General features: G+C 68.6%; 91 protein-coding genes and 1 pseudogene (1 of these 92 running past the window's edge). 40 read left to right on the top strand and 52 right to left on the bottom strand.

Going from position 1 to position 115,343, the window contains the following annotated elements; genetic code table 11:
- A protein-coding gene (locus tag SAZ01S_RS00445) for a TonB-dependent hemoglobin/transferrin/lactoferrin family receptor (protein ID WP_084578952.1) crosses the window boundary here: on the bottom strand, positions 1-1,090 show its 5' portion. 1,112 nt of this gene lie to the left of the window's left edge; the window shows 1,090 of its 2,202 coding nt (coding positions 1-1,090); it begins with the start codon at positions 1,088-1,090; the stop codon falls past the left edge of the window.
- 302 nt (positions 1,091-1,392) lie between these two features.
- On the bottom strand, positions 1,393-2,253 hold the full coding sequence (bla, locus tag SAZ01S_RS00440; protein ID WP_084578950.1) for a class A beta-lactamase: 861 nt from the start codon (positions 2,251-2,253) through the stop codon (positions 1,393-1,395).
- Between the two features lie 101 nt (positions 2,254-2,354).
- Between bla and SAZ01S_RS00435 the strand changes: the two genes are divergently transcribed.
- Positions 2,355-3,239 carry a LysR family transcriptional regulator gene (locus SAZ01S_RS00435; protein ID WP_084578948.1) on the top strand — a complete coding sequence of 295 codons (885 nt, stop codon included), beginning with the start codon at positions 2,355-2,357 and terminating at the stop codon, positions 3,237-3,239.
- Here the strand turns inward: SAZ01S_RS00435 and SAZ01S_RS23465 are convergent.
- The 3 genes from SAZ01S_RS23465 to SAZ01S_RS00425 form a co-directional block, all read right to left on the bottom strand.
- Entirely contained in the window at positions 3,214-3,453 is a 240-nt protein-coding gene (locus SAZ01S_RS23465) for a hypothetical protein (protein WP_139809852.1), read from the bottom strand. The genes SAZ01S_RS00435 and SAZ01S_RS23465 overlap by 26 nt on opposite strands.
- Before the next feature lie 11 nt (positions 3,454-3,464).
- Positions 3,465-3,662, bottom strand: coding sequence for a hypothetical protein (locus SAZ01S_RS00430; protein WP_084578947.1), 198 nt, complete (start codon positions 3,660-3,662; stop codon positions 3,465-3,467).
- Positions 3,663-4,293: 631 nt separating this feature from the next.
- Complete coding sequence (locus tag SAZ01S_RS00425; protein ID WP_084578945.1) at positions 4,294-7,878, bottom strand: hydantoinase B/oxoprolinase family protein; 3,585 nt, start codon at positions 7,876-7,878, stop codon at positions 4,294-4,296.
- 99 nt (positions 7,879-7,977) lie between these two features.
- On the opposite strand from SAZ01S_RS00425, the gene SAZ01S_RS00420 reads away from it, so the two are divergent.
- The 4 genes from SAZ01S_RS00420 to SAZ01S_RS00405 are packed head-to-tail and all read left to right on the top strand — an operon-like array spanning position 7,978 to position 11,114.
- Positions 7,978-8,493 (top strand): winged helix DNA-binding protein, encoded by a 516-nt coding sequence (locus SAZ01S_RS00420; RefSeq protein WP_084578943.1) that lies wholly within the window; start codon positions 7,978-7,980, stop codon positions 8,491-8,493.
- A gap of 10 nt (positions 8,494-8,503) precedes the next feature.
- The gene (locus SAZ01S_RS00415; protein WP_084578942.1) at positions 8,504-9,163 is read left to right on the top strand and encodes a 5-oxoproline transporter, DUF969 family subunit; all 660 of its coding nucleotides are present in this window, start codon (positions 8,504-8,506) and stop codon (positions 9,161-9,163) included.
- Positions 9,160-10,122, top strand: coding sequence for a 5-oxoproline transporter, DUF979 family subunit (locus SAZ01S_RS00410; RefSeq protein WP_084578940.1), 963 nt, complete (start codon positions 9,160-9,162; stop codon positions 10,120-10,122). Before SAZ01S_RS00415 ends, SAZ01S_RS00410 begins: the two co-directional genes overlap by 4 nt.
- A complete protein-coding gene (locus SAZ01S_RS00405) occupies positions 10,119-11,114 on the top strand; it encodes a DUF2891 domain-containing protein (protein ID WP_084578938.1) in 996 nt (331 codons plus the stop codon). The genes SAZ01S_RS00410 and SAZ01S_RS00405 overlap by 4 nt, the downstream gene beginning before the upstream one ends.
- Positions 11,115-11,232: 118 nt before the next feature.
- Here the strand turns inward: SAZ01S_RS00405 and SAZ01S_RS00400 are convergent, their stop codons facing one another.
- The 4 genes from SAZ01S_RS00400 to SAZ01S_RS00385 all read right to left on the bottom strand — a co-directional run bounded on the left by SAZ01S_RS00400 (position 11,233) and on the right by SAZ01S_RS00385 (position 15,923).
- Positions 11,233-13,707 carry a TonB-dependent receptor gene (locus SAZ01S_RS00400; protein WP_084578936.1) on the bottom strand — a complete coding sequence of 825 codons (2,475 nt, stop codon included), beginning with the start codon at positions 13,705-13,707 and terminating at the stop codon, positions 11,233-11,235.
- Positions 13,691-14,656, bottom strand: coding sequence for a FecR family protein (locus tag SAZ01S_RS00395; RefSeq protein ID WP_245824449.1), 966 nt, complete (start codon positions 14,654-14,656; stop codon positions 13,691-13,693). The genes SAZ01S_RS00400 and SAZ01S_RS00395 overlap by 17 nt, the downstream gene beginning before the upstream one ends.
- A 33-nt stretch (positions 14,657-14,689) precedes the next feature.
- Positions 14,690-15,205, bottom strand: coding sequence for an RNA polymerase sigma factor (locus tag SAZ01S_RS00390; protein WP_084578934.1), 516 nt, complete (start codon positions 15,203-15,205; stop codon positions 14,690-14,692).
- A gap of 103 nt (positions 15,206-15,308) precedes the next feature.
- A complete protein-coding gene (locus SAZ01S_RS00385) occupies positions 15,309-15,923 on the bottom strand; it encodes a M23 family metallopeptidase (RefSeq protein ID WP_218017988.1) in 615 nt (204 codons plus the stop codon).
- 95 nt (positions 15,924-16,018) lie between these two features.
- Between SAZ01S_RS00385 and SAZ01S_RS00380 the strand changes: the two genes are divergently transcribed.
- The 11 genes from SAZ01S_RS00380 to SAZ01S_RS23455 are packed head-to-tail and all read left to right on the top strand — an operon-like array spanning position 16,019 to position 27,019.
- Positions 16,019-16,825, top strand: a complete 807-nt coding sequence (locus tag SAZ01S_RS00380) for an aldolase/citrate lyase family protein (RefSeq protein ID WP_245824447.1) — start codon at positions 16,019-16,021, stop codon at positions 16,823-16,825.
- Between the two features lie 3 nt (positions 16,826-16,828).
- Entirely contained in the window at positions 16,829-17,659 is an 831-nt protein-coding gene (locus SAZ01S_RS00375) for an inositol monophosphatase family protein (RefSeq protein ID WP_084578930.1), read from the top strand.
- Positions 17,656-19,524 (top strand): SLBB domain-containing protein, encoded by a 1,869-nt coding sequence (locus SAZ01S_RS00370; RefSeq protein WP_084578928.1) that lies wholly within the window; start codon positions 17,656-17,658, stop codon positions 19,522-19,524. Before SAZ01S_RS00375 ends, SAZ01S_RS00370 begins: the two co-directional genes overlap by 4 nt.
- The gene (locus tag SAZ01S_RS00365; protein ID WP_084578926.1) at positions 19,521-20,615 is read left to right on the top strand and encodes a capsule biosynthesis protein; all 1,095 of its coding nucleotides are present in this window, start codon (positions 19,521-19,523) and stop codon (positions 20,613-20,615) included. Before SAZ01S_RS00370 ends, SAZ01S_RS00365 begins: the two co-directional genes overlap by 4 nt.
- On the top strand, positions 20,612-21,556 hold the full coding sequence (locus tag SAZ01S_RS00360) for a glycosyltransferase family 2 protein (protein ID WP_084578925.1): 945 nt from the start codon (positions 20,612-20,614) through the stop codon (positions 21,554-21,556). The genes SAZ01S_RS00365 and SAZ01S_RS00360 overlap by 4 nt, the downstream gene beginning before the upstream one ends.
- The gene (locus SAZ01S_RS00355) at positions 21,553-22,842 is read left to right on the top strand and encodes a hypothetical protein (protein ID WP_084578923.1); all 1,290 of its coding nucleotides are present in this window, start codon (positions 21,553-21,555) and stop codon (positions 22,840-22,842) included. Before SAZ01S_RS00360 ends, SAZ01S_RS00355 begins: the two co-directional genes overlap by 4 nt.
- Complete coding sequence (locus tag SAZ01S_RS00350; RefSeq protein WP_084578922.1) at positions 22,839-23,852, top strand: NAD-dependent epimerase/dehydratase family protein; 1,014 nt, start codon at positions 22,839-22,841, stop codon at positions 23,850-23,852. Before SAZ01S_RS00355 ends, SAZ01S_RS00350 begins: the two co-directional genes overlap by 4 nt.
- Complete coding sequence (locus SAZ01S_RS00345) at positions 23,840-25,660, top strand: thiamine pyrophosphate-binding protein (RefSeq protein ID WP_139809848.1); 1,821 nt, start codon at positions 23,840-23,842, stop codon at positions 25,658-25,660. The genes SAZ01S_RS00350 and SAZ01S_RS00345 overlap by 13 nt, the downstream gene beginning before the upstream one ends.
- Positions 25,657-26,064: a GtrA family protein gene (locus SAZ01S_RS00340; RefSeq protein ID WP_084578918.1), complete on the top strand. Its 408-nt coding sequence runs from the start codon at positions 25,657-25,659 to the stop codon at positions 26,062-26,064. The genes SAZ01S_RS00345 and SAZ01S_RS00340 overlap by 4 nt, the downstream gene beginning before the upstream one ends.
- A complete protein-coding gene (locus tag SAZ01S_RS23460) occupies positions 26,061-26,552 on the top strand; it encodes a hypothetical protein (protein ID WP_139809846.1) in 492 nt (163 codons plus the stop codon). Before SAZ01S_RS00340 ends, SAZ01S_RS23460 begins: the two co-directional genes overlap by 4 nt.
- A complete protein-coding gene (locus tag SAZ01S_RS23455) occupies positions 26,549-27,019 on the top strand; it encodes a class I SAM-dependent methyltransferase (protein ID WP_139809844.1) in 471 nt (156 codons plus the stop codon). The genes SAZ01S_RS23460 and SAZ01S_RS23455 overlap by 4 nt, the downstream gene beginning before the upstream one ends.
- Here SAZ01S_RS23455 and rfbG read toward each other — a convergent pair.
- Positions 26,977-28,059, bottom strand: a complete 1,083-nt coding sequence (gene rfbG, locus SAZ01S_RS00330; protein WP_245824445.1) for a CDP-glucose 4,6-dehydratase — start codon at positions 28,057-28,059, stop codon at positions 26,977-26,979. The two genes, SAZ01S_RS23455 and rfbG, sit on opposite strands and share 43 nt — an antisense overlap.
- An 83-nt stretch (positions 28,060-28,142) precedes the next feature.
- Positions 28,143-28,820: a glucose-1-phosphate cytidylyltransferase gene (gene rfbF, locus SAZ01S_RS00325; RefSeq protein WP_369688849.1), complete on the bottom strand. Its 678-nt coding sequence runs from the start codon at positions 28,818-28,820 to the stop codon at positions 28,143-28,145.
- 71 nt (positions 28,821-28,891) lie between these two features.
- Here rfbF and SAZ01S_RS00320 point away from each other — a divergent pair, with 71 nt between their 5' ends.
- On the top strand, positions 28,892-30,499 hold the full coding sequence (locus SAZ01S_RS00320) for an ArnT family glycosyltransferase (RefSeq protein WP_084578916.1): 1,608 nt from the start codon (positions 28,892-28,894) through the stop codon (positions 30,497-30,499).
- A 305-nt stretch (positions 30,500-30,804) separates the two neighbouring features.
- Complete coding sequence (locus SAZ01S_RS00315; protein ID WP_084579272.1) at positions 30,805-31,983, top strand: winged helix-turn-helix domain-containing protein; 1,179 nt, start codon at positions 30,805-30,807, stop codon at positions 31,981-31,983.
- A 144-nt stretch (positions 31,984-32,127) separates the two neighbouring features.
- Here the strand turns inward: SAZ01S_RS00315 and SAZ01S_RS00310 are convergent, their stop codons facing one another.
- The gene (locus SAZ01S_RS00310; protein WP_084578914.1) at positions 32,128-33,024 is read right to left on the bottom strand and encodes a LysR family transcriptional regulator; all 897 of its coding nucleotides are present in this window, start codon (positions 33,022-33,024) and stop codon (positions 32,128-32,130) included.
- Between the two features lie 91 nt (positions 33,025-33,115).
- Here SAZ01S_RS00310 and SAZ01S_RS00305 point away from each other — a divergent pair, with 91 nt between their 5' ends.
- The gene (locus SAZ01S_RS00305) at positions 33,116-33,976 is read left to right on the top strand and encodes an aldo/keto reductase family oxidoreductase (RefSeq protein WP_084578912.1); all 861 of its coding nucleotides are present in this window, start codon (positions 33,116-33,118) and stop codon (positions 33,974-33,976) included.
- On the opposite strand, the gene SAZ01S_RS00300 is transcribed toward SAZ01S_RS00305, so the two are convergent.
- On the bottom strand, positions 33,977-34,288 hold the full coding sequence (locus SAZ01S_RS00300; protein ID WP_084578911.1) for an ArsR/SmtB family transcription factor: 312 nt from the start codon (positions 34,286-34,288) through the stop codon (positions 33,977-33,979).
- A 131-nt stretch (positions 34,289-34,419) separates the two neighbouring features.
- Between SAZ01S_RS00300 and SAZ01S_RS00295 the strand changes: the two genes are divergently transcribed.
- Entirely contained in the window at positions 34,420-35,154 is a 735-nt protein-coding gene (locus SAZ01S_RS00295) for an SDR family oxidoreductase (RefSeq protein ID WP_084578909.1), read from the top strand.
- A gap of 81 nt (positions 35,155-35,235) precedes the next feature.
- Here the strand turns inward: SAZ01S_RS00295 and SAZ01S_RS00290 are convergent, their stop codons facing one another.
- Positions 35,236-35,967, bottom strand: a complete 732-nt coding sequence (locus SAZ01S_RS00290) for an SDR family oxidoreductase (protein WP_084578907.1) — start codon at positions 35,965-35,967, stop codon at positions 35,236-35,238.
- Positions 35,968-36,156: 189 nt separating this feature from the next.
- On the opposite strand from SAZ01S_RS00290, the gene SAZ01S_RS00285 reads away from it, so the two are divergent.
- Positions 36,157-37,149, top strand: a complete 993-nt coding sequence (locus tag SAZ01S_RS00285) for an AraC family transcriptional regulator (RefSeq protein WP_084579270.1) — start codon at positions 36,157-36,159, stop codon at positions 37,147-37,149.
- Between the two features lie 21 nt (positions 37,150-37,170).
- On the opposite strand, the gene SAZ01S_RS00280 is transcribed toward SAZ01S_RS00285, so the two are convergent.
- Genes SAZ01S_RS00280 through SAZ01S_RS00270 form a run of 3 tightly spaced genes read right to left on the bottom strand, consistent with a single transcriptional unit; the run spans position 37,171 to position 42,328 of the window.
- The gene (locus tag SAZ01S_RS00280) at positions 37,171-38,922 is read right to left on the bottom strand and encodes a DUF885 domain-containing protein (RefSeq protein ID WP_084578905.1); all 1,752 of its coding nucleotides are present in this window, start codon (positions 38,920-38,922) and stop codon (positions 37,171-37,173) included.
- Positions 38,919-39,962: an Ldh family oxidoreductase gene (locus SAZ01S_RS00275; protein ID WP_084578903.1), complete on the bottom strand. Its 1,044-nt coding sequence runs from the start codon at positions 39,960-39,962 to the stop codon at positions 38,919-38,921. The genes SAZ01S_RS00280 and SAZ01S_RS00275 overlap by 4 nt, the downstream gene beginning before the upstream one ends.
- Complete coding sequence (locus SAZ01S_RS00270; RefSeq protein ID WP_139809840.1) at positions 39,959-42,328, bottom strand: glycoside hydrolase family 127 protein; 2,370 nt, start codon at positions 42,326-42,328, stop codon at positions 39,959-39,961. The genes SAZ01S_RS00275 and SAZ01S_RS00270 overlap by 4 nt, the downstream gene beginning before the upstream one ends.
- Before the next feature lie 152 nt (positions 42,329-42,480).
- On the opposite strand from SAZ01S_RS00270, the gene SAZ01S_RS00265 reads away from it, so the two are divergent.
- Entirely contained in the window at positions 42,481-44,877 is a 2,397-nt protein-coding gene (locus SAZ01S_RS00265; RefSeq protein WP_084578901.1) for a S9 family peptidase, read from the top strand.
- Positions 44,878-44,885: 8 nt separating this feature from the next.
- Positions 44,886-47,645, top strand: coding sequence for a DUF5695 domain-containing protein (locus SAZ01S_RS00260; protein ID WP_084578899.1), 2,760 nt, complete (start codon positions 44,886-44,888; stop codon positions 47,643-47,645).
- Positions 47,646-47,792: 147 nt separating this feature from the next.
- Here the strand turns inward: SAZ01S_RS00260 and SAZ01S_RS00255 are convergent, their stop codons facing one another.
- Genes SAZ01S_RS00255 through SAZ01S_RS00245 form a run of 3 tightly spaced genes read right to left on the bottom strand, consistent with a single transcriptional unit; the run spans position 47,793 to position 50,790 of the window.
- The gene (locus SAZ01S_RS00255) at positions 47,793-48,350 is read right to left on the bottom strand and encodes a hypothetical protein (RefSeq protein ID WP_084578897.1); all 558 of its coding nucleotides are present in this window, start codon (positions 48,348-48,350) and stop codon (positions 47,793-47,795) included.
- A 12-nt stretch (positions 48,351-48,362) separates the two neighbouring features.
- Complete coding sequence (locus SAZ01S_RS00250) at positions 48,363-49,547, bottom strand: M24 family metallopeptidase (RefSeq protein ID WP_084578895.1); 1,185 nt, start codon at positions 49,545-49,547, stop codon at positions 48,363-48,365.
- A 10-nt stretch (positions 49,548-49,557) separates the two neighbouring features.
- Positions 49,558-50,790 carry an NAD(P)/FAD-dependent oxidoreductase gene (locus SAZ01S_RS00245; RefSeq protein WP_084578893.1) on the bottom strand — a complete coding sequence of 411 codons (1,233 nt, stop codon included), beginning with the start codon at positions 50,788-50,790 and terminating at the stop codon, positions 49,558-49,560.
- 126 nt (positions 50,791-50,916) lie between these two features.
- Here SAZ01S_RS00245 and SAZ01S_RS00240 point away from each other — a divergent pair, with 126 nt between their 5' ends.
- Positions 50,917-51,561, top strand: coding sequence for a GntR family transcriptional regulator (locus tag SAZ01S_RS00240; protein ID WP_084578891.1), 645 nt, complete (start codon positions 50,917-50,919; stop codon positions 51,559-51,561).
- Positions 51,562-51,565: 4 nt separating this feature from the next.
- Here SAZ01S_RS00240 and SAZ01S_RS00235 read toward each other — a convergent pair whose 3' ends face one another.
- The 3 genes from SAZ01S_RS00235 to SAZ01S_RS00225 are packed head-to-tail and all read right to left on the bottom strand — an operon-like array spanning position 51,566 to position 54,929.
- Complete coding sequence (locus SAZ01S_RS00235) at positions 51,566-52,972, bottom strand: amino acid permease (protein WP_084578889.1); 1,407 nt, start codon at positions 52,970-52,972, stop codon at positions 51,566-51,568.
- A gap of 26 nt (positions 52,973-52,998) precedes the next feature.
- Positions 52,999-53,997: a 4-hydroxyproline epimerase gene (locus SAZ01S_RS00230; protein WP_084578887.1), complete on the bottom strand. Its 999-nt coding sequence runs from the start codon at positions 53,995-53,997 to the stop codon at positions 52,999-53,001.
- A gap of 8 nt (positions 53,998-54,005) precedes the next feature.
- Positions 54,006-54,929, bottom strand: coding sequence for a dihydrodipicolinate synthase family protein (locus SAZ01S_RS00225; RefSeq protein WP_084578885.1), 924 nt, complete (start codon positions 54,927-54,929; stop codon positions 54,006-54,008).
- 259 nt (positions 54,930-55,188) lie between these two features.
- Here SAZ01S_RS00225 and SAZ01S_RS00220 point away from each other — a divergent pair, with 259 nt between their 5' ends.
- Positions 55,189-56,799, top strand: a complete 1,611-nt coding sequence (locus SAZ01S_RS00220) for a family 43 glycosylhydrolase (protein ID WP_084578883.1) — start codon at positions 55,189-55,191, stop codon at positions 56,797-56,799.
- Between the two features lie 75 nt (positions 56,800-56,874).
- Here SAZ01S_RS00220 and SAZ01S_RS00215 read toward each other — a convergent pair whose 3' ends face one another.
- Both SAZ01S_RS00215 and SAZ01S_RS24335 read right to left on the bottom strand, forming a co-directional pair.
- The gene (locus tag SAZ01S_RS00215; protein ID WP_167693020.1) at positions 56,875-59,826 is read right to left on the bottom strand and encodes a TonB-dependent receptor domain-containing protein; all 2,952 of its coding nucleotides are present in this window, start codon (positions 59,824-59,826) and stop codon (positions 56,875-56,877) included.
- Between the two features lie 213 nt (positions 59,827-60,039).
- Positions 60,040-60,253, bottom strand: a pseudogene (locus SAZ01S_RS24335) (IS5-like element ISNeu3 family transposase); the annotation flags it as partial.
- Between SAZ01S_RS24335 and SAZ01S_RS24635 the strand changes: the two are divergent.
- Complete coding sequence (locus SAZ01S_RS24635; RefSeq protein ID WP_218017987.1) at positions 60,254-60,535, top strand: RNA 2'-phosphotransferase; 282 nt, start codon at positions 60,254-60,256, stop codon at positions 60,533-60,535.
- Here SAZ01S_RS24635 and SAZ01S_RS00205 read toward each other — a convergent pair whose 3' ends face one another.
- The gene (locus SAZ01S_RS00205) at positions 60,536-61,528 is read right to left on the bottom strand and encodes a phosphatase PAP2 family protein (protein ID WP_245824443.1); all 993 of its coding nucleotides are present in this window, start codon (positions 61,526-61,528) and stop codon (positions 60,536-60,538) included. It lies immediately after the preceding gene.
- A 254-nt stretch (positions 61,529-61,782) separates the two neighbouring features.
- On the opposite strand from SAZ01S_RS00205, the gene SAZ01S_RS00200 reads away from it, so the two are divergent.
- Positions 61,783-62,340: a hypothetical protein gene (locus SAZ01S_RS00200; RefSeq protein ID WP_084578877.1), complete on the top strand. Its 558-nt coding sequence runs from the start codon at positions 61,783-61,785 to the stop codon at positions 62,338-62,340.
- Here SAZ01S_RS00200 and SAZ01S_RS00195 read toward each other — a convergent pair.
- Positions 62,328-63,773, bottom strand: a complete 1,446-nt coding sequence (locus tag SAZ01S_RS00195; protein ID WP_245824441.1) for a putative ABC exporter domain-containing protein — start codon at positions 63,771-63,773, stop codon at positions 62,328-62,330. The two genes, SAZ01S_RS00200 and SAZ01S_RS00195, sit on opposite strands and share 13 nt — an antisense overlap.
- Positions 63,770-64,504 carry an ABC transporter ATP-binding protein gene (locus SAZ01S_RS00190; RefSeq protein ID WP_084578875.1) on the bottom strand — a complete coding sequence of 245 codons (735 nt, stop codon included), beginning with the start codon at positions 64,502-64,504 and terminating at the stop codon, positions 63,770-63,772. The genes SAZ01S_RS00195 and SAZ01S_RS00190 overlap by 4 nt, the downstream gene beginning before the upstream one ends.
- A 113-nt stretch (positions 64,505-64,617) precedes the next feature.
- Here SAZ01S_RS00190 and SAZ01S_RS00185 point away from each other — a divergent pair, with 113 nt between their 5' ends.
- Positions 64,618-64,827, top strand: a complete 210-nt coding sequence (locus SAZ01S_RS00185) for a hypothetical protein (protein WP_245824440.1) — start codon at positions 64,618-64,620, stop codon at positions 64,825-64,827.
- A 116-nt stretch (positions 64,828-64,943) separates the two neighbouring features.
- Complete coding sequence (locus tag SAZ01S_RS00180) at positions 64,944-68,681, top strand: LamG-like jellyroll fold domain-containing protein (RefSeq protein WP_084578871.1); 3,738 nt, start codon at positions 64,944-64,946, stop codon at positions 68,679-68,681.
- Here SAZ01S_RS00180 and SAZ01S_RS00175 read toward each other — a convergent pair.
- From SAZ01S_RS00175 to SAZ01S_RS00135, 9 genes are all read right to left on the bottom strand, one after another.
- The gene (locus SAZ01S_RS00175; protein ID WP_281252143.1) at positions 68,678-69,436 is read right to left on the bottom strand and encodes a TorF family putative porin; all 759 of its coding nucleotides are present in this window, start codon (positions 69,434-69,436) and stop codon (positions 68,678-68,680) included. The genes SAZ01S_RS00180 and SAZ01S_RS00175 overlap by 4 nt on opposite strands.
- A complete protein-coding gene (locus tag SAZ01S_RS00170) occupies positions 69,378-70,589 on the bottom strand; it encodes a S8 family peptidase (RefSeq protein ID WP_084578869.1) in 1,212 nt (403 codons plus the stop codon). Before SAZ01S_RS00170 ends, SAZ01S_RS00175 begins: the two co-directional genes overlap by 59 nt.
- A complete protein-coding gene (locus SAZ01S_RS00165) occupies positions 70,586-71,209 on the bottom strand; it encodes an anti-sigma factor family protein (RefSeq protein WP_084578867.1) in 624 nt (207 codons plus the stop codon). Before SAZ01S_RS00165 ends, SAZ01S_RS00170 begins: the two co-directional genes overlap by 4 nt.
- 3 nt (positions 71,210-71,212) lie before the next feature.
- Positions 71,213-71,800, bottom strand: a complete 588-nt coding sequence (locus tag SAZ01S_RS00160; RefSeq protein WP_084578865.1) for an RNA polymerase sigma factor — start codon at positions 71,798-71,800, stop codon at positions 71,213-71,215.
- Positions 71,801-71,911: 111 nt separating this feature from the next.
- The gene (locus SAZ01S_RS00155; RefSeq protein ID WP_084578863.1) at positions 71,912-72,568 is read right to left on the bottom strand and encodes a PEPxxWA-CTERM sorting domain-containing protein; all 657 of its coding nucleotides are present in this window, start codon (positions 72,566-72,568) and stop codon (positions 71,912-71,914) included.
- A 174-nt stretch (positions 72,569-72,742) separates the two neighbouring features.
- Complete coding sequence (locus SAZ01S_RS00150; protein ID WP_084578861.1) at positions 72,743-74,233, bottom strand: tryptophan halogenase family protein; 1,491 nt, start codon at positions 74,231-74,233, stop codon at positions 72,743-72,745.
- 35 nt (positions 74,234-74,268) lie between these two features.
- Complete coding sequence (locus tag SAZ01S_RS00145; protein ID WP_084578859.1) at positions 74,269-74,976, bottom strand: SapC family protein; 708 nt, start codon at positions 74,974-74,976, stop codon at positions 74,269-74,271.
- A gap of 68 nt (positions 74,977-75,044) precedes the next feature.
- On the bottom strand, positions 75,045-78,263 hold the full coding sequence (locus SAZ01S_RS00140) for a TonB-dependent receptor (RefSeq protein ID WP_084578857.1): 3,219 nt from the start codon (positions 78,261-78,263) through the stop codon (positions 75,045-75,047).
- A 114-nt stretch (positions 78,264-78,377) separates the two neighbouring features.
- Entirely contained in the window at positions 78,378-80,609 is a 2,232-nt protein-coding gene (locus SAZ01S_RS00135) for a beta-glucosidase (protein ID WP_084578855.1), read from the bottom strand.
- 338 nt (positions 80,610-80,947) lie between these two features.
- On the opposite strand from SAZ01S_RS00135, the gene SAZ01S_RS00130 reads away from it, so the two are divergent.
- Together SAZ01S_RS00130 and SAZ01S_RS00125 are read left to right on the top strand one after the other, a co-directional pair.
- A complete protein-coding gene (locus SAZ01S_RS00130; RefSeq protein WP_369688848.1) occupies positions 80,948-82,165 on the top strand; it encodes an MFS transporter in 1,218 nt (405 codons plus the stop codon).
- 12 nt (positions 82,166-82,177) lie between these two features.
- Positions 82,178-83,194, top strand: coding sequence for a LacI family DNA-binding transcriptional regulator (locus tag SAZ01S_RS00125; RefSeq protein ID WP_084578851.1), 1,017 nt, complete (start codon positions 82,178-82,180; stop codon positions 83,192-83,194).
- Between the two features lie 23 nt (positions 83,195-83,217).
- Here the strand turns inward: SAZ01S_RS00125 and SAZ01S_RS00120 are convergent, their stop codons facing one another.
- The 10 genes from SAZ01S_RS00120 to SAZ01S_RS00075 all read right to left on the bottom strand — a co-directional run bounded on the left by SAZ01S_RS00120 (position 83,218) and on the right by SAZ01S_RS00075 (position 101,426).
- Complete coding sequence (locus SAZ01S_RS00120; protein ID WP_084578849.1) at positions 83,218-84,621, bottom strand: efflux transporter outer membrane subunit; 1,404 nt, start codon at positions 84,619-84,621, stop codon at positions 83,218-83,220.
- A 245-nt stretch (positions 84,622-84,866) separates the two neighbouring features.
- Positions 84,867-88,043 carry an efflux RND transporter permease subunit gene (locus SAZ01S_RS00115; protein WP_084578847.1) on the bottom strand — a complete coding sequence of 1,059 codons (3,177 nt, stop codon included), beginning with the start codon at positions 88,041-88,043 and terminating at the stop codon, positions 84,867-84,869.
- 115 nt (positions 88,044-88,158) lie between these two features.
- Positions 88,159-89,409: an efflux RND transporter periplasmic adaptor subunit gene (locus SAZ01S_RS00110; RefSeq protein WP_084578845.1), complete on the bottom strand. Its 1,251-nt coding sequence runs from the start codon at positions 89,407-89,409 to the stop codon at positions 88,159-88,161.
- Entirely contained in the window at positions 89,387-89,800 is a 414-nt protein-coding gene (locus SAZ01S_RS00105; RefSeq protein WP_084578843.1) for a hypothetical protein, read from the bottom strand. The genes SAZ01S_RS00110 and SAZ01S_RS00105 overlap by 23 nt, the downstream gene beginning before the upstream one ends.
- Positions 89,801-90,173: 373 nt before the next feature.
- Positions 90,174-90,785, bottom strand: coding sequence for a TetR/AcrR family transcriptional regulator (locus tag SAZ01S_RS00100; RefSeq protein WP_084578841.1), 612 nt, complete (start codon positions 90,783-90,785; stop codon positions 90,174-90,176).
- A gap of 51 nt (positions 90,786-90,836) precedes the next feature.
- Positions 90,837-92,621, bottom strand: a complete 1,785-nt coding sequence (locus tag SAZ01S_RS00095) for a putative bifunctional diguanylate cyclase/phosphodiesterase (protein WP_084578839.1) — start codon at positions 92,619-92,621, stop codon at positions 90,837-90,839.
- Complete coding sequence (locus tag SAZ01S_RS00090) at positions 92,618-94,822, bottom strand: ATP-binding protein (protein WP_245824439.1); 2,205 nt, start codon at positions 94,820-94,822, stop codon at positions 92,618-92,620. Before SAZ01S_RS00090 ends, SAZ01S_RS00095 begins: the two co-directional genes overlap by 4 nt.
- Positions 94,823-94,975: 153 nt before the next feature.
- A complete protein-coding gene (locus tag SAZ01S_RS00085; RefSeq protein WP_084578835.1) occupies positions 94,976-95,182 on the bottom strand; it encodes a hypothetical protein in 207 nt (68 codons plus the stop codon).
- Between the two features lie 132 nt (positions 95,183-95,314).
- A complete protein-coding gene (locus tag SAZ01S_RS00080) occupies positions 95,315-98,290 on the bottom strand; it encodes a TonB-dependent receptor plug domain-containing protein (protein WP_084578833.1) in 2,976 nt (991 codons plus the stop codon).
- A gap of 115 nt (positions 98,291-98,405) precedes the next feature.
- Positions 98,406-101,426 (bottom strand): glycosyl hydrolase family 28-related protein, encoded by a 3,021-nt coding sequence (locus SAZ01S_RS00075; RefSeq protein WP_084578832.1) that lies wholly within the window; start codon positions 101,424-101,426, stop codon positions 98,406-98,408.
- A gap of 138 nt (positions 101,427-101,564) precedes the next feature.
- Between SAZ01S_RS00075 and SAZ01S_RS00070 the strand changes: the two genes are divergently transcribed.
- Positions 101,565-102,110, top strand: a complete 546-nt coding sequence (locus SAZ01S_RS00070; RefSeq protein ID WP_084578830.1) for a gluconokinase — start codon at positions 101,565-101,567, stop codon at positions 102,108-102,110.
- Here SAZ01S_RS00070 and SAZ01S_RS00065 read toward each other — a convergent pair.
- Positions 102,100-102,777: a FadR/GntR family transcriptional regulator gene (locus SAZ01S_RS00065; protein WP_084578828.1), complete on the bottom strand. Its 678-nt coding sequence runs from the start codon at positions 102,775-102,777 to the stop codon at positions 102,100-102,102. The genes SAZ01S_RS00070 and SAZ01S_RS00065 overlap by 11 nt on opposite strands.
- 234 nt (positions 102,778-103,011) lie before the next feature.
- Here SAZ01S_RS00065 and SAZ01S_RS00060 point away from each other — a divergent pair, with 234 nt between their 5' ends.
- Complete coding sequence (locus tag SAZ01S_RS00060; protein WP_084578826.1) at positions 103,012-103,269, top strand: helix-turn-helix domain-containing protein; 258 nt, start codon at positions 103,012-103,014, stop codon at positions 103,267-103,269.
- An 8-nt stretch (positions 103,270-103,277) separates the two neighbouring features.
- On the opposite strand, the gene SAZ01S_RS00055 is transcribed toward SAZ01S_RS00060, so the two are convergent.
- On the bottom strand, positions 103,278-103,610 hold the full coding sequence (locus tag SAZ01S_RS00055; RefSeq protein ID WP_084578825.1) for a type II toxin-antitoxin system RelE/ParE family toxin: 333 nt from the start codon (positions 103,608-103,610) through the stop codon (positions 103,278-103,280).
- Positions 103,607-103,888: a type II toxin-antitoxin system Phd/YefM family antitoxin gene (locus SAZ01S_RS00050; protein ID WP_084578823.1), complete on the bottom strand. Its 282-nt coding sequence runs from the start codon at positions 103,886-103,888 to the stop codon at positions 103,607-103,609. The genes SAZ01S_RS00055 and SAZ01S_RS00050 overlap by 4 nt, the downstream gene beginning before the upstream one ends.
- A 161-nt stretch (positions 103,889-104,049) precedes the next feature.
- Between SAZ01S_RS00050 and SAZ01S_RS00045 the strand changes: the two genes are divergently transcribed.
- The 7 genes from SAZ01S_RS00045 (at position 104,050) to SAZ01S_RS00015 (ending at position 111,430) form a co-directional block, all read left to right on the top strand.
- Complete coding sequence (locus SAZ01S_RS00045) at positions 104,050-105,249, top strand: AAA family ATPase (protein WP_084578821.1); 1,200 nt, start codon at positions 104,050-104,052, stop codon at positions 105,247-105,249.
- A gap of 31 nt (positions 105,250-105,280) precedes the next feature.
- Positions 105,281-106,357, top strand: a complete 1,077-nt coding sequence (locus tag SAZ01S_RS00040) for a ParB/RepB/Spo0J family partition protein (RefSeq protein ID WP_084578819.1) — start codon at positions 105,281-105,283, stop codon at positions 106,355-106,357.
- Positions 106,358-106,502: 145 nt separating this feature from the next.
- A complete protein-coding gene (locus tag SAZ01S_RS00035; RefSeq protein ID WP_084578817.1) occupies positions 106,503-107,687 on the top strand; it encodes a replication initiator protein A in 1,185 nt (394 codons plus the stop codon).
- 539 nt (positions 107,688-108,226) lie between these two features.
- A complete protein-coding gene (locus SAZ01S_RS00030) occupies positions 108,227-108,901 on the top strand; it encodes a hypothetical protein (protein WP_139809838.1) in 675 nt (224 codons plus the stop codon).
- Between the two features lie 136 nt (positions 108,902-109,037).
- On the top strand, positions 109,038-109,271 hold the full coding sequence (locus tag SAZ01S_RS00025; RefSeq protein WP_084578813.1) for a DUF6894 family protein: 234 nt from the start codon (positions 109,038-109,040) through the stop codon (positions 109,269-109,271).
- Between the two features lie 60 nt (positions 109,272-109,331).
- Positions 109,332-110,666 carry a M20/M25/M40 family metallo-hydrolase gene (locus tag SAZ01S_RS00020; protein WP_084578811.1) on the top strand — a complete coding sequence of 445 codons (1,335 nt, stop codon included), beginning with the start codon at positions 109,332-109,334 and terminating at the stop codon, positions 110,664-110,666.
- Positions 110,663-111,430: a ThuA domain-containing protein gene (locus SAZ01S_RS00015; protein ID WP_084578810.1), complete on the top strand. Its 768-nt coding sequence runs from the start codon at positions 110,663-110,665 to the stop codon at positions 111,428-111,430. Before SAZ01S_RS00020 ends, SAZ01S_RS00015 begins: the two co-directional genes overlap by 4 nt.
- A 6-nt stretch (positions 111,431-111,436) precedes the next feature.
- On the opposite strand, the gene SAZ01S_RS00010 is transcribed toward SAZ01S_RS00015, so the two are convergent.
- Together SAZ01S_RS00010 and SAZ01S_RS00005 are read right to left on the bottom strand one after the other, a co-directional pair.
- Positions 111,437-111,760, bottom strand: coding sequence for a hypothetical protein (locus tag SAZ01S_RS00010; RefSeq protein WP_084578808.1), 324 nt, complete (start codon positions 111,758-111,760; stop codon positions 111,437-111,439).
- 68 nt (positions 111,761-111,828) lie between these two features.
- Positions 111,829-115,017 (bottom strand): helicase-related protein, encoded by a 3,189-nt coding sequence (locus SAZ01S_RS00005; protein ID WP_084578806.1) that lies wholly within the window; start codon positions 115,015-115,017, stop codon positions 111,829-111,831.
- Positions 115,018-115,343 lie beyond the last annotated feature (326 nt).

Below are 115,343 nucleotides of genomic sequence, written 5' to 3'. Positions count from 1 at the left end.
ACACGCGATTGTCGAAGGTGTTCAGCCGGGTGCGGTCGGCAAGCGTCGTGCGGCCCTCGGCGGCGAACTGGCTGTCCTCGGCCTGCTGCCAGTAGAGGCTGAGGCGGGTGCGCTGGATCGCACCCTGTCCGGCCCAGGTCCAGTCGAACGCCGCGCGCTTGCGCTTGGTGCTGTCACTGGCGGTGGTGCCGGCGACACTCGCACTGACGCTGGTCAGCACGTTGCTATCGAGATGGTTGTCCAGATATTCGCCGGTCAGGCGCAACTTGTGGCCGGTGCCGGGCTCATAGACGATGCGGCCAAGCACCGCATTCGCTTCGCCGTCCTGCGGATTGGCCTTGGTGCGCGACATGCCGCTGCCGCCGACGCTGCCCTGATTCTCCAGCTCGGCGAAGTCGCGGCGGGTATAGGCGAGCATCGCCGACCAGGAGCCGCTGCGCCCGGCAAGGATGCCGGTTTCGCTCCATTCCTGATCGGACGACTGGTAGCCGGCGCGCCCCAGCCCGCCCACCGACTTGCCGCGGGTCAGGAAATCGCCGGGATCGGCGGTGGTGAAGCTGATCGCGCCCGCCAGACCGTCGCTGCCATAGAGCGCCGAGGCCGGCCCGCGCAGGATCTCCACCGATTTGACGAGGCCGAGATCGACATAATCGCCGCGCCCGACGCTCTGCGCGCCGAAGGTGAAGCCGTCGGGCACGCGCACGCCGTCCACCTGGATCAGCACGCGGTTGCCGCCGATACCGCGCACGACGAACCCCTCATTCCCCGCACGGCCGGTGGTGCCCAATGCCGCGCCGAAGCGGGCCGGCTGGCGCGGCACGCTCACGCCGGGTTCGAACCGCACCAGATCCTTCACGTCGTTGACCAGCTGGTCGGCCATCTTCTCGTCGGTGACGACCGTCACGGTCGCAGGCACCTTCTGCGTGTCGGTGGCGAGGCGCGTCGCGGTGACGGTGATGGTGGCGGGATCGGGCTTGCCGTCCTGCTCCCCGGCGACAGGGGTCTGCTGCGCCTGTGCGAGCGCCGGCGCAGCAGACAGGTAGGCGAACAGGCTCGCCGCCCCAGCGAGGCGGGCGATTGGATAGGTCACGTGGTCCCCCTTACTTGATATTGCGACTGATTCGCGTTTGCTATAGCCGCAAAATGAGGTGTGTCAAACCACGCCGTAACGATGCGAGAGTTGGGCTACTCAGCGCCCAAGGTCCGTTCAGCGCCAAGCAGCCATCTCAGGAAGGCTTGCTGGCAGCTGGTTTCACGAGCTTCGTCAGCGTTGGCGCTCACGACGCTTTTGGCAAAGCCTGCCGTTCGAAGCACCATTAGTGAACGGCCTGAGTTGGTCGGCACACGATGTGCCAACTGGCCCTGCGGCTGTCACCGGACGGTTTGCCCTTTTCAGACGAGCGTGGAAGCGACCAATCGGCCAATGCCGCCAAACACCTCGTCGAACTGCTTTTCCGTCGGTCTTCCCTCGCGCGTATACACCGCAATCACGATTGGCGTATCGGGCCGAGGCCATGCAACGGCGATGTCGCCGGCCATGTCGCGCCCGCTATGGCCGGTCTTGTTCCCGATCAACCAACTTCTCGGCAGGCCGCCGCGCAGGCGGGGGTTGGTCTGATTGCCGATAAGCCATTGAGTCAGTAGCGCCTTCGACCGTGCGGACAGAACATCGCCAAGGACCATCTTCTGCAAGGTGGCGGCCATCGCGGCGGGAGTCGTCGAATCCCATGGCCCACCCGAAGGCACGCGATCGAGCTGCGGTTCGTAGTGGTCGACGCGGGTTATCCCGTCTCCGATCGACCGCAGGAATGCGGTGAGCGCGGCCGGACCGCCAGAACGGGCCAACAGCAAATTGGCACAAACACCGTCGCTTATCTCCACCGCAGCCTTGCACATCGCCTCGACGGTCATGGCGCCCTTTGTCAGGTTGGCCTTGGAGACGGGGCCCCACAGATCCTTCGTGTCCCGGACCCCGTAGCGTATCGCGGCGTCCAGCTTCTCCTCTCCGCGATCAACGCGTGACAGCACGAAGGCCGCCAGGGAGGCTTTGTAGGAGCTGCACATGATGAAGCGTTCGTCGGCGCGCCATGTCAGCTTCGCGCCCGTCTTGACGTTGACCGCATAGACGCCAATCCGACCGCCCGTCACCCGCTCATACTGTGCGATCGGATCGGAAACAGCCGATCGCGCGAGCCCAGGCCAGCAAACCAGCGCGGGCAAACCAAACGAAAAAACGCGTCGCGTGGGCTTCATGGGAGCAACCTCGTCATAAGCGATGTTGCGAGTTTGACGGAGACGGCCTGCGCCAGCAAAGGACGATATCTCAGTTTTGCCATTAGAAAATTGAGGGATGAATGGCGCGTGCACCCATACCACTGAACGCATTGCGCGCCTTCGAGGCGGCCGCGCGGCACCTGTCCTTCACCCGGGCGGCAGACGAACTGTGCGTCACACAGGCCGCCATCAGTCACCAGATCAAGGCGTTGGAAAATCGGCTGGGTGTAGCCGTTTTTCGTCGATCCAATCGGGGTTTGAAGCTCACCGATGAAGGGCTCGCCCTGGCGCCGACACTGTTCGAGGCCTTTGGCGCCATCGATCGCCTGTTCGAGCGGTTCGAGAATGGCGGCGTGCAGGAGGTATTGACCGTCAGCGCCGTGGGTACGTTCGTCGTCGGGGCGCTGCTCGAACGCTTGCCGGTGTTCAGAGCGATGCATCCGGGCATCGACCTCCGCCTGCTCACCAATAACAACAAGGTCGACTTGGTCGCGGAGGGCCTGGATTATGCGATCCGCTTCGGGGACGGTGCCTGGCACGGCGTCGAGGCGGACCGGATCTGCACTGCCCCGTTATCGCCCCTATGCGGCCCATCGGCAGCAGCCAACCTGCGGGAGCCCGCCGACCTGCTTCGCATGCCGCTGCTGCGATCCTATCGCCCCCAGGATTGGCCGGCATGGTTTCAGGCTGCTGGCATCGAGGTCAGCGCGATCCGCGGCCCGCTGTTCGATTCGTCCCTGATCATGGTCCAGGCCGCAATGCAGGGGGCCGGTGTAGCGCTGGCGCCACCCGCCCTGTTTCGTCGCGAGATCGAGATGGGCCATTTGGTGCGGCCCTTCCCGATCGAGGTGCGCTCGGACAGCTATTGGCTGACGCGCCTGAAGTCACGCACGCCAAGCCATGCGATGCGCGCCTTTAGAGTGTGGCTTCTCGGCCAATTCAGCGAAGGGCCGCTGCCGGATTGAAGGCGGCGACAATTAAAGCATTTTCAAGTTGACCGTTCACGGTCATTGACTCGGAAAATGCGGCAATCAAGAACTTAGAGCGTCTTCGCCCAAGGTGAAAACGCTCTAGCGACGAGCCTCTTGCCCATGGGGGCAGTGTCAGAAATTTCGTCCGCTCCAGCTCGATGACATTGGGGAAGACGATACGGCACAATGCAGGGCGATGGTCAGCCAACCTGTCCCGCCTCAGAACCGCTTCCGCAGCGACAACTGCACCGTGCGACCGACAGGATCGAGTATCCTGGGATCCAGGGCAAAGGGCAGCGCACCGCCATCGGCGGCGACGTGCGGGCGGGTGTTGAGGAGATTGGTGACAGCGAGTTTGATCCGCAGTCCGGCGGCATCCTCGCCCTGGCCGCTAACGCGGCCGATGTTGAGCGTCATCTGTCCGTCCATCGTCCGCAATGCGGCATATCGCAGCCGAAGGCTGTCGGCACCTTGGCCGAGAACCCCATCGGTCCCTTCCCGCCAATTCCCGCTGAACTGCGCGGAGGGGAGAGGCGCCCGCGCGGCAAGGCGTGCGCGCGCACCCTTGAGATCACCGGACAGGATATCTGGATCGGTCGCAGTCCGGCGCCCCGGAACGCGTCGCGCTGCTTCTGACCTCGCTCGCGCACGGGGGTCGGCATGGCGGCACACCAACAGGTCGTTACAGGTAACACAGGCGCGTTGGGCTGATCTGGGAGGAGGGGACACCGGCCACCAACAGGGCTGGTCACCGATAGCCAGACCTCGGCTGCTGGAGCCCATCGGCAAAACCCCGCCTGCCGAAGCCGAGGAGCGATACTACGCCATGCTCGACGAAGTGCCCTGGCCGCGTACCTTGAACCACGAAGCCTCCGACAAACCCGGCGCGGTTCACTCTCGAGGCTCCGGCGGTTCTTCCATAAACAGCGCATCTACGCATTCGGCAGGAATCGATTCCCGCCTAAAGGGAACACCTGGCGATTGCGCAAGCAGAGGCGCTGGAATCAGGCGCGAACAGCCGGAGGTTCGCCACCAGGTGGTTTTCGCGCTAGGATTGACGGCGCACGCCATACCCGCCCCCGCCGGGGGTTTCGATGACGATCCGATCGCCCTTCTCCAGCTCAGCGCGCGCGGCACCGCCGATCGGCTCTACCCGCCCGGTCGCACGCTGGATCCATTGTGTCCCATGCTGACCGCAGTTTCCGCCGGCGAGCCCGAACGGTGCCACCGTCCTGCGTGAGGCGACCAGCGTCACGGTCATCGGCTCGAGCATCGTCATCGCGCGAACCGCGCCGTCGCCGCCTGGCCACCGCCCCGCCCCGCCCGATCCGCGCCGGACGGCGAAGCGGTCGAGCCGCACCGGATAGCGCAGCTCCAGGATCTCGGGATCGGTGATCCGGGTGTTGGTCATGTGCGTGTGGACCGCCGAGGCCCCGTCAAAGCCAGGGCCCGCCCCTGCCCCGCCGCAGATCGTCTCGTAATATTGGTGACGATCATTGCCGAACAGAAAGTTGTTCATCGTCCCCTGCGACGCCGCCACTGCTCCCAGCGCGCCGAGCAGCACATTGCACAGCGCCTGGCTGACCTCCGTATTGCCGGCGACCACCGCACTGCCCGGCGGCGGCGCGAGGAACGAACCTTCGGGGACGACGATGCGCAAGGGTGCCAGGCAGCCTTCGTTGAGCGGGATCGCCTCGCCTGCCAGGCAGCGAAACGCATAGAGCACCACCGCCCGCGTTACCGACGGCGGCGCGTTGAAATTGCCAGCGCTCGCAAGACCGGTGCCGGTGAAGTCGATCACCGCCGTGCGCGCTACTTGGTCGACCGTCACCGCCACCCTGAGCGGCGCACCGCTGTCCAGCCGGTCCTCGAACACACCGTCGCGCAAACCCGCAACGACGCGGCGGATGCTCTCCTCGGCATTGGCCATGACATGGCCCATATAGGCGTGGACCATCGGCCAGCCCCGGGCGGCGACCAGCGCCTGCAGTTCGGCCACGCCGCTGGCATTGGCGGCCAGCTGCGCCTTGATGTCGGCGACGTTGACGTCCGGGTTGCGGGCCGGCCATTCGGCCTCGGTCAGCAGACGACGGAACGCCGCCTCCTGGAACACGCCACCATCGACGAGCAGGAAATCGTCGATCACCACGCCTTCCTCGGCGAGCCGCGCCGATTCCGGCGGGGTCGATCCGGGCGTGAGGCCGCCGATATCGGCATGGTGCCCGCGATTGGCGACGAAGAAGCGGAGCTCCCCGCCGTCGAACACCGGGGTGATGACGGTCACGTCGGGAAGGTGCGTGCCGCCATGGAAAGGATCGTTGAGCGCGATGGCATCGCCCGGCTTGAGACTTGCCCCGCGCCGCGCCAGCACCGCGCGAACGCTGTCACCCATCGCGCCGAGATGCACGGGGACGTGCGGCGCATTGGCCACCAACCGCCCCTCGGCGTCGAACAACGCGCAGGAGAAATCCAGTCGCTCCTTCATGTTGACGCTGCTCGAGGTGTTGCGCAGCACCACGCCCATCCGTTCGGCGATGCCCATGAACTGCGTGTTGAACAGCTCCAGCTGCACCGGATCGGCGATCGCCGGATCGGCCTCGACGCGCGCGCCGGCGCCTGCATGGTCCAGCACCAGTTCACCGCCGTCACGCACGCCGAGCACCCAGCCCGGCTCCACCATCGTCGTTGCGGTCGCCTCGCGGATCAGCACCGGACCTTCCAGACGGTCGCCGGGGCGCAGCGCCGCCCGATCGAGCACCGGCACCGCATGCTCGGCACCACCCGTCCAAACCGGCACGACCGCCAAGGGCGCCGGGAGCGGCCCGTCGCGCGGCGGCAGCGGCGGCGGCGCGACGGTTTCGCCGGGCAACACCGCCTCTACCATAAGGCTCTCGACCACGATCGCTCGATCGGGCGTGGCGAAGCCGAACCGCGCCTGATGCGCATCCTCGAACGCCGCCCGCATCGCTGCCGCGTCGCCCAAAGGCACGCCAAGCGACGTATCGGTGCCGGCGTAGCGCAACTGCGCCGTGGCGGTGTTGCGAACCGCTGCATCGCGGCCCAAGTCTCCGGCCGCTTCATCGCCCAGCGTCGCAGCAAGAGCGTCGAGATCCGCCACGACGGCCGGGCTTAAGTGCTGCTCGACCGAGCGTTGGCGCAGCGCCGCGCGGTCCGCCAACCCCATGCCATAGGCGGATAGCACCCCTGCCAGCGGATGGATCAGCACCTGCCGCATCCCCAGCACCTCGGCGACACGACAGGCATGCTGTCCGCCCGCGCCGCCGAAACATTGCAGCACGAAGCCGGCGACATCCTCGCCGCGCTCCAGGGCGACGCGCTTGATCGCCGCCGCCATGTTGGCGACAGCGACCGAGAGGAAGCCTTCCGCCACTGCGCGGGGGTCCTGCGGCGCGCCTGTTGCCGCCGCAATCCGCTCGGCCAGCGTGGCAAAGCCCCGCGCCACGGCGTCCCGGTCGAGCGGCTGGTCCCCGACGGGACCGAACACGGCAGGGAAATGCTCGGGCCGGATCTTGCCGACCAGTACGTTCGCGTCGGTCACGGTCAGGGGGCCGCCGCGTCGATAGGCGGCCGGGCCCGGATTGGCGCCGGCGCTGTCCGGCCCGACGCGGTAGCGCGCGCCGTCGAAGTGCAGGATCGACCCACCACCGGCCGCCACCGTTTCAATCGCCATCATCGGCACGCGCATCTCGACGCCCGCCACTTCCGCGTCGAACACCCGCTCGAAGCTGCCGGCATAGAGTGCGACGTCGGTGGAGGTACCGCCCATATCGAAGCCGATCACCCGGCCGAACCCGGCCCGCTCGGCCGTGCGCGCCGCGGCGACGACGCCGCCGGCCGGGCCGGACAGGATCGCATCCTTGCCCTGGAAATGCGCGGCATCGGCAAGCCCGCCATTGGACTGCATGAAGTGGAGCGGCGTGCTGCCCAGCGCACCCGCGACCCGATCGACGTACCGGCGCAGGACCGGGGAGAGATAGGCGTCGACGACGCTGGTCCGCCCCCGCGCAACCAGCCCGATCAGGGGGCTGACGGCATGGCTGGCGGAGACCTGCTCAAAGCCCGCGGCGCGGGCCAACTCGGCGATCCGAGCCTCCGTCGCAGGATGCGCCCAGGCATGCGTAAGCGCGATTGCCACGGCTTCATGGCCGGCGGTCCGCGCCGCCCGCAGATCGGCAAGCACGGCATCTTCGTCGAGCGGCACGACCGTCTGGCCCGCACGGTCGACCCGCCCCCCGGTCTCCAGGACGCCATCGTGGAGCGGCAGCGCCGGGCGAATGGCGAGATCGAACAGCGCGGGCCGCGTCTGGTTGCCAATCGTCAGCAGGTCGGCAAAGCCGCGATCGACCACCAGCAGCGTCCGGGCCCCCTTGCGCTCCAGCAGCGCATTGGTGGCGACAGTGGTGCCCATCTTCACTTCGTCGATGACGCCCGCCGGCCAGGGATCGTCCGCCCCCAGCCCCAGGATCTGTCGAATCCCGGCAATCGCGGCATCCACATAGCGTTCTGGATTTTCGCTGAGCAGCTTGGCGGTCGACAAGGTCCCGTTCGGCGCCCGGGCAACGATATCGGTAAAGGTACCCCCGCGATCGATCCAGAAACGCCAACCGCTCATGCCGCGGATCCTCACTTATAATTTATCGGTGAATCGCAGCATAAATGTTGACACTTCGCTTGTATAGCGCAACCTTCCTTCTGCAGTGGGAGGTGCAGGATGTCGGAACGGGGAGGAGCCAAAGCGATCGTGTCGTCGGCGCATCTCGCGGATGGTGCATCGCCTGCCTTGTCGGAGCTGGAGTTCAGCCTCACCCTTGCCGCCACCGCCTATCAGCGCTGGATCGCCCGCTGTGCCGCCGCCGCGGGGGTTGCGCTGGCGCCGCTGGAGGTGCTGATCCTTCATACCGTCCGCCATCGCGACCGCCCCAAGCGGCTTGCCGACATCGCACTGGTCCTCGACGTCGAAGACACGCACCTTGTCACCTATGCCATCCGCAAGCTGGAAAAGGCCGGGCTGGTCACGACGCGGCGCGCGGGCAAAGAAAAGCTGATCGCCGCCACGGAAGCAGGCGTGGATTTCTGCGCTGCCTATCGGGCAATCCGGGAGACGGTGCTTGCCGAGCCTATCGCCGTCGACGGCCCGGATGCCGCGGCGCTGGCCCAGGCCGCCGGGCTGCTCCGCCGCCTCTCCGGCCAGTACAACCAGGCGGCCCGCGCCGCCGCGACCCTGTAGGAGCGCGGCGATGCTGGTCCTCTCAGGCATCGTCATCATCATTCTCGGCTTCGCGTTGCGCATCCATCCGCTGCTGGTCGTCACCGCCGCGGCGTTCGCCAGCGCGGCGGCGGCCGGGTACGGCCCGATCGCCGTCATCGCGCTGATCGGAAAAGCCTTTGTCGACGCGCGCTTCCTCGCCGTCGCCTGGCTGGCGCTGCCGGCGATCGGGTTGCTCGAACGCGCCGGGCTGCGCGAGCAGGCGCGCGCGGTCGTGCAGCGGCTGCGACGGGCGACCGCCGGGCGCGTGCTGCTCGGCTATTTCCTGCTGCGGCAGGCCGCGGCCGCGCTCGGCCTGACCGCACTGGGCGGGCATGTGCAGATGGTGCGCCCGATCGTCGCGCCGATGGTCGAGGGCGCGGCCGAACGCGATGCCGATGCCTCGCTCGACGACGACACCCGCCAGCGCCTGCGCGCGCATGCCGCCGCGGTCGACAATATCGCACTGTTCTTCGGCGAGGATGTGTTCATCGCGGTCGGCTCGATCCTGCTGATCCGGGCGATCCTGCAGCAGGAGGGGGTGAGCGTTGCGCCGCTGGAAGTGGCGATATGGGCGATCCCCACGGCACTCGCGGCGCTGCTGATCCACGGTGCCCGGCTGCTGCTACTCGACGGCAGGATGTCGCGGTGATCGGCCTCGACGCGATCGGCATCGCCGCTGCCACGCTCCCCGGCGCGGTCGCGCTGCACCACGCGTGCGACACGCGATCGCCGCGGCATTGGCGGAATGCCGCCTTTTGGGGCGCCTTTGCCACGACGCTCGGCGTGGGCCCGTGGCTGCCCGACCTGGTCAATGGCTGTCTCGTGCTGGCGATGGTTGCACTGGCGACGCTGGGGCTCAAGCCAGGGCCCGTTACCACCACCGACGACACAATTCGCGCGACACTCGCTCGGCGCTGGGGTGCCCGACTGTTCCTGCCGGCACTAGCGCTGCCGCTGGTCACGCTCGGCGGCACGGTTGCCCTTCCCCAAGGGCGGCTGGCGGGCATTGCGCTGGTCGACCCCAAGCAGGTGACGCTCGGCGCCCTCGCCGCCGGGGCCACGGTCGCCCTCGCGCTTGCGCTGCTCCTCACCCGCCCGCCGCGCGGCACTACCGCCACCGAAGCGCGCCGACTGGTCGACGGAATCGGCTGGCCGATGGTCCTGCCGCAGATGCTGGCGGCGCTGGGCGGTATCTTTGCGCTGGCCGGCGTCGGTAAGGTGGTGGCGAATGGTGTGCTCGGGCTGGTCGCAGTCGATACGCACTTCGTCGCGACCCTGGTCTATTGCCTGGGCATGGCGCTGTTCACTTTGGTGATGGGCAACGCCTTTGCCGCCTTCCCGATCATGACACTGGGCATCGGCGTGCCGATCCTCATCCACCAGCTGCACGGCGATCCCGCCGCGGTGGCGGCGCTTGGCATGCTGTCCGGCTTCTGCGGCACGCTGCTCACGCCGATGGCGGCGAATTTCAACATCGTCCCCGTCGCCGCGCTGGAGCTGCGCGATCGGTTCGCAGTGATCCGCGTGCAGGCACCGACCGCGCTGCTGCTGCTCGTCTTCAATATCGCGGCGCTGACGCTGCTCGCCTTTCCCGGAAGCCCGAAATGACCCCCGATCTCGCCGCCAGCTTCGCCCGCATCGCGCTCGGCCATGTCGAGCGTGAATATCCGCACAAGGCAGACCATGTGATGGACGGGGATGCGGATGCCTATATCCCGCATCTCGTCCACCCCATCTTCTACGGCAGCTTCGATTGGCACAGCTGCGTCCATGGCTATTGGCTGCTCGCCCGCGTACGGCGCCTGTTTCCCGAGCTTGCGGAAGCAGCCGCCATCGATGCCCTCTTCGCCCGCGCCTTCACGCCCGCAAAGGTCGAGGCAGAACGTGCCTATCTCGATCGCCCCAGCGCCCGCAGCTTCGAGCGCCCCTATGGCTGGGCCTGGACGTTGATGCTGGCCAGCGAGCTGATCGTTGCCCACAGCCCGCACGCGCAGACCCTGCAACCGCTGGCCGACGCGTTCATCGCGCGCTTCGAGGAATTCCTGCCCAAGCTGCATTACCCGGTGCGCGCTGGCTTCCATTCCAACACCGCTTTCGCGCTGGTGCTGGCCGAGCGCTACGCCCGCGCCTCCGGCGATGACGCGTTCCGCGCTACGCTTCGCGCCGCCGCCTCGCGCTGGTTCTCGCACGACCGCGGCGCACAGGCCTGGGAGCCGAGCGGCGAGGACTTCCTGTCGCCGACGCTGACCGAGGCACTGGCGATGCAAGCGCTGCTAGCGCCAGACGTGTTCGCATTGTGGTTCGCCGCGTTCCTCCCCGATCTCGCCACTGGCCAGCCCGCCGCGCTGTTCACGCCTGCCCAGGTCAGCGATCGCAGCGACGGCAAGATCGCGCATCTCGACGGCCTCAACCTGAGCCGCGCCTGGGCGATGCGCAGCCTGGCACGATCGGCTTCGGGCGACATGGCCCGCGCGTTGGACGAGGCAGCAGCCCGCCACCTGGCGGCGGCGATCGGGGAGGTGGCAGGAGACTATATGGGCGAGCACTGGCTCGCCAGCTTCGCGATGCTCGCGCTTACCGGCACCGACGGCACGGGGTAGCTGCGGCACAAGCCGCCGAAGTGCCGAACGAAGGCGAAGCTGCGAGAAGGCCGCTGCGCGGCGTTCCTTGCTGACGGACGCTGCCGGTCAACAAGCCCGACCCTTGGCGCCTGAGAGCCTAGAAATGCGCATCCACGCCCAGCCGGAAGCTGCGCGGCTGGAGCGGCGTGATCTGGTTCTGCTGACGCACCAGGAAGGGCGAGCCAAGCGCGAACCGATTCCCGCGGGAATCGAGCAGGTTGGTCGCGGCGAGGCTGATTCCCCGCCGCTCGTTGCCCACGCGCAGCTCAAGTCCGGTATCCAGATAGTTGCCCTGGGGAATGCCGAGGATGGTGCCGATCCCCAGCGTCGACTTGCCGATGTAGCGGGCGAATCCGTTCAGATCGAGCCGCTGCCCCGATCGCAGCAACCGGCTATAGGCAATGCCGATCCGCCCGCTGCGGTCGGCGACATTGGGTAGCCGTGTCTCATCGATGCGGCCGACTTCGATGGCGAGGGGCACGCCCGAATAGGCCGGCGTGATCGCATACACCCGCGTCACCGAAGTGGCCGGTGTGATCGAATAGGCAGGGGTGATGTGGCTGTCGTTGAGGTACAGCGCGGCATCAAGTTCCAGGCCATCGACCGGCCGCCACTTGCCGGACCAGCCGACGGAGCGGATCCGGCCATCGCCGATGTTCGCCGTGGTCGGATAGCCGAAACCATCCACCAGATCGGCCTGCACGTTCCGCCAGCGGGTGTAAGACAGCGTCAGCGCCAAATCGAAGCGGCGGCGCCCCACCCGAGCGCCGATTTCGGTGGTTTCGACGCGATCGCCCTGGAAGCGCTGGACGAAGTTCTGACGAATGGCGATGCCGCCCGGGCGAAAGCCTTGCTGGTAGCGCACAAAGGCGACAACACCCTCGGCGGGGCGCCAGGAGAGCGAGGCGGCGGGCAGCAAGCGGGTTTCGTGCCGCGTCGCCCGCGCCTCCGGATCGATGCGCAGCGCGACGGGTTCCGGCACGTCCTGCGATTCACCGGTCAGCGAGGATTGCGTTACCCGGCCGCCGAGGGTCAGCGTGGTGCGGGCGGTGGGCGTCATGCCATACTCGCCGTAGAGCGTCGCTTCGTTGGCGACGTTGCGCACGCCGGTAAGCAGCGTGCGGACGGGCGCCTCGCCCGTGTCGCGGCGCACGCTGGCACGATTCTGCAGCAGGCTGAGCCCGATCAGCCAGCCTGCGCCGTCAATGCCGCGCCGCGCCAGCCGGGTTTCGGCGCTGCGCAGTCGAATATGGTTGTCCTGCCTAAACACCGTGGGCTGCGCATCGACGGAGGGCTGGACGTCGAGCCGGGTGATGTCGATCAACCGCGGCCCTTCGAATTGTTCGAACACCTGCTGGTCGGCATAGCCGAACGAGGTGGTCCAGACGGTCTTGCCCCAGCGCTTGTTGACGACCATCTCGCCCAGCCAATAGGCATTGTGATAGGGCTGCGCGACGCTGCCGGCCCGCGACAGGCCGTCGCCCTCGCGATCGGCATATTGGCTGTCGTCGCCGTGGATGCGCTGGGCGAGCGTGGTCAGGTCGATCGTCCAGTCGCTGCCGGGCGCATAGCGCAGCGCTGCACGGCCGCCGATCGTGGTCACGCGGTTGACGTCGTGCAGCCGGCGCTGGCGATCGTCGATATAGCCGCCATCGATCCCGCCGAAGCCGAGCACGCGCAGCGCCAGCCGATCCTGGACGATCGGCAGGTTGAGGATCGCACCGCCATCGCCGCCGGGCGCGCCGTGCTGGATCGCCTGCACGCCGCCCCAGGCCTGGCCGCCCATCATGCCGAGATCCGGACCATTTGGGACGACCCGCAGCACCCCGCCGAGCGAGCCGGCGCCATAGAGGGTTCCCTGCGGCCCTTCCAGCACCTCGATCCGCTTCACATCATAGAGCCGCAGGCTGGGGTCGGGCGCGCTATAGGTGATCCGGCTGTTCCCCCAATATTGCCCAACGGTCGCCTGGGTGGGCCCGACAAAGCTCGAATCGGCGATGCCGCGGATGAACAGCTTGTTGCGTCCCGGGCCCAGATGGGTGGACGTGACGCTGCTGGCGCGCGCCTCGATCGCATCGGTCCCGCGCGCGCCCTCCGCCAGCGACAGGCGTTCGCCATCGAGGATCTCGGCGCCGCCAGCATAGGCCGACAAGGGCACGTCGCGCTTCGTCGCAGTGACGACGATGACGTCGTCCTGCACCGCGGCTGGCGGCTTGGCCGGCGGCGCGGCAGCGCGTTGCGGCCGCATGACCCGGGGCTTTCCGGGCCCGACCGGGGCGCGTTCGACCACAAAGCTCGCCTCGGCCACCCGCCGCACGCGCACCGCCGCGCCTGCGAACAGCCGCTCCAGAACCTGCTGCGGCAGATAGCGGCCCCGCACGCCCGCCACCGGCAGCCGCAACAGGCTTGCATCGTGGATGCCGACGCTGACGCGGCCCTGGCGGCCGAGCATCCGGACCGCCTCCCCCGCCGTGGTCGCCGGGATATCGATATCGATAACGCGCTCCTGCGCCGCCGCGGGCGCGGCGACGACGAGGCTCGACAGAGCTGCGATTCTAGCGGGGCGGACCATCGGGCCGGGTGATCCGCCATCCCTCGCCGTCGCGCACCAGCCGGGCACCGAGCAGCGGTGCCACCCGCGCCATCACGGCGTCGGGCGCGCCATCGAGGACGATCGTGCCGGAAAAGCGCCGGGCGGCCAGCGCGTCGTCGATGACGACCGGTTTCCCCAGATTGCGGGCAAGATCCTCCGCAACGGTGCGCAGCGGCGCGTCGGTAAACTGCAGGAAGCCGCTGCGCCATCCGCCGACAGCACCCGGATCCACCGTCCGCTTGACGGGAGTGGCCGTCGCGGAGGCGCGCGTCAGCATGTCACCGGCGGCCAGCCGGATCACTGCCCCGCTGCCGCGATAGTCCACCGCGCCCTCGGCAACCGCCACGTCGAGCGCCCCGTCGCGATTGACGACGTTGAACACCGTGCCGACGTCGACCAGCCGCGCGCCGTCCTTCGTCGTCACCACGAACGGCCGGGCCTGATCATGGCGTACCTCGAACAACGCCTCGCCCTGGAGCATGGCGATTTCGCGCGGGCGGGCGGCATCGAACGTCAATCGCGTGCCGCCGTTGAGCACGATCCGCGAGCCATCGGCAAGGTCGACGGTGCGACGCTCGCCAGGCGCCGTGGCATAGTCCTGCTGCGCGCGATGATCGAGCGCCAGCCAGCTGCCACCCGCCGCAAGCAGCGCGACGCCTGCCGCTGCTGCCGGCATCCGCCAGCGCCGCGGCACGCGCGCCGGCGGCACATAGGCCGGTGCGGGAGACGGCAGCGGGGCAGGCGGAACGTCGAACAGCGCGTCGACGCCTTCGAGATCATCGAGTGCCGCTTCATAGGCGGCGTTGTGCGCCGGATCCTGCTCCAGCCACGCGGCAAAGGCGTCCCAATCCGCGAACGCGGGATCGCTCACGCGAATCGCCCATAGGCGCGCGTCCTCGCGAAGCAGATCGTCCGATTCAGCGCTCATGCCCATATCCCTGTCCAGACGGAGTCCTGCCGCCTATTCCGCATCGAATTTTTCGCGAAGCCGCGACAGCGCGCGATAGGCCTTTTGCAGGTCCTTCTCGACCGAGCTGACGCTGACGCCAAGTTCGCGCGCGATCACCGCCTGCCCCACCCCATCGAGGCGGTAGCGGCGGAAGGCGGTGCTCACGCGCGGCCCCTGCGCCGCCAGCACCGCTTCGGCTTCGCGCAGCCGCTGGCGCGCGATCAGCACACGCTCGCCTGTCGCTTCCTCGTGCGCGCCGAAGCTCGCTTCATGCCACGCCTGCTGGCGGCGTTCGCGGCTGATTGCGCTGCGGCTGCGATCCCGCATCACATTTTCCGCCGCGCGGAAAAGATAGGCGAGCGGATCGGCGAGCGGCTGCGACGGCGTCGCGACCACGCGCTGCCACAGTTCGTGCAACACGTCTTCCGCCTCGTCGCCAGCACCGCGTGCCGCCAGGAAACGCAGGAGCCGCGCGCGTTCCTCCACGAGGAGGCGCGCGATCCCGTCGGGTTTCGAATCCGGTTCCATCGCGCAGGGGAAAGCACCCCAGCCGCCCCTTGCCAAGCCCCCCAATCGGCTGAGGCTCGCGCCATCGCGCGACGATCCCGTTGCGTCGGAAGGAAATCAGCGCTCATCGCGGGAGATGCCGCAGCACCACGTCGCCGCTCGGCAGGACCGCCGGATCGTCCGCGAGAGCAACATCCCGCGCGCTGGCGAAGCGCGAGCGATAGGGAACCGTTGCCGGCGCGGGATCGAGCCGCTCCACCGGAACGGGAGCAGGCACGGCAGCAGCCGAGGGCGCGCCCAGATAGCGGAGCGGATCGACCGCGACGCCCGCTACCCGCACCTCGAAGTGCAAATGGCTGCCGGTTGAACGCCCGGTCGACCCCATCGCCCCGATCACCTGTCCGCGCGCGACGTGCACACCGCGATACACGAGAATCTGCGAGAGATGCGCATAGCGCGTGGTGCTGCCGTCCGGATGGACAAGCTCGATCCACCGGCCATAGCCCGGCGCTTGGCGCGCGATGCGAACGATACCATCGGCAGCCGCCGACACCGGCGCGCCCATCGGACCGGGCAGATCGATGCCGTCGTGAAACCTGCGCCCACCATGCAGCGGATCGCTCCGCGGCCCATAGCCGGAGGAGATGCGGGGTAGCGCACGATCCCGGGCAGCCCCGGCACCGGGAACCAGCAGGAACAGAAGGATCAGCAGTCGCATGGCCGAAAAACGGAGTCGCACCCCCGATTCCGCAGGCCGCAAAATAGTTTGCGGAATTGCCCGATCGGCCCCGTCTTCCCGCCAAAGCCAACCCGGAAACCATAGCGAGGACAGGGATGAACCCCACCGAAGCGCACATGCTCGACATGCTCAAAAAGGGCCGCGACGCGTACGGCATCGTCGCCGTAAAGGCAGAGTTCGAAGCCGAGGGCACCCGCCCGGACGAACTGCTCCGCCTGCTGGACCTTGCCCGTCGTGCGGACCTGAAGGTGGCGCTGAAGATCGGCGGATGCGAGGCGGTGAGCGACCTGCACGCCTCCCGCCTGTACGGCACCGACTATATCATCGCGCCGATGGTCGAGACGCCCTATGCGCTCTCCAAGTTCGCGGATGCGCGCGACAAGGTCTATGGTGCCGATGCGCGCGGAACGTCGTTCCTGTTCAACCTCGAAACCGCCGTCACGCTCGCCTCGCTCGACGCGATGCTGCCGATCGCCGCCGCGCGGCTGGACGGGATCGTCTTCGGTCGGGTCGACTTCACCCTGTCGCAGGGGCTGCCCCGCACCGCCGTCAACGAACGGGCGATCACCGATGCGGTTCGGACTGCAGCGGAGGCCTGCCGCCGCCATGACCTGGAACTGGTGGTCGGCGGTTCGGTCGCGGTGGAAGCCGGGCCGGCGCTGCGCGAGATCCGGCAGATCCGCCTCGATCGGTTCGAGACGCGCAAGATCATCTTCGACGGCGCGGCGGTGGAAAGCGCCGACTTCGAGGCGGGCATCGCGCTGGCGGTGGCGTTCGAACTGGCCTGGCTGGAGAACAAGCGCGACCTGTATCGTTCCGCCGCCGAAGAGGATGCCAGCCGCATCGCGATGATGCGCGCCCGCGCCGCCAGCGCGGAAGCGCGTCGCCTGGTCGCCGCCTGATCCATGTCGCTCGGATCGCATGTCGCGGCGCTGATGCGCCAGGTCGCCGAAACCGAGATCCTGCCGCGGTTCCGCATGTTGGCCGCGCATGAGATCGTGGAAAAGAGCCCCGGCGAAATCGTCACCAGCGCCGATATGGCGGCAGAGGCGCGCCTGCGCGAAGGCCTCGAACGCCTGGAAAGCAGCGCGCGGGTCGTCGGCGAGGAAGCCTGTGCCGAGGATCCGGACATGCTCGCCGATGTCGGCCAGGGACTCGTCTGGCTGGTCGACCCGCTCGACGGGACGGCCAATTTCGCCGCGGGCGGCGGCCCGTTCGGGATGATGGTGGCGCTGGTGAGCGACGGCGAGACGGTGGCCGGCTGGATGCTCGACCCCCGCTCGGGCCGGATGTGCCGGGCCGAGCGGGGCCTGGGCGCGTGGCTGGACGACCGGCCGGTTCGCGCCCGCCCCGCCGTGCGCCCGCGCCGGATCGCCGCGCTGGCGACGCAGTTCATGGCCGCCCCGGATCGCGCCTGCACACGACACGCCGCCGAGCGGCGCTTCACGCTGGAGCCGATCCCGCGCTGCGCGGCAGAAAGCTACCCGCGGCTAGTGACGGGGCGCAACGACGTCGCCCTCTTCCAGCGCATCCTTCCCTGGGACCACGCACCGGGCGTGCTGTTCCTTACCGAGGCCGGTGGCCATGCCAGCCATTGGGACGGCACGCGGTATCGCGTCGGCGGCGCCGGAAAGGGCCTGCTCGTCGCGAACAGCCACGGTGCTTGGCAGGAAGCCGCCGACGCGCTGCATGGCACACTGGCAACGATCGGATCGCCCGAGGCGCTTGCCGCATGACGCTTCGATACGTGTCCGTTACCGCGGGCGTGGCGCTGGCACTGGTCGCCGCGCCCGCTTCGGCACAGCTTGCCTCGCCGGTCGGCGGGGCGGCGCGGGCTGGGATTGGTGCGGAGGGCAGCAGCCCCCGCGCAACGCCAGGAATCGCCGTCCCGGAGGCCACCCCCACCCCCTTTGCTCCGGCCCGGATCGATCAACCCCAACCCGATCCGGTGCCGGCGTCGGCGGCGGCGTCCCCCACGCCGCCGCCGGCATCGGCCGTGCCGCCCAGCGCCTTCGAATCCTTTGTCTCCGGCGTCGCCGGCAAGCCGCTGCGCCGCTTCGGCGCCGAGCTGCTGGTGCCCGAAGCGCGCGATTTCACCGTGCCGGCAACCACCGCGATCCCCCCCGATTACCGGATCGCCCCGGGGGACCAGCTGCGGCTCGATCTCGCCGGCTCGGTGCAGGGCGCCGGACTGCGTCTTACCGTCGACGGCGAAGGCCGGATCTTCGTGCCCCAGGTCGGCGCGATCCAGGTCGGCGGCGTGCGCTACGGCGATCTCCGCGACGTGATCGCCGCGCGGGTGTCGCGCCAGTATCGCGGGTTCACCCTGGAGGTGAGCGTGGTGCGGCTGCACGGGCTGCGCATCTACGTCACCGGCTTTGCCCGCCGGCCGGGTGCCTACACCGTCACCAGCATCGCCACGCTGGTGAACGCGGCGCTGGCGGCTGGCGGGCCTGCCGAGGGCGGCAGCTTCCGCTCGATCCAGCTGCGTCGCGGCGGCGAACTCGTCTCCGATCTGGACCTGTACGACCTGCTGCTGCGCGGCGACAAACGCGGCGACGCCAGCCTGCGCGACGGCGACGTCATTCATATCGCGCCGGCCGGCCCGCAGGTCGCGGTGATCGGGAGCGTCAATCGCGAGGCGATTTTCGAGGTCGCCCCCGGCGAGACGCTTGCCGACGCTGTCGCCTATGCCGGCGGGGCCAGCACCGTCGCCGATACCGGCCGGCTGCTGGTGCTCGACTCCCTCGGCCAGGGCAATGGCGGCTGGCAGCAGCTGAGCGCCGCCGACGCCCGTAGCCGCGTGGTACGTCGCGGCGACGTCGTGCAGGTGCTGAGCAATGTCGGCGTCGCCCATCCGATCGCCCAGCAGCCCGTGCTGGTGACGCTGAGCGGCGAAGTTGCACATCCCGGTCGCTATTATGTCCAACCCGGCACACGCCTCGCGGACGTGATAGCGCAGGCGGGCGGATTGACCCGCGAGGCCTTCCCCTATGCCAGCGTCATCACCCGCGAGAGCGTGAAGGCGCAGCAGCGGGAGAGCTTCGCCCGCGCGGTGGACGACATGGAGCTGCAGCTCAGCACCCAGCCGCTGGTTTCGGCCAATCGCGCGCAGCTGGCGACCTCCGCCAATCTCCAGCTGCTCGACCAGGTGGTCGCCAAGATGCACGCGCGCGAGCCGAGCGGGCGACTGGTGTTCGACCTGCCCGTCGACGCGCGCGCCCTGCCCGCCGACCTGCTGCTCGAGAATAACGACACGATCCATGTTCCCACCCGCCCGGTAACGATCGGCGTGTTCGGCGCGGTCGCCAGCCCCGCCTCCTTCGCCTATCGCGACGGGCAGACGATCGGCGATGCGGTGCGCAGCGCGGGCGGCGTCCAGTCGCTCGGCCATCGTAAGGAGATCTTCGTCGTCCGCGCGAATGGCACGGTGCTGGCCGAAGGCACGCGCACGCTGCGCGCGCCAGCCCTGCCCGGCGACCTGATCTTCGTCCCGATCGACGCCAATCGCGGCGCATTCTGGGCGCGGCTGCGCGATATCACCGGCAGCCTGTTCGGCGGCGTGGTCGGCGCGGCCACGGTGGTGAACGCGGTACGATGATGGCCCGTATCAAACGCTGGATCGCCGATCCGCGGCTGCGGCGGCGCGGCTATGCGCTGGCCGCGCTGGTCCTCGCCATCCTGTGCGTGCTTCCCCGCCCCTATGCGGCGCGCGCCAAGATCGTGCCGCAGGACCCGAACAGCGTCGGCCTCGGCTCCACGCTGAACGCGCTGGGCGGCCAGCTCGGCGGCTTTGCCGCGCTGCTCGGCGGCGGCAAGCAGCCGATCGACCTGTACCTGGCCATCGCCCGCGGACGCGAGGTTACCGACGCGGTCATAGCCCAGCTCAAGCTGGTCGACCGCTATGGCTCGGCGCGGCAGGCGCAACTCGCGGTGGCGAAGAAGGTCGACATCCATTCGCTGACCGGGGGCGTGATCGAGATCGAGGCGCGCACCCATGATCCGCAGGAGGCGCAGGCGCTTACCCAGGCGCATGTCGCGGCGATCACCGCCCGCCTCAACGCGCTGCAGCGCGAGCGGCTGGCGCGCAAGCAGGCGATCGTCCGCGAACGGTTCGCCGGGGCGAGCGCGCGCGTTGCCGCCGCCGAGACCGCGCTGGATACGTTCCGCCGCCAGAACCGCCTCGCCGAGCCGGAAGCGCAGCTCGGCGCGGAACTGTCGCTGCGCGCCGGCTTGCAGGCGCAATTGCAGGCGAAGCTGGTCGAAATGGAGACGCTGGGCCAGTTCCAGGGCCCGGACAATCCGCAACTGCGCGCGCTCCAGTCCGAAGTGGCGTCGCTGCGCGCCCAGATCGCCCGTAGCGCGGCACCCAGCGAAGGCGCCGCCGGGCCCAATGTCGCCGGGCTGTCCGCGATCACCAGCGCCTATCTCAACCGCTATCGCGACTATCGCTTCGCCCAGGCGCTGTTCGAAGTCTATTCGCGGGCGTCCGAAGAGGTGGCGGTGGAGTCGCTCACCGCCGAAAGCGCTTCGGACGTGCAGGTGATCGAAGCGGCGCGGGTGGATGCCGACGCCAAGTTCAACATCTCGGCGGTGGCGCTGCTGGCCCTCGTCCTCGCACTTGCCCTGTTCACCGAAGTCTATGCGCCCGCCACCGGGTTGAAACTGCCGCTGATCGGGGACCGGACATGATGCGCGAGCCCGTGCCGGAACTCTCCATCGTCATTCCGTGCTTCAACGAGATCGAGAATGTCCGCGCCATCACCCAGGCGGTGACGCGCGAGGCCGAGCAGCACGCTGCCAGCCACGAGATCATCCTGATCGACAATTTCTCGACCGACGGCACGCGCGACGCGATCCGCGCGCTGTGCGCCGAGGACCGGCGCGTCCGCGGCATATTGAACAACCGAAACTACGGCCAGATGCGCTCCCCCACCCATGGCATCTATCAGGCGCGGGGGCGCGCGGTGATCGGCATGTGCGCCGATTTCCAGGATCCGCCCGCGCTGATCGGCACGCTGATGTCGCTGTGGCGCGGCGGCGCCAGGATCGTGCTGGCACAGCGGCGCAGCGAGCGCGCAAGCCCGCTGCTCACGCTGGCGCGCCGCGCCGGCTATGCGGTGCTCGGGCGGATCGCCGACTATCCGGTGCTCCCCAACGTCACCGGCTTCGGCTTGTTCGACCGGACCGTGATCGACACCGTCAGCCGCTGGCACGAGCCGGAGCCGTTCTTCCGCGGCATGGTGGTGGAAAGCGGCTTTCCGGTCGCGCTCGTCCCGTTCGACCGGCCGGAGCGCGCGGCGGGCGAGACCAAGAACAACCTCGCCAGCCTCTTCTCCTTCGCGCTCTCCGGCCTTGCCGGATCGGCCAAGGCGCTGTTGCGGCTGCCGATCCTGCTTTCGCTATGGGCCGGCGGCATCGCCGCGCTGCTGCTGCTGGCCGGGCTGGTCGCCGCGGTGCTGGGCGGCCCCGCCTGGCCGCTGCTCGGCTGCGCCGCTGCCGGCGGCATGTTCGCCTGCGTGCTGCTGTTCCTGGGCCTGATCGGCGACCAGGTACGGCTGATCGCCGAGCGCACCCGCGGCGTGCCGCTGGTGGTGGAGGAAGCGCGCATCAACTTCCCCGACGGCGCATGATGCAGCGCCGCCCCCTGCCGATCACGGAAACGCTGCTGATGCTTGCCGTCGTGGCGAGCTTTGCCCATGCAGCCTGGTGGTTCGTGGACAAGGGCTATCTGCCCCAGCCCTTCGTGTTCGATACCAACGATACCTTCATGGACTGGTTCAACACCGCCTATTGGGCGAACCGGCCGGGCATCTACAGCGTCTGGCGCAGCATCTATCCGCCGCTGTCCTTCGTGTTCCTCGACCTGACGAGCCTGCCCGGCTGCTATCCAGGCTCGCCCTTCCATGCGCGCGACTGCGACTGGCTGGCGCGCGGGACGATCGCCGCCTTCTACCTTGTCGACATCGCCCTGCTGTGGATCGCGTTCCGTCGCAACGACCCGCGGACCGCGATCCCGCGCAGTGTGGCGATGGCGCTCGGCCTGCCGCTGCTGTTCACGCTGGAGCGCGGCAACCTGATCCTTGTCGCGCTGCCGGCCTTCATCCTCGCCTATGGGCCGGTTACCCGCTCGGGCGCATGGCGGGCGATCGCGGTGGCCGTTACCATCAACTTCAAGCCCTATCTGTTGCTGCCCGCGCTGGCGCATGCGCTGCGGCGCGAATGGCGGTCGCTGGAGTTGGCGGGAATTGCAACGGTCCTGCTCTACCTCGCAACGCTCGCCTGGGTGAGTTCCGGGACGCCCGGCGAACTTGCCTCGAACACCGCCAACTGGGTGCACTTCGTCGCCGGGCAGGTCTGGAACGAAGTGAATTATTCCACCAGCTATGCGCCGTTCCTGCTGCTGCGCAAGAGCCAGCTGCCGTTGCTCGAATTCGTACCGTCACGCCTGGTGGAGGGGATCGAAGTGGCGGTGCCGGTGGCGATCCGCTCGACCCAGTGCCTGGCCCTGGCCGCGCTCGCCGCCGCCTGGCTCCAGCCGCGTGCGCTGACCCAGAGCCGCATCGCGACGATCCTGCTGGGCGCCTATCTCGTCACCCAGTCGCCGGGCGGCTATACCCAGGCGTTCCTGCTGTTCCTCGTCCTGCTCGAGCCGTGGAAGGGCGGCGCGGCGATCGCCATCGTCGCGGCCTATCTGCTCTGCCTCGTCGGCGACTGGCCGCTGGCCAGCGTGCTCAAGCTCGAGACGCAAAGCTGGCTGAGCGGCCGGCCGGTGCTGCCCGAATTCGGCCTGACGATCGGCCATTTCGTGCGGCCGGGGCTGGTGATCCTGATCGTCTGGTCGCTGTCGATCGACGCGCTGGTGCGGGTCGCGCTGGCGCATCGAGCGACGCGGCCAGTGCTGGGGCTGGCGGCATGATCCCCGATTCCGATCTCGCCGCGATCAATGCAGCGCTCGCGCCGCACTGGCACAAGCTGGAGGGCGCACGGATCTTCATGACCGGCGGCACCGGCTTTATCGGCCGGTGGATGCTGGAGGCGCTGGCGCGCGCGCCGATCGCGGTCCAGGTGACGCTGCTGACCCGCGATCCCGCCGCCTTCGCCGCCCGCGCGCCGCATCTGGCGAAGCGGTTCGAACTGGTCGCCGGCGACGTGCTGCACTTCCAGGCGCCACGCGGCCAGTTCGATCACATCCTGCACGGCGCCACCGATGCCAGCGCCGCGCTGACGGCAACCGATCCCCGCCGCATGTTCGATACCATCGTCAGCGGCACCCGCGCGCTGCTCGACCTTGCCCGTGAGACGGGTGCGCGCTTCCTGCTGATGAGTTCGGGTGCCGTCTATGGCGCGCAGACCATGCCCCATGTCGGCGAGGACTGGACGGGCGGCCCCGATCCGCGCGACCCTAAATCCGCCTATGCGGAAGGCAAGCGCGCCGCCGAGGCGCTGACCGCCATTCACCACCACCAGTTCGGCATCGACACGGTGACCGCGCGGATCTTCGCGCTGCTCGGCCCCGGCCTGTCGCTCGACACCCATTTCGCCGCGGGCAACTTCATCCGCGACGCGATCGCGGGCCGCGCGATCCGGGTGATCGGGTCGGGACAGGCGGTGCGCTCCTATCTCTATGCCGCCGATCTCGCGATCTGGATGTGGGCGCTGCACCTGAACGCCGCGCCCGGCGCGACCTACAATGTCGGGTCCGAAGAGGCTGTGTCGATCGCGGACCTCGCCCGCCGCACGGCGCGGGTGCTCGGCGTCCCCGAGGTCGAGATCCTCGGCCGCCCCGATCCCGGCTGGAACCCCGGCCGCTACGTTCCCTCGACCCACGCGATCCGCCGCGACCTCGATCTCCGCGCCACCGTCGATCTCGACGAGGCGATCCGGCGGACCGCCCTTGCCAATGGATGGATTCCATGCCCGAAATGAAACTCTCCGACTGGCTGGCCGACTGGCTGGCAGACCACGGCATCGAACAGGTGTTCATGCTCACCGGCGGCGGTGCCATGCACCTCAACCATTCGCTGGGCACCCATGCCCGGCTGAAGACGATGTTCACCCATCACGAACAGGCGCTGGCGATGGCGGCGGAGGCCTATGCCCGCTTCACCAATCGCCCGGCGGTGGTGAACGTCACCTCCGGCCCCGGCGGCACCAACGCGATCACCGGCGTCTATGGCGCCTATGTCGACTCGATCCCGATGCTCGTCCTCTCGGGCCAGGTGAAGCGCGAGACGACGGTGCGCTCGACCGGCCTCAAGCTGCGCCAGCTGGGCGACCAGGAACTCGACATTGAGGAACTGGTCCGGCCGATCACCAAATATGCGACGATGGTCACCGATCCGGCGACGATCCGCTACCATCTCGAAAAGGCACTGTATCTGGCGACCAGCGGGCGGCCCGGCCCGGTGTGGCTCGACATTCCGCTCGACGTGCAGGCGGCGCGGATCGACCCCGCCACGCTGCCCAGCTTCGATCCGGCGGAGATCGACGCACCGTGGCGCGACACCGATCTCGGCGAGACCGCGCGCACGATCCTCGCCCGGATCGCCGCGGCCGAGCGCCCGGTGGTGCTGGCGGGCGGCGGGGTCCGGCTGAGCGGAGCGCATGCCGCCTTCCTTGCCCTCATCGAGCGGCTGGGCGTGCCGGTCGTCACCGGCTGGAACGCGCACGACACGCTGTGGGACGACCACCCGCTCGCCGCCGGCCGGCCGGGCACGGTGGGCGATCGCGGCGGCAACATGGTCACGCAGAGCGCCGATCTGTTGCTGGTGCTCGGCAGCCGCCTCAACATTCGGCAGGTGAGCTACAACTGGGCCAGCTTCGCGCGCGAGGCGTACAAGATCTGGGTGGATATCGATCCGCTCGAACTGCAAAAGCCCACCGTGCGCCCCGACCTCCCGGTGGTCGCCGACCTGGCCGACCTGCTGCCGGCGATGCTGGAGATGCCCTATGCCGGGCCGACGCCCGCGCACCGGGAATGGCTGGCCTGGGCGAAACAGCGCGTCGCCCGCTTCCCCGCGGTCCTGCCCGAATATCGCGAACACGGTCCGCTCAACCACCCCTATGTGGCGATGGAAGCTCTGTTCGACGCACTGGCAGCGGACGACGTCGTGGTGACGGGCAATGGCTCGGCCTGCGTCGTCAGCTTCCAGGCCGGGCGGCTGCGCCAGGGGCAGCGGCTGTGGACCAACTCCGGCTGCGCGACGATGGGCTATGACCTGCCCGCCGCGATCGGCGTGTGCGCGGCGACCGGAGGCAGCCGCCGCGTCATCTGCATCGCCGGCGACGGCAGCATCATGATGAACCTGCAGGAGATGCAGACGATCGCCGGCTATGGCCTGCCGGTGAAGGTCTTCCTGCTCAACAATTCGGGCTATGTCTCGATCTTCCAGACGCATCGAAACTTCTTCAACGGCGTGGAAGTGGGCGGCGGGCCGAAGAGCGACGTGACCTTCCCAAGCTTCAAGAAGGTCGCCCACGCGTTCGGCTTCGCCTATGCGCGGGCGGAGGGACATGGCGATCTCGCCGACGCGATCCAGGCGACGCTCGATGCGCCCGGGCCCGCGCTGTGCGAACTGATGATCGACGAACATGTCGGCTTCGCCCCCAAGCTGAGCGCCAAGGTGCATCCGGACGGCCGCATCACCTCGCCGCCGCTGGAGGATCTCTCGCCCTTCCTGCCGCGCGAAGTGCTGGCCGAAAACATGGCGATCCCGCTGATGGAGGAGGAATGAGCACGCTGGCCATGCCGTCGCGCCGGCCGCTGCGCTTCCTGATCGCCGGGGCGGCCAACACCGCCTTCGGCCTGGCCATCTATCCGGCGCTGTTGCTCGGCATACCCGAGCTGCACACCCATTATCTGCTCGCGCTGGCAATCGCGCAGGGGCTGAGCCTGTGTTTCGCCTTCGCCACCTACAAGCTGGGGGTGTTCCGCACGCGGGGCAATCTGGCGCGCGAATTCGGCGCCTTTTCCGGCTTCTACCTGTTCAACTATGCGGCGAACTGGGCCGCGCTTCCCGCGCTGGTCGAATGGGGCGGCATATCGCCGCTGATCGCCCAGCTGGGCTTTACCGCCGCGCTGATCGCCGGAAGCTGGTTCTGGCACAGCCGCGTCACCTTCCGGGAACCTCGCCGATGACTCACCCCGCCTTGCGCGACCGGTCCTGTCCCCTGTGCGGATCGCGTGATGCCGCCCCCGAAGTCCGCAGCCGCCGCCGCGCCGAGCTGCGCACGGTCGACGAGCTGCGCCCGTTCTGGTTCGGGATCGACAAGGAACGGCGCTTCTTCACCTATCATCGCTGCCGCGACTGCGGGCTGCTCTACAATCGCGTGTTCTTCGACGATGCGCAGCTGGGGGCGCTGTACGGCGCGATGCCGCCGAACATGGACCTGGTCCCCGATGCGGCGATCGTCGCCACGCAGCGCGGCTATTTCGAAGCGGTCGCCGCGCGCACCAGTCTGACGGGCGGCTATCTCGAGCTCGGCCCCGATGTCGGCCATGTCGTCGCCGAGGCGGCGACCCACGGCAGCTTCGATTCTTTCTGGCTGTTCGAGCCCAACCGTGCGTCCATGATCGGCTGCGCGTCGCGACCGCGGGGCGCCCGGCCCGGATCCTCACCGACATGACCGATCTGTCGGCGGTGCCGGACGGCAGCATCGGCCTCGCCGTGGCGGTGCACGTCCTCGATCACCTGCTGGATCCTTTGGCAATGCTGACGGCAGTGCGCGCCAAGCTGCGGCCGGGCGGCATGCTGATGCTCGTCACCCATGACGAGCGCTCGGCGCTGCGCCGGGTGCTCGGAGCGCGCTGGCCGGCCTTCTGCCTCCAGCACCCCGAACTCTACAATCCGGCGACGCTGCAGGCACTGCTGGTCCGCGCCGGCTTCACCGACGTGGCGGTGACGCCCAGTGCCAACCATTTCCCGATCGATTTCCTCGCCCGCCAGGCCGCGCAGGCGATCGGCGTCCCCGCGCTCGGCCGGCTGCCGTTGCCGAAGCGGGCGGTGCGGCTCCGCCTCGGCAACCTGCTCACCTTCGCGGCTGCGCCCGATCAGGCCGCCGTCGAACGGACCCGGCTCGAAAGCGCGACATAGTGCGCGATCTGCTGCAGGGTGATCTGGCGTGCATCGCCTTCGGCCCGATGCCAGGCGACGATCCAGTCGAGTGCCTCGCCCAGCCGCAGCGCCGGATGCCACCCGAGCGCCGCCTGCGCGCGCGCGGTATCGAGGCGCAGCAGCGCCGCCTCGTGCGGGCGCGAACGGGTATCGCGGACCGGCGGCACGGCGCCATCGCCCCATGCCGCCAGCATCCGATCGACGATCCAGCGGACCGGCCGGGCATCGTCCGCGTCCGGCCCGAAGTTCCAGGCGTCGGCGAACCGTCGCTCGCCGGCCAGCAGCCGTTCGCCGAGCATCAGATAGCCGCCCAGCGCCTCCAGCACGTGCTGCCACGGCCGCACCGCGTCGGGCGCGCGGATCAGCGGCGCGACCCCGGCCTCGAAGGCGCGGACCAGGTCCGGCACCAGCCGGTCCGCCGCCCAGTCGCCGCCGCCGATCACATTGCCCGCGCGCACGGTGGCGAGCAGCGGGCCGCCATCGTCGAAATAGGAACGCCGATAGGCCGCAGCGACCAGTTCGGCGCAGCCCTTGGAGTTGCTGTACGGGTCGTGCCCACCCATCGGATCGCTTTCGCGATAGGGCCAGGGCCATTCGCGGTTCTCGTAGCATTTGTCGCTGGTGACGCACACGATCCCGCGCACGCCGCCGGCAAGCCGCACCGCCTCCAGCACGTGCACCGTGCCCATCACGTTGGTGGCATAGGTCTCCACCGGCTGGGCATAGGACAGCCGCACGAGCGGCTGCGCGGCGAGGTGGAAGATCACCTCGGGCCGCGCCCGTTCGACCACGCCGATCACCGTGGCGAGATCGCGCACATCGCCCTCGACATGATCGATCAGCGCCCCCACCCGCGCCGCGGCGAACAGGCTCGGTTCGGTCGGCGGGGCGAGCGCGAGGCCGGTGACCTGTGCGCCCATCGCGTGCAGCCACAGCGTCAGCCAGCTTCCCTTGAAGCCGGTATGGCCGGTGACGAGCACGCGACGACCGTTCCAGACCGGGCTCACCAGCGCTTCCACGGCGCATCCCCCTTCTGCCAGAGCGAATCGAGGTGCAGCTTGTCGCGCAGCGTATCCATCGGGTGCCAGAAACCGTCATGCCGCTAACCGACCAGCTCGCCGCGCGCCGCCAGCTGCTCCAGCGGCCCCGATTCCCACACCGTGTCGGGACCGTCGATCAGGTCCAGCACGCTGGGATCGGCGACGAAGAAGCCGCCGTTGATCTGGCCGCCGTCGCCATCCGGCTTCTCGCGAAAGGCCGTGACGCGGTCGCCCTCGAACTGCAGCGAGCCGAAGCGGCCCGGCGGCGTGACCGAGGTGATCGTAGCACGATGGCCGTGCGCCTTGTGGAAGCGCACGAGATCACCGATGTCGATATCGGCGACGCCGTCGCCATAGGTGAAGCAGAACGGCTCGTCGGGATCGAGATAGGGTCGGATCGCAGCGAGCCGGCCGCCGGTCATCGTCGTCGCGCCGGTTTCGACCAGCGTGATGCGCCACGGCTCGCTGCGCGCGTGATGCACCTCGATACCGTTGCTGCCGCGGCGCAGGTCGATCGTCACGTCGGCGGTATGCAGGAAGTAGTTGGCGAAATATTCCTTGATCAGATACCCCTTGTAGCCAAGGCAGACCACGAAATCGTCAAATCCCGCCGACGCATAGATCTTCATGATGTGCCAGAGGATCGGCATTCCGCCGATTTCCACCATCGGCTTGGGACGTATTGCAGTCTCCTCGCCCAGGCGGCTGCCGAGGCCGCCTGCCAGAATCACGGTTCGCATGGGTTCTCCCGCAGATGATTGTTGCAGAGAGGACGGAACCGAGGCCGGCGGTCCGTAACGCAGAACGTGCAATGCTGTTCGCAATCCTGCTGCTCGCGGCGGTGCTGCGGCTCCACCGGCTGAACTTCGGCCTGCCGGCGCTCAACGATCCGGACGAACCGGTCTTCATCATGACCGCGATGGACATGCTGCGCGAGGGGCGCCTCAACCCCGGCTGGTTCGGCCATCCGGCGACGTTGCTCTTCTATCTGCTCGCGCTGATCGTGCTGCTGGTCGGCGGGGTTGGCGCGATGCTGGGCGCGTGGAGCAGTGCCGACGCCTTCGTGTCCGCCGTGTTCAGCGATCCTGCCGTCATCGTCCTCCCAATGCGCGGCCTGAGCGCGCTGCTGGGGATCGCCAGCGTCGCAGTGACCTGGGCGATCGGCCGGCGGATCGGCGGCGCCCGCGTCGGGCTGGCGGCGGCCCTGCTGCTCGCCTGCAATCCGCTGCACGTCGAACTGTCGCAAGTGGTGCGCACCGACATGCTGGCGACGGTGCTGATGGGCTGGTGCACCTATCACGCCCTGGCGGTCGCGCAGGGCGGCGGCACCCGGCAGGCCGTGTTGGCAGGCATTGCGGCAGGACTGGCCTGCGCGACCAAATGGCCGGCGCTGCTGATCGTGGTCGGACCGGTCGCGGCCGGACTGTTCGCCGCCCGCGATTCCCGTGCCGCCGCTCGCGCGCTGGCGGTGGCACCGCTGGTGGCGGTCGCGACGCTGTTGCTGGCATCCCCCTATATCCTGCTCGACTACCCCACGGTGCTGCGCGATCTGGGCGGCGAGGCGCGGCCGATGCATCTCGGCGCAACCGGGCACGGCTTTATCGGCAATCTCCTATGGTATGTGCATGATCCGCTAGCCGGGAGCTTCGGCATCGCCGGGCTGCTGTCCGCCGCGCTCGGCGCCATCGCGCTCGCGCGCGACCGGGCCAACGCGGTCGTGCTCCTGCCGGCGAGCGCCGTCATCCTTGCGGCACTCGCCACCCAGTCGCTGGTGTGGGCGCGCTGGATCGTGCCGCTGCTGCCGGTGGTCGCCATCCTCGCGGCGATCGGGCTTTCCATGATCGCAGACGCCGTCCGCCCTCCAGGGGCGCGGCGGCTGGTTCTGCCCTGCGCGGCGCTGCTGATCGCCGGCTGGATGGCAGGCGCCACCCTGCGCGCCCAGCAGCAACGCGCCGACGACCCGCGCCAGGCAGCGACCCGCTGGGTCTTCGCCCATGTTCCGCCGGGGCGGACGATCCTGTTCGAGCATGCGGCGTTCGACCTGTTGCCCTATCGCGGCCGCCTGTTGTTTCCGCTCGGCAGTGCGGGCTGCGTGGACATTCGTTCGCTGCTGCACAGCGCGCCCAGCCACCGCAAGGTCAACGGCTTGCGCCAGGGACGCGCCATCGTCGATCTCGGCAATATCGATCCCGCGGCACTGCCCGGATGCAGCGCCGACGTGGCGATCCTCGTCAATTACAGCCGCTATCGCGCGGAACCCGTCCGGTTCGCGGCGCAGCTATCGAACTATCATCGGTTGCTCGCCACCCACCGGCTGGTCGCCCGGTTCAGCAACGGCAAGCCGGGCAATGGCGGTACGGCGGAGATTTTTGTACGCGGGACCGTTGCTCCGCCACCCATGTCAGGTCGTGGCAGTTGATAGCCCATTCGCCGGTCGGGGCCGGAAGGTCGCACGCCCCGCCAGGTTCTCCACGGGAGGGGAGGCCCGTACGACAGCGGCAACCCGTTCAAGGATGCAAGATGGTCAAGGGCGCCTGTGGGCACTGGCCAAACGCCACGGGATCAATCCGAACACGATAGCCAAATCGTGCTGCCGCCGATCTCTCGATGAGCGGTAGGCGACGACAGCGCGCGATATGGATAGCCTTGTTGCGCACCATGGCTCGCTTTCGCCCGCACCCATCATGCTTGACCTGACGCGGCCCGAACCCAATGAACAACGCCATGACGACAAGCTTGTCTCTCGCTGATGCTCGTCGAATCGCACTAGTCGCGCAAGGGTTCGGCAAGCGGCACCCCGCGCGGGTGGGAGCGAGCCAGTTGCGCCGAACTGTAGACCGTCTCGGCCTGTTCCAGATCGACAGCGTCAACGTACTGACGCGTGCACACTATCTACCAGCCTTCTCTCGGCTCGGCATGTACGATCGGACATCGCTCGAGCGCGAGGCCTGGGGTCCCAAAGCGGCGCGGCGCCTTTTTGAATATTGGGCGCATGAAGCTTCGCTTCTTCCGATGAGCCTGCATCCCCTGTTGCGGTGGCGCATGGCGAAAGCCGAGCGCGGCGAGACCGGGTACGCCGCGCTCCGCCGCTTCGCAAGCGAGCGCCGCGCCGAAGCCGATGCGGTGCTTGCGCGGATCGCCGCAGATGGGCCACTCGCTGCCGCGGACTTCGAGAACGGTGCGAGCAGGAGCGGCTGGTGGGAATGGAGCCACACCAAGCACGCGCTGGAATATCTCTTCTGGGCGGGGCGGATCACCACGGCAACGCGGCGTGGCAGCTTCACGCGCCTGTACGACCTGACCGAACGGGTCATCCCTGCAGACATCCTGGCACTCCCGACACCCGATGCAACCACCGCGCAACGCATGCTCATCGAACGCAGTGCGCGGGCACTCGGTGTCGCAACGGCCGCAGATCTCCGAGACTATTTCCGATTGAAGCCGGGCGAGGGCGATCCGGCGATTGCGAGCCTGGTCGACGAGGGAGTCCTTGAACCGGTAAAGGTTTCGGGTTGGAGCCAGAAGGCTTGGCTGCATCGTGAAGCAGCGAACCCGCGGCCGATCCGCGGTGCCGCGCTGCTCGCGCCTTTTGACCCGCTCGTGTGGGAGCGCAGTCGCACCGAGCGGCTGTTCGGCTTTCGCTATCGTATCGAGATCTACGTCCCGCAGCCGCTACGCACCCATGGCTACTATGTGCTGCCCTTCCTGCTCGATGAGGCGCTTGTCGCCCGCGTGGACCTCAAGGCCGACCGCCAGGCCGGCCTGTTGCGCGCACACAGGGTCACGCTCGAGCGGAATGCGCCACCCGATACGTGCGAGCGCCTGCTCCTTGAACTGGAACGGATGGCGACGTGGCTCGACCTTGACGGCGTGCTGGTCGGCGATACCGTCATGGCCGACTAGGCTGGCACACCTGCCAAGTGCCAGCACTGCAAGGACAGGACGCTTCGCGTTTTCCGATAATCCGCTCCTCGCGGTTCGCGCCGGGGGCGGCTCGCTTGCATGCGCTTCTGATCACCGCCTTTGGGCGCAGTCCGGCCGGTGCAGCTAGCCGCGCACGAAGTCGAGGAACGCGCGTAGCGGCGGCGGCACGAGGCGACGGCCGGAATAATACAGAAAGGGTCCGGAAAAGGATTGCCACCACTCCGGCAGCACGGGCTCGAGCGAGCCGCTCTCCAGTGCGGGACGCAGCCAATCCTCGAACAGATGGAGGATGCCGCCGCCTGCGACCGCCACGTCGACCAGCAGATCCACCGCGCCGGCAACACTGGCGATCAGCGGGCCCTGCGGCTCGATCCGGACGAGCTCGGCGTCACGCTCGAACTCCCAAGGGCTGGTCAACGCCCCGCTGGTGAAGCGCGCGCACAGGCAGGCATGGCCGAGCAGGTCGCGCGGATGGGTGGGCCGCCCGCGTGCGTCTAGATAGGACGGCGCCGCCGCCGTGGCGAAACGCTGCACGCGCGGGCCGATCGGCACCGCGATCATGTCCTGTTCCAGCCGCTCGTCATAGCGAATGCCGGCGTCGCACCCCGATGCCACCAGGTCGACAAAGCCGTCCTCGGCGACGATCTCGACGCGGATATCGGGATAGGCGGCAAGGAAGCCCGGCAGGATGGGCGGCAACACTAGCCGTGCCGCGCTCACCGGCACGTTGAGCCGCAGCGTGCCAGCCGGGCGATCGCGGAACAGGTTGACGACGTCGAGCGCGGCCTCGACCTCACCCAGCGCCGGGGCCAGCCGCTCGATCAGCCGGGTTCCCGCTTCGGTTGGCGTCACGCTCCGCGTGCTGCGATGGAGCAGCCGGACGCCCAGCCGCGTCTCCAGTCGCCGTACCGCCTCGCTCAGCGTCGATGCGCTCGACCCTATGGCGCGTGCCGCATCGCGGAAGCCACGCGCCTGCGCCACCGCGAGGAATGCGTTAAGGTCGGCAAGATCGGCCTTCATCGTTCGGATTTCCGTACAGCCCGTGCGGATCCCTCCAACTTATCGCGCCTGTCGGCAAGCCGTATCTCCAGCGGAGCAAAGGAGAATTCGGATGATCGACCAAGCAGGCACCTACGCCTTCGCCGGACGCAAGGTGAAGCGGCTCGGCTACGGTGCGATGCAGCTCGCCGGGCCCGGCGTGTTCGGACCGCCGCGAGACCACGACCAGGCCCTGGCCGTGCTTCGGGCAGCGGTGGCGGCAGGGGTGAACCACCTCGACACCAGCGACTTCTACGGCCCGCACGTCACCAATCGGCTGATCCGAGAAGCGCTGTCCCCCTACCCGCAGGACCTGCTGATCGTCACCAAGATCGGCGCACGGCGGGGGGATGATGCATCCTGGCTCCCCGCCTTCGCGCCCGACGAACTGGCCCGCGCAGTGGACGACAATCTCGCCAACCTCGGGCTGGAGGCGCTGGACGTCGTCAATCTCCGCCTGATGTTCGACGTCCATGGCCCGACGGAGGGATCGCTCGCCGCCCCGCTCAAGGCGGTGGCGGACCTGCAGCGGCAAGGGCTGGTGCGCCATATCGGGCTCAGCAACGTGACGCGCACGCAATTCGAGGAAGCTCGGGAGATCGCCGAGATCGTCTGCGTCCAGAACCAGTACAATCTTGCCCACCGCGACGACGACGCCTTTATCGACGCACTGGCGGCGGAAGGGGTCGCCTATGTGCCCTTTTTCCCGCTCGGCGGCTTCAGTCCGCTGCAATCGGCAACCCTGTCCGAGGTTGCGGCACAGCTCGACGCGACGCCGATGCAGGTGGCACTCGCCTGGTTGCTCCAGCGATCGCCCAACATCCTGCTCATCCCGGGCACCGCGTCGGTGGCGCATCTCCACGAAAACCTGGCAGCGGCATCGCTGACGCTATCCCAGGACGCTGTGACCCGGCTCGACGCGATCGGCAGGTGATCAGGCAGGGCGATTGGCGAGCACCGCATCGAGCAGGCCCGGGAAGCGGCGATCGAACTCCGATCGCCGCAGGGTATTGATCATCTCGCGGCCCGCCTGCGTCGTCTCGATCAGGCCCGCCGCGCGGAGCAGCTTGAGATGATTGGACAGCGTGCTCTTGGGGATCGCTTCGCACGGCGCCGCATCCGAGCAGCGCAACCGTTCGGCCGCCGCCAGCCGCGCGACCATCTCCAGCCGATTGGGATCGGCCAGCGCGTGCAGCGCCAGGTCGAGCGGAACGTCTTCCAGCCGTGGGTGGGTGAAGCGGGCCATGCGCTCGATATAAGGCGTCGCAATGAATTTAATAGTTCGGGAATATTGAACTGTTGAACGGACGCGCCATATCCCTCTCCGCCGACAGCGCACGACGCCGTGATCGCGGGCCATAATTTCGGAGAATCCACATGTCACTTCAGGGCAAGAAGGCGCTCGTCACCGGCGGATCGCGCGGTATCGGTGCCGCAATCGCCAAGCGACTGGCGGCCGATGGCGCCGCGGTTGCGATTACCTATGCCGGCAACAAGGCGGCGGCGGACGCCACCGTGGCAGCGATCGAAAGCGCGGGCGGCACCGCCTTTGCCTTCCAGGCCAATGCCGGCGATCCGGAATCCCAGCGCGCCGGCGTCGAAGCGGCGGCGGCCGCGTTGGGCGGGATCGATATCCTCGTCCACAATGCGGGCGTGGCCGAATTCTCCACGGTCGCCGAAGACACCGACGACACCTATGATCGCCAGTTCGGCGTCAATGTGAAGGGCCTGCATGTCGGCACGCGCGCGGCACTGCCGCACCTGCGCGACGGCGGGCGGATCATCCTGATCGGCAGCATCTCGGGCGAGATGGCCTTCCCGGCAACCACGGTCTACAGCGCGACCAAGGCAGCGGTGGCGGCGCTGGCACGCGGCTGGGCGAAGGACCTCGCGCTCCGCAACATCCTGGTCAACACCATCCAGCCGGGGCCGATCGATACCGACATGAACCCGGCCGACAGCGAATTCGCGGGGCAGGTGCTGGGCGCCATCCCGCTGGGACGCTATGGCAAGGTCGAGGAGATCGCCGGCGCGGTCGCGTTCCTTGCCGGACCGGATGCCAGCTACATCACCGGCACGACGCTCAACATCGATGGCGGCGCAACGGCGTAAGACGCAGGATCGGCCCCTCCCTCTCGCGGGAGGGGCCGTTGATGCGAAAAGGAGCGGGGCACGAACGCGCGTCCCTCCGCGTCAGATCGTCGAGCGCACCGGCCGGACGATCAGCGTGTTGACGTCCACATCCGCCGGCTGCTCCACCGCATAGGCGATGGCGCGGGCGATCGCGTCCGGCGTGAGCGCGATCGCACGGAAATCGACCATCGCCTGGGCTGCAACCGGATCGGTGATCGTGTGGGCCAGTTCCGATTCCACCACACCCGGCGCGATGATGGTGACGCGAATGTCGTCATGCTCCATGCGCAGCGCCTCGGAGATGGCACGCACCGCATATTTGGTCGCGCTGTAGACGCCGCAGGTCGGCCACACGGCATAGCCGCCGATCGAGGAAAGGTTGACGAACTGGCCGCCGCCCTGCCCCTTGAAGCGCGGGAGCGCAGCGGCGATGCCGTGCAGGACGCCGCGGATGTTGACGTCGATCATCCGGTCCCACTCGCCCACCTTCAGGCTGTCGAAGCGCGAGAGCGGCATCAGGCCCGCATTGTTGACCAGCACATCGATCCGGCCATAGTCGGCCTCCGTCGCGGCGATGAACGCCTCGAAATCAGCGCGGTCGGTGACGTCGAGCGACCGGAAAGCGATCGTGCCACCCGCCGCGTTCAGTTCCTCGGCCAGCGCGGCGAGCCGATCGGTGCGGCGCGCGCCCAGCATCAGCTTCGCGCCGCGCGCCGCCAGCAACCGCGCCGTGCCTTCGCCGATGCCGCTGCTGGCGCCCGTGATCGCGATGACCTTGTTCTCGATACCCATGATAGTCGCTCCGGTTCAGACGGACCGAACCCTCGATCCGACGTCCCCTGAATGCCGCGATAGGGTCGGCGGGCGGTAGAACGGTCGTGCGGAATGATTGCACGATATTCCAGATCAGCAGGTGCGGGCTGGATCGGTAGCCACCAGCCCTCTAGGTTGCCGATCTGAACCAAGGGGAGAAAGGCGATGATGGCGCATCGGGAACTGGCGGGGCAGATTGCCCGATATGCCGAGCGCGACGGCATCCTTGACACGTCCATCCCGCGCCTTGCGCTGGTCCGCTCGGGCCAGAGCGGCGAGCCGGTGCATATGGTCCAGCGCCCGGCGCTGTGCATCATCGCGCAGGGGGGCAAGCGCGTGCTGCTCGGCAACGCCGTGATCGATTATGGCCCTGCCAGCTATCTCGTCGCTTCGCTCGACCTGCCGATCACCGGCGCCGTGACGCAGGCCAGCGCGGATGCGCCCTATCTCTGCTTCTGCCTCTATCTCGACCCCGCCCTGCTCTCGGAGATCGCGCTGACCCTGCCGCCCCCATCGGCGGCCGCGGCGGATGGCGCCGCAATGACGCTACACCCGATGACGCCGGAACTGATCGACGCGGCAACCCGGCTGACGGCGCTGCTCGGCGATCCGGCGAACGCGCCGCTGCTCGCGCCGCTGATCGAGCGGGAATTGCTGGTGCGGCTGATGACCGGGCCGGGCGGCGGCATGCTGCGCGCGATCGCCAGCAGCGAAAGCCGCATCGGCCAGATCGCCCAGGCCATTGCCTGGCTCAAGGCCCATTTCCGCGAGCCGTTCAGCGGGCCGCAGCTTGCAGCCCTTGCCGGCATGAGCCTGTCGAGCTTCCACGACCATTTCCGCCGCACCACCGCGATGACCCCGCTGCAATATCAGAAGCAGCTGCGGTTGCAGGAAGCCCGGGCGCTGATGCTGGCCGACCGGCTTGACGCGGCAGAAGCGGGCTTCCGCGTCGGCTATGACAGCCCATCGCAGTTCAGCCGCGAATATCGCCGCCTGTTCGGCGCTCCACCCCTCCGCGACATCGGGCGGTTGCGGTCGCCCCGGGCAGTGTCTGAAGACGCCCACGCATGGCAGGTCGTCTCGGCGACGCACGTCCTCGCCGATCTCACGCTCGCGCCCGGCGAGGGGGTGCACGACCATCTGGCGACGGCCCGCCGCTGATTGCCGCCGAGAGGCAGCGGATCATTCCTCGTCGGGATAGGGTCCCTTGCCGCCCTCGCGGATGAACTGGTCGGTGCGGCTGTCGATCACGGTCAGCGGCACCGACCCCAGTTGCAGCATCGCATCGTGCCAGGCACGGATGTTGAACTTCGGCCCCAGCGCCTTCTCGGCGCGCGCCCGGGCTTCCACAAATGCCAGCTCGCCCATGTAGTAGCTCAGCGCCTGTCCCGGCCAGGCGATGTAGCGATCGACCTCGGTCTCGATCTCGTGGTCGCTGAGCGCGGTGTTGTCGCGCAGGAACGCCTGCGCCTGTTCGCGGGTCCAGCCCATCGCGTGAATGCCGGTATCGACCACCAGCCGCGCCGCGCGCCACATCTGGTAGCTCAGCATGCCGAACTGGTCGTAGGGCGTCTCGTACATCCCCATCTCGACGCCGAGCTTCTCCGAATAGAGCGCCCAGCCCTCGCCATAGGCGGAGAGATAGGTGTCGCGGCGGAACGGCGGCAGATCCTTGTTCTCGTTCGCCAGCGGCATCTGGAAGGCGTGGCCCGGTGCGCTCTCGTGGAGAGTCAGTGCGGTCAGCTGGTAGAAGGGCCGCGACTTCAGATCGTAGGTGTTGACCAGATAGATCCCCGGCCCGCCGCGCCCGCCGGTATAAAAGGGCGCAAGATCGTCGGGCACCGGCACGATCGCGAAGCGGCGGCGCGGCAGATGGCCGAAATATTGCCCGGCCTTGCCGTCGAACTGCTTGGCCGCCCAGGCGGCGTGGTAGAGCAGTTCCTGCGGGGTCTTGGCGTAGAATTGCGGATCGGTGCGCAGGAAGTTGAGGAAAGCGGGCAGGTCGCCGTCGAACTTGGCCTGCGCCTTCACCGTCAGCATCTCGGCGCGGATCTTGGCCACCTCGCGCAGACCGACGGCATGGACCTGCTCGGCGGTCATGTCGCGCGTCACATATTCGCGGATCTTCGACTGATAATAGGCCTTGCCGTCGGGCAGTTCGGTCGCCGCCAGCGCCGTGCGCGCGCCGGGGATATACTCCTTGCGCAGGAACGCGAGCAGCGTCTGGTGCGCCGGGATCACCGCCTCGCGGATCGCCGCCGCGCCCTCGCGCCGCAGTTCGGCCTGCACCGCGGCGGGGATCGCGCCCGGGAATTTCTGGAACGGGGTGTAGTAGAGATTCTGCTCGACCGGTGCCTCGACGACCTGCGCCACGCCCATGTCGCGGCCGGTCAGCGTCACCTTGGGGGGCGTGAAGCCGCGGGCAAGCCCGGCGCGCATGTTGGCGATGTTCTGGTCGAAATAGCGCGGCATGCTGCGCAGCGTCTTGATGTACGCGCGGTACTGGTCCTCGCGGACAAAGGCATCGCGCGCCGCGCCGGCGATGTCGCTCCAGAAGCTGGTGTCGGAGGTGAGCGGCTTTTCATAGTCGCGGAAGCGCTGTTCCGCGAGCAGCGCGTCGATCTGGCCCTTGTAGACCAGATAGTCGACCCGCCCCTTCGGCGTCAGTTTCGCCGGGTCGATCGCCGCGAGCTGGCGCGACACCGCCATCCAGCGCGCGAGCCGAGCGGCCTGCGCCGCGGGCCCGACATTGGGCAGCCCCCCCTGCGTCGCCCGATTGTCCTCGCCGGGGCCCTGCTGGGTCGTGCGCCACTTGTACTCGACGTCGATGATCGCCTTGAGCTTCGCGTCGGCACTCACCGAACGGGCCGGCTTGGGCGCCGGCGCGGCGGCGGTGGCGAGCAGGGCGGCAGAGAGGAGAAGGATCGGTTTCATGCGGTAAGGTTCGCTTCCAGCGCCAGGATATCGGCATAGAGCTTGTCGGGGATGCGCACGCCCTCGGCAAGGCTGCGGGCGCGCGCGGCGTAGCGGCGCGACGAGGGCAGCCTTGCCCCCTGCGCCTCGATGGCATCGAACATCGCCTCGGCGCGGGCGCGATGGTCGGCAACGGCGTCGCCCAGGAAGCCGGCGGGGTCGATCGCGACGATCAGTTCGCCGCCCAGCGGCGAGGCGCCGGCGCCGCCATCGGCCGCGATCGATTCCGCGCTGGTCAGGTCGCCGATCAGCGGCCCGGCGATCAGCTCGACCATCGTCGCGAGCGCCGATCCCTTGTGCCCGCCAAAGGTGCGCATTGCGCCGTCCAGGATCGCGACCGGGTCGGTGGTCGGGCGGCCCTCGGCATCGATGCCCCAGTCCGCGGGCACCGGCTTGCCGGCGCGGCGGTGCAGCTCGATCTCGCCGCGCGCAACCATGCTGGTGGCGAAATCGAAGACGAAGGGCGGCTGCGGCGCGGGTCGCGGCCAGCCAAAGGCGATCGGATTGGTGCCGAACACCGGCCGGGTGCCGCCGGCGGGCGCGACCCAGGCATGGCTGGGGGTGAAGGCCAGCGCCACCAGTCCCTCGCCCGCCAGCGCTTCCACTTCCGGCCAGAGCGCCGCGAAGTGGACGACATTGTTCAGCGCCAGCGCCGCGATGCCGAAGGCGCGCGCCTTGGCGATCAGCGCAGGCTTGCCCCGCTCGAAGGCCAGCTGGGCGAAGCCGCCGCCGCCGTCCACCTTGGCCAGCGCCCTGGCCGGCTCGGCGAGCACCGGCACGGCATCGCGCACCACCCTGCCTTTGGCGATGGTGTTCGCCGCGACGAGCAGCCGATAGATGCCGTGCGAGGCGCAGCCGTCCCGCTCGCCCGCCACCATCGTCGCGGCGACCGCTTCGGCATGGTCCTCGGCCAGGCCGGCGGCGCGCAGGACCCGCCGCGCCAGCGCACCGACCCCGTCGAGCGTCAGTGCGACGCCCTGTTCCCCGGCAGCGGCGCTCACGGCTTGGCGGTGAACAGCACCACGCCGAACACCGGCCCGGCGGTGTTGCGGTCGTGCGGCACAAAGCGGACGCGCACGCTCTTCTTGCCCCTGGTCAGCGCCTCGGGCAGCGGATAGGTGACGTCGTAGAACCTGCCCGGGTTTTCGCGGTCGTTGAGGTGCTGGGTGGCGATCTTCACGCCGTCGACCAGGATGTCGAAATCGCGGTCGCGCTCGCCGCCCCAATAGGTTGCCTGGAGCAGCAACGGGCCGTCCTTCACCTTCATCGTGAAGTCGAAATAGCCGCCCGAGCGTGCATCGCGTCCCTGCCGCCCGCGATAGGAGACGGGGTAGGAAATCTCCGAGCGCAGGTCATGGTCGCGCTCGGGCTGCATCTCGCCGAGATGCATCACGTCCACCGAACGCGCCGCCACGTCCTTCAGCCGGGCCTGCTCGGCGAGGAAGGCGGCTTCCTCGGTCTTCCACTGGCTCTCGGTGAAGCGCTTGAAATAGACGGCGCTGCGCCGCGCATATTGCCGGTAGAAGGGCACGAAGCGCAGGTCGCCGGGCCGCACCACGCCCCTGGTCTCGTACACCGCCGGCACCGCCGTGGGGGCGAAGGCGGCGAGCAGGTCCTGCCCGACCAGTGCGGGATCGGTGCCGTTCCAGGGCTGGGGGGCGTTGGAGCCCATGTCGCCGGCGAGCACCATCGGGCCGCGCAGCACCGCAACGACGCTGTCGTCGCCCGGTGTCGCCTCCAGCCGCAGCGCCATCGGCAGGGTGATCGCCAGCGCGTCGCCGGCCTTCCAGCTGCGCGTGACGATCGCATAGCCGCGCTCGAAGGTCGCGCCCGCCGGTTTGCCGTTCACCGTCACGATCGCCTTGCCGCTCGCCCAGCCCGGCACGCGCAGTGCCAGCGGGAAACGGCCTGGCCGGGCGAGCCGCGCCAGCGTCAGCGTCGCCGTGCCTTCGAACGGGTAGGCGGTGTCGAGCACGAGTTTCGCCCCGCGCGCCTTCCAGTCGATCTCGGCCGGGATGTAGAGATTGACGAGGAACGCGCCCTCGCCTTCCCAGAACGCCGCCTCGCCATGCTTGGCGTGGCTTTCCATCCCCGATCCGACGCAGCACCAGAAGGCATCGTCGTCGGCGGTCGAGAAGCCGCGCTCGGCGCCGCTCATCAGCGGGGTCATGTAGGTGAAGCCGCCATTCTTCGGGTTTTGCTGCGCCATCACATGGTTGAGGTGGGCGCGCTCATAATAGTCGAACAGCGCGCCGTCCGGCTGCCAGGCGAACAGATGGCTGGTCAGCTTGAGCATGTTGTAGGTGTTGCAGTGCTCGCACGTCTGGTCGGTGATGTGCTGGGCGATGCTGTCCGGGGCGGCGAAATATTCGCGATCCGCATTGCCGCCGATCACGAAGCTGTGGTGCTGCGTCACCCGCTCCCAGAAGAAGCGCGCAGCGGTGGCATCGCCGGCATCGCCGGTCAGCTCGTGGATCCGCGCGAGCCCGATCAGCTTGGGCACCTGGGTGTTGGCGTGGAAGTTGGCGAGCTTGTCCTCGCGTGCCTTGAGCGGGTCGAGCACCCGGTTGTCGTACAGCCGCTTGGCGACCACCATCCAGCGCGCGTCGCGCGTGCGGGCATAGAGCTCGGCATAGCTTTCGTTCAGCCCGCCATATTCGCAGCCGAGCATCTGCTGCATCTGCGCGTCGTCGAGCGCGGCGAACACCTTCTCGAAATAGCCGGCAAGGCCCAGCGTGACCTGCAGCGCCTGCGGGTTGCCCCAGCCCGCATGGACGTCGAGCAGCCCGGCGAACAGCTTGTGGACGGTATAGAGCGGCGACCAGGAGCCGTTGAGATCGAACCCGCCCGACTTGATCTCGCCGCGCATGATCTCGGGGAAGATCGCCTCGCCGTCGACAATCGTGCCGTTCGGCCCCTTGCGCCCCAGCCCGCCGACATAGCCGGTGCCGCGTTTCGCCTGCGCTTCGGCCAGTTCGGCGACGATGTAATCGGCCCGTCGCCGCATCTCGCCATCCCCGGTCTGCTGCCAGGTGAGCACAAGCGCCGAGAGATAATGGCCGAGCGTGTGGCCGGCGATCGTGTCGCTCTCCCACCCGCCATAGAGCGCGCCCTTGGGCTCAAGCCCGGCATATTTGCGGAAATTGTGAAGCAGCCGATCGGGCTCGAGCCGAAGCAGATAGCGATGGTTTACCGCCACCGCCGTGGCATAATCGGACGGTCGCAGCCGGATCGCGGTCAAGGGCAGCGGTGTGGGCTTGCCCGGCAACGCACCATCGGCGGCCGCACGCGCCACCGCCGGTGCCGCGCCGGCTGCCAGCAGCACCGTGCCGGTGCCTGCCAAGATTTCCCGTCGCGTGCGGCGCATGTCTCGTCCCCCTGATATCGTATACGATCTACGAAGGTCGGTCCGTAGGGTCAAGCACCCATTCCACAACGCCAGGCCATTATATACCGTATAATATTGTTGACGCCCCGGTAGTCCCATGGTCTATCCCGGCGGTACGAAGGGGATCGCACATGCCTGTATTGCACCGGATCGGCACCACCAGCCTGTGCGCGCGTGGCGCGTCGGCAAGCCGGCTCGGCATCGCCGTTGCGTCGCTGGCGCTGCTGTCGCCGCTCGCCATCGCGCAAGCCGCAACACCGGTCACCGCGACGGCGCCGATCGAGGCGCGCTATGCGCTGGCCGATCGCTATCTCGGGGACGGGCTCTCCAAGCTGATCGTCGATCGCAGCCTGCGCGCTGCCTATACCACCGATGGCGCAGGCATCGTCTATCGCCACGGTCGCGAGGGCGAGCGGTCCATCGCCTATTTCGAGCTCGCCACCGGCCGGTCGCGCGACCTCGCGCCCGAGGCAGCGATTGCCGCCGCACTCGCCAAGGCGACCGGCCAGACACTCAAGCCCGCGGCGCTGCCGATCGAGGACGCGCAGGTCTCGGGCACCACGCTGCAGTTCGGCGCGTTCGGCAAGCGCTGGATCTGGGCCGCGGACGGTACCCTCACCCCCGCCCCCAAGGGCGGTCAGGACGGCGAGGATGCGCTCTCGCCCGACGGCCGCTTCCGCATCGTCGCGCGCGACTTCAACCTCTTCGCCGTCGAGGTCGCGAGCGGCCGCGAGGTGGCGCTGACCGAGGACGGCACGCGCGACCAGCCCTATGGCCGCGGCATCCCCCAGCTGGCGGACATCCTCGCCCAAGGTACCGAAGACCCCAAGATGCCGGTGTCGATCCGCTGGTCGCCGGACAGCAAGCGGATCCTCACCTGGCGGCTCGATACCCGCGACGTGATCCGGCTCGGCATCGTCCAGGCAACGCCGCCCGGCAGCATCTATCCGCGCACCTTCCGCTACATCTACCCGCTTGCCGGCGCCGAGAAGCTGCCCCAGGCGACGCGCTACGTGGTCGATGTCGAGGAGGCGCTCCGCCGCCGCAAGGCGCGGCCGGTGAAGCTCGACATCCCGAGCGAGTCGATCCTCTACCCCGCCGACCCCGACATGAACTGGGTGAGCGGCAAGGTGCGCGCGCAATGGACCGAGCGCGGCTACAAGCAGGTCGCCGTCTACCAGGCCGATCCGGAAACCGGCGCGGCGGCGGTGGTGGCGCGCGAAGCGCTCACGCCCAACGTGTCGGTCGTCTCCAGCTTCCTGCGCCCCGCGCCCGAGCTGGGCGGGGAGCTTTCGGTGTCCGAACGCAGCGGCTGGGCACAGCTCTATCTGGTCCGTCCCGACGATCCGCAAGGCGGCATCCCGCTCACCCGCGGCGACTGGGAAGTGATCGCCGTCAATCACGTCGATGCGGCAGCGGGCGCGATCCTGGTCACCGGCGTCGGCCGCGAGAAGGACCGCAACCCCTATTACAGCGCGCTCTACCGGGTCAGCCTGCGCGGCGAACAGCCGGTGCTGCTCACGCCCGAGCCGGTCAACCACGAGGTGGTGACGGCCCCCGACGGCAAGACCTTCATCGACGCGATGTCGACGCCCGCACTGCCGACACGCACCGTCGTGCGCAGCGCGGTGGACGGCCGCATCCTCGCCGAAATCGGCCGTGCCGATCCCTCCGCCCTGCTCGCCAGCGGATACCGTCTGCCCGAACCGTTCCAGGGCGTCGCCGCCGACGGCAAGACGCCGATCTACGGCATGATCTACCGTCCGGTCGCGTTCGATCCGAACCGCAGCTACCCGGTGATCGACAATGTCTATACCGGCCCCACCACCACCCAGGTGCCGGTCAGCTGGAACGGCACGGTGTTCGCACCCGGCTCCAGCGTCGCCCAGCTTGGCGCGATCGTGGTGACGATCGACGGACGCGGCACCTCGCGCCGGGGACGCGCCTTTCGCATGCACGCCTATCAGAATCTCGGCGAAGTCGGGCTCGACGATCATATCGCGCTGATCCGCCAGATGGCCGATCGCTACCCGCAGTTCGACCTATCGCGCGTCGGCGTGTTCGGCGGCTCGGCGGGCGGCTATGATACCGCGCGCTTCGTGATCCGCCGGCCGGGCTTCTTCAAGGTCGGCGTCGCCTCGTCGGGCAACCACGACCTGCGGCTCGACAAGGCCTGGTGGCCCGAGGTGACGATGGGCGCCGCCACCCCCAATGACTGGGCGCGCAACTCGAACATGGTCGCCGCACCCAATCTCGGCGCCAAGCTGCTGCTGATCCACGGCGACATCGACGACAATGTGCCGATCACCGAAAGCTTCCAGCTCGCCACCGCGCTGATCTGGGCCGGCCGCGACGTCGACATGGTGGTGCTGCCCAACACCACCCACGCGGTCTACCAGCCCTTCTTCTGGCGCAAGTTCCGCGACTATTTCGTCCGCAACCTGCTTGGCGAGGCACCGCCCGCCGACGTCACGTTCGACACGCCCGCCTGGCGCGAAGAACTGCCCGTGCTGCGTCCCGAACAATGAGGTCCCCGATGCGAGCCCACCGCCTGATCCTTGCCGCCGCCGCGTTCACCGGGGTGAGCAGCCTGCCCTTCGCCGCCCCGCTCCTCGCCCAGGAAAAGCAGGCCGCGAAGCCGGTCTATCCGCCGATCCGCACCACGCCGGCGCGCGTCGGCGCCTTCCTGCTCGAACTGCGCAGCGACACCGGCACGCTCGCGCGCCTGTCCCCCGCCGCCGAACCCGGCTTCGATTTCGTGCCCGGCGGCCGCGAGGCGGAACGGCAGGGGGACGGCTACAACCATATCGGCGACCTCAATCTGCGCCTGCGCACGCCCGGCGGCGCGTGGCGCGATTTCGCCTCGGCGCGTGCGCGCAAGCCGATCGCCGCACTGCCGCTGACCCCCGGCGTGATCGCCGCAGCGGACATCACCGCAAGCATGGGCGATGGCGTGCCGCTCCGCGTCGAGCGCCGCTGGGTGGCGGCAGGCGGCGTGCCGGTGCTGCGCTTCCGGTTGGTCAACACCTCGAACGCGCCGGTCGAGATCGGCGGCCTCGGCATGCCGATGGTGTTCGACAACATCATCCAGGACCGCAACCTGGAGACCGCCCACGCCCAGGCCAGCTTCGTCGATCCCTATATCGGCCGCGACGCGGGCTATCTCCAGGTCACCCGGCTGAACGGCAAGGGCCCGGCGCTGCTGGTGCTGCCCGACGGCAAATCGCCGCTGGAGAATTACGCGCCGCTCAAGAATCCGCGCGAGCCGGGCGCGATCTTCACCGAGAAAAGCCCGCGCAGCCAGGTTTCCGAAGGCTTTTACGACTGGACGGTCGCCTCCAAGGGCTTCGTCGAGCAGGAATGGCACCAGGCGGGCGAGCAGTGGAACGCGCCGACCAGCTTCACCCTCGCCCCCGGGCAGGCGCGCGAGGTCGGCGTGCGGCTGGTGCAGGCGCCGTCGATCCGCGGCATCCAGTCGGAACTGATCGCAAACGGCCGCCCGGCCGCGCTCGGCGTGCCCGGCTATGTCGTGCCCAACGACCTCGAGGCAGCGCTTTTTCTTCACTATGCCCAGCCCGTCGCCAAGGTGGACGTGTCGCCCGCGGGGGCGCTGACCGTCACGGCGGCAGGCGTGGTGAATGGCTGGCGGCGCTATGCGGTGAAGGGCACCGGCTGGGGCCGCGCCCGCGTGACGATCACCTATGCCGACGGCACCGTGCAGACCGTCCAGTATTTCGTCACCAAGCCGCTTGAGAGGGCGATGGCGGATCTCGGCCGCTTCGCCACGACCAAACAGTGGTTCGACGATCCCAAGGACCCGTTCGGCCGCGCGCCCGCGATCCTCAGCTACGATCGCGAGGCGGGCAAGCTGCTCACCCAGGAACCGCGCGTGTGGATCGCGGGGATGAGCGACGAAGGCGGCGCCGGCGGCTGGATCGCGGCGATCATGAAGCAGCTCGACAACCCCGATCCGGCCGAGATCGAGAAGCTCGAAACGCTCGTCGACAAGACCATCTTCGGCAAGCTCCAGCTGGCCGAGGGCGCGCATATCGGCGCGGTCAAGAAGAGCCTGTTCTACTATGATCCGGCCGCCTTCCCCAACTATTACGACCCTGCCGCCAATTGGAAGAGCTGGACCAGCTGGTCGAAGAAGGATGCGGGCGATCTCGGCCGCTCGTTCAACTATCCGCACGTCGCGCTCGGCTATTGGACGCTTTATCGGCTGGCGCGCAACCATCCGGGGCTCGTCACGCACCATGACTGGCGCTGGTATCTCGACCATGCCCGGCTGACGATCGTCGCGATGATGCGCGACGCGCCCTATTACACCCAGTTCGGCCAGATGGAGGGGAATGTCTTCGTCGACATCCTCGACGATCTGAAGCGCGAGGGGATCACCGACGGCGCGGCCCAGATCGAGGCGCTGATGAAGAGCCGCGCCGATCACTGGAAGGGGCTCGCCTATCCGTTCGGCAGCGAGATGGCGTGGGATTCGACCGGCCAGCCCGAAGTCTATGCCTGGATGCGCTATTTCGGCCATGCCAGACAGGCGGCAGAAACGGTGGAGGTGATCCTCGGCTATGACCCGCTGATCCCGCACTGGGGCTATAACGGCAATGCCCGGCGCTATTGGGACTTCCTCTATGGCGGCAAATATCCGCGGATCGAGCGCCAGATCCACCATTATGGCTCGACCAACAACGCCTTGCCGCTGTTCGAGGCGTTCCGCGCCGACCCCAGCGACCTGCACCTGCTGCGCGTCGCCTATGGCGGGCTGATGGGCGGCATCACCAATATCGATCGCGACGGCTTCGGCTCGGCGGCGTTCCACAGCTGGCCGGACCGGATGGCCTGGGATCCGTACACCGGCGACTATGGCTCGGGCTATTTCGCCCATGCCTATGCTGCGGCGACCTATCTGGTGAAGGACCCGGTGTTCGGCTGGCTCGGCTATGGCGGCAATGTCCGCGTCGCAACCGATGCGGTGACGATTCAGCCCAAGGACGGCGCACGCAGCCGGCTGTTCGTCGCACCGGCGGGGCTATGGATCACGCTGGACGCCGGCAAGATCGCCAGCGCCCGCTACGTGCCGGCAACGGGCGCGGTAACGCTCACCCTCGACCCGCGCACCGCGATGACCCCGCGCGCGCTGGTGCGGCTGGAAAAGACCACCGCGGGGCGCGGCTACACGGTGGAGGGCGGCACCGCCGAACGGGGCGGCACCGCGCTGCCGCTGGAGTCCGCGCCGCTGGTGGTGCGCCTGGTGCCGTCTGCGCGGTCGCGTGTCAGCCGGTGATGGCACAGGCGCCTGCACCCACCCAAGGAATCAAGGGAGGGTCGATCTTCGATACTTGCATGGTCGTGGTGACGTTCGAGCCGGCAGGCGCGAAGTGCGCGGGCGGGGTTGCCCGCGCGTGGGATTTCGGCGCCTGAAGAACAGCCGCTAGGCAGCGGCGGACGGCAGGATGCGGCCGAGGCGCTCGACGATCATTCGCGCCTCGCCCTCGTCCAACCCGGCGCCCACATAGAGGGTGCGGGGGCCATAGTCGAACTTGAGCGCGCCGTTGCGCTGGTTGGCGAGGAACGGCACCTGCCAGCGAAACTGGAACGGCCAGGCGGGCTGCGGTGCCACCGAAAGATTGCGGATCTGCGCGCCCTGATACAGCCAGCGCCGCGAAAGGCCGAGAGCGGTGTGCGCGATCTCGATGTCCCTGCCCCGCACGGCGATGATCTCGGCGCCGGTGAACATCCAGGCGAGCGTTCCCGCCGCCGCACACCATCCGAGCGCCCATGCGCAAAGCCAGACAACGAGAAACAGCTCGAAGTTCGTCAGCAACTGCGTCATCGCGGCGATGCCGCCCAGCGTCCACAGCACCAGCCAGAACGGCAGGAACAGCATCACGAAGATGTGGCGCGGCGCCTTGATCCGTATCCGCTCGCCCTCGGCCGTAGTCTCGACGACGAAGCGCTCCCGATGCACCGGTTCGTAGCGTGCGCCCATGGATGGTCCCCCTTACCCCAGCCGATCGATAGCAAGCTGCGGCTCGGTAAACCAGCGCGGGCCTGTTTCGGTCATATGGAAATGGTCTTCCAGCCGCACGCCGAAGCGGTCGGGCACGACGATCATCGGCTCGTTCGAGAAGCACATGCCGACGTCGAGCGGCGTGCGGTCGCCGCGGACCAGATAGGCAGGCTCATGGATCGAAAGGCCGATGCCGTGGCCGGTGCGATGGGGCAGTCCCGGCAGGCGATAGTCGGGACCCAGCCCTGCCCGCTCCAATACGGCGCGCGCCGCGGCATCGACCTGCTCGCATGGCGCGCCCAGTTCGGCCGCCGCAAAGGCAGCCGCCTGCGCCGCCTTCTCAAGCCCCCAGATCGCCTGTTCTTCCTCCGACACCCGGCCGAAGGCATAGGTGCGCGTGATATCGGAATGATAGCCTTCGACGGTGCAGCCGGTATCGATCAGGACAAGCTGCCCTTCTTCCAACGCCTGCTCGCCGGGCAGACCATGGGGGAAGGCGGTCGCATGGCCGAACTGGACGATGCAGAAGCTCGAGCCCGCCGCCCCCAGCGCCCGATGGGCCTGGTCGATGAAGCGCTTGACTGCGCCGGTGGTGATGCCGGGCTCGAGGACGCGGGCGGCGGCGTGATGCACCGCGAGCGTCATGTTCTTGGCCTGCTGCATCAGCGCGATCTCGGCGGGCGACTTGCGCATGCGGCAGCCGTCGATCGCGGGGGCACCGTCGACCAGCACGACGGTCGGCGCGGCGCGGCGGAGGCGCTCGGCCATCTGGAAGGGCAGCGTCGGGTCGAGGGCCAGCGTGGTCACGCCGTCCAGCGCGCCGGCGACCAACGCGAAGGGATCCTCGTCTTCCTCCCACAGCCGCATGTCGGCGTCGAACGCCATGTCGGCGGTTAGCGAACCGAGCTCGAAACGCGGGCAGATCATGATCGGCGCGCCGTGCAGGGGCACCAGCATCGCGACCAGCCGCTCGGTGGCGCCCCAGGGCACGCCGGCAAAATAGCGCAGCGACATGCCGGCATTCACCAGCAGCGCCTGCGCGCCCATCGCCTCCAAGTACGCACGCACGCGCGCGAGGCGGCCCTCGCGCTCGGCGAGCGTGATCGCGGGGGCCCGGTCGGCCCAGAGGGCCAGCGCGGCGAGTTCGCGCTCCGCGGTGGATCCACCGATGGTCATGCTGTCTTCCTTATGCTTCGAAGCGGTGGAGGCCGAACGGGGCCAGATCGATCGCGGGGGCCCGGCCCTCGGCAAGCGCAACGACGCTATCGCCGGTCACCGCCGCCAGGGTGAGGCCAAGATGCTGGTGCCCGAAGGCGTAGAGCAGATTGCTGGCGCGGCTGCTGCGACCGATCGCGGGCAGATAGTCGGGTAGCGTAGGGCGCGCGCCCATCCAACGGGTGAAGGGCGGCCGCAACGGCAGGCCGAGCGCCGACACATGCGCCTCAAGCCGTTCCCATTTGGCCGGATCGGGCGGCGTGTCGATATCGGCGAACTCGACGAAGCTCGCCACCTGCACGCAGCCGGCATAGCGCGTGACGATCATCGCGCGCTCCTCGAACACCAGCGGCGGCAGATCGGCGGGCCAGTCGTGGTCGCTCGCGCGCAGATGATAGCCGCGCTCTGCAATGATCGGGACATGGTGTCCGAGCGGCGCCAGCAGCCGGCCCGAGGCGACGCCGGCGGTGACCAGCAGCTGATCCATGTCGGCAAGTGCGACGCCGTCGACGAGGACCCGTGCCTCGTCGCCCGCAAGGTGCAACGTCGCCCGGCCCGGCAGGATCGTGCCGCCTGCCGCCGCCAGGGCAGCGCGGAGTGCGCGATCCAGCACGCCTAGGTCCGCGATCTGGGCCGTATTGGTGAATCGGATCGCACCTGCTGCCGACGGGCCGGGCAGCGCCTGCAGCTCCGCGACCGTGGCGTCGCGGAACGTCGCGGTTCCGATCTCGGCAGTCGTCCAGGCGCGCCTGCCCGCTGCCGCCGCGGCAGCGCCGTGCCAGGCGATCATATGGCCGCGCACTTGCAACAGATCCGGCACGTCGAGGCTATCGGCCAACCACTGCCAGGCCGGCATGGCCCCGGCGAGCAGCCCGGACAAGGCGCGTTGCCCCCGGACGAAACTGCCCGGCCGCGCGGCGCCGAGCAGCCTCAGCCCGAACGGCAGCCATCGCCGCCACGCCGCCGCCGGCAGTGCGACGGCGCCCCCTGCCCCGAAGCGGCGGCGGGGTAGGCTTCGCACGGTTGCCCAGGAGGCAAGCGGCGTGACCTGCTCGATCGCGATATGGCCGGCATTGCCCCAGGACGCAGCCTGACGATCGGGGTCGGCGTCGACCAGCCGCACCTGCCAACCGGCACGGGCAAGCGCCAGCGCACTCGCCAGCCCCACGATCCCGCCACCGATCACTATCATATTGCGCTGCATCAGCTTTGCCTTGCCAGACTTGTATCGCAGGTATACTGTATTTTATAGCCCCACTGTCAAAATGCGCCTGCCAATGGGGCGCACTGCGTGGCCGCCATATCTGTTTCCGTACGTGGGAAAGCCTGCATGAGCATCGTCGTCCGCACCCTTTCGGAGCAGATCTTCACGATCGTCCGCGAGCAGATCGTCTCCGGCAAGCTGCCGGTCGATCAGGCGATCCGCCAGGATGCGCTGGCCAACCAGCTGGGGGTGAGCAAGATTCCGCTGCGCGAGGCGCTGGCCCGGCTGGAGCAGGAAGGGCTGCTGATCGGCCAAGCGAACCGGGGCTATTTCGTGCGCGCCATGTCCTCGGGCGAGGCCGAGGAAATTTACGCGCTGCGCCTCGCGATCGAGCCGGATGCGGTAGCCGCCGGCGCGGCGAGCGCGACCGACGCCGATCGCGCCGCGGCGCGCGAGGCGCTGGCAGCGCTCGACATCGCCGCGGGCGAACATCTCGAGGAGGTGGCAGCGCGCAACCGTGACTTCCACATGGCGCTGGTTCGCCCCGGCGGGCGGCTGCTCACCACCCAACTGGTCGAACGGCTGCAGATCCTTTCCGAGCGCTATGTCCACAAGCATCTCGAGCCTGCCGGCCGCGAGGACCGGGCGCATCTGGAGCACGCCGACCTGATCCACGCGTGGGAGAAGGGCGACGGTCCCCGGGCCCGCGCTCTCGCGCGTGCGCACATCGAAGGCACCCTCGCCGATCTGCGTCGCCAGCTGAACGGGTAGGCCCTCAGCCGCGCGCCAGCACGCTGCGCGCGCGGCCATAGAGGAAATAGACGGCAAGACCGGCGAGGTTCCAGATCAGGAAGCGGACCAGCGTCTTCTCCGGCAGCGAGAAGAGCAGGTAGAGGCAGCCCAGCACCGCCAGCGTACCGATCAGATAGGGCTGCGGGCAGCGGAAGATCCGCGGCGCATCGGGCGCGCGGCGGCGCAGCAGCATCATGCAGAGGCCCACTGCGATGAACGCGATCAGCGTGCCGGCATTGGCGAGCTCGGCAATCTCGTCCAGCCGCAGGAAGCCGGCGACGGCGGCCACGAACAGTCCGGTGATGCCGGTGACCAGCACCGGCGCGCCGGTGCGCGGCGAGACCTTGGCGAGCGCGCGCGGCAACAGCCCGTCGCGCGCCATCACGAAGAAGATGCGGCTCTGACCGTACATCATCACCAGGATGACCGACGGCAACGCGACCAGCGCGGCAGCGGCGATCGCCCAGGCGGCGAAAGGGTGGCCGAGCGTACGCAGCACCAGCGCCAGCGGCTCGGGCGAATTGCCGAGCGTGGTGGTGGACATCGCACCCACCGCGGCGACCGCGACGAGGATATAGATGGTGGTGCACAGCGCCATCGAACCGACGATGCCGATGGTCAGGTCACGGCCCGGCTTCTTGGCTTCCTCGGCGGAGGTCGCAACGGCGTCGAAGCCGTAAAAGGCGAAAAACACGATCGCGGCCGCCGCCATCACGCCCCGCGTCGCGGTGCCCTCGGCATGGCTGGCAAAACCGTGGGGCAGGAAGGGGTGGAAGTTGGCGGCGTCGAAGCCCGGCAGCGCCAGCGCGACGAACACGGCGAGCGCGACGAGCTTGATGATAACGAGCACGATGTTGAGCGTCGCGCTCTCGCGGGTGCCGAGCATCAGCATACCGGCGATCGCGAAGGAGACGAGCACCGCCGGCAGATTGACGAGACCCCCGGCATGCGGCCCCTGGAGCAGCAGCGGCGGCAGATGCACCCCCGCCGATTGCAGCCAGCCGACCAGATAGCCGGACCAGCCGACCGCCACCGCCGAGCAGGCCAGCGAATATTCGAGGATCAGGCTCCAGCCGACCACCCAGGCGATCGTCTCGCCGAGCACGGAGTAGCTATAGGTATAGGCGCTGCCGGCGGCGGGGATCATCGTCGCCAGCTCGGCATAGGCAAGCGCGGCACAGGCGCAGACCGCACCTGCAATCACGAAGGCGAGGATCACCGCAGGCCCTGCCCGCTCGGCGCCGACCCCGGTCAGCGTGTAGATGCCGGTGCCGACGATCGCGCCGACCCCCAGCGCGATCAGATGCGGCCAGGACAGGCTGGGGCGCAGCCGATGCGCATTGGAACCCGTGCTCCGTTCGATCGGCTTGATAGGTCCCCAAAACCCCATGCACGCTCCCCCAGATTTTTGTGTGATCAGACGACCGAGAAGCCGGCCCAGAACGGGTCCTCGCGGTCAATCCAGATAGTGTTGAAACCAGTGGCGATCGCCGAGCCTTCGATCGAGGGAATGATGCCGGGCCGGTCGCCCACCATCACCGCTTCCTCGACCCGGCCGATGAACCGGCTGCCGATATAGCTTTCATGGACGAAGCGGTCGCCGACGTTCAGCCGCCCCTGCTGCTCGAGATGCGCGAGCCGCGCGGAAGTGCCGGTGCCGCACGGGCTGCGATCGATCGCACGTTCGCCGTAGAAAACGGCGTTGCGGCCATCGGCCCCCTCGCCCTTCGGCTTGTCGGCCCAGAGGACGTGGCTGACGCCGCGGATGCGGTCGTCGAGCGGGTGGACCGGCTCCACCTTATCGCGCACCAGCGCGCGGATCGTGCGGCTGAGCTCGACGATGCGCGAGGCGCCGAGATCATCGAGGCCGGTGTACGGCCCCTGCGGCTCGATGATCGCGTAGTAGTTGCCGCCATAGGAGACGTCGATACGGAGCGGGCCGAAGCCCGGCACCTCCACCTCGATGCCGCGCGCGGCGACATAGGCGGGCACGTTGCGGATGCGCACCCAGCGCACCCGGTCGCCCCCCATGCCATAGGCGATGTCGATCACCCCCGCCGGCACTTCGATGCGCAGCTGCCCCGGCGTGCGCGGCGTGATCAGCCCGTGCTCCAGCCCGAAGGTGACCATGCCGATCGTGCCGTGCCCGCACATCGGCAGGCAGCCCGAGGTCTCGATGAACAGGATGCCGCAATCGGCGTCCTCGCGGGTGGGCGGGTAGAGGAACCCGCCCGACATCATGTCATGCCCGCGCGGCTCGAAACACAGGCCGGTGCGGATCCAGTCGAACCGCTCCAGGAAATCGGCGCGCCGCGCCAGCATGTCGCCGCCGCGCAGCAGCGGCGCGCCGCCCGCCACCAGCCGCACCGGGTTGCCTGCGGTGTGGCCGTCGATGCAGAAGAAGGTGTGGCGCATGGACGCGATCAGGCCGCTTTTGCCTGGCGCTGGCTCGGCCGCGTCGCTGCGGCTTCCTCAACCCAACGGATGACCTGCGCGCGGCGGTCACCCGAGAGCGGCAGACGCGGCAGGCGGACACGCTCGCTGCCGCGGCCCATGATCTGCTCGGCGAGCTTGATCGACTGGACAAGGTCATGTTCCGCATCGAGGTGGAGCAGCGGCATGAACCAGCGATAAATCGCGCGTGCCTCGTCGAAGCGGCCTTCGTTGAACGCCGCGACCAGCCGCACCGACTCTTCCGGAAAGGCGCTGGTGAGGCCCGAGACCCAGCCCGAGGCGCCGAGGAACAGGCCTTCAAGCGCGACGTCGTCCAGCCCGGCCATCAGCGTGTAGCGATCGCCATAGCGGTTGAACAGGTCGGTGAAGCGGCGCGGATCGGGCGCACTTTCCTTGACGGCGACGATGTTCGGCACGTCGGTAAGGCGGTCCAGCGTATCGGTGCCGATCGACACGCGATAGGCGGGCGGGTTGTTGTAGAGCATGATCGGCAGCGAGGTCGCCGCCGCCACCGCGCGGAAATGCGCCTCCAGTTCCTCGGCCTTAGGCACATAGACCATCGCCGGCAGCAGCATCAGCGCATCGACACCGATCTTCTCGGCATCACGGGCATAGTCGATGGCGCGAGCGGTGGTGAATTCGGAAACGCCGGCGACCAGCGGCACCCGGCCGCCCACCGCCTCGACGCCCGCCTTCAGCACGAGACGCTTTTCGTCGGGCTCGAGCGAATTGTTCTCGCCACAGGTGCCGAGCAGGATCAGGCCGTCGACGCCGTCATCGACCAGCGCGGTCTGGGTGCGCTGGGTGGCTTCGAGATCGATCGAAAGATCCTCGGCGAACTGGGTCGTCGCCGCGGGATAGACGCCGGTCCAAAGCGTCTTGGCTGCAGTCATGAGAATGCTTTCCTCCTTGGGGTCCCCAACTTCGTATACCGTATTATCCCATGTTGCAACTGCGAGCTTCAACCGAGTGCCAGTTCCGACCCGTCACACCGCAGGATCGGCACGAATCAGCACCCCATAGCCACCCCGACCGATCGTATAATATATTTGACGAAGGCCGATCTTTTGTGCTGCATGGCTGCACTTCCCGTCCCGCGCGCGTCGACCGCCGGAATGCGCGTGTGCACCTTCATACCGCGAGCGCCTCTCCATGCCCAGAACCCAGCCATCCGCCTCTCCAGTCCGCGCCCTGCGCGGCCTGCTGCCGCTGGTTGCAATTCTCCCCAACCCCGCCGCGGCGCAGCGCGACACCGCCGCGCGCACGCTGCGCAGCCCCGGCAATCCCATCCTCGCCGACGGCCGCACGTACAGCACCGACCCGGCACCGTTTGTCGACGGCGACACGCTGTGGATCCTCGCCGGGCGCGACGAGGCGCCGATCGGGATCAACGATTTCATCATGAACGAATGGCAGCTGCTTGCCACCACCGACCCTGCGAAAGGTGTCTGGCAGCACATCCCGGCGATTGCCCGCCCCGAAACGCTGTTCGCCTGGGCGGAGCCCGGTCGCGCCTATGCCGGCCAGATCGCCAAGGGCGCCGACGGCCGCTTCTACCTCTACGCCGCCGTCCTGCAGAACGAGCGTACCGCAGCACCCGGCACCGCCGACCGGTTCGCGATCGGCGTTGCCGTCGCGGACCGCCCGACCGGCCCGTGGCGCGACGCGCACCCCGCCGGCCCAATCCTTTCGCAGACAGTGCCGGTGCCGAACGATATCCAGAATATCGACCCGACCATATGGATCGACGACGACGGCCGCGTCTTTCTCTACTGGGGTACCTTCGGTCGCCTTCGTGCCGTCGAGCTCGCGCCCGACATGGTCACCGTCCGGGGCTCAGAGCATCGGATCGAGGGCGCGACCGGCTTCTTCGAGGCACCCTGGCTGATGAAGCGGCGCGGCACCTATTACCTGCTCTACGCCGCCAACAATGCCGGCCCCGACAGCCCGTGCACCCCGGCGATCTACCATGCCTGCCAGGCCTACGCGACCGCGCCCACGCCGCTCGGCCCCTGGACCTATCGCGGCGTGGTGCTCAAGCCGGTGTCGTCGACCACTTCGCATGCCGGCGCGATCGCGTTCAAGGGCCGCTGGTACCTCGCCTATCACACCGCCGATGCCGTCGGCGGTGGGCATTTCCGGCGCTCGGTGGCGCTCGATCCGCTGACCTGGGACGACAGCGTCACCCCGGCCGCGATCCGCCCCGTCACGCCGACGCGCCGGCCGATGCCACCGGCACGCCCCAGCCGCAACGTCGCGCCGGGCGCGACGGCGACGGCGTCCAACCTGCCGCTGCGAGTGCAATACTGGATCGCAGCGCTCAACGACGGGATCGTGCGCGAGAGCCCGCTGCCGCCGGACATGTGGGCGAGCTGGACCGGCACCAACCCTGCGCGTCCCTGGATCGAATATCGCTGGCCCGCGCCGGTGACGCTCGATGCCAGCCGCATCCGCTTCTTCGCCGATCACCCCGCCGGCGCGCGCGCGGGCATCGCTCCGCCCGCCCGCTGGCACCTCGAATATTGGCAGCAGGGATGGAAGCCGGTGCCCGGTGCCGACGGCGTCGCCCCGCGCGCCGATCGGTTCGTCGAGCTGCGCTTCGCACCGGTCACCACCCGCTGCCTGCGTGCGGTGTTCGATGCCTCGGGGTACCAGGGTGTCTATGCCGGGGTCGGCGTGCAGGAATGGGAAGCGCTCGCGGTCCGGCCGGTGGCGCCGTCCGCGCGGCACCGGGCGGCCGTTCCGTCCTGCGATCGGCGGTAGCGCTCGCCGACGCCGGCCGGCGAGCACCACAAGGCAAAAGGCCGCCCGGCATCGGCATGCCGGGCGGCCGTTTCGTCAGAAGCGGGCCGAGATGCCCACCCGCAGCGTGCGCCCGCGCACACCGTAATAGGCGGGAAAGGTATTGAAGTACGACCCAATGTTATAGCTCGGGTCCATGCCGATCAGCGGCGGATCCTTGTCGAACAGGTTCTGCACGTTGAATCGCAGGTCGATCCCCTTCACCAGCGTGACGTTCGAGTTGAAGTCGAAATAGCTGATGCCCGGGATGTGGCTGGCGAGCGGGTAGGTCTGGCCCGGCGCCGCCGCCAGCACGCTGTTGGTCGACAGCTTCGAGATCCGCGTCGGCCCGGTATAGCGCCAGGTCACGCCCATCCCGCCCTTGACCCAGGGCAGCTGCCATTGCAGCCCGGCGACATGGCGCCAGCGCGGCATCGGATCGCCGCACGAGAAGCCGAAATAGCCGAGGCACGACCAGGGGATGTTGCCCGGCGCGAACTGCCGTTCATATTTGGTCGTCAGCGTGCCGTTGAAGCTCAGGCTGAACGTGCCGAGATGGTCAGCGATGCCCAGCCGCTTCGGATCGAGCGCATAGTTGGTCGAGAAGTCGATGCCGCGCGTCGCGGTGTAGCCCGAGTTGTTGTAGCGGGCATCGGCCACCAGCAGCACGCCGGTCTGCGGGTCACGCTTGTAGAACTGGCAGAAGAACTGGACCTTGTTGTCGTAGCACTGGCTGAACGCCATGTTGATACGGGTCCATTCGAACGCGCCGCGGATCATGATGTCGTAATAGTCGACGGTCGCGGTGAAGCCCGGGAAGAAGCGCGGCTGGATCACCGCACCCACCGTGACGCTGCGCGAGCGCTCCGGCTGCAGGTCGCGGTTGCCGCCATTGACCAGGGTGGTCGGGCAAAAGCCGTTGGAGTCGCAGCCGGTGTAGCTGGTCAGCGCGTCATATTGCGCGCGGGTCATGCCGATCGAGCACTGCTCGAAGGTATAGCGCTTCGGGCCGTTGCCGTTCGCCGACGCGCGCGGCGGCGCGCAGAGGTCGAGGAACGACGAATTGGGGTAGCGATTCTCGCCCTCCAGCCGCTCCAGCACGCCGACACGCACCGCGCGGTTGTAGCTGCCGCGGAAGCGCAGCCCGTCGAGCGGCGCCCAGCTCGCCTCGGCCTTCCAGCTGTGCACCAGCTTGCTGTAGACGTCGTAATCGGAGATGCGGTAGCCGCCGTTGACGCTCAGTTCCTTGAAAAACGGTCGGTTTTCGATCAGCGGAATGTCAATTTCGCCGCCCAGCTCGCGCACGGTGGTGCGGCCGTCATAGGTGGTGAAGTTCGACCATGCGCCGAAGCCTTCGGACTGGTTGCGATACTTGCGATACTCGCCGGTGATCGCGAAGCCGATGCCGCTGGCGGCCAGCGGGCTCTTGAGACCGTAATCCTCGAGCGTGCCCGAGATGACACCGTTGATCACCTTCAGGTCGCTCTGCTGACGGCGGCTGCCGTCCGCCGTCAGCCAGCTATACACCGCGTCGCTGATCGACGAGGTCGACGAGAAGGCATCGATCGGCTGGCAGTTCGGATCGGTGCCGTTGATCTTGGACAGGCAGGTCGGCGTGCCGTTGACGTTGCGCACCTGCAGCCCGCGGGCCATGCGGTTGGGCAGGTCGTCATACCAGATATGATCGGCCGAGCCCTCCATCACGTTGCGCGTCTGCTGGTAGCCCAGCTCGAAGCGGATCTTGTCGACGATCTTGCCCGACAGCGTCAGCGCGCCGCGCCAGTCGGTCGTGGTGTTGCGGAAGTTCTGGAACATGCCCGGCCGGAACAGCGACAGCGAGATGGGATCGCTGAGCGCGGTGGTCCCCGCTGCCGATCCGCAGATCACCTGGGCCTGCTGCTGGCCGAGGAACGGGTTGTCGCAGTTGACCGGCGCGGTGGGCGTCCACAGACCGCCGTCGACCGAGTTGCGGCCGGTCTCGACGAGGCGGCTGTAGAGGAAGCTGCCGCTCAGCCGCATGCCCTGCGGCAGTTCGACCGTCAGGAAGCCGCCGCCGTTGAAGGTTTCGTTGCGCCGCTGCACCGAATCGACCCGCTGGATCCGCACTTCGTCGGCGAGGTCATAGGGGCGGAAGCTGCGCGAGCCATCCTTGGCGTTGGTCAGGTCCTGCCCGTTGACGGAGAAATAGTTGTACGGGTTGTAGGTGGTGCCGTCGCACGACCATTTTGTGTTGCCGGCGCTCACATTGGTCGGATCGAACATCAGCAGCGGGCAGTTGGTGATGTCGAGATCGCGATACTGGATCGGATCGGCCTTCTTGTAGGTCGCGAAGGCGCTGATATTGACGCGGTCGCCGAGGAACGACTTGCCGGCTGCGAGCGACGCGAAATAGTTGCCGCCGCCCAGATAATAGCCGCTCGGCGCCGGATAGCCCGCCCGCCCGGCGGCATCGGTCAGCAGCTTGCTGTTGTTGTTGTGGTTGAAGCCGCTGACTTCGCCGTCAAAGGCGATGCCGTTGAACTTGCGCTTGACGATGAAGTTGACCACGCCCGCGATCGCGTCCGAGCCATAGACCGCGGAGGCGCCACCCGTCATGATGTCGATCCGCTCGATCAGCGCGCCGGGGATGATGTTGACGTCATTGTCCATGCGCTGCCCGTTGAGCAGGGTCAGGGTGCGTCCGGCGCCCAGCCGGCGCAGGCCCACCGGCGCCGCGCCCGAAGTCCAAGTCGCGCCCTGGATGCCAAGCATCGGGGTGACCTGCGGCAGCTGCGCCAGCGCGTCCTCGATGCGCGCGAGGCCCCGCTCCTTCAGATAGGTTGCATCGACCGTGGTGATCGGCGCATTGCTCGTCATGTTCGGGCGGATGATGCGCGTGCCCGTGACGATCAGGTCCGCGCTGTCCTTGTCCTTGTCCGAATCCTTCGCGCCGCCCGCGTCCGCGCTGGCGGGAACACTGCTCGTGTCCTGCTGGAGGAGCGTTGCACCCTGCGTTTGCGCTTGCGCCAACGCCGTCCCCGAAAGCGACAACGCAACCAACGAAACGCCACAACGGACCCACGCAGAATTATATTTCATATGGTTAACCCCCAGCTTTGCGCTTTTGATTCTCTCACGCTATCGCAACTCCGGCACACAAGCAAATATGTTATACGATATCTGATAGTGCCACGTACAATCTTGGTTGCTGCGAGGCAGCTTCACCAGGTACTTGACCGGGGGCGTAAGGACGAAACGCAGCGGGCGGCCGAGAGCGTCGTCCAGCATGTGGACCTTAGTAGCTAGACCCCTCGGGAACGCCCCAGCGCCTGGTCGCGCGCGCCCCTTTTCCGGTCGCCGCCTGCTGGTGGGCGCGGACGATGGTGCTGTCGAGCATCAGATATGGATCGTCCCGGTCGGCGGTCACCGCGTCGAACAGCCGTTCCCAAACGCCGGCATGGCATCACCGGCTATAGCACCCGCATCCGGACAAGACAGGGCCAGTCCATCAGCGGGGATCTGGACGGGCCATCGCAACCCGCCGGAGACGCTCTACCACGGCACGGTCGCGCGCTGCCTGGAAGCCATCCTCGCGGCAGGGCTCACGCCGATGGCGCGACACCATGGGCACCTCTCGCCCGATGTCGAAACCGCGGCAGACCGCCGAACGACGCGGAGCACCAGCCCTCCTTCGCATAGCCGCCGGAGTTCCTTGCCCGCGCCTAGCGCGGCAGGATAATCAACCCGCCGCGAGCGCCTTCCGAACGCGCCGGCGCATCAGCAGCGTCGCGAAGAACCAGGCGATCAGCGCGATGCCGGCGCCGAGGATCAGGTCGATCAGATAATGCGTGCCCTCGACCGGGGTCGACAGCAGCATCGCGCAGGGGATCGCGGTCAGCCACCAGCGGAGCGGCCCACAGCGCTGGGCCGCGGCGATATAGAGCGTGGCCGAGGCGGCATGGAAGCTCGGCGCGGAGACCAGCCCGCGGAGCTGGCCGACATCCACCACGGTCAGCGTGTGCGCCCGCAGCTGCGGGATCAGGTCCGGCTGCCACAGCTCGCTGACCGGCATATAGGGGATCGGGCCGTGCCACAGATAGGAGAAGGGCCCCACCGCCGGCATCTGGCTATAGACCGCCAGCGTCATCACCGCGGCGATGCCGAAGGCGGCGAGGAAGCGATGCGCCTCGCGCCGTTGCCCGGTCAGCGCGAACCAGCCGAGCAGCAGCGCAGGCGTCAGGAAAATGCTCTGATAGGCGGCGATGCCAAGCAGCTGCAGCGTGCGGTGCGCGGCCACCAGCCGGTACCAGGCGAGCCAGTCGAACTGCAGCAGTTCGTCGACCCGCTGCAGGCCGGCATCGGCAAAGCCGTCGCTCATCGCCGCGATGGGGTAAGAACTCACCGCGCCGACCAGCGCCATCGCCATGAACAGCGTGTAATATTCGACGATGTCGGCGAGCACGAGGCTCCAGCGCCGCGCATCGCGCAGGCACCAGGCGCGCAGGGCCGGTCCCAGCGCCAGCACGGCATAATAGGGGATGTTGCTGTGCGCGAACGGATCGACGCGCAGTCCCGCCGCCCACAGGAGCAGCGCGCAGACCGCGACCGTAAGGATCGCCGTGATGCGGACCTGTCCGGGCGAGAAACCGATGGAAATGCGGGCCTCCGCCCGTGGCAGCGACCAGGCGCTGGCCGAAGTCGCGACGAGGGTGGAGGGCTGGCGGTCGTTCAATATCAGGCTCGTCAAGGCTAGCGGAAACGACCCGCCACCATGCGCGCCGTGCCCGATCCTAGCGCGTCGTCGCGCCCGCGCCTAGTCCGGGGCCAATCCACCATGGGCCTGCCGGTCGTGGCACTTTACCGGCGGGTAAAGTGCCACGCGCGGCCCTTCGCCGTCCGCCGGGCAAAGTGCCATGGCTGGTCCAACTGGTGGGCACGGCACAGAGGGGATTCACAGGCGAATCGCGATGTGCTTAGATTCCTGCTATGTTCCAGCCCGATCTCTTCGCCGCCGCCCCCCGCGCCGCGCCGGATGCGGCCTCCCCCGCCCCAGCGATGGACCTGCCGGCCGTGCTCGACCGGCTGAGCGAAACCTGCGAGCGGCCGCGCTACAGCTTCATGGTGCTCCAGCTGATCGCCCAGGCGAGCGACCGCACCGGCTGGGCCGGTCCGTGGATCGAACGCGAGGGCCGCCGGCTGCCGGTGCGCGACTGGCTGAGCGAGGCACTGACGCCGGTCGCGCGCCGCGATCCGCGCCGCAAGCGGCTGGCGACCCGTGCCCGCGCCGACCTGGAAAAGGCCGGCACGCTGCCCGCCGATCCCGAGGCAGCCGAACGCGCGATCGCCGCCGAGGTGCAGCACCGCATCCGCCTGTCGGGGCGGACCAATGTCAGCCGCGCCGTCTCGGAACTGGTGCGCGCCGGGCTGGTGCGGCGCCACTATCAGGGCTTCCGCGTCGACCACCATAATCGCGGCGCCCAGCGCCATGCGGTCTATGCGGTGACCGAGGAGGCGCGCCGCGCGCTCCGGCCTCAGACAAAATAGACCAGCACCCCCGCCGCCAGCCCCAGCAGCAGCGCGATCACGAACTCGACCAGGCTGCGGATGATCCCGCCGCCCTTCTGCCGCCGCTGGAAGGTCGAGCGCGGCGCCGGCTGGGCATGCGCCACCTCGAGATAGCCGACCGCGCCGCCGGCGCCGGCGGTGAACAGCAAGGTGATCAGCGCGCCGGGGATCGTCTCCATCGCGATCGCCAGCGGCAGCAGCATGCCCAGCGGGGCGGCCAGCGCCATCGCCGCCATCAGCTTGGCGAAATCGAGATCGTCCTTGTCGACCGGCGCGACCTTGAGCAGATCGGGCGCGTCCTCGGCCGAGGCGGCGAGCCAGGCGAGGCTGGAGACCAGCTGGCCGGCGATCACCACGCTGGTAAAGGCCAGCGTCGGCGCGAGCGGCAGCGACCGGCCGTCGCGAAACGCGATCAGCACGATCGGCGCGAGGTAGACGATCCGCAGCAGCAGCTGGAACAGCAGCGCCGGATCGCGCAGCAGCAGCCGCAATTCCTTGGCGAAGATCGCCGCGAACAGCCCGCGGTGGAAGTGCCGGGCGATCCCGCCTTTCGCCGCGCGGTTGCCCGCCGGGCGCATGCCGCCGGCCCGGTAGCTGCGCAGGAACGCGTTGCGCATCGCCCAGCCGGTCGCCGCGAACAACAGGCACCCGCCGCCGAGCAGCAGCACGATCGCCAGCGGCTCGCCGAACGCCGCCCGGCCGGGCAGGCTGCTCAGCGGCCCGCTTCCGAAACCCCGCGTGTGCAGCGCCTCGAACAGGAGCACCGTGCCGGACTCGCGGCGCTCGCCCTGCTGGTTGAGGATCTGGGTGGCGAGAAACACGCTGGCGCCGGTAAGCGCCGCAAGGATCTGGCCCAGCGTTCGGGCCGCGCGCGGCCCGAGGGTACGGGCGAGCAGCAGCGTCGCGCCAAGCCCCAGACAGGCCGCCACCAGCGCGAGCGCCACCAGCAGCGCGAGCGCACCGAGCAGCTCGGGATGGCCGAGCACCGCCACCGGCCCCAGGATCGGCAGCAGGAAGATCGAGAAGGTCAGCATCACCCCGCCGGCGATGCCGAGCAGCTTGGCCGAGACCACCGTGCGCGGATCGAGCGGGGCGGAAAAGAGCAGATCGAGGTCGCCCGCCTCGAACAGCGTCCGCTGGCTGGCGAGCAGCGACTGGGTGGTCATGAAAGTGAACAGCAGGATCGTGGCGACCAGCACCACCAGCCAGGCGAGGGGATCGGCCTGCCACCGCACCCCCTGCAGCAACAGGCCCAGCCCGATGCCGAGCCCGGTATAGCCGAGCAGGAACAGCGCGCCGACCACCTGCCCCACCCGGCTTCGCCCGGCATTGCGCAGATTGCCGCGCAGTTCGTGCAGCGTCAGCCAGCCGAGGCTGCCGGGCGGCAGCCGCCGCATCGCCCAGCCGATCATGGCCGGCTCGTCAGGCGGATGAAGGTGTCCTCCAGCGACATGTCTTCCGATCCGGCAAGCGTGCGCAGCTCCTCCAGCGTGCCCTCGGCGAGCAGCCGCCCGCCGGCGATGATGCCGATCCGGTCGGCCAGCCGCTCGGCGACCTCGAGAATATGGGTGGTGACGATCACCGTCTTGCCCTGGTCGACCGCGGCGCGCAGCGCATCCTTCACCGACCGCGCCATCGCCGCGTCGAGCCCGGTCAGCGGCTCGTCGAGGATCAGCAGCCGGGGATCGTGTATCAGTGCGCCGGCCAGCGCCACCTTCTGCTGCATGCCGCGCGAAAAGCCCTCGCAGCGGGTGTCGCGCACCTCCCACAGCTCGAGCCAGCGCAGCAGCCGCTCGGCCTCGGGCGCCGCCTGGCCGGGCGGGATCCGCCACAGCCCGGCGACGAAGCCGAGATATTCGGCCGGGGTCAGCTTGTCATAGAGCATCGGCTCGTCGGGCAGCCAGGCGGTGATCGCCTTGGCGTCCTGCGGCTGCGCGCGTGCATCGACGCCGAAGATCTCGATGCTGCCCTGGTCGGGCTCGGTGAGCCCCACCGCCATGCGCAGCGTGGTCGTCTTGCCCGCCCCGTTCGGGCCGAGCAGCGCATAGAGCTGCCCCGCGCCGACGGTGAGATCGAGGCCGGTGATGACGGGCTTGCCGAATGCCTTGTGCAGGCCGGCAATGCGAAGCGCAGGGATGGACATCGACGCCGATCCTAGCGGCCGCGCGGTTCGTCGCAAGCGGGGCGATGTGGACCTTTTTTGCCGCTCGTTCGTCCCCAGCTTCCGCTACGTACGGGAGGGGAAGGATGTTCGCCATGCCAAGCACGATCGCGCCGGAAGTGATCGCCTGCATCGCCGAGGGCCGCCCGCCGACCCCGGGCGAGCTTGCCCGCGTCGCCGAGCGGGTGCGCGCCGATCTCGTCGGCGACCGCCCCGCCTTCGCCTGGGGAGACGGCCAGCCTGAGACCGCCGAGCAGCTGAGCCGCCGCGTCGCCGAACTCGCCCTGATCGGCAGCCGTCGCTAGCGCCCTCCCCTTCCACCATTGGCTTTGCCATCGCGAATTGCTACCGGTGTCAATGATGGGCACGTATGCGACCAAGCATCCTGTACGGCCTGCGGTAATCGGCTTGGGAGGATGGCATGCGGCACTGGGGGATTTCGCTGTGGGCGCTCGCTGCCGCCACGCCTGTCCTCGCCCAGCCTGCCGATCGCCAGGACGGGCTGCTCTTCTACCTCTCCGCCGACAAGAGCCTCACTGCCGACATCGCCGCCGGCGATCCGGTGCCCAATTTCCGCTCGGCGGTGACCATCACTCCCGATGGCGCCACCGGCGGCGCCGCGCGCTGGGCCGACGAAGGCTATGTCGCCTGGAACGCCCCGGGCAATATGCGTGCGGAACGCGGCACCCTCGCCTTCTTCTGGCGCGCCCGCACCCCGTTGGGCGAGGCACCGTTCGTGCTCTTCCGCGCCGGCTTCGCCGATCATTCGAGCTGGGACATGGCCTTCCTGCGGATCGACTGGAACGGCCACGGCTTCGATGCCTTCGTCACCGATGCCAACCTCTCGCGGATCCGCGTCTCCTTCCGGCTCGACCGGGTGCCGGCGGCAGAGGAATGGCAGCACCTCGCCTTCGCCTGGGACGAGACGCAGGGCGTGCGCCTGTTCTGGAACGGCCGCGAAGTTGCGCGGCGCAACCAGGTAGCGGACCTGGATTCCGGGCTCGACCAGTTCGGCATGGCGGGCCGGGTGATCAGCCCGCACCAGGTGCAGAGCCGCTACAACTTCATGCGGGGCAGCGATCTCGACGAGATCCGCATCTATGATCGCATGCTCGGCACCGCCGACGTCGCGGCGCTCGCGGCGCACAGCCTGCCCGGCGCTTCGCCCTCCCGCGACACCGTCGCCGAGCGCACTGCGTGGCTGCATCGCTATGGCTGGGACAAGGGCGCCCCGCCCGTCCTTGCCGCACCGGTCACCCGCGTCCGCAAGATCGAGTTCGCCGATGCGCGCGACCTGAAGCAATGGATGTGGAAGGGCGTCGACGGCATCGCCGAGACGACCTGGCCCGGCGTCTACAATCGCTCGCGCCTGCCCGGCCGCGACGATTATTTCGAGCTGCCCGACTGGAACACCTATGTCGAAGGCGGCAAGGCCTACACGCTGACGGTGCCAGCGGGCGAGACGTTCAACCGGGTGGAGATCCGCGGCGCCGCCTATGGCGCGCTCGCCTGGTCGGCGGACGGCGCAGCGTTCGCCAGGGTGGCGGAGCGGGCGCAGGGCGTGGTCCGTTCGGTCGACGCCCTGCCCGAGCGGAAGGGGGGCGTGCTGCGCTTCACCAACCGCATGCAGGAACAGCCGATCCAGGAACTCTGGGCCTATCAGGTCGACGGCACCGCCGAACCGGAAGGCAGCTTCAAGCTCAGCTACCGGGTGAACGCCAAGGCCGCCGCCAATCTCGCCGCGCTGGACGCGCTCAACCGCCATATCGCCGGCCGCTTCGCCCCCGACGAGCGCAGCACGGTGCTGGCGATGCCCAAAGCGGGGGTGCGCGCCGCTATCGGCGCCGGGGCGGCGGGGGACAGCGGCGCGGCCGTGCGCCCCGCCAATCCCAAGCCGATCGTCCACATCCTGATCCCGTCCAACCTCAACCAGGCGCCGCCCGACCAGCCGCTGGCTCGCGCGTTCAACTATGGCTGGCGCAACCTGCACGACGGGCTGGACGGCCTCGCGATCGACCTGCCGGCGCTGCACGCCAGGCCCGATGCCGCAGGGCTGATCCCGCTCAACATCCGCGTCCATGATCCGATCTGGCCGCAGCGCGACCTGATCGACCTGTCGGTCTCGGTCCGCCCCGGCGAGGCGCGGACCCTTTGGCTGGACCTGCGCGACCGCATCCTGAGCGACGACAGCCTGTTCCTGACCATCGCCTCCGCCGCGCCCGACTTCGATGCGGACGCGCTCGACGGCACCGAGATCCGCCTGGTGTTCAAGCCCCGCGCCGAAGCGCTCAAGGAGCATGTCGCCGATCGCTTTCACCAGGTGAAGGACAATTGGGGCTTTCTCGTCGAGGAGCACACGTCGTCCGAGCGCGCGGCGCTCTATCGACGGGTGCGCACCGATGCGAGCGACCTGCTCCGCGTCTATCCCGACAACGCGGCGATGCGCGCCTATTGGGCGGACATCGACTATCGGCCCGAGAACATGCCGGTGGAGCCCCTCCCCCCCATCCCCGCAGGCGTGCCCGCCTGGGCGGCCCGGCAGCTGCAGGATCTCGCGCTCACCCGCCGTTTCGTCGAATGGTGGATCGACAACCGCCAGGTGCCGTACGGCGATTTCGGTGGCGGGATCAGCGACGATTCCGATCTGGTGCAGCAATGGCCCGGCCTCGCGCTGATGGGCGTGATCCCGGACAAGGTGAACGCCTCGCTTCGCGCGCTCGACGATGCCGCCTATCGCAACGGCATGATCGTCGACGGGCTCGGCTATATCACCACCGACGAGCTCCACGCCTATGAGGAGGGGCTCAACGCCGATGCGGCGCGGCTCTACCTCAACTGGGGCGAGCCGAAGACGGTCGAGCGGCTGTTCGCCACCACCCGCGCGCTCGGCACGGTGATCCTGCCCAATTCGGCGGGCCATCTCCATTTCGCCAGCAACTGGTACGGCGCGCGCAAGATGTACCGCGAAGGCGCGTTCGAATGGCAGAAACCCTATAGCTATGTGGTGATGCACGCGCCGATCCTGCTCGGCGTGTTCAACGCGGCCCCCCCGGCGCGCCAGCTGGTTACCGGGCTGGCCGATGGCTGGCTCGCCCATGGCGAGCAGGGCGGCGACGGCCGCTGGCGCTTCCCCAACGAGATCAACTGGCGCACCGATGCCACCCGCGCCGGCGACGGCGGCGGGGTCAGCACGCCGCTGCAGACGGTGTGGAGCGCCTGGCGCTTCACCGGCGACATGCGATATCTGCGCCCGCTGCAGGCGCGGCCAGGCGCGGTCGGCGAGATCAACGAGAACGGCGCGCTGCTGCCGGAGACCCGGGCGATGGTGGCAGCCAAGGGCGATGTCGAGGCGGCGCGCATCGCCGCCTGGACGCGCAGCGGCGACCCGGCGCCGCTGGCCGCGCTCCATGAAGCCGCGATCCGCGAGAAATCGGCCCGCCTCTCGATGATGACCGAAGGCCATTGGTGGACCGATCGCGTCGAGAGCGAGAACCAGTGGCTCCAGCGCGAGCGCCTCGGCGGCATCGCGCTGCGGCGCAACCAGACCTATCCTGGCCATGCGGTGAGCTGGCGCTTCGCCCGCGACGCGGCGGCCGAGCAGGTCGCGCTGCTCGTCCCCGGCGCCACGCCTGCCGGGTTCACCGTCGAGGCGTTCAACACCAGTGCGGTGCCGCAGGACGCGGTGATGACGACGTGGAACGTCACCGCCGGGCGCTGGACGATGCGCAGCCCGGACGGCAGCGTCCGCACGCTCGATCTCGGTCGGTCGCGCGGCGTTGCCCTGCGCTTCGCGCCGGGCGCCAGCCGCTGGGTCTTCGCGCTGGAAAAGGCGGGCGAGCCGGTGGAGCTGCGGCCCGATCTCGGCATCGGCCGCGACGATGTGGTGGTTGAGGGCCGCACGGTGACGGTCACCGTCCACAGCCTCGGCCACGCGCCGACCGGCGGCGGCACGGTGATCGTCTCGGGTGCGGCGGGCGAACTCGGCCGCGCGCCCCTTCCGGCGCTGGAGGCGCCCACCGATCTGCGGCCGCGGACCGCGACGGTGCGGGTACGGCTCACCGGCACGGCGATGCCGGAAACCGTTCGGGTGGAGCTTCCGGGCGAGGCGCCCGAGGTGACGCTGCACAACAACCAGGTCCGCCTCGCGCCCGGTTCCTAGAAGCCGATCGCGGCCGAGACGGTCACCGCCCGACGGGCATGATCGCGGTACCGGTAGAAGTCCCGGCCGGGCAGTCCGCCGCTCCAGGCGAGCCGCGCATCGACCTTGCCGAGCTGCCGGGCGACGCCGAGGCTATAGTCGAACTGGGTGCCCGCCACGTCGCCCCAGGGGCGTTGCCGTACCACGGCCATCACCCCGGCATGGCCCAGCAGCCGCCACTTGGGCAGCGGCCGCGCCACCGCATCGAGGGTGCCATACAGCGTCTGGACGCCGCTGCGCAGATAGTCGGGCGAATAGAGGATCCGCGCCGCCAGGCTGCGACCGCTCGCCCCCAGATAGACCTCGCTATAGCCCGCGCCGCGCACCCCCGATCCGGCGCCGCGAAACTCGCGTCGGGTGAGGCCCAGGTCGAGCACGATGCCCCGCCGCAGCCGCAGCGCATAGCCGGCATCGACGCCGATCGAGACCAGATCCGCACCTGTGGGCAGCGCCGCCGCGGTCGCGGCAGCATCGGCATAGATGCCCGAGCGATCGTCATAGCCGAGCGACACGGTCATCGCGGGCCGCCCGACGCTGAGACTGCGCCCGCGCCAGCGCTCGTCGTTGGTCACCGACACCGAACCGCTCCACTGCGCATGCGCAGTGCTCGCAATGCCCATGCCGGTCAGCAGCGCGCAGGAGATCGCCGCGCAGCGGCTAGGGCGCCATGCCCTCGGTCGCACATGTCCCCTTCCCCACCACGGTCGCACAGGCATCGATTTCTCCGCCGCCGGGCCTAGCAGAAACCGGCATCGCGCGTCTGCCGGGCTTCGCATCGCGTTCGCGGCGCAGCGCCAGCAGCCCGCTCACCTCTGCCGCGGCATAGGAGGAGCCGTTGACCAGATACCAGCGCCCGCCGGGCTGGGTGGTGGGAATATCGCGGCCGGGCGCGACATAGGCGCTGCCCATCGGCGCCTCGGCCACCGCGACCACGCCGGGCATCGAGGCGGGAAAGCCGCCGCCCGCCAGCTTCGGGTCGACCGCCGCCACCACCATCGCGCCGCGATCGATGCCGGCGCGGAGCAGGGTCTCGAGCAGGCGGCTTGGCGGGCCGCTGAGGCTCAGGTTGATCACATCGGCGCGCTGTTCGACGGCAAAGCTCACCGCGCGCGCCAGGCTGAGGCTGTCGCAGGCGGTCGGCGCTGCGGGTCCGCCGCCTTCCTGCCGGCAGGCGCGCAGGGCCAGCAGCTTCGCAGCGGGTGCGACTCCGACGATACCCATGCCGTTGTCGGCCCGTGCGGCGATTACCCCGGCAATGCCGGTCCCGTGATTCTCCGCCGCCACCGCCGGGTCGCCGGTAAAGTCGCGGGCGAGGCTGACCTGCCCGGCAAGATCGGGATGGCGCTCGTCGACCTTGCTGTCGATCACCGCGATCCGCACGCCGCGCCCCGTCGCCAGCCGATGCAGCGCCGTCAGATGCCAGCGCCGGGTCACCGGCTGGGCGGGATAGAGCGGGTCGTTCGGCCGTGCCTGCGCCGTGGTCCGCCCCTGCGCCTCGAACCGGGTAATCGCTTCGGACCATTCGACCGCCGCGTCCTTGGCCACCGCCGCGGCCGCCGCGTCGGCGCTACGACCGGCGGGCACTTCCAGGATGAAGCAGTCGACCCCGATCATAGGCATCGGCCAGTTGCCGACGAGGCGCAGTCCGTTGCGCCGCGCCACCGTCGCCGCGATCCGCCGCCGCCCGGCCGCCGAACCATCCTCGCCATAGCCGCCGCCATAGCTGCTCCCCGCACGGAAATGCGGCGGCGCGAGGCGCAGCATCACCAGGATCCGCGCGCCCTCCGCGCCCGCAGCCGCCGCAGGCGGCGCGAGCAGCGCCGCCACCACCAGCAGCGCCAGCCCGATCGCGCGGGCCGCCCGGCTCATGGCGCGGCGTCGACCGGCTGCGCGAGCACGACCTCCGGCTGGGCGCGCAGCCGGGCGATCGCGGCGGCCCGCTGCTCGGGGGCGATCGCAAGGAGATAGGCGCCTGCTTCGGTCGGTCCGTCGACGAGCCGGGCCTGCGATGCCTCGATCGCGTGCCGCAGGGCCGCCTCGCGGGTTTCCGGCGCGAACATCACCAGGATATTGCCGGCCGGCCGCAACTCGCTCGAGCCGAGCGCATGATAGGGCGGCGCCGGGCTCGACGCCGGCGCGCGCTGCAGATGAAGAAGAATGCCGACGCCCAGCAGCACCACCGCCGCCTGCGCCGCCAGCAACCCGCCGGCGCGCAGCACGAAGCGGCGCGGCAGCTGCTTCGGCGGCGCGGGCGCGGCGAGATCGGCGGCCAGCCGCTCCCAGCCGGATGCCGGCACTGCCGGCGCATCGGCCACCGCCTGGCGGAGGCGGCGCTCGGCGGCGAGCTCGGCGCGGCATTCGGCGCAGGCGGCGAGATGGGTGTCGACCAGCAGCCGGTCGCCGGGCTCGATCTGGCCGGTGACGTACCAGGGGAGCAGCAGCATCGTCGCTTCATGCGGGTCGCCGCGCAGGTGGTGCAGTTCGCCCATCGTCTAGATCCAGTCCGCCAGTTCGCCCGCCATCGCCCGCCGCAGGTTGCGCCGGGCATGGAACATCCGCGTCTTCACCGTGTCCACCGGACACCCCAGGATTTCGGCGATCTCGCGATAGCCGAGTTCGTGAAAATAGGTGAGGTCCACCACCGCGCGATGCTCCGCCGAAAGGCCCGCCATCGCCCGCTGCAGCCCACGCTGGGTGCGGTCCTGCGCCAGCCCGGCATCGGCCATCGCCTGATCGGGCAGCTCGGCCAGCGCGGCATCGTCGGCCGGCTCTTCGTCGCGCGCCCTTGCCCGCACCGCCTTGCGATAGGCGATCGCGAACAGCCAGGTCGAAAGCCGGCTCGCGCCGCTGAAGTCGCCGGCCTTTTGCCACAGCACCATCAGCGTGTCGTTGACCACCTCCTCCACCAGCGGCGCGCGGCGCACCAGCGTGCCGACGAAGCGTGCCAGCCGAGGCTGATAGCGGCGGTAGAGCTGCTCGAACGCCCGCAGATCGCGCGCGCGCACGGCGACGACGAGGCCCATCTCCTCCTCGTCGACAGGCATCGGCGGCAGCCGGCCCTGCGGTTCGCTCTGTGTCACGCGCTCTTCGCTCGCACCTTAGTGCCGCGCGGACGCCGAACGGTTCAACGGACCCGAAAAATTTCTGCCGGCCGGGCGCAGGACGCTGCCCGGCCGGCAGCGACACGCGCCTCAGCCGAGCGCGAGCGCGCCCTGGCCGCGGCGACGGCGATAGCGCAACGTGCCGCCGGCGAGCCCGGCGCCGACCATCAGCATGCCCCAGGTCGCCGGCTCCGGCACCGCGGCGCTGGCGGACAGCGTGGCGTTCTCGGGGGCGAAGTCGCTGATCCCGGCATTGCCGCCGGCCGAGCGCGGCCACAGGTTGAAGCCATAGCGCTGGGGCGCGAAGCCGGTGCTCGGCAGCAGCGACAGCGGCACCTTGACGGTCAGGATGTTGCCGGCGATCGCGATCCAGTCCTTGTTGAGCGCCGTGCCGCCGATCGTGCCGGTGCCGTTCTTCTGCACGACGATCGCCTGGTCGAAGATCACATTACCCTGCCCGATACCGCCGAACGGCCGGATCGCGCCCGCACCGGTGTTCACGCCGTAAACGTAGAAGCCCGGGGTGCCGGGGGTGATGTCGCCTGCGAAGGTGCTGCCCAGGGTGAACAGCTTGGCGCCGGCATCATAGCTGACCGAGAAGCTGGTGACGTCGAGGTCGCCCAGCTTGGGGCCGGTATAGCCGGCGAGGAAATCGCCGGTCGCGTCGCTGACGGTCCGGGTCTGGGCCAGCGCGGGGGCAGCGACGGCAAGACAGGCAAGCGCCGCGGCGCTCAGAATCATACGCATGCTTTGGTTCTCCCGTGATTGGCCCGACCCGGTGCAGGGGCACACCGGGCCGGGCGTGCACGACGGAGACCGGCCCAAGCACAGGGGGAAGTCGAAGCCGGTATCCGCCGCACCCGTCAGTGGCGGCGCACGGGAGAATGGTTCAAAGCGGGTGCGATTTTTCCGCGCGGCGGCTTACGCTGCTGCCGGCACCTTCGCGGCCGCATAGCCGGCGATGAAGTCGGCGTGGCGTGGCAGCTTGGCGAGCTGCGCGGCGATGCCGGCGCGCAAATCGCCCAGCGCGCGCGCCAGATCCTCGCTGGGGATCTGCGCGGGCATCGGATGATGGGCGCGCGGCCGCTCGCCCTGGCCGAGCATCACCGCGCTCCAGCTGTCGACGCGGAACAGGTCGGTCCCTTCCTGATAGGCCGACGCCCCTTCGCGGAACAGGGCGATCCGCGCCGCCAGGCTGTCCGGCACCGCGCGTGCGGCATGGTCGCGCCAGAACGGCTCGGGGCGGTCGTTCAGCTTGTAGTGGAGGATGATGAAGTCGCGGATATGCTCCGATTCCGCGCGCGACTGGGCGTTGAACCGCGCCGCCTGCGCCGCCATGTCGTCGCGGAGCGGAAAGTTCTGGAGCAGCCGCGTCACCGCGATCATCACCAGGTGGATGCTGGTCGACTCGAGCGGTTCGATGAACCCGCTCGCCAGCCCCAGCGCGATGCAATTGCGGTTCCATGCCTGCTTGCGCATGCCGGTGGTGAAGCGAATGAGGCGCGGGTCGAACAGCGCGCGGCCGGGCACCGCCGCCAGCAGTTGCTCGCGCGCCGCGTCGTCGGAAAGATAGTCGCTCGCATAGACGAAGCCATTGCCCATGCGGTGCTGCAGCGGAATGCGCCACCGCCAGCCGGCGCCGTGCGCGATCGCGCGGGTATAGGGCACCGGCGCCTCGGTCGTCTCCGATTGCACCGCGAAGGCGCGGTTGGTCGGCAGCCAGTGGCTCCAGTCGTCGAAGCCGGTCTTGAGCGTCTCCTCGATCAGCAGCGCGCGGAAGCCGGTGCAGTCGATGAACAGATCGCCTTCGACGCGCAGGCCGCCGTCCAGCACCAGCGCGGCGATGTCGCCATTCTCGGCCTGCGCGACCTCGATGATGCGGCCCTCGACGCGGCGCACGCCCGCCGGCTCGGCGAGCCCGCGCAGGAAGGCGGCATAGGCGGTCGCATCGAGATGATAGGCATAGGCGAGCGGCATCGGATCGCCGGTGGCGAACTTCTCCGCCAGCGCCGCCTGGGTCTCCAGCGAATAGTCGCCGAGCGCACCGCCCAGCCCGCGCGTCTGCGCTTCCAGCCAGAAATGCTGAAAGTCGCACAGCGGCAGCGCGCGCCCGATCGACCCGAAGGGGTGGAAATAGCGATCGCCGTCGCGCAGCCAGTTCTCGAACGAAATGCCGAGCTTGAAGGTGGCGTTGGTCTCGCGCAGGAAGACCTGCTCGTTGATGCCGAGCAGGCGATGGAAGGTCCACGCCGTGGGGATCGTCGACTCCCCGACGCCGACCGTCCCGATCGCATCGGATTCGACCAGCGTGATGTCGAGATTGGGGCCGAGGTGCCGGACCAGTGCCGCCGCTGCGACCCAGCCCGCCGTACCGCCGCCGGCGATCACTACCCGAAACTTCTGCGCGTCCATCGCTGATCCCCTCCAAGCTATGCGCGGTTCTACCCTCAGCCCTCGCGGCGTTCCTTGCGCGCGATCAGGCGCGGCAGGTTGCCGAGCGACGACAGCTGCCACACCGCGCAGCGCAGGAAATCCTGTGCGTGCAGCGCCGCCAGCGTCTCCGCACCCAGTGCGGCGAAGCGGCTGCCCTCGATCACCCAGCAATCGGGGATCTTGTAGCGCCGGCCGCTGGTCAGTTCGATGTCGAAGGTGACCGGCTCGAGCAGCCCCGCGGCCTTGAACGCGGCGAACATCGGCGCGGAGAGCTGGTCGCCGACATAGATCGCCTGCAGCGTCGCCGCGACCCGGTCGAGATAGGGCGCATTGCCGCCCTGTTCGAGGAACAGCGGCGCGCCGTCGCGGGTCGAGACGCGCGGATGATCGGTATCGATATGGATCATCGGCTCGCCGGGTTCGCCAGCCGGCGGCAGCCCGATAGAGAACGGACCGATCTCCATCAGCGCAGGCAGCTGGTCGGCATCCCAGCGGTCGCCGTCGAGATACAGGTTCTCGTCGAGATCCAACCCGAGCAGCACGGTCGCGCGCCAGTTGCCGGCGTCGTCGCGGCGGAAAATCAGGACATATTCGCGCTGCAGCGCCTCGAACTCGGTCGGAAACACGGTCATCTGGTTGACCGCGTCGCCGAATGCAGCGCCACGGTCGAGCCGAACCTTCAGATCGGCATGGTCGATATTGTTGAGCACGGCGCGGGGCATGATGTGCAGACCTTAAACGAGAAAGGCCGCCCGAGGCGAGCGGCCTTTCCCCTGTGTACAGGCGGGCTTCAGAAGCGGAAGCGTGCGCCGACCAGATACCGGGCCGAGCCTTCAGACTCGTACCAGGTGTTGATGTAATCGCGGCTGTAGCTGCGGACGCCTTCCTCGAGGAGGTTGATGCCTTCGAAGCTGAGCGCGATGTTCTTGGTCAGGTCGTAGTTCACGCTGACATCGACCTGGCCATACGGATCGTTGAACACCGGGTTGTGCGCCGCACCGCGGTTGACGTCGCTCAGGAACTTGCCGCGCCAGTTGTACGAAAGGCGCGCCGAGATGCCGTGCTTGTCATAGATCAGCGTGGCGTTGGCGGTGTCGCTCAGGCCGACCAGCGCGAACTGGTTGGCCGTCGGATCCGCGGTGATGTCGAACCCGATATTGCCGCGCACCAGCGTATAGCTCGCGGCGATACCGAAGCCGGTATTGCCGAGGAAATACTGGCCGGCGAGCTCGACGCCATAGATCTCGGCGTCCTTGTTGTTGATCGGCGTGTTGACCGAGAAGTTGAGCAACGGATCGGCCGAGGTGGGGTTCACGTTGAGCGCCGCCAGCGTGCTTCCCACATAGTCTGAATCAAACGTCCGCGTGGCGGGTACATAGTGGCTCTGCAACTCTGCCGTTGCCTGCGCGATATTGCCATTGTACTTTTGCACGACCGCCGCGCTGGTGAACAGGTTGACGTTGCTGATGTCGCCGCCCAGGCCGGTGACGATGTTGCGGCCCGCCAGCGCGATCGGCCCCGCGGTTGGGTCGCGCAGACCGAACAGGTTGCGCTGCACCACCGTGTTGCCGATGAAGTTATGCACCCGCTTGTCGAAGAAGCCGACCGACAGATACACGTCGCGACGCGGATACCATTCGAGCGAGATGTCGAAATTGTCCGAATCGAGCGGCTTGAGCGCCGGGTTGTTCTGGTTGCCGGTGGCGACGCCGCCCAGCGAGGTCGGGTTGTTGAGCGCGCCTGCGCCGGTCGAGGCGAACAGGTTGCCGAACGGCGCGCGCGAGATCGTCTTGCTGTACGAAACGCGGCCGATCAGGTTTTTCGCGGCCTCGATCTGGAAGTCGATCTGGGGCAGCAGATTGTCGTAGCTGCCCCGGCCGGTGACCGCCTGCTGGTTCACCGAGTTGAGCACCGAGAAGTCGTTATCGGCTTCCCACACCACGGCGAGCGGGATTGTCTGGTACGAGGTCGCCTTCACCTTGGTGTGCTCGTAGCGGATGCCGGCGACCAGGGTGGCGTTGCGGCCGCCCAGCTCGCCCTTCCAGGTCAGCTGGCCATAGGCTGCCCAGATGTCTTCCTTCACCCGGTTGTCGTTGTTGGCATCGATGATGTTCTGGTGGTTGATGCCGTCGATCGAGCGACCCGGATTGGTGGGGTCGCCGGCAAGCGGGATCCCGATATAGTGGTTGTACAGCGCGTTGTAGAGCTTGGTCGCGTCCTCGGCGCGCCAGGCAACCCTTCCCACCGCATCGGCGGTCGCGTTGTTGTGGTGGAACTGGCAGACCAAGCAATATTGCTGGACCGTGCCCGGCGCGAACGCCGCGACGTCCGGCGGCAGCGCGTTGTTCCAGTCGCCCAGCACCTGGCGGGTGTTGTACTGGGTCTGGCGGGTATCGGTGCTGCGATAGTCGCCGCCGAAATCGAACCGGCTGCCGCCGCCCAGATCCCAGCCCGCATCGATGCGGCCTTCCTTGATCTTCTGCGACTGGGTCGAGGCGAACTGGCGCTGCACCGCTGCCGACAGGTCACCCGCATCGAACACGCCGTTGCAGTTGCCGTTCTTGAACGGCGTCTTCGCCGCGTTCGGCATTGTCTGCGAGAAGCAGTCGTTGATGGTCAGGGTCTGGGTCGGGAAGCCGTCATTGTCCCAGGTCAGCCCGTGCGACGTGACGATGTTGCCGTTGAACGCCACCGTGGTCGAGGTCTGGCCGTTGGGATTGTCGGGCAGGCTTTCCGCCTTGCCGAAATGGCCGTCGATATTGACGGTGAAATTGTCGGCCAGCTCCCATTTCAGGTTGCCGCCGATGTCCCACAGCCGGTTCTTCTGCGCGCGATAGGCCTGCTCGAAGCCTTCGTCCTTCACGCCCGGCAGGGTCTCGTGGAGATATTTGGTGGTCGCGATGCCGTTGCTCGAATCGTCGAAGGTCACTTCGTCGAACGGCTTCGAGAACCAGTTGGACTGCGACGAGCGGCGCTCGGACGAACGCAGCTGCGCGAACAGCCCATCGACCGTGAAGGTCATGCTGTCCGACGGGCGATACTGGACCACTGCCTGGCCGTTGATGCGCTCGCGGCTCGCTTCGGAGAAGTGGTGGCGATAGTCGTCGGGCACCGCGACCAGCGTGTTCGGATCGGTGGGCTTGTTGTTGATCTTGGTGCCGGCTGTGACATAGCCCTTCGACGGATCGAGGAAGTCCGACAGGCGGGGCATGTTCCAATAATTGTTGGCCTGGCTCGGGAAGCTGAAGTTGCGCTTCTGGTAGCTGCCGAACAGGCTGACGCCGAAGCGCTGCTCCTGGTCGCTCCAGCTGGCGATGCCCGAAAATTCCGGAGTCACATGGCTGCCGCAGCTGATGCAGTCGTCGGCCGAGGTGTCGTAGCTGGCCTTGGCGCCGACCGAGCCGGAGAAGCCCGCCGGACGATCGAGCGGCCGCACGCCGACGATGTTGATGGTCGCGCCGATGCCGCCCGAGGGGATCGCCGCGCGGCCGGTCTTGTAGACCTCGAGCGTCTTGACGCCTTCCGAGGCGAGGTTGGCGAAGTCGAACGAACGGCCGAAGCCGCCGGCGCCGTCACCGCCCTGGTCGCCGCCGACCGCGACGATGTTCGACGCGGCAAGCTGGCGGCCGTTCAGCGTCACCATATTATACTGCGCGCCGAAGCCGCGGACCGTCACGGTCGAGCCTTCGCCGTTGACGCGGTCGATCGACACGCCGGTGATGCGCTGGAGCGATTCTGCGAGGTTGGTGTTGGCGAACTTGCCGATGTCTTCGGCCGAGATCGCATCGACGATGCCGGTCGAATCGCGCTTGATCGCGATCGAACGCTCGAGCGAGGCGCGGATGCCGGTGACGATGATGTCGGCGCCTTCCTGCGGCGCGCTGGTGTCGGCGGCCGGCGAGTCGGTCGCGCCGCTGGTCTGGGCCGCGGCGATGCCGGGCATGGCAAGTGCTGTCGCAACGGCGAGCATGGATACCGCGCGGGCGCGCGATGACGAACGTAAACGCATGGGTGTCTCCCCTCCTGAATTGGCCCTCAGGCCTTGTTTTTCCGCTGAGTGCAGGCAAAGGCCGGCGACAACGTTGTCGAATTCTTCTCCAAATCCTCCCCTTTCATTTTGATTTCAATAAGAAATTTCTCCTGCTGAGACATTCACCGCCTGCTCGGCTGCGGCAGAGGCGGAATCCTCGCCCAGCGCGAGGCGATACGGCCCCGCCGCGATGGTCCAGCGGCCATCCCGCCAGCGCGCGAGCGCATGGGGGTCGGCGGCGAGCGTCACCTGCGCCGTCTCGCCGGGCTTCAGCCACTGGCGCTTCCAGCCAGCGAGGCGCGGCGTGCCGCCCTCGGGTCCGGTGACGTAAAGCTGCGGCACCACCGCCCCGGCGCGCGCGCCCTGGTTGCGGATCGTGAAGGTGACCGACGGCTTCGCGCCGCCGACGAAGCGGGCATCGGTGAAGGCAAAGCGCGTGTAGCTGAGGCCATAGCCGAACGGGAACAGCGGCGCGGTACCCTGCGCGGCGTACCAGCGATAGCCGACATTGGCGCCTTCGTGATAGGTCACGTCCCAGCTGGGCAGGGTGCTGCCATCGCCCGCCCCCGCGTCGCTCGCGGCGTTCGCATTTAGCCCGGCCGGCACCACCGGCTTCGGCCGGGGAAGCTGCTCGGCGCTTTTCGGGAAGCTGATCGGCAGGCGGCCGGACGGATTGACGTCGCCGAACAGGATGCCGGCGATCGCCTCGCCGCCGCGCTGACCCGGATACCAGGCCTGCAGCACCGCGGGCACCTGGGCCAGCCAGGGCATCAGCACCGGCCCGCCGGTTTCGAGCACGACCACCGTCCGCGGATTGGCGCCAGCGACGGCGGCGATCAGCGCGTCCTGATGGTCCGGCAGCGCGAGCGACTCCACGTCCTGCGCCTCGGTCGTCCACTGGGTGGCGAACACCACCACGACATCCGCCCCCTTGGCCGCGGCGGCGGCGGCCGCGGGGTCGCGCCCGTCGACATAGCTGACCTGCGCCCGCGGCGCCTTGGCCCGGATCGCCTTGAGGGGGGAAGACGCATGCCAGGTCACCCGCGCGAAGGATGCCGCCGCGCCGCTGGTCAGCGGGATCTCGACCGGCGCGCCGCCGACCGAGCGGACCTGGCTCGACCCGCCGCCCGAAAGCACGCCGACATCGGCATGCCCGCCGATCAGCACAATCCGCTTCGCCGTCTTCGCCAGCGGCAGCACCGCGCCCTCGTTGCGCAGCAGCACCATGCCGGCCTCGGCGACGCGCTGCGCGACCTGGGCATGCGCCGCATAGTCGATCGGCTGGGCCTTGGTCGGCGTCGGATGATCGTAGAGGCCGCTGGCGATCACGCCGGTCAGGATGCGCGTGACCATCGCCTCGAGCCGCGCCTCGGAGACCTGCCCGGCCTGGATCGCCGCATCGAGCTTGGCGGGCGCGAAATAGATCTCGCGATCGAGCTCCTGGCCCGATTCCTGGTCGAGCCCGGCATTGGCGGCCTTGACGGTGGAATGGACCGCGCCCCAGTCGCTCATCACCCAGCCGGTGTAGCGCCAGTCGTCGCGCAGGACGCCGGTGAGCATCGACGCGCTTTCGCAGGCATAGTCGCCCTCGATGCGGTTATAGGCGCACATCACCGATCCCGGCTTGCCGGTGCGGATCGCGAGCTCGAAGGCGAGCAGGTCGCTCTCGCGCAGCGCCGCCGGGTCGATCCGCGCGTTGAGCACGGTGCGCCCGGTCTCCTGGCTGTTGAGGATGAAGTGCTTGACCGTCGAGACGATATGGTTGGACTGGACGCCGTCGATCGCGGCACCGGCCATCAACCCGGCGAGCAGCGGATCCTCGCCGAGATATTCGAAATTGCGACCATTCGAGGCGTCACGGGTCAGGTTCACGCCGCCCGCCAGCAGCACGTTGAAGGTCTTGGCGCGCGCTTCCGCGCCGATGATCGCGCCGCCGGCCCGCGCCAGTTCGGTATCGAACGTAGCCGCGGTGGCGAGGCCCGAAGGCAGCGCGGTGGCGACGTCGCCCTTGCGCTGCTCGACCTGGTTGGCGACGCCGAGGCTGGCATCGCTCTCCCGCAGCGTCGGGATGCCCAGGCGCGGAATGCCGGGCACGTAACCCGCCGAGGGGATCATGTCGGCCGGCGCCGGCTGTGCCCGCGGCGGGAACAGCCCGTGGACAAGCTGCAGCTTTTCGGCATGCGTCATCGCCCGCACCAGCGCCGCGGCGCGCGCTTCGGAGGCGAGGCGGGTATCCTGCCAGGCCGGCGCCGCGGTCTGCGCATGGACCCCGGCCGGCGCCGTCCCGGCCAGCAAGAGAAGGGCAAGGGCACGGGCAGCGTTCATCGGCACGAGGCATCCTGTGATGGAGAAAGGCTTCCGGCGGGTGCGCCCGGCACACACGGCACAAAAAATGCGGCCGCCGCCCATCGGGAAGGCGACGGCCGCAGGTGATCCGCCCTTGAGGAGGGGGCCGGAACCGGAAAACGATCGACAGGGAGGAGCGGCGACGGCGCACGCGCGCGGCGAACGGCAGCAATGCCCGGCATGTTCCTCTCCCCTGTACCTCCGCATTATTGCGGACTGGCTTTTCTGACAGCGATGTCTGAGACGATCTGACATCGATGTCAAGCAGAAAGCCACGCGCGCATTGCCTCGCCGCGCGCCGCCGCTAAGCTTTGGCGGTGCAAACCGATCCTGTTCCCCACAGCCAGGCCGAGCGGGTCGCGCGGTTGTTTCGCCGCTCGATCGGCATCTTCTTCATGGGCGGGTTCGTCACCGCGCTGGTCGGCGTCCTGGTCCCGCGCCTGACCCTGATCGACCGACTCGACTATACCCGCGCCGCGCTGGTGCAGTTCGCCTTTCACTCGAGCTATCTGCTGTTCGCGGTGCCGATTACCGCGCTGCTCGTCCGAATCGGCTATATGCGCGCGATCGCGGCCGGGCTGGGCGTGATGACGCTCGCCTGTACCGGACTCGGCAGCGCGGCGTGGCTCGGCAGTTTCCCGCTGCTGCTGCTGGCGCTGCTCGCGCTTTCGACCGGCATCACCTTTCTCCAGATTGCCGCCAATGTCGTCCAGCCGCTGGTCTCCGCCGAAGGGCGCGGCGCAGCGCGGCTGACCCTGCTCCAGGGCTTCAACGCGATCGGCACGGTGCTGGCGCCGCTGGTCGGCGCGGCCTTCCTGCTCCAGCGCGGCGGTGTCGACCGGCTGCCGATGGCGGTACCCTTCCTGGCCTGTGCGGCAGTGCTCGCCTGGCTCTGCCACCTGTTCTGGCGGGCACGCGACCTGCTGGCCGGGCACCCTGCCCCTCGCCCGTTGCCGCGCAAGGACCTGGGCCGCGTGCTCCGCGACCGGCGGCTCGCCTGGGGCAGCCTCGCCATGTTCGGCTATGTCGGCGCGGAAGTGACGATCGGCAGCCTGCTCGCCAATTACCTCGCGGCGCCTGCCATCCTCGCGGCCGATCCGGCAAGTGCGGGACGACTGGTGAGCCTCTATTGGGGCGGCGCGATGCTCGGGCGGTTCGCCGGCGCGTTCGGCCTCGCCCGGATCGCGCCGGCACGGCTGCTCGCCGGCGCGGCATCGGGCGCGGTCCTGCTCGTCGCGGTGGCGAGCCAGGCCCAGGGGCTGGTCGGTGCGACGGCGCTGATCGCAGTGGGGCTGTGCAACGCGATCATGTACCCCACCATCTTCGCGCTCGCGCTGCCCGAGGATCGCGGACTTGCGGCCTATGCCTCGATGATCCTGTGCATGGCGGTGGTCGGCGGCGCGATCGTCCCGCTCGCCACCGGCGCGCTGGCCGATCAGGTGGGTCTGGCGCCGGCGCTGGGCCTGCCGCTGCTGTGCTATCTGGGGATCGCGGCCTTCGCCGCGCTGGTAGCGTTACCCGCTGCAACGCGGTAAGGCTGCGCGGGCATGAAGCCACTCACGCTCAAGGATGTCGCGGACAAGGCCGGCGTTTCGCCGAAGACGGTGTCACGCGTGATCAATGGCGAAGCCTATGTCCGCCCGGAAGTGCGTGAGACGGTGCAGCGTGTGGTCGACGAGCTCGGCTATCGCCCGAACGCCTTCGCGCGCGAGCTGTCGAGCTCGCGCTCGTTCCTGCTCGGCCTTTATTTCGACGACCCCGCCTCGGCCTATGCCGCCGATCTCCAGCGCGGCGCGCTCGCGCGGTGCCGGGCGCTCGGCTATCATCTCGTCGTCGAGCAGGTTACCCGCGACCGTGCCGACTGGCTGGCGGAATGCGAATCGTCGCTGCGCGCAATGCGGCTGGGTGGCGCGATCCTCACCCCGCCGCTGTGCGACTGGCCCGAACTGCTCGACCTGTTCGCGCGGTGGGACGTGGCGGTGGTGCGGATCTCGCCCGGCGACTTCCCCGATCGCACCGCCGCCGTCGACATGGACGAATGCGGCGCCGCGCGCGAGCTGACCGACGCGCTGATTGCGCTTGGCCACCGCGACATCGGCTTCATCCAGGGCAATCCCGAGCACCATGCCGCGGCCCGGCGGCTCGAGGGTTTCCGCGCCGCGATGACTGCCGCCGGCCTGCCGATCCCGCCCACGCGCACGCTCCAGGGCGACTTCACCTTCCGCTCGGGGCTGGCGGCCGGCGAGCAACTGCTGACCGCCGCGGACCGGCCCAGCGCGATCTTCGCCGCCAACGACGAAATGGCGCTGGGCGTGCTGGTCGCGGCGATGCGCAACGGCATCGCCGTGCCCGATCAGCTCTCGATCGCCGGGTTCGACGATGCCCCGATCGCCCGCATGGCCTGGCCGCCGCTCAGCACGGTGCACCAGCCGCATCTCGACATGGCGGCAGCGGCAGTCGACCTGCTCACCCGGCCCGCGCGCGGCGATGGCGCGCCGAGGGCCGCGCTGCGCCTGCCTTATACGCTGGCACTCCGCGACAGCACCGGCCCCCGCCGGTCCTAGGCGGGGGCTGGTGCTGCGGGCGCTCAGGCCCGCTGCCAGCCGCCGCCGAGCGCGCGGAACAGGTTGACCTGCGCCTCGGCGATCGCCGCGTCCGCCGTGGCCAGCGCCGCCTGGGCGTCGGCGAAGGTGCGCTCGGCGTCGAGCAGGTCGAGCGAGTTGATGTCGCCCTCGGTCTGGCGCGCGCGGGCGATCCGCACCGCCGCCTCGGCTTCGCCCAGCGCCGCCTGCAGCGCGGTGCGCCGCTCGAGCGCACGGCCATAGGCGGAGAGCGCGGTCTCGGTCTCCTGCAGCGCGGTCAGCACCGTGCCGTCGAAGGTGGCGAGCGCGGCGCGGCTGTCGGCTTCGGCGGCGGCGATCCGAGCGCGCGCCGGTGCCGGGTTGACCGTCCAGTTGATCAGCCCGCCGACCAGCCAGCGCAGCGGCCCCGCCCCGAAGATATTGCCGAAGTCGTTGCCGGTGGAGCCGCCCGACCCGCCCAGCGATATCTTGGGATAGAGATCGGCGGTGGCGACGCCGATCCGCGCCGTCGAAGCCGCCAGCCGGCGCTCGGCCGCGCGCACGTCAGGCCGACGGGCGAGGAGCGCCGCGCCGTCGCCGACCGGGATCGGCTGGTCGAGCCGCAGCGTGGTGTGCCGCTCGCGCGCCTCGGCGGGCAGCTCAGCGGGGGTCTTGCCGATCAGCGTGGCGAGCCGGAACAGCGCCGCGTCGCGCTGGGCAGCGAGCGCGGGCACATCGGCCTGGCGCTGGTTGCGCAGCGCGGCGATGCGGGCGACGTCGAGCCGGGTCGCCAGCCCGACATTGCGGCGGCGCTGGGTGAGGTCGATCGACTGGTCGAGCAGCGCGACGATCCGCTCCGCCACCGCCAGCCGCTCGGCCGAGGACACTGCATCGGCATAGGCGCGCGCGGTATCCGCCGCGACGATCACGCGGACCGCATCGGCGTTCGCTTCCGCCGCGGCGACATCGCCGCGCGCGGCCTCGACATTGCGCGAGATGCGACCGAACAGGTCGACCTCATAGGAGACGTTGAGGCCGGTATCGATCTGCCAGTCTTCCTGCGCGCTGCCGATCGGCCGCTGGCCGACCGGCAGCCGGCCGTAATTGGCGCCGGCACTGGCGGTCGCCTGGGGCAGCCGGTCCGAAGTTGCGCCGCGCAACGTCGCGCGGGCGCGCTCGATGCGAGCGACCGCCACCCGTACGTCGGTGTTGGCGGCGAGCGCCTCGGTTACCAGCCGGTCGAGCACCGGATCGTTGTAGAGCCGCCACCAGCCTTCCTGCACCGGTGCGGTCGACACCGCCGGGGTGGTGGAGAGGAATGCCCCCGCGGCGCTCTGCGGCCGGGCGGGTGCCTTGTAGTTCGGGCCGACGGCGCAGGCGGAAAGCGCCAGCGCCGAGACTGCGGCCATGATCGAAGCCATGCGTTGCATGTGAAATCTCCTGCGGCGGGCTTGCTGAGACCGCCGGTTTGGTCTGTTGGGGTGGCGGGGGCCTTCGCCTCGCCCCTCGTCCCCCTCACCCTTCCCACCGCCTTCGGCGGCGGGCCCCTTCCCTCTCCCACAAGGGGAGAGGGAGGTGGGGCGTCCTGCTCCCTCTCCCCTTGTGGGAGAGGGAGGGAGCCGCGAAGCGGCGGAAGGGTGAGGGGGACCAGGGTCGATAGTGGGCCCCACCGCTTTTACTCGGCCGGCTGGAGCTGGTGGTGGTCGCCACCCTGCCCGCGCCGCCGGGCGAGCCGCGCACCCAGCGCGCGGCACACCACGTAGAAGGTCGGCGTGAACAACAGGCCGAAGCCGGTGACGCCCATCATCCCGAAGAACACGGCGGTACCGAGCGCCTGGCGGAGCTCGGAGCCCGCACCGCTCGCGATCAGCAGCGGCACCGCGCCGAGGATGAAGGCGAAGCTGGTCATCAGGATCGGCCGCAACCGGTCCTGCGCCGCCCGCACCGCGGCTTCCACCGGCGACAGGCCGTCGCGGACTTCGGCCTGGTGGGCGAACTCGACCACGAGGATCGCGTTCTTGGCGGCGAGTGCGATCAGCACGACGAGCCCGATCTGCGTCAGCACATTATTGTCCATGCCGCGCAGGTTCACGCCCGCCATCGCCGCCAGCAAACACATCGGCACGATCAGGATGATCGCCAGCGGCAGCGTCAGGCTCTCATATTGCGCTGCCAGCACCAGGAAGACGAACAGCACCGCCAGCGCGAACACCAGCCCTGCCGTGCTGCCCGCCATCTTCTGCTGATAGGCGATGCCGGTCCACTCGCCCGCATAGCCGGCCGGCAGCTGCGCCGAGAGCTTCTCCATCGCGTCGAGCGAGGCACCCGAGCTGTAGCCCGGCGCGGTATCGCCATCGACTTCCACCGCCGGGAACAGGTTGTAGCGCGTCACGCGATACGGGCCCGTCTTGTTCTCGAAGGTCGCGACCGATCCGATCGGCACCATGCCGCCGGCGTCCGAGCGCGTCTTCAAGTTGGCGATGTCGGCCTCGGTCGCCCGGAAGGGCGCGTCGGCCTGCGCGGTCACGCGGTAGGTGCGGCCGAGCATGTTGAAGTCGTTGACGAAGGCCGAGCCGAGATAGACGTTGAGCGCTTCGAACACCCGCTCCGGCGGCACGCCGAGGATCTCGGCCTTGCGGCGGTCGATATCGGCGAAGACGCGCGGCGTCGCGGTGTTGTAGAAGGTGTAGACCTGGTTGAGCCCCGGCGTCTTGTTCGCCTGGCCGATCAGGCCGAAGGCGGTGTTGCCCAGCGCCTGATAGCCGTGCTCGGCGCGGTCCTCGACCATCAGGCGGTAACCGCCGGCCGAACCGATGCCCTGGATGAGCGGCGGCGGGACCACGAGCAGCATCGCCTCGTTGATGTCGGCGGTGCGCTTGCGCGCCTCGGCCATGATGCCGGCGATGTTGACGCCCAGCTTCTTGCGCTCCTCGAAGCTCTGCAGCGGCACGTATGCGGCCGCACTGTTCGGGGCGAGCGTCTGCGAGGGACCGTCAAAACCCGCGAGCATCACCGAGCCCTTTACGCCCGGGATCGGCAGGATGCGCGCGACGACCTTGCGCATCACTTCATCGGTACGTTCGAGCGACGAGCCCGGCGGCAGCTGGATGACGGTGAGGAAGTACCCCTGGTCCTGCGCCGGGATGAAGCCGACCGGCGTCACCCAGAAGGTCGCGACCGTCGCTGCGATCAGGCCGGCATAGACCACCATCATCCGCTTGGGCCGGGTGACCAGCTTGTGGGTGAGGCGGGCATAGCCGTTGCTCATCCGCTCGAAGCCGCGGTTGAAGGCATCCGCCGCCCGGCCGATAGCCCGACCGATCCGACCCTTGGCCTCGCCCTCGTGATGCTTGAGCAGCACCGCGGCAAGCGCTGGGGAGAGCGTCAGCGAGACGAGCAGCGAGATGGCGGTGGCGACCGAGATCGTGACCGCGAACTGCTTGTAGAAGGCGCCCGACAGACCGTTGAGGAACAGGGTCGGCAGGAACACCGCGAACAGCACCAGCACGATCGCGACCAGCGCGCCCGACACTTCGTCCATCGAGGTGCGCGCGGCCTGGAGCGGGGTCATGCCCTGCGCCAGGTTGCGCTCGACATTCTCGACCACGACGATCGCGTCGTCGACGACGATGCCGATGGCGAGCACCAGCCCGAACAGCGAAAGGTTGTTGAGCGAGTAACCGAGCGGCAGCAGCACCGCCATGGTGCCGATCAGCGAGACGGGGATCGCCACCACCGGGATGATCGCCGCCCGCCACTTCTGGAGGAACACGATCACGACGAGGACGACGAGGATCACCGCTTCGCCGAGCGTGTGGTACACCGCGTCGATCGACTGGGCGATGAACTCGGTGGGGTTGTAGATCACGCGATATTCGAGGCCCTTGGGGAAGGTCTTCGAAATCTCGTCCATCTCCGCCTTGATCCGCATCGCGGCGGCGAGCGCGTTGGAGCCCGGGCGCTGGAAGGCGGCCAGGATCACGGTCGGCTTGTTCGAGAGATAGGTGTTGGAGGAATAGTCGGCGGCACCGAGCTCGACGCGCGCGACGTCGCTCACGCGGACCTGGCGGCCCTCGCTATCGGTGCGGATGACGACGCGGCCGAACTCGGCCGGGGTCTTGAGGCGGCCCTGCGTCTCGACGTTGAGCTGGAACGCATTGCCGCTGGGCTGCGAGCCCGGCTGGCCGAGCGTTCCCGCGGCGACCTGGATGTTCTGCCCGCGCAGTGCCTGAACGATGTCGCCCGCGGTGAGGTTCAGCGCAGCGGCGCGGCCGGGATCGATCCACACCCGCATCGCGTAGTCGCGCGCACCGAACATGCGCACATCGCCCACGCCTTCGAGCCGCGCGAGGCGGTCCTTCACCTGGGTCAGGGCATAGTTGGAGATGTAGCTGCGATCGATCGAGTTGTCCGGCGAGATCAGGTTGACGACCATCAGGAAGTCGGGGCTGGTCTTGCGCGTGACGACGCCAAGCCGCTGCACTTCCTCGGGCAGGCGCGGGATCGCGACCGCGACGCGGTTCTGCACCAGCACCTGCGCGGCATCGAGATTGGTGCCGGTCTTGAAGGTGACGGTAATCGTCACATTGCCGTCGCCGGTCGACTGCGACGACTGGTAGAGCATGTCGTCGACGCCGTTGATTTCCTGCTCGATCGGCGCGGCGACGGTTTCAGCCACGGTCTCGGCCGACGCGCCGGGATAGCTGGCCGTCACCGTGACCGTCGGCGGCACGATGTCGGGATATTGCGAGATGGGCAGCGCGAAATAGGCGATGCCGCCCAGGATCGTGATGATGATCGCGATCACCGCCGCGAAGATCGGGCGGGTGATGAAGAAGCGTGAGAGGCGCATGGCCTTCTCCTTTTCCTAGCGGACGCGCGTGCTCGCGCCCGCGTGCGATCACGCGGACGGGCATGCGGAAACTACCTGCCGCCGGGCCTCTGGGGTGCGCCCGGCGGCAGTTCGGTCAGCGGGCGAAGGTCGCCTGGCCCGTGACCGGAGCGGAAACGACGGGCGCGTCGGTCGCGGCGTTCGGCGTGATGGTGCCGGCCTTGGGCTGCACCTTTCCGCCGGGCTGGGCGAACTGGGTGCCGGCGATCACCACCTTGTCCTGGGGCGCGAGGCCCGATCGGACGATGCGGAGGCCGTCGACCACCGGGCCGAGCACCACGGGCTTGGGCACCACGGTGCCGTCGGCGCCGACGGTGAGCACCAGCTTGCGCGCCTGGTCGGTCTGGATCGCGGCGTCGGGCACCAGCAATGCCTGCGCCTTGCCGCCCGCGGCGAGCCGCATGTTGCCGAACATCCCCGGCGTCAGGAACATGTCCTTGTTCGACAGCACCGCGCGACCGCGGATCGTGCCGGACTTGGGATCGAGCCCGTTGTCGGTGAAGTCGATCTGGCCCTTCCAGCGATAATCGCCTTCGTCCTGCAGCCGGATCTCGACCGGGCTCGCGGACGACCCCGCCGCGCGCTTTGCCTTGAGGAACAGGGCTTCCGAGCCGTCGAAGGTGAAGTAGATCGGATCGAGCGCGTTGATCGTGGTGAGCAGCGTACCCCCCTGCCCTTCCCCGGCGGCAACCAGATTGCCGGGATCGACCTTGCGATCGGAGATGCGGCCCGCAATCGGCGCGCGCACCTGGGTGAACTCCACGTCGAGCGCGCGGGCGCGGACCCGGGCCTCCGCCGCGGCGACAGCGGCAGTGGCCGCGCGGACGCGGGCCTGGAGACGTTCGACATCGCTCTTCGACACCGCCTCGACGCTGACCAGCCGCTGGGCGCGGTCGAGGTCGGAGCGGGCGAGCGCCAGATCGCTCTGCGCGCTCGCGACGCCCGCCTTGGCTTCGGCCAGGGCCGCGGTGAACGGACGGGGATCGATCGTGAAGAGGAGCTGGCCCGCCTGCACGATCGCACCGTCCTTGAAGTGGATCGCGGTGACGGCGCCCGAGACCCGCGGCCGCACCTCGACGGTGCGGCTCGCCTCGAAGCGACCGACATATTCATCCCACTCATTGACTTCGCGGGCGAGCGGCGCGGCGACGGTGACGACGGGTGCGGCCGGCGCAGCCACCGCAGGCGCATTGCGCCCGCTCAGGCTGAAGCCGGCGGCGACCACGCCCACCGGCACGACGACCAGCGCCGCCTTCTGCCAGGCGCGCAGGCGCTTGGGCGCCCGTTCGGCCACCGCTTCGCCCTCAATGGGCGTATGCATGTTCATGACGATTCCCCTGATTCATCGCCGCGCGACCACGGCTGATGCTGGTGAGCAGCGTCTCCAGCTGGCCGGGCGTGTAGCCGGCCTCGTGGAAGCGCTGAATTTCGGACTGGGGCACGCGGAAGCCGCGATGCCACGAGAGGACGGCGATGCGGCGCAGCGCCTCGAGCTTGGGATCGGCCAGCCGCGGGTTGCCGCGCTCGCCGCCGAAAATCACGCCGAAGGCGATCGAGAGGCGGCTCGGCGCCTCCAGCGAGGACATGCGATCGCGCTGGGCAATCGCGACGACCTGCCATTCGAGCGCGCTCAGCTTGGTTTCCTCGCGCGGCGTGGCGAGGAAGGCGGGGAGCGCGGCGGCGTTGCCGGCCATGTCGGTGAGATCGAGATATGCCATGTCATTCTCCCTCGGTTGCGCCGGCGGGGAGCAAGGCTCCGCCCTCCCGAAAAGCGCCTGTCGCGGTTCCGGGTGCCGGGATGAATTCAGTTGGTTGCGAGCCATGGATCGCAGCGATAGCTCGCCCCGTCCATCTGCCGTGAGGCAGCGCCCGTTACTACGTTGGTATGAGCGGATAGAGCCTAGGGCTCACCCCGTTTCTTGCGTGCAAGCTGGCGCATGTCCGCGTCTCCGTCTGCCCCGCGACCCCGTGGGGGGCGGCGGATCACTTTCTATACCAGTCGGTATATAAGTCACGCTGCGGCGCGTCAACAGGCTTTTTATACCGGCCGGTATTTTTCCTCGCAAGCGTATTTTGTGAACGCAAAATGAATTATTTGGCGGGCCACATCGACAGGCTGGTCTGCACAAGCCGCTCGAGATCGGCGCAGCTGGTCCCTGCCCCGCCCTGCAGCGCGATACCCTGGATCAGCGCGATGATGTAGGACGTCAGTCCCTCGGGATCGGCATGGTCGGGAAGATCGCCTTCCTGCTTCGCCCGCTCGAAGCGTGCGACGATCGCGCGCTTGGCAGACTCGCCCCGCTTGAGGACCTCCTCGCGAATCGACTCGGCTTCGACGCCGCAGGCGACGGAATTGATCACGCCCATGCAGCCGCGCGGATCGCTGGTATCGCGCTGCCGCTCCAGCGCGCCACGCAGCAGCGCCTCGGCCACGCCCCGCGCCGTCGGCGCTTCGAGCGCGCGGCCGATATAGCACAGTTTCTCGCGCTCGTAGAGCTCCAGCGCCTTGCAGAACAAGGATTCCTTGTTGCCGAACGCGGCATAGAGGCTCGGCCGGGTAATGCCCATCGCCTCGGTGAGATCGGTCAGCGAGGCGCCTTCATATCCCTTGGTCCAGAAGATGCGGAGCGCCGCCGTCAATGCCTCGTCGACATCGAACTCACGGGGACGACCCTTGGCTACGGTACAGGCAGCGGTTTTCATAACGAGCGGTATATAAGCCGCTTGCCCGGCAATTGCCAGTGCGGCGATCCCTTAGCCATGGGCGTGCCGCGGCTCGGCCCGCCCGGCGCGGAGCAGCATGGCAACATCAGCCGCCGGCAAGCCCTGGCTGTACAGAAATCCCTGCACCGACGGGCAGCGCTCGCGCCGGAGATGGTCAAGCTGCTCGGGCGTTTCGACGCCCTCCGCAACGCAGTCCAGCCCGAGCCGGCGCGCGAGATCGAGGATGCTGTGCACGATCGCGGCGGTATCCGAGTCGCTGAGGAGATCGCGGACAAAGGCGCGGTCGATCTTGATCCGGTCGAGCGGGAACCGCCGCAGATAGCCGAGCGACGACCAGCCGGTGCCGAAATCGTCGAGCGACAATGCCACGCCCAGCGCCTTCAGCTCGTTCATGATCCGCAGCGTCGAATCGCCGTCGTCGAGCGTCAGGCTTTCGGTAAGCTCCAGTTCCAGCCATTCGGGCGCCAGGCCCGCCGTCTCCAGCGCCTCGCGTACCGCGCCGACCACGTCGCCGCGATAGAATTGCTGCGCGGACAGGTTCACTGCCACCCGCACCGGCGGCAGCCCCTGCGCCTGCCAGGCGGCCGCCTGGGCGCAGGCGCTGCGCAACGCCCAGCGCCCCACCTCCACCATCAGCCCATGCTCCTCGAGCAGCGGGATGAACAGCGCAGGCGCGATCAGTCCCTGGCTCGGATGCTCCCAGCGGAGCAGCGCCTCAAGGCCGGTCACCACGCCGCTGGCGAGCAGCACCTGCGGCTGATAGTGCAGCACGAACTCGCCGCGTTCGCAGGCGCCGTGGAGATCGTGCGACAGGCTGTGCCACCGCTCGGCAGCGACGCTGAGATCGCGGCTGAACAGCCGGTGGCTGCCCCGCCCGCGCCGCTTCGCCTGATACATCGCCGTGTCCGCAGCCTGCAGCAGCGCCGCGGGATTGTCGCCGTCCCCGGGATAAAGGCTGATGCCGATGGTCGCGCCGACATGCAGCGCGCGGCCCTGGACGAGAAACGGCGCCTCGAGCACCTTCAGCACGCGCGCAGCCAGTTGCTCGGCATCGGTCGGACCGTGCAGCGTGCCCGCAGCGATGACGAACTCGTCGCCGCCCAGCCGCGCCGCGGTATCGGACTCGCGCAGCACCGAGCGCAGCCGCCGCGCGACCTGCTCCAGCAGCTCGTCGCCGGCGAAATGGCCAAGGCTGTCGTTGACCTGCTTGAAACGGTCGAGGTCGAGCAGCAGCACGCCCACCAGCCGCTGGTCGCGGCGCGCCTGCGCGATTGCCTGTTGCAGCCGATCCATCAGCATGGTGCGGTTGGGCAGCCCGGTTAGCGCGTCGTGCAGCGCCATATAGCGCAGCGCCTGCTCGGCGGCGCGGCGCGCATCGACCTCGGCCTCGAGCGCCGCCGCATGTTCGCGCAGCCGCTGCTGCGCCGACCGCAGCGCCAGGTGCGTCCGCACCCGCGCCAGCAGTTCCTCGACCTGGAAGGGCTTGCTGATATAGTCGACGCCGCCCGCCTCGAACGCGGCGACCTTGTCGCGGACATCGGCCAGCGCAGTCATGAACACCACCGGAATATCCCGCGTCGCGCTGTCCGCGCGCAGGCGCCTGCAGACCTCTAGCCCGTCGAGATCGGGCATCATCACATCCAGCAGGATCAGGTCGGGCTGGGCGAAGCGGACCCGCTCGAGCGCCTCGAAGCCACCCAGCGCCACGCGGACCTGGTACCCCTCCGCCTCCAGATGTTCGACGAGCAGGCCGACATTCACGGGATTGTCGTCGACGATCAGGATCGTCGCCGGCGCGGGCGCTTCCTCGCTCATGTCGCATCGATCCGGATGCGTTTCGATTCGATCAGTCGCAGCACCTTCGGAGACTGGTACGCCGCGGCCAGCGCCGCAAGATGCTCCGCAAAGGCGGTGTGCGCCGGATCGCGCTCGGCGATCGCCGCCGCCTCGCGGCGGATCGCGCGCATGTTGCCAGCCCGCGCCAGCGCAAGCAGCGTTTCCAAGGCTTCCGCAGGCGGCGCCACCAGGGCATCGTCCTTGAGCGGCGGTGGCGTCGTGGCGGGCACCGCAAACAGCTGGGCGAGGCACGCACCCAGCGCATCGAGATCGATCGGCTTCGCGAGCAGCTGCACCGCTCCCGCCGCCAGCACCTCCGCCTCGGCTGCGGGGCCGGTCATGCCGGACGTCGCCACCACGGGCACGTCGCGCAGCACCGGATCGGCCTTGAGCCGCCGGATCGCATCGGCGCCGCCCATCACCGGCAACTTCAGGTCCATCAGGATCAGCCGCGGCCAGGCGAGCCGGGCGGCGTTCACCGCAGCCAGCCCGTCCCCCACCCGGGTCACCACCAGGCCGCGGCCTTCCAGATAGGTCTGGAGCATGGCGGCGCTGGCCGGATCGTCCTCCACCACCAGCGCGTGCACGCCCGGCAAGCGCGGTGCAGCCGGCAACGGTCCCTCGAGCTGCTGGCGCACGCCAAGCCCACACTGAATCTCGGCGCGGAAGCGGCTGCCCTCCCCTTCCACGCTCTCGACCGTCAAGGCGCCGCCCATGGCCGAGACGAGCTGGCGCGCGATGCCCAGCCCCAATCCCGTGCCGCCGCCCCGCTGCCTTGCGCCGCCGGCCTGCTCGAACGGCAGGAAGATGCGATCGATCTGGTCGGCGGGGATACCGCTCCCGCTATCGATCACGTCGAGCCGCAGCCGGACTTGCCCTTCGCCCCAGCCGGCGACCGAGACCTCGAGCCGCACTTCGCCCGACGCGGTGAACTTGACGGCGTTGCCGAGCAGGTTGAGCAGCACCTGGCGGATGCGCTTCTCGTCGCCGATCACGTGCGTAGGCACATCGGCCGCCACGGTGGCGGTGAAGGCCAGCCCCTTTTCCTCCGCCCGCAGCCGGATCATCGCCGCCACCTGGTCGATGCAGCCGGCAAGGTCGATCGGCGCGGTGAGGATCTCCAGCTTGCCGGCCTCGATCTTCGACAGATCGAGGATGTCGGTGATCAACGTCAGCAAATGAGTGCCGCTCTGATGAATGGTGCGCGCGGCCTGACGGTGCCGGGGCGCAAGTTCCTCGCGTTCGAGCAGCTGGGCATAGCCGAGAATCGCGTTCAGCGGCGTCCGCAGCTCATGGCTCATATTGGCCAGGAATTCCGATTTCGCGGCGCTGGCCGCCTCGGCCGCGACATGCGCCTCGGCGAGCGCGCGGGCGGCGCGCGCCTGCGCCTGCTGCTCGGCCTCATAGATGCGGCGGACGGCGAGGAAGCGGTGCACCAGCATGCCGGCGGCGACGGCGGTCCAGAGGGCGATCAGCAGCAGATACCATTCCGCCGGGGTGACGAAGATGCCTTCGAACTGGAGCGCCTCGATCGCGGCGCGGAAACGCGTCGCGGCTGCCGGCCCGGCCGTCACGAAATCGATCGCCACGATATGCCGCAGGTCCGGCATGCGCGTGCCCGGCGGCAGGGGGTGGCGTGCGAGCCACCAGGAATCGACCGTGAAGCGCGACAGCGGCAGGGTCAGCAGGTTTTCCCCCGGATGCACGTCGAACTCGACACTGACCGGCATCGACGAGTCGGATTGGTCGGGCCGACTATAGGCGGGATCGAAATTCTTGAGCGTCAGCTTCAGGCGGCCCGGCGTGCCGCGATACGCCAGCCGCACGATGACCTTGTCGAAGCCGGACAGGTCGACCGGCGCAGCCGCATAGCGCAGGCCGTGCCCGCAAAACGGATCGGTCGCGCCAGGCCGCAGCGTGCATTCCCAGGTCAACGGCGCTTTTGGGTCGAACCGGCTGACCGAATGGCCGCCCGTCGCCGCGTCGCTATAGCCATAGGGCAGGAACGCCGCCCCGGCGTCCTGGATCGACCAGCGCGTCGTCGTCAGACTCTCGCGCCCGAGAACCAACACGAACGTGACGACCAGCAGAAAGAACATCGCCGCTTCGAGGCGCAGGTTCGGCCGCGGCGAGGATGCCGATCCGGGCGTCGCACGGCGGAAAGGAAACAGCGTTGGCACCTCGCGACTCCTAGCGGAGCAAGCGAGATACGTCCGTACACTTAATATTTCTCCCCACGAAGCCCCTTCCGCCGAACGGGTCTACGGCGAAGGTCGCGGTGGGGCGATCGGGGGACGCGGCGCGAAGCGCACGCGTCCCCCCCGGTCCACCGCTCAGGGGCGGACGCCGCGCACCCCGTTCAGCACCGCCAGCGCAGCGATGCCGAGGAACGCCGCGCTCGTCCACGGCCGTGCCTTGGCGAAGCTCTTGGCCTTTTCGGTCAGCGGCGCGTCGCCGGAGAAATGGGCGCGGATATCGTCGGTGAGGGCAGTCTTGCCGTTGGACACGGTCTTGGCGGCGTCCTGGGTCGCTTCGGTCATGCTCGTCTCCGTTGCTCGGGGCGCAGCAGTGCGCACGCGCTCTCAACGCCCGTGGTGCCGCCGGTTTCCACGCCAAAACAAAGGTCCCGGCGTTGCCGCCGGGACCAGGAGGATCGTCGGGGGACGAAGCGATCAGAAGTTGACGCGGACGCCGATGCGATAGGTGCGGCCGATCGTGTCATAGAGCGCCGGGTTCACGTCGAGGCCGGTATTGGTCTGCGGCGAGGGCACAGGATCGACATTGAACAGGTTGTCGACCTTGAAATAGCCCTGCACGCCGCTGGTTACCTTGTAGGATCCGCCGACGTCCACATAGAAGGCGCCGGGCATGAAGTTGCGGCTGACCGTGGCGTAGTTCCCGGTCGAAACCGGGCAATTGGTCTGGCAGACGACATACTGGTTGCTGAACACGCCGTCCGAGAACCAGCGCTCCTGCACCATCAGGCTGAACTGGTCGGTGTCGTAGCTCTGGATCGCCAGCCACTTCCACTTCGGGGTCGCACCTGTGTTGGCGCCGGCATTGTTCTGCGTCGCGACCCCGGCGATGCCGGCGCGGACCAGGAACTCGCTGACATGCGTGCCAAGTGCGCGGACGGTGAAATTACCCGGCAGGCCCAGTGGCCGCGCCCAGCGATAGCTCGCCTCGATGTCGACGCCGCTCGTCTTCCAGCTCGCGAGGTTGAACGGCTGGACGTTGATGTAATTCCCGCCCTGCACCGGGCTGTTGAGCACGAAACCGCCGCAGAACGCCTGGTTGCCCTCGAAACAGAAGCGGACGATCTGATCTGCCGAGAGCGTCGACACCACGCCACTCAGCTTGATCGTGTAATAGTCGACCGACAGGCTGAGGCCCGGCAGCCAGCGCGGGTTCGCCAGCGTGATGCCGACTTCCGTGTTGCGGGCGATTTCCGGCTTCAGATTCGGATTGCCGACGGTGTTCTGAAATGCCTGAACCGCGCCGGCCGGCGGGAACGGGTTGGCGAAGTTTGGCAGCGTCGTCACCGTCGGTGCGGCGAACAGTTCGGACAGGTTCGGCGCACGCACGTCACGCGACGTGACGGCGCGCAGGCGGATGCCGTCGATGGGCGTCGACCAGGTGCCGCCGACCTTCCAGGCCCATACCGTGCCCGAGGTGCTGTAATGGGTGTAGCGGGCGGCGGCGTTGAGGTTGGCGCGGCCCAGGCTCTCGCTGTCGAGAAGCGGAAGATTGGCCTCGGCCGAAGCTTCGTAGACGTTGTACTTGCCGCCGCCATTCTTGTAATTGCCGGCCGCCCAGTTGCTGCCCGTCTGCGCATTGAGCAGCGGATCAGCCGGATATGCGGTGCTGTTCGGGCTGGCAGGCAACACACCCGCGCCATAGGGGTCGGCGTTCACCCGGTAGAATTCGCGGCGATACTCGCCGCCGATCGCGAGGCTGAGCGGCCCGGCCCAGAGATCAAGCAAATTGCCCGAAATGTTGGCGCTCACCACGTCCTGGGTCAGCTTGGTGTGCTGGAATGGGCCATTGGCCGGCGTGACATAGGCCAGCGCCGCGGCGGAGGGCGTGAAGCCACCGAACACGTTGATCGGCTGACACCCGGCTGCACGCGCGGCCGCGTCGGCACAGACGATCGCGCCATTGAGGGTGATCGCGTTGGTCGCGGCAACATAGCGGGGCTGCAGCACGATATCGTGCACGTTGATGTCGGAGATGGTGACGCCGTGCTCGTAATAGGCGTCGTAGTTCCACTCGCCGCCGGCCGCCGAGAACTTGCCCTTGGCGCCGAGCACACCGCGATACTGGCGGCGATCGGTATAGACCTGCGGATCGGGGAAAGCGCCGTTGCTGGTGCCGAAGTTGAACGAGGTGATGCCGGCGCTCGCACAGCGGTCGCGGATCAGCTGCGGCAGGAACGGGTTGGCGCACTGTACGGTCAGGTTCGGGCGGTTGTAGCCCGGGCTCGGCTGGTTGTTGGTCTTGACCTGGCCGATGTTGAGCGTGGCGTAAATCTCGTTGCCCGGCGCGATGTCATAGCCGATGCGGGTATAGCCGACGACACGCTGCAGTTTCGAGACGAGCGACGCGCCCGATCCCGGTGCGCCGGTAAGGTCGCCGCCCACGCAGAAGCCGTTGCCCGGGTAGCAGTTGCTCACGCGCCCGTTGCCGAGAGGCTGGCCACCGGAGCCGTAGTTGAAATTGTAGGGCGTGCCGTTCGCGTCGAAGGCGATGCCCTGCAGCGGGCCGTTGTTGATCAGGCCATAACGGGCATATTGGTAAGGCTGCGCATAGTCGCTGTAGACATATTGCGGCGCGCCGCCCGTCTTCACATTGGTGTCCAGCAGCGTGGTCGCCTTGTACCAGTTGCGGCTGCGCGCGAGATCGGTGCCGAAATCGCCCGGCCCGACGCCGCCGTCATGGGCATATTCGCCGCTGACGATCAGGTGCAGCCGGTCGCCCGCGAACGACCGACCCCATGCGCCCTGCGCGAGGATCTGCTTGTTGTCGCCATAGGTGGTGATGCCGCCCTGCAGATTGGCCTTGAAGCCGGTGAAGCGGGTGTCGGTGATGAAGTTCACCACGCCGCCGACCGCGTCCGAGCCGTAGGAGGCGGAGGCGCCGCCGTTCACCACGTCGACGCGCTTGACCAGCAACTGCGGGAACAGGCTGATGTCCGGCACGCCGGTGACGTTGGCGGCGGCGACGCGCTGGCCGTCGAGCAGCGTCAGCGTGCGGATGGTGCCCAGGCCGCGCAGCGAGAAGGAGCTGAGCCCCTGCTGGCCGCTCGACGTGCTGAAGGTGCCGGTCGCGGCACCGGTCGAGCCCTGCAGCGACGGCAGCTGGGCGATGGTGTTGAACAGGTTCGGCTGCGCATTGGCGGCGATCTGCTCCTCGCCGATCACCGTGGTCGGCGTCGGCGCGGTAAAGCCGCTGGCGACGATGCGCGAGCCGGTGACGACGATCTGGTCATTCTGCTCGGTCTGCGCCGCCGTGTCGGCCTGCGGCACGGTGGCGGCCGGCGCCGGTTCGGGGCTGGTCTGGGCATTCGCCGGGCTCGCCAGTCCCATGGCCGCGAGCGCGATCAGGCTCGCGCCACCGCGGCGCAGCTGCGAGGTGAGAATGGCATTCATCCGACGAACCCCTCCAATGTTTTCCGGGCGTTATCCGACCCGTGGTGATGATGGCGCGACGCTAGACCTGCCCGGCGTCGCAGACATCTACGACATAGGTGGTAGACCGCCCGGCTCAGGGCCGGACGGCGTAGAGCGCGTGATGGGTGAGGATGAACAGCGTCCGCCTGCCCTCGCCGCCGAACAGGATCTGCAAGGGCCGCTCCGGCACGTCGATCCGCCCGGTTTCCTTGCCGTCCGCGCTGTAGACGAACACCTGCCCGTTCGCGACATAGACCCGGCCATCGGGTGCCACCGCGACGCTTTCGCCGCCGCGATTGGCGAACGGCTTGAGGTTGGTGAGCGTGCCCGCCGGGCCAACCGTTCCCGTGTAGGTGATGTTCTCCGAGCCATTGGTGACGAACAGCCGCGCGCCCGGCTTGCCGCCGACCAGCCCGTTGGCGTTGAGCGCGTGCGACCAGCGCCAGCCGACATGATCAATCGGCCCCTGCTGCCATACCCGGAAGGCGGGCAACGCCACGCTGCCATCGGGCGAGACATATTCCTGTGCCTTGGGCGCCCCGGCCTCCTGCGCGAACAGTTCGGCCATGGTGGCGAACTGGGTGGTCTGCTGGTTGAGCTGGTCGCGGAATTCGCCGTTCGCCCACCAGTTGACCGGCAGCAGCGTCGTCGCGCTCGCGCCGGGGCGCACCGGCGTAGGCTGAATGCGGGTCAACTGGTCGCGCGGGCCGTCGGGATCGATCGAATAGACCGCGCCCTTCGGCCCCAGCGACGAGAGCACCAGCAGATGTCCCGAGGCGTCGACTGCGAGATTGACCGGGTCGAGCGCATGGTCGCGGAGGATCTCCAGCCCCTTTGCCTCGGTCCAGCGCTGGATGCGCTGGAAGCGGCGATCGATGAAGTAGAGCCGCCCTTGCGCATCCACCGTCGCGCCGGAGATCGAATAGAAGCCGTCCTCCAGCTTCTCGACCTTCGTGGATAGGGGCTTGTCAACCACCTGCCGCTCGACCGCGCCGATATCGAGCCGGGCGAACTCGCGCTCGCGGACGACGCGCTTGCCGGTCACGTCCTGGATGGCGTTGTCGAACGGATATTTGCTCGCGCGCAGGAAGGTGCCGCAACCCTCGTCGTCGCAGGCGGCATAGCCGCTCTCGGCATTGGTGTGGAGGTTGCGGAAGCGGATGTCGGAGGCATTGAACAGCCGCACCGCGCTCGGCGCCGGGTGGTAGCTCCGCGTCACCCGATAGGTGTGATAATTGGCGAACAACAGGTTGCGCGAATTGCGGATTTCGAGCGATACCGCGTCCGGGCCATCGCCCACTTCCTGCTCGGTCTGCGGCGCCAGGAACTCCCAGTTGGCGACATTGTCGAGCACGATCTCGTTGCGGACATGATGCTCGACCGACATCTCGTAGACATGCCCCGGCGTGCTCGTATTGGTCACATAGAAGCCGGCCTGCGCGAAGGTGTTGGGGCTCCACACATCGGTGAAGGTGCCGCCGCCATTGTCGGTCACCCAGATGCTCGGATATTGCGCGTCCCAGCGCCCGTCGGCGACCGGATCGCCGCTGCGGGCCTGCTGGGTGCCGAGCGGCTTGCCGTCCGCGGTGGGGGTGCCGCCGCCGCCCATGATCTTCACGTCCTGCATCAGGCTGTTCGCGCCTGATCGCCACAGCACCGCCGCGGCGCGCGGGTTCACGCGGCCGGTGAACAGTCCGAGGCCGGAGAGGATGTTGTCACCGCCCTGCGGCGTCTCCAGGATCGGGAGCACGCTGCCCAGCCCGGCATGGGCCGGGTTGTTGTCGGGGACGGTCAGCTGGGTGATCGCCGGGTGCAGGCCGATCAGCACGGTATCGGGACGCAGCTTCAGCCGATCGGTCACCTTGTAGAAGCCGATCGGCAGATAGAGCACGCGGTTGCCGTCGATCGCCTTCTGGAGCGCGGCGGTGTCGTCGCTCGTCCCGTCGCCCTTCACGCCCAGCGTGCGAACGTTGACCCATTCGGCCATCGGCGGCAGCGCGCGCACGGCGGGCGCGGGCGCCGCGGGCAGCGCGGCGAGCGGCTGCACTTCCGCCTGCAGGTCGTATTTGCCCATGTCGCCGAGCTTCGGCACCTTCAGGCCATAGGAGAAGGCGCCGACCCTGTACGCCCGCCCCTTCCCCGCCACGGTCTTGCCGCTCTCGCGGAAGCGCGCGAACACCGGGCTGTCGATCGCCACCGCATTGTCGAAGCCCACTTGCGTGAAGACGTTGTTTTCGTTGGAGATCACTACCCCGGCCCGGGACACGCGCTCGAACCGCACGTCCTTGCCATAGAGCGAGTCCGAATAGCCGCGATCGATCTCGATCCCCACCGGCGTGTCGCGGATCGCGACATTGACCAGCGTCAGGTCGACCTCATGCTCGCGGATCGCCGCCTCGCGCTGGCCGTCGAAGGTCGAATCGATCAGCGTGAACTGCCAGGCGGGCGAGGTCTTCTCGGTGACGATGCCGTAGCGCCCGCCCTTGAACGCCACCTTCTCCATCACGTTGCCGGCCTGGTAGACACCGGCAAAGGCAGTGCCGAGCCGGAACTCCATGTGGCTGAGGAACGCATGCTGCGCCATGCGGAAGCGCACGCCCGCCGCGCCCGGGTTGCCGGCCGCGATCTCGATGTCGACATTGCTCATCGACGAATAGAAGGTGCCCGAATTGGCATCGCGGACGATCTTGTCGCGCGGCACCACGGTGGGCACCGGTACCGGCACCTTGCCGACGGCATATTGGTCGTCGCCGCCGAACACGATCATCGTCGAGACGCCCTGCTGGAACCCCGGCGTGTTGGCGCCGAGCAGGATCACCGGCCGCGTCGCGCCGACGCCGTAGACGCGGACACCCGCCGGCACCACCAGCGTGCGGCTGATGCGGTAGCGGCCCGAGGGCAGGAAGACGATGCCGTGGCGGGTCGCGTCGCGCGCATCGTCGAGCGCCTTCTGAATCGCCGCGGTATCGTCGGCCTTGCCGTCGCCGCGCGCCTTTACGGTCACCGCGCGCGGTTCGTCGGGCGCCGTGGGGAAAACCGACGCCTGCTGCGCCCAGGCGGGTGCGGTGAGCGAGGTCGCGACGAGCAATCCGGCCAGCAGGCAGCGCATATCCATCCCCATTCTGTTCTTAGTCCTTGATTGCATTGGCTAACCTGCTTGGAGAGGCGCGGCATCTGCGACCAAGGTCGTAGTTTCCAGCACCGCCGCAGCCTTTCAGAAGCAAGCAGCCCCCCTGTCCGGAGCCCCTTTGCCATGCCGACCCCTGCCGATCGAACGCCCACGCACGGCGCCGTGATCGTGATGGGGGTCAGCGGCTCCGGCAAGTCGACGCTGGGCGCGCTGCTCGCCGAAGCGCTGGGCTGCGCGTTCCTCGAAGGCGACGCCTTTCACTCCGCCGAGGCCGTGGTGAAGATGCGCGACGGTACGCCGCTCACCGATGCCGATCGCTGGCCCTGGCTCGATCGGATCGGCGCGGCGGTGGCGGCCTCGATCGAAACCTGCGGAGTCTCGGTCGCCGCCTGCTCGGCGCTGCGGCGGGTCTATCGCGACCGGCTGCGCGCCGAGATCCCCGGCGCGGTGCAGTTCGTGTTGCTCGAGGCGGACCGCGCGCAGCTCCTCGCCCGGATGTCGTCGCGGCCGGGGCATTTCATGCCGACCAGCCTGCTCGACAGCCAGCTGGAGACGCTGGAGCGTCCGCAGCCCGACGAGGGCGTGCTGATCCTGCCCGCGACCCTGCCCCCCGCAACGCTGCGCGACCGCGTCCTTGCCTATCTGGAGCAGCCCGCGCTCAGGGCATGAGCCGGCGACGCCCCTCCCCCAGATGCCAGCGCATCGCCAGCGCGGCGCGCTCGGGATCCTGCGCGCGGATCGAATCGACGATCACCTCATGTTCGTGCAGCATCACCGCGACGACTTCGGCCGAGCGCGAGCGCGAGATGTCGACGCCGGCCTGCATCACCTTCTCCACATCGGGCCACAGCGCGTCGAAGGCCTGCTGAAAGGCCAGGTTGCCGGTGGCGTCGGCGATCGTGCGGTGCAGCTCGCGATCCTCGTCATGCGCCGGCGCACTGGAGAGCAGCGCCGTCCGCAGCGCCGCCATCGCCGCCTCGAGCGCGCCCATCTGCTCGGGCGTGCGGCGCAGCGCCGCCAGCCGCGCCGCCTCGGTCTCCAGAACGAAGCGCACCTCGTAGCTGCCGAGCGTCGCCGGCAGCTCGGCCAAGGGCATGAAGGCAGCCAATCGTTCGGAGGGGCGGCCCTTGACGAATGACCCGGCGCCGCGGCGCACCTCGGTGATGCCGTCCGAGCCCAGCCGGACCAGCGCCTCGCGCACGATCGCGCGGGAAACGCCGCACATCTCGGCCAGCCGCGCTTCGGACGGGAGCCGCGCGCCGACCTCCAGATCCTCGGCCTTGATCAGTTCGACGATCGCCGCATAGGCGTGATCGGAAAGCCTTGGCTGGTTCATCGCCGCACCCGCTGGGCCCCTGCAACCGCCATGCCCCTCCCCTTCTGCCGCCGGAACCGTGCCGGCAACTTATCGGACAGGTTTAGGCAAGATGGTGCAAAATTGCTAGCCGAAACGACCAAAGCCGCTGTGACATGCAGATTGGGGCTTGAACCTGTCCTACAAGTTCGGATACGTTAACGTTAACGAATCTGGAGGCGCGGCCTCGGAAAACGGATCGTCAGGGAGGATGGCATGCAAGCCGTATCGCAAGGACAGCAGGTTGAACGCACGGGCGTCGACGCGTCGGCGCCGCCCCGGCTGACGCCAACGCAGATGCAGGTATTGCGCTGCGTCCATTCGGGCCTGCTCAACAAGCAGATCGCCTATGAGCTCGGCATGGCCGAGGCCACGGTCAAGGTTCACATGACCGCGGTGATGCGCAAGCTCAACGTCCGCAACCGCACCCAGGCGGCGATCGCCGCGGGCCAGTTCGGCTGGTCGCACGGCTGATCCGCCGCTCAGGCCGAGAGCAGCCGGCGTTCGAGCAGCGCCTGGAAGTCGCGGCGGCCATCGGCGATGAGCAGCACGAAGACATGGTCGACGATAACCCGGTAGATCAGCCGGTATGGCGGCGCGCTCAACTGGCGAAACTCACGCACGCCGATCGCATCGAGTTCGGCGGGGACGCTGCCACGATCCGGGAAAGCTTCCAGGCTTTCCATCTTCGCCAGCATCGCGTCGAGAAAGGCGTCGGCCTGCTCGGGTGAGCGATGCGCTGCTATCCAGCCATGGATCTCCGCCAGGTCCGCTTCGGCCCCGGCCGTGAGATGGACGACAATGCCGCTGCTCATTCCGCAGCGTTGCCCGCGCCCTTCCGCAGCCGCGCGATCGCGTCGCGTGCCGGCACCGTGCGCCCGGCCTCGATATCGCGGGTGCCGAGCGCCAGCAGCTTGAGCAGTGCGAGCGTCTCCTGCGTCTCCTGGTAGCTCGCGACGTCCTGCAGCACCGCACGTGCCTCGCCATTCTGGGTGATCACCAGTGGCGGCGCGCCGTCTGCCAGGCCGCGCAATAGCTCCGCGGCATGGGCCTTGAGATAGCTGACCGGCTTGACCTGTTCCGAATAGCGCATGCGTACCTCAGACCGATAATGGACCGAATATAGTCTTCATACGCCATCTGAACAAGCCACTGTGCCCGCTGTTTTACAAATGTTCGCATCGCCTTGTTGGTTTGAATGAAATCTGGCATATGCTGCGCAACACTCATTCAACCGCGCAAGGCGAGGCACGAATGCATTCAGATATCGAACGGATCAGTGAACTTGCCGATGCCGGCGAGCGCATGATTGAACGACTACGCCGCAAGGCGTTTCTACCCGAAAGCCGCAAGGGACTCCATGTCCGTTTCGGCATTGCGGAAGCGGCGCAGTTGTTGGGCTGCTCTACCAACCGCATCCGCATGGCCGAGGACGATGGGCGTCTTCCCCCTCCCCCACCGAGCGAGAATGGCCGGCGCCCCGGCTATACGGTGGAGGAACTGCTCAACATGCGGCAGGTGCTCGGCGCCTCCCCTGCCCGCGCGCCGCTCGACGTGCCGGCGATCATCGCGGTGCAGAACTTCAAGGGCGGCGTCGGCAAGTCGACGGTCACCACCCATCTCGCCCATTATTTCGCGGTGCAAGGCTACCGTGTGCTCGTCGTCGACTGCGACAGCCAGGCGACCACGACCACCCTGTTCGGCTTCAACCCGCATTTCAACATCACGCGGGAAGAGACGCTCTACCCCTATCTCTCGATCGACCCGACCCAGGCCGACCTGCTCTATGCGGTCAAGAAGACGCCCTGGCCCAATGTCGATCTGATCCCGTCGAACCTCGAACTGTTCGATGTGGAATATGAGCTCGCTGCGGCCGGCGCCGATGGCGGTTCGATCCTCGCGACGCGCTTCCGCAAGCTCAAGGCAGGCTTGAACGATCTGGCGCGCGATTATGACGTCGTGATCCTCGATCCACCGCCCGCGCTCGGCACGATCAGCCTCGCGGTGATGCAGGCGGCCAACGCGCTGCTCGTGCCGCTGGCGGCGACCACGCCGGATTTCTGCTCGACCGTCCAGTTCCTGTCGATGATGGACCAGGTGCTGCACCAGCTGACCGAAGCCGGCATCGACGTACGTTATGATTTCGTCCGGCTGATCTGCTCGAAGTTCGACGGCAACGACCCCAGCCACGCGATGGTCCGCCAGATCATGGAGCAGGCATTCGGCCCTGCCCTGCTGCCGGTGCCGATCCTCGAATCGGCCGAGATCAGCCATGCCGCGATGCGGATGATGACGATCTACGAGCTCGATCGTCCGATCGGCACCGCGCGCACGCACAAGCGCTGCAAGGCCAATCTCGACGAGGCGCTCGGCCAGGTCGAGGCCATCGTCCGCCGCAACTGGGGCCGCGTGCCGCCGGCCAGCGAGGAGGAAGTCGTCAATGAAGCGGCGTGATCGCACCATTTCCACGCGGAGAGGCTGAACCGTGGCACGTACCCAGAAGGACTATCTCGCCGATCTGCTCGCGGAGGAGGCCGCCGCCGAGACGGCCTCGGCCGCCCCGACCGCGACGCCCCTCCCCGCGCCTGCCGAACCGGAGCCCGCGCCGCGAGTCGCCCGCACCCGCGGCACGACCCTGCTTGGCCGCGAGTCCGCGCTTGCCCGCGTCGCCTCGGGCGAGGTGCGACAGGTCACCCAGCTGCTGCTCGACCCCGCGCGCGTGCGGATCTGGCCCGGCAATGCGCGCGTCTATGGCCATCTCACCGAGGACAATGTTCGCGAGCTGATTGATTCGATCATCGCCGAGAACGGCCAGAAGGTGCCGGCGGTGGTGCGGCGGGTCGAGGGGGATCCCGACCATGACTTCGAAGTCATTGCCGGCACCCGGCGCCACTTCGCCATCTCCTGGCTGCGGGCGCATTCCTACCCGGACATGCAGTTCGTGGCGCAGGTCGCGCAGCTCGACGACGAGGCCGCCTTCCGCCTCGCCGATCTCGAGAACCGCGCCCGCAAGGATGTCTCGGACCTGGAGCGCGCACGAAACTATGCCGAGGCGCTGAAGAGCCATTACGACAACCACCTCACCCGCATGGCCGAACGGCTGAAGCTCTCCAAGGGCTGGCTGTCGAAGATGATCAAGGTCGCCGGTATCCCCGACGGCGTGATCGCCGCCTTCGCCTCGCCTTCCGATGTCCAGCTCAAGCCCGCCTATCCGCTGGCCCAGGCGCTCGACGACAAGGTCGCTGCCAAGGCGATTCTCGCAGAGGCGCGGGCGCTCGCGCGCGAGCAGGGCGAGCGTCGCGCACACGGACACGCCGTGATCGGTGCCAGCGACGTGCTCCGCCGGCTACTGGCAGCGCCCGCGGGCCCGGCGGAGGCCGAGACGCTGTTTTCCTGGTCGATGCCAAATGGCCGGCCCGCGCTCAGCGTATTGTCGGTCAATCGCCAGGGCGTGACCGTTCGGCTCCATGCCGGCTCGGGCGCCGAGCACGGCCACTTCCTAAACGCGTTCAAGGAAGCGCTCGAACAGCTCGAGCGCGAAGGCCGCGGGCTCCAACGATGATCGTGTTTCCCCGGGGAAACGGACGGCACCCGCCGGCCTGTCGTTTCCCCGGGGAAACCGCCCGGGCTGCGGCGCGCGCCCGCTTCGCGCCGATACCCGTTTCCCCAGGGAAACACCTCCCCCCTCCCCCACCCTCAGAGGCCCCATGACCAAGGCCGATCGCCAGTCGATCCCCGACCAGTTCGACCTGTTCCTCCCCTATCTTGCCGACATGCCGCTGCGCGACCAGCGGGAGATGATGGAACGCCCCTTCTTCAGCCTCGCCAAGTCGAAGCGGGTCAAGCCGATCGATTACAAGAGCCCGGACGGCAAGCTGTGGGTCCATGTCTCGGCCAACCCCGACTATGGCATGGCCACGATCTGGGATGCCGACATCCTGATCTATTGCGCCAGCGTGCTGGCAGACATGGCCCGGCGCGGCCGCAACGACATCCCGCGCAAGCTCCACCTGATGCCGTACGACTTGCTCCGCGCGATCGGCCGGCCGACGACGGGCCGCGCCTATGAGCTGCTCGGCCAGGCGCTCGACCGCCTCGTCGCGACCACGATCAAGACCAACATCCGCGCGGAGAACCGCCGCGAAGCGACGTTCAGCTGGCTCGACGGCTGGACCCAGCTCGTCGACGAGAAGACCGAGCGCTCGCGCGGCATGACGATCGAGCTGTCGAACTGGTTCTATGAAGGCGTGCTGATGACCGGCGGCGTGCTGTCGATCGACCGCGCCTATTTCGATCTCACCGGCGGCCGCGAGCGCTGGCTGTACAAGGTCGCCCGCAAGCATGCCGGCGGGGCAGGGGAGGCGGGCTTCGCCATCTCGATGCCGACGCTGTTCGAGAAGTCGGGCGCCGAGGGCCAATATCGGCGCTTCAAATTCGAACTCGCGAAGATCGTCGAGCGCGACGAATTGCCCGGCTATACGCTGTCGCTCGAGACACCGGCGGGCAAGCGTGAGCCGAACCTGCGCATGCGGCGGCGCGGGGAAGGGGGGGGTGCCGCGCCGACCGTCAAGCCGGCGCAGGCCACGCCTGCTCCCGCGGCCGCATCGCAACCCGACGCGGCGCCTGCGCCCGCGCCCCTAAGTCCCGAAGCGAGGGCGATGATCCGCCGCTCGCTCACCAGCCTTGCTACCCGGGGCACCAGCGGGATGGTGACCGACGCAACGCTGGCGCTGCTGCGCCAGGAATGCCCCGGCTGGGACTATCAGCAGCTGCACCACCAGTTCCGCGAATGGGTGGAAGCCGATGTCACGCGTACGCCGGCCAACTACCAAAACGCGTTCATCGGCTTCGTCCGCCAGTGGCACGCGCGCAACAAGCATCAGCTGCGGTGATCGCGACGCCCGCCGTTCCCGAAGTGTCGGGCACCGCGCAATCGACAGCTTCAACCCTGCGCTCATCACAGCAAATTTGAACGAGTTCGAGTGCCCTGGGGATGCAAGTGATTCAAGGTGGGCGCCCATTTCCGTGGAACACGCCGTGGAACTGCCGAATGGCATGGGGTTTCGACACAACAGGAACCCATATCGACCCTTTCGGAACGTCCTATCGACCTTTCGGGAACGGCACACTCGATCCTTCCGGAACGCATCCCCGACACTTCGGGAACGTGTCTTCTCGCTCGACTCGTGGGAATCCGTACCCGGCGCGTGCCACACGCCTCCCTTAACTTTCTAAGATTCAGAAAACCTTCTAACGCTTTTGGAGGTTTCCATTTTTTTGGAGAATTGGAGAGCCAATCGGATAGGCCAGCCCTCCATCGCGCGCCCAGGCCCTCGCTGGCGCGTGCATCGATTGCCCGGCGACGCTCGCAAAACCTTAAGGATTGAATTCGTAGGTACCCCCTCGGACACCTTGAGAGGGATCGGGAAAAGTGATCGACGCCGGTTGGGATGCAACGATGGAAACGGAGCGCGCGAAGCTGGAACACTTCTGGCGCAGCAACGGGCCGAAGATGCGATCGGCACTGCAATCTCCGTTGCTCGGCCGGTTTCAGGCGAACCAATATCGCGGAATCGACGTCCGGCACCTGCACAACAAGTTCGGCTGGCAGGCTGGTAACAACATCCACTGCGCCGGCGCCTTCTACCGCACCGAAGCCTTCATGCGTCTCCCTGACCAGCATCGATGCGGACAGAAAAAGGCCCAGACCGTCCACATCGAACATACCGTCCCCATCGCATCCATCGTCAGCGCGATCACCGCGGCGCGGCCGGAAGGACCTTCGCAGATCATCACCTGGCTTCTCGCCCGGTCGATCACCACCGGAGTCGCCGATGGCAAGGGGCCGGAAGCCGAGCGTCGGCGCATCGTTCGCCGCGGCTATGCGCGTCGCACAGACTTGTTCACGCCAGGCCATGCCGACGAAAACCTGCCGTTCCGCCGCTATGACGCGACCAGCGGCACCCGCATCTGGGACCTGGTGTCTCGCCGGCCCATCGATCCGGATCGCTTCACCATGGCCGACCATCACGCCAACCTGAAGGTCGCTCTCGCATGGGCAGCGCTGCCCGACTGGTCGGAACAATTGGCCGCCATTCCGGCATGATCCTGCGCGGAGGATCCCCGTCTTCGCCCGAGCAGCATCGTGCGGCGCCCCAGACACGCGGGGCACCGCACGCCCTGGCCGCGAGAGCATGCGATGATCCTCCGCAACCAATTGAAGCAAAAGGCATTATACTTGCATGCCCGCCTATTGCTTCCGCCTTCGTACCCCCGATCGCCACCCACATGCGCCGGAACAGCGCGATCTGCCGGATCTTCGCGAGGCACTGATCGCCGGCCATGGTCTCGCCCGCACGCTGCTCCGCCACTGGAGCGGCCGGACGCCACTGCACGGCAGCCTCGACATCGAGGACGAGCGCAACCAGCCGGTCGCGCGCATCCTGCTGGCGGATCTGGCGCGGCAGCTGTCCTAAGCCCTTGCGATTAAGGCCGTGGCCGTGTTGAACTGCGGGAAACCATCGAGGATCCTCCCGTTGAAGCACGCGCCCCGAGTTCTCCGCCGCTCGCTTGCCCGCAGTGCCGCAATCGCCGCTGCGCTTTTCGCCGTGCCCGCGGCGGCGCAGCGGCTGTCGCCCGCGGAGGCGGTGATGGCCCGCACCGTCGACGCCGACTATGACCGCTCGGTCGCGCTGCTCGAAAGGCTGGTCAATCAGAACAGCGGCACGCTGAACCTCGACGGCGTAACCAAGGTCGGGACGATGTTGCGCGCGGAACTGGAGCCGCTGGGCTTCACCGTCACCTGGAAACCGATGGGAGCGGTGGAACGGGCAGGGCACCTGATCGCCGTCCATCGGGGCAAGCCGGGCACCAAGATGCTGCTGCTGATCGGCCATCTCGATACCGTGTTCGAGCCGAGTTCGCCGTTCCAGACCTTTGTCCGCAAGGGTGACCAGGCCGAAGGACCGGGGGCGGGCGACGACAAGGGCGGCATGGTGGTGATCGTCGCGGCGCTGCGCGCGATGCAGGCGGCGGGCACGCTCAAGAACGCCAATATCGAAGTCCATCTGACCGGCGACGAGGAAAAGTCCGGCAGTCCGCACAGCATTGCCCGCGCCGACCTGATCGCGGCCGGCAAGCGCGCGGACGCCGCGCTCGATTTCGAGGGGCTGGTGATCGATGGCGGGCGCGACATGGGCTCGACCGCACGCCGCTCGGCGATCGACTGGCGGATTACCGCGACCGGCAAGACCGGGCACAGTTCGCTGATTTTCGGACCCGAGTTCGGCGATGGTGCGATCAATGAGATTACCCGTATCCTCGCGGCGTTTCGCAAGGAACTGCCCGAGCCGAACCTCACCTTCAACACTGGCGTGATCGCGGGCGGTGCGCGTGCGACCATCGACGAGAGCGGCACCGCCTCGGCGGGAGGCAAGACCAACATCATCCCCGCCACCGCGGTCGCGGTCGGTGACTTCCGCACCCTCAGCCCCGAGCAGACCGCACGGGTGCGGGCGAAGATGGAGGCGATCGTCGCCGCGCACGCGCCGGGGACCGACGCCAGGATCAGCTTCGGCGAAGGCTATCCGGCGATGGCGCCGACCGCGGGCAATCAGGCGCTGCTCGCGCGACTCAACGGGGTCAATCGCGACCTTGGCCTGCCGGAAATGCCGGCGCTCGATCCGCTGAAGCGCGGGGCAGGGGACATCTCGTTCGTCGCCGCCGATGTCGATAGCCTGGCCGGCCTCGGTCCCTACAGTACCGGTGACCATGCCCCCGGCGAGACGGTCGATCTTCCCAGCATCCGCCGCCAGGCGAAGCGCGCGGCGCTGCTGATGTCGCGGCTGAGCGCCGAGCGGAGTGCGCGATGAAGCGCGTGTTCCGCGCGGCGTTCGCACTGGCGCTGCTGCTGGTCCCGGCGCTGGGGCGCGCCGACCCGCAGTTCAGCCTGCTGGTGATCGCCGCGCCGAGCACCTATCACTATGAATATATCCCCGTCGCACGCGACAGCCTCGAGCGGCTGAGCCGGCTCCACGCCTTCACGATCGACTGGCGCAAGGACGGCACGCCGCTGGAAGGCGATCTGCGCCGCTACGCCGCCATCCTGCTGCTCAACACGCCGGCGGACACCTTCACCCCTGCGCAGCGCAGCGGATTCGAGCAGTATATGCAGGCCGGCGGCAACGCGATGGTGGTCCACCGCGCCGCGATCATCCCCGCCGGCGCATGGCCCTGGTACGAGAAGCTGGTCGGGCGCAGTTTCGTCAACCATCCGCTGACCCAGACCGGCGTGGTGACCGTGCTCGACAAGGGCTTCCCGGCCACCTTCGGCCTGCCCGAGCACTGGCTGTGGACCGACGAGTTCTACGTCACCACCAATCCCTTCGACATTGCCATCCACCGCGTGCTCGGCGTCGACGAGGCGAGCTACGATCCCACGCGGATCTGGCCGGGGCAGGTGGGGCACCGGATGGGCAAGGACCATCCTGAAGCCTGGTTCCACGCGTATGAAAAGGGAAGGGTGTTCGTCACCCTGCTCGGGCACGATGCCGAGATGTACCGCGACGAGCGCTATCTCCAGCATCTGCTGGGCGGCATCACCTGGACGGCGACGGGCTTGGGCGAGCAGCGCTGAGCCGGGTCAATCGGCGCGTGCCATCCGGCGTGCTGCCAACACCAGGTTGATCCGGGCGGTCGACCGATCCTCGACGCAATCCTTGAGGACGCGCCGGCTCGGCACGCCGTCCTCGACGCATTGCTGCGCGACCCCGCACGGGATCGCGTCGATGTCGCTCTGCCCCGAACCGTGCAGGATGCGGCAGCTGCGCAGTCGCATGCCGTCCTTCGACTTGTCGGTCTTGAGGTCGACCTTGATCATCCGCAACTGGCGGGCAACGACGATGATCTCCTGCTCGGCGTTCAACGCAGGGCTGGCCTGGAGTATCAGCAGGATCGGCAGAATCATAGCGCCTTCCTCTCCGGTTCTGTTCTTTTGACGCCAGCCTATGCCGGAAGGCGCTCCAGCACAACGCGTCAATCGTCTGCCATCGCCTCCAGAACCGCTTCGATCCGCGACAGGCGCGCCACCGGATCGTCGATGCGCTCGGCGAGCAGCAGCCGTTCGCCCTTGGCCGTCAGGCCCGCGGCGACGGCATTGCCTGCGAAGTCGGGGCGGGGAGTGAACGCAATCGCGGCGGGGCCGGCATCGATCCGCGCGATCCGCAGTGCGAGCGCCTGTGCACGCACCCGCGCGATCGCCAGCAACGTGACGGCGCCGTCCGGCAGCGCGCCGAACCGGTCGGCCAGCTCGGCCTCGAGCGCATCGATTGCCGCCCCATCGTCGGCGCGGGCGAGGCGGACATAGAAGGCGACGCGCAGCTCTTCGTCGGGGATCCAGTCCTCCGGCAGGCAGCCTTGCAGCCCCAGATGCAGTTCGGGCGCCCAGCGCTCCACCGTTTCACCGCGCGCGGTGCGCAGCGCCGCTTCGAGCAGATGCTGGTAGAGGTCGATGCCGATCAGCTTCATGTGCCCGGCCTGCGCCTCGCCCAGCAAATCGCCGGCGCCGCGCATGTCGAGATCCTGCGCGCTGATCGCGAAGCCGGCGCCGAGCCGGTCGAACGCCTCCAGCGTCCGCAGGCGTTTCAGGGTGCGGGCGCCGATCGGCTTTTCGGGATCGGTGAGCAGCAGCACCTGGCCGCGCCGGCTGCCGCGCCCGACCCGCCCGCGCAGCTGGTGCAGCTGACTGAGGCCGAAGCGATCGGCGCGGTAGAGCACCATGGTATTGGCGCGCGGCACGTCGAGTCCGGCTTCGATGATATTGGTGGCCAGCAGCACGTCGCCGTCGCCATCGCCGAACCGCACCATCGCCTCGTCGATCTCGGCGGCCGGCATCTTGCCATGCGCCTGGCGCAGGGTCAGCTCGGGCACCAGTTTCGCAAGCTTGGCGGCGAGCGGCGCCATGTCGTCGATCCGCGGCACGACGACGAAGCTCTGCCCGCCGCGGCTGCGTTCGCGCAGCAGCGCCGCACGGACCAGCGCGTCGTCGAAAACCCCCAGTGCGGTGCGGATCGGCTGGCGGCGGGCAGGGGGCGTGGCGATCACCGACAGATGCTGGATGCCGACCAGCGCCGCCTGCAGCGTACGCGGAATCGGGGTGGCGCTCAGGGTGAGTACATGGCCGGCACCCAGGCCGTGCAGCTTGGCCTTGTCGGCCGCGCCGAACCGCTGCTCCTCGTCGAGGATGACGAGCGCGAGCTTGGTATAGCGGACGCCCTTGCCCGCCACCGCGCCGGTGCCGATGACGATATCGATCGATCCGTCGGCCAGGCCTGCCTTCACCCGCTTCTTCTCGGCCGCGCTCGACAGCCGGGAGAGCCCCGCGACGGTGACGCCGCTGCCCTCGAAGCGGGCGGTGAAGGTCTCGAGATGCTGGCGGGCGAGCACCGTCGTCGGCGCGGCGAGGGCGACCTGGTATCCGGCAAGCGCCGCCAGTGCGGCGGCGCGCAGCGCCACCTCGGTCTTGCCGAAGCCGACATCGCCGATCACCAGCCGGTCCATCGGCGTGCCGGCGGCGAGATCGGCGCGCACCGCCTCGATCGCGCGGGCCTGGTCGTGGGTCTCGCTGTACGGAAAGCCGGCGACGAAACGCTCATAGGCGGCGGTGTCGGGATCCAGCATCGGCGCGGTGCGGGCCATGCGCGCTTCGGCGAGCGCGATCATGCCGCGCGCGGTCTCGGCGATCGCCGCGTCGATCGCGCCCCGCCGCTTCTGCCAGCTGGAGCCGTCGAGCTTGTCGAGCGCCACCGCATCGGCATCGCCGCCATAGCGCCACAGCCGGTCGGCCTCGGCGACGGGCACGAGGCGCGTCGCGCCATCGGCATAGGTGAGGGCGATCGCGTCGCCGCCGGTACCGTCCTCGCCAGGCATCGGTGCAAGCCTGGCGACGATCGCGATGCCATGGTCCTCGTGTACGACAAGGTCGCCGAGCCGGATCTCGCTCTGGCCGAAGACGGCGAGGTCGGCGGGGCCGCCCGCGTCGCGTTCCGCACGGCTGCCGAGCAGGTCGGCAGCCGCCACCGCCAGGACGCCCGGACGGCGGAAGCCGCGATCGATCGGTGCCTCGAGCAGCGCGACCACGCCCGCGGGTTCGCGGCACAATGCCGCCCAGCTGTCGCAGGCGACCGGCTCCACGCCGAGGGCGCGGGCGATGCGGCCGCGCAGGAAGCGCAGGTCGCGCGCGCTACCCAGCACGACCAGCCGGTCTTGGTCGGTGAGCGCCGTTCGGGCAAGGCGGACAAAGGCGCGCAGCGGGGCCCGGCTTTCGATGAAGCGCGGCGGCGGATCGCCCGCCTCGGCAAGCGCCAGGGTTGGCTGGCCGTCGAGATGCGCCTGCCAACGCGCTTCGTCTGCAATTTCGCGCACCGCCCGGCCGGGCCGCCGGCGCAGTCCATCGGCGGCCAGCGCAAGGAAGCGGCGGCGGCGCTCTTCGGCGGCGGGCTCGATTGCCAGCACCGCGCCCGGCAGATGCGCGGTCAGCAGCACGCCATCCGCGCCCACCGCCGGTTCGCGGACGCGGCCCAGCTCTTGCGCGTCGCACGTGCCGGTGGTGCGCTGGCTGACGGCGTCATAGCTGCGGATCGCAACGACCTTCCCGTCGGCGACTTCGATCCGGCGGGGCGCATCGGCATCGGCGGGATAGACATCGAGCACTTGGCCCCGCAGCGCGACCTCGCCGGGTTCGTCGACGCGCTCGTCCTCGACATAGCCCGCCTCGACCAGCGTGGCGAAGAGCGCGGGCAGGTCGAGCGGCGCGCCCGCCACCACGCGCGGCGGCGCTGCCTCGAACGCCTCGGGCGGCGGATAGAGGCGTGCCAGCGCCTCGCCGGTGGTGATGCAGGCGATGCGTGGCGGCGTGCCGCCGGCTCGGGCGAGCCGGATCCGGCGCAGCGCCGCAACCCGCTGGCCGACATTGGCGGGCGAGGCGGGCGCCGCATCGCCGGGCAGTGCGTCGCTCCCCGGGCAGAACAGCACCGTCGCCGCAGGCGCCAGCGCGGCAAGCGCCTTGGCAAGCGCAAGGCCCCGTACCTCGTCGGCAGCGGCGTAGAACAGATCATCATCGACCAGCGCCTTGGCGAGAAGCGCCGCGGTCACACCAATCGACAGCGGCGGCGCGGACCGGGGCGGCGCAATCGCCCGGGCTACGGGATCGGCGGTGAGGGGCATGCGGCAGTGCCTTCGGGCGAGAGGGATAGCGCTAACGAGTCGTTCGCGGCGGCGTTCCGCAAGGGCATACCGCCAGCGGAGGTGCCGCAAGACGGTCCTGACGCAGGGGAAGGGCGGGCAGGGGGAGACAGACACCCTCACGATTCGTCTTTCCAGCGCACCGATTCCCGCTTGGAGGCGGCGATTCGGGTGCGATTCGCGGATTCCGCAAGGGCAGGCGTCATCAAAAGGTCATGCGACGTAGTGCCGATCGCCGCGCGAAATCGCTCTATATCAATAGGTTACGACTTCCCGTGAACCAAAACGACATAAAATTGCAAAACGGT

Origin of the sequence: Sphingomonas azotifigens NBRC 15497 (genome assembly GCF_002091475.1) — a bacterium.
GTDB lineage: Bacteria > Pseudomonadota > Alphaproteobacteria > Sphingomonadales > Sphingomonadaceae > Sphingomonas > Sphingomonas azotifigens.
Note: the sequence above shows the minus strand (reverse complement) of the source record. Positions and strands in the feature narration are given on the sequence as shown.

What these genes read in the sequence shown, in the direction of transcription:
- SAZ01S_RS00345 (WP_139809848.1), top strand. Translation starts at nt 23,840, where the DNA reads ATGCCCGAAATGAAACTCTCCGACTGGCTGGCCGACTGGCTGGCAGAC.
- rfbF (WP_369688849.1), bottom strand. Translation starts at nt 28,820, where the DNA reads ATGCGAACCGTGATTCTGGCAGGCGGCCTCGGCAGCCGCCTGGGCGAG.
- SAZ01S_RS24635 (WP_218017987.1), top strand. Translation starts at nt 60,254, where the DNA reads ATGGCATCACCGGCTATAGCACCCGCATCCGGACAAGACAGGGCCAGT.
- SAZ01S_RS00265 (WP_084578901.1), top strand. Translation starts at nt 42,481, where the DNA reads ATGCCTGTATTGCACCGGATCGGCACCACCAGCCTGTGCGCGCGTGGC.
- SAZ01S_RS00315 (WP_084579272.1), top strand. Translation starts at nt 30,805, where the DNA reads ATGACGACAAGCTTGTCTCTCGCTGATGCTCGTCGAATCGCACTAGTC.
- SAZ01S_RS00355 (WP_084578923.1), top strand. Translation starts at nt 21,553, where the DNA reads ATGATGCAGCGCCGCCCCCTGCCGATCACGGAAACGCTGCTGATGCTT.
- SAZ01S_RS00380 (WP_245824447.1), top strand. Translation starts at nt 16,019, where the DNA reads ATGAACCCCACCGAAGCGCACATGCTCGACATGCTCAAAAAGGGCCGC.
- SAZ01S_RS00055 (WP_084578825.1), bottom strand. Translation starts at nt 103,610, where the DNA reads ATGAGCAGCGGCATTGTCGTCCATCTCACGGCCGGGGCCGAAGCGGAC.
- SAZ01S_RS00190 (WP_084578875.1), bottom strand. Translation starts at nt 64,504, where the DNA reads ATGTCCATCCCTGCGCTTCGCATTGCCGGCCTGCACAAGGCATTCGGC.
- SAZ01S_RS00255 (WP_084578897.1), bottom strand. Translation starts at nt 48,350, where the DNA reads ATGGGCGCACGCTACGAACCGGTGCATCGGGAGCGCTTCGTCGTCGAG.
- SAZ01S_RS00100 (WP_084578841.1), bottom strand. Translation starts at nt 90,785, where the DNA reads ATGAAAACCGCTGCCTGTACCGTAGCCAAGGGTCGTCCCCGTGAGTTC.
- SAZ01S_RS00025 (WP_084578813.1), top strand. Translation starts at nt 109,038, where the DNA reads ATGCCCGCCTATTGCTTCCGCCTTCGTACCCCCGATCGCCACCCACAT.
- SAZ01S_RS00370 (WP_084578928.1), top strand. Translation starts at nt 17,656, where the DNA reads ATGACGCTTCGATACGTGTCCGTTACCGCGGGCGTGGCGCTGGCACTG.
- SAZ01S_RS00260 (WP_084578899.1), top strand. Translation starts at nt 44,886, where the DNA reads ATGCGAGCCCACCGCCTGATCCTTGCCGCCGCCGCGTTCACCGGGGTG.
- SAZ01S_RS00165 (WP_084578867.1), bottom strand. Translation starts at nt 71,209, where the DNA reads ATGGGCGAACTGCACCACCTGCGCGGCGACCCGCATGAAGCGACGATG.
- SAZ01S_RS00295 (WP_084578909.1), top strand. Translation starts at nt 34,420, where the DNA reads ATGTCACTTCAGGGCAAGAAGGCGCTCGTCACCGGCGGATCGCGCGGT.
- SAZ01S_RS00125 (WP_084578851.1), top strand. Translation starts at nt 82,178, where the DNA reads ATGAAGCCACTCACGCTCAAGGATGTCGCGGACAAGGCCGGCGTTTCG.
- SAZ01S_RS00145 (WP_084578859.1), bottom strand. Translation starts at nt 74,976, where the DNA reads ATGCCCCGCGCCGTGCTCAACAATATCGACCATGCCGATCTGAAGGTT.
- SAZ01S_RS00360 (WP_084578925.1), top strand. Translation starts at nt 20,612, where the DNA reads ATGATGCGCGAGCCCGTGCCGGAACTCTCCATCGTCATTCCGTGCTTC.
- SAZ01S_RS00285 (WP_084579270.1), top strand. Translation starts at nt 36,157, where the DNA reads ATGGCGCATCGGGAACTGGCGGGGCAGATTGCCCGATATGCCGAGCGC.
- SAZ01S_RS00420 (WP_084578943.1), top strand. Translation starts at nt 7,978, where the DNA reads ATGTCGGAACGGGGAGGAGCCAAAGCGATCGTGTCGTCGGCGCATCTC.
- SAZ01S_RS00175 (WP_281252143.1), bottom strand. Translation starts at nt 69,436, where the DNA reads ATGCCTGTGCGACCGTGGTGGGGAAGGGGACATGTGCGACCGAGGGCA.
- SAZ01S_RS00050 (WP_084578823.1), bottom strand. Translation starts at nt 103,888, where the DNA reads ATGCGCTATTCGGAACAGGTCAAGCCGGTCAGCTATCTCAAGGCCCAT.
- SAZ01S_RS00320 (WP_084578916.1), top strand. Translation starts at nt 28,892, where the DNA reads ATGCTGTTCGCAATCCTGCTGCTCGCGGCGGTGCTGCGGCTCCACCGG.
- SAZ01S_RS00240 (WP_084578891.1), top strand. Translation starts at nt 50,917, where the DNA reads ATGAGCATCGTCGTCCGCACCCTTTCGGAGCAGATCTTCACGATCGTC.
- SAZ01S_RS00435 (WP_084578948.1), top strand. Translation starts at nt 2,355, where the DNA reads ATGGCGCGTGCACCCATACCACTGAACGCATTGCGCGCCTTCGAGGCG.
- SAZ01S_RS00415 (WP_084578942.1), top strand. Translation starts at nt 8,504, where the DNA reads ATGCTGGTCCTCTCAGGCATCGTCATCATCATTCTCGGCTTCGCGTTG.
- SAZ01S_RS00065 (WP_084578828.1), bottom strand. Translation starts at nt 102,777, where the DNA reads ATGAACCAGCCAAGGCTTTCCGATCACGCCTATGCGGCGATCGTCGAA.
- SAZ01S_RS00375 (WP_084578930.1), top strand. Translation starts at nt 16,829, where the DNA reads ATGTCGCTCGGATCGCATGTCGCGGCGCTGATGCGCCAGGTCGCCGAA.
- SAZ01S_RS00310 (WP_084578914.1), bottom strand. Translation starts at nt 33,024, where the DNA reads ATGAAGGCCGATCTTGCCGACCTTAACGCATTCCTCGCGGTGGCGCAG.
- SAZ01S_RS00095 (WP_084578839.1), bottom strand. Translation starts at nt 92,621, where the DNA reads ATGAGCGAGGAAGCGCCCGCGCCGGCGACGATCCTGATCGTCGACGAC.
- SAZ01S_RS00005 (WP_084578806.1), bottom strand. Translation starts at nt 115,017, where the DNA reads ATGCCCCTCACCGCCGATCCCGTAGCCCGGGCGATTGCGCCGCCCCGG.
- SAZ01S_RS00230 (WP_084578887.1), bottom strand. Translation starts at nt 53,997, where the DNA reads ATGCGCCACACCTTCTTCTGCATCGACGGCCACACCGCAGGCAACCCG.
- SAZ01S_RS00220 (WP_084578883.1), top strand. Translation starts at nt 55,189, where the DNA reads ATGCCCAGAACCCAGCCATCCGCCTCTCCAGTCCGCGCCCTGCGCGGC.
- SAZ01S_RS00340 (WP_084578918.1), top strand. Translation starts at nt 25,657, where the DNA reads ATGAGCACGCTGGCCATGCCGTCGCGCCGGCCGCTGCGCTTCCTGATC.
- SAZ01S_RS23455 (WP_139809844.1), top strand. Translation starts at nt 26,549, where the DNA reads ATGACCGATCTGTCGGCGGTGCCGGACGGCAGCATCGGCCTCGCCGTG.
- SAZ01S_RS00140 (WP_084578857.1), bottom strand. Translation starts at nt 78,263, where the DNA reads ATGCGTTTACGTTCGTCATCGCGCGCCCGCGCGGTATCCATGCTCGCC.
- SAZ01S_RS00155 (WP_084578863.1), bottom strand. Translation starts at nt 72,568, where the DNA reads ATGCGTATGATTCTGAGCGCCGCGGCGCTTGCCTGTCTTGCCGTCGCT.
- SAZ01S_RS00250 (WP_084578895.1), bottom strand. Translation starts at nt 49,547, where the DNA reads ATGACCATCGGTGGATCCACCGCGGAGCGCGAACTCGCCGCGCTGGCC.
- SAZ01S_RS00110 (WP_084578845.1), bottom strand. Translation starts at nt 89,409, where the DNA reads ATGAACATGCATACGCCCATTGAGGGCGAAGCGGTGGCCGAACGGGCG.
- SAZ01S_RS00280 (WP_084578905.1), bottom strand. Translation starts at nt 38,922, where the DNA reads ATGAAACCGATCCTTCTCCTCTCTGCCGCCCTGCTCGCCACCGCCGCC.
- SAZ01S_RS00135 (WP_084578855.1), bottom strand. Translation starts at nt 80,609, where the DNA reads ATGAACGCTGCCCGTGCCCTTGCCCTTCTCTTGCTGGCCGGGACGGCG.
- SAZ01S_RS00390 (WP_084578934.1), bottom strand. Translation starts at nt 15,205, where the DNA reads ATGGAACCGGATTCGAAACCCGACGGGATCGCGCGCCTCCTCGTGGAG.
- SAZ01S_RS00115 (WP_084578847.1), bottom strand. Translation starts at nt 88,043, where the DNA reads ATGCGCCTCTCACGCTTCTTCATCACCCGCCCGATCTTCGCGGCGGTG.
- SAZ01S_RS00425 (WP_084578945.1), bottom strand. Translation starts at nt 7,878, where the DNA reads ATGAGCGGTTGGCGTTTCTGGATCGATCGCGGGGGTACCTTTACCGAT.
- SAZ01S_RS00270 (WP_139809840.1), bottom strand. Translation starts at nt 42,328, where the DNA reads ATGCGCCGCACGCGACGGGAAATCTTGGCAGGCACCGGCACGGTGCTG.
- SAZ01S_RS00200 (WP_084578877.1), top strand. Translation starts at nt 61,783, where the DNA reads ATGTTCCAGCCCGATCTCTTCGCCGCCGCCCCCCGCGCCGCGCCGGAT.
- SAZ01S_RS00290 (WP_084578907.1), bottom strand. Translation starts at nt 35,967, where the DNA reads ATGGGTATCGAGAACAAGGTCATCGCGATCACGGGCGCCAGCAGCGGC.
- SAZ01S_RS00405 (WP_084578938.1), top strand. Translation starts at nt 10,119, where the DNA reads ATGACCCCCGATCTCGCCGCCAGCTTCGCCCGCATCGCGCTCGGCCAT.
- SAZ01S_RS00035 (WP_084578817.1), top strand. Translation starts at nt 106,503, where the DNA reads ATGACCAAGGCCGATCGCCAGTCGATCCCCGACCAGTTCGACCTGTTC.
- SAZ01S_RS00300 (WP_084578911.1), bottom strand. Translation starts at nt 34,288, where the DNA reads ATGGCCCGCTTCACCCACCCACGGCTGGAAGACGTTCCGCTCGACCTG.
- SAZ01S_RS00060 (WP_084578826.1), top strand. Translation starts at nt 103,012, where the DNA reads ATGCAAGCCGTATCGCAAGGACAGCAGGTTGAACGCACGGGCGTCGAC.
- SAZ01S_RS00350 (WP_084578922.1), top strand. Translation starts at nt 22,839, where the DNA reads ATGATCCCCGATTCCGATCTCGCCGCGATCAATGCAGCGCTCGCGCCG.
- SAZ01S_RS00305 (WP_084578912.1), top strand. Translation starts at nt 33,116, where the DNA reads ATGATCGACCAAGCAGGCACCTACGCCTTCGCCGGACGCAAGGTGAAG.
- SAZ01S_RS00185 (WP_245824440.1), top strand. Translation starts at nt 64,618, where the DNA reads ATGCCAAGCACGATCGCGCCGGAAGTGATCGCCTGCATCGCCGAGGGC.
- SAZ01S_RS00120 (WP_084578849.1), bottom strand. Translation starts at nt 84,621, where the DNA reads ATGCAACGCATGGCTTCGATCATGGCCGCAGTCTCGGCGCTGGCGCTT.
- SAZ01S_RS00080 (WP_084578833.1), bottom strand. Translation starts at nt 98,290, where the DNA reads ATGAATGCCATTCTCACCTCGCAGCTGCGCCGCGGTGGCGCGAGCCTG.
- SAZ01S_RS23460 (WP_139809846.1), top strand. Translation starts at nt 26,061, where the DNA reads ATGACTCACCCCGCCTTGCGCGACCGGTCCTGTCCCCTGTGCGGATCG.
- SAZ01S_RS00245 (WP_084578893.1), bottom strand. Translation starts at nt 50,790, where the DNA reads ATGCAGCGCAATATGATAGTGATCGGTGGCGGGATCGTGGGGCTGGCG.
- SAZ01S_RS00400 (WP_084578936.1), bottom strand. Translation starts at nt 13,707, where the DNA reads ATGGTCCGCCCCGCTAGAATCGCAGCTCTGTCGAGCCTCGTCGTCGCC.
- SAZ01S_RS00395 (WP_245824449.1), bottom strand. Translation starts at nt 14,656, where the DNA reads ATGAGCGCTGAATCGGACGATCTGCTTCGCGAGGACGCGCGCCTATGG.
- SAZ01S_RS00010 (WP_084578808.1), bottom strand. Translation starts at nt 111,760, where the DNA reads ATGATTCTGCCGATCCTGCTGATACTCCAGGCCAGCCCTGCGTTGAAC.
- SAZ01S_RS00075 (WP_084578832.1), bottom strand. Translation starts at nt 101,426, where the DNA reads ATGGATATGCGCTGCCTGCTGGCCGGATTGCTCGTCGCGACCTCGCTC.
- SAZ01S_RS00015 (WP_084578810.1), top strand. Translation starts at nt 110,663, where the DNA reads ATGAAGCGCGTGTTCCGCGCGGCGTTCGCACTGGCGCTGCTGCTGGTC.
- SAZ01S_RS00235 (WP_084578889.1), bottom strand. Translation starts at nt 52,972, where the DNA reads ATGGGGTTTTGGGGACCTATCAAGCCGATCGAACGGAGCACGGGTTCC.
- SAZ01S_RS00170 (WP_084578869.1), bottom strand. Translation starts at nt 70,589, where the DNA reads ATGAGCCGGGCGGCCCGCGCGATCGGGCTGGCGCTGCTGGTGGTGGCG.
- SAZ01S_RS00045 (WP_084578821.1), top strand. Translation starts at nt 104,050, where the DNA reads ATGCATTCAGATATCGAACGGATCAGTGAACTTGCCGATGCCGGCGAG.
- SAZ01S_RS00430 (WP_084578947.1), bottom strand. Translation starts at nt 3,662, where the DNA reads ATGACGCTCAACATCGGCCGCGTTAGCGGCCAGGGCGAGGATGCCGCC.
- SAZ01S_RS00085 (WP_084578835.1), bottom strand. Translation starts at nt 95,182, where the DNA reads ATGACCGAAGCGACCCAGGACGCCGCCAAGACCGTGTCCAACGGCAAG.
- SAZ01S_RS00150 (WP_084578861.1), bottom strand. Translation starts at nt 74,233, where the DNA reads ATGGACGCGCAGAAGTTTCGGGTAGTGATCGCCGGCGGCGGTACGGCG.
- SAZ01S_RS00195 (WP_245824441.1), bottom strand. Translation starts at nt 63,773, where the DNA reads ATGATCGGCTGGGCGATGCGGCGGCTGCCGCCCGGCAGCCTCGGCTGG.
- SAZ01S_RS00180 (WP_084578871.1), top strand. Translation starts at nt 64,944, where the DNA reads ATGCGGCACTGGGGGATTTCGCTGTGGGCGCTCGCTGCCGCCACGCCT.
- SAZ01S_RS00365 (WP_084578926.1), top strand. Translation starts at nt 19,521, where the DNA reads ATGATGGCCCGTATCAAACGCTGGATCGCCGATCCGCGGCTGCGGCGG.
- SAZ01S_RS00070 (WP_084578830.1), top strand. Translation starts at nt 101,565, where the DNA reads ATGCCGACCCCTGCCGATCGAACGCCCACGCACGGCGCCGTGATCGTG.
- bla (WP_084578950.1), bottom strand. Translation starts at nt 2,253, where the DNA reads ATGAAGCCCACGCGACGCGTTTTTTCGTTTGGTTTGCCCGCGCTGGTT.
- SAZ01S_RS00105 (WP_084578843.1), bottom strand. Translation starts at nt 89,800, where the DNA reads ATGGCATATCTCGATCTCACCGACATGGCCGGCAACGCCGCCGCGCTC.
- SAZ01S_RS00225 (WP_084578885.1), bottom strand. Translation starts at nt 54,929, where the DNA reads ATGACTGCAGCCAAGACGCTTTGGACCGGCGTCTATCCCGCGGCGACG.